Origin of the sequence: Tractidigestivibacter montrealensis, assembly GCF_024741235.1 — a bacterium.
GTDB classification, from domain to species: domain Bacteria; phylum Actinomycetota; class Coriobacteriia; order Coriobacteriales; family Atopobiaceae; genus Tractidigestivibacter; species Tractidigestivibacter montrealensis.
Map to the genome: position 1 here is coordinate 113,850 of NZ_JANSKA010000005.1, position 115,343 is coordinate 229,192.

106 protein-coding genes, 3 tRNA genes and 1 pseudogene (1 of these 110 only partly in view) are annotated in these 115,343 nt (G+C 62.1%); 76 read left to right on the forward strand and 34 right to left on the reverse strand.

Going from position 1 to position 115,343, the window contains the following annotated elements; all coding sequences use genetic code 11:
* From NVS32_RS08090 to NVS32_RS08195, 22 genes are all read left to right on the forward strand, one after another.
* Positions 1–343: the 3' portion of a kinase/pyrophosphorylase gene (locus NVS32_RS08090; RefSeq protein WP_258499358.1), read on the forward strand. It extends 62 nt beyond the left edge of the window; only the last 343 of its 405 coding nucleotides appear in the window; the start codon falls outside the window, past its left edge; its stop codon occupies positions 341–343.
* Positions 344–567: 224 nt separating this feature from the next.
* The gene (gene ppdK, locus NVS32_RS08095) at positions 568–3,324 is read left to right on the forward strand and encodes a pyruvate, phosphate dikinase (RefSeq protein WP_258499359.1); all 2,757 of its coding nucleotides are present in this window, start codon (positions 568–570) and stop codon (positions 3,322–3,324) included.
* Positions 3,325–3,421: 97 nt separating this feature from the next.
* Positions 3,422–4,483 (forward strand): deoxyguanosinetriphosphate triphosphohydrolase, encoded by a 1,062-nt coding sequence (locus tag NVS32_RS08100; protein ID WP_258499360.1) that lies wholly within the window; start codon positions 3,422–3,424, stop codon positions 4,481–4,483.
* Positions 4,484–4,552: 69 nt separating this feature from the next.
* Positions 4,553–5,587, forward strand: coding sequence for a DUF6273 domain-containing protein (locus tag NVS32_RS08105; RefSeq protein ID WP_258499361.1), 1,035 nt, complete (start codon positions 4,553–4,555; stop codon positions 5,585–5,587).
* Positions 5,588–5,740: 153 nt separating this feature from the next.
* A complete protein-coding gene (rplS, locus tag NVS32_RS08110) occupies positions 5,741–6,082 on the forward strand; it encodes a 50S ribosomal protein L19 (protein ID WP_059054451.1) in 342 nt (113 codons plus the stop codon).
* A 113-nt stretch (positions 6,083–6,195) separates the two neighbouring features.
* Positions 6,196–6,978, forward strand: a complete 783-nt coding sequence (gene rnhB, locus NVS32_RS08115; RefSeq protein ID WP_258499362.1) for a ribonuclease HII — start codon at positions 6,196–6,198, stop codon at positions 6,976–6,978.
* Between the two features lie 233 nt (positions 6,979–7,211).
* Entirely contained in the window at positions 7,212–7,826 is a 615-nt protein-coding gene (locus NVS32_RS08120; protein ID WP_158573109.1) for a YraN family protein, read from the forward strand.
* Positions 7,826–9,334, forward strand: a complete 1,509-nt coding sequence (locus NVS32_RS08125; RefSeq protein ID WP_258499363.1) for a YifB family Mg chelatase-like AAA ATPase — start codon at positions 7,826–7,828, stop codon at positions 9,332–9,334. The genes NVS32_RS08120 and NVS32_RS08125 overlap by 1 nt, the downstream gene beginning before the upstream one ends.
* Positions 9,331–10,296, forward strand: coding sequence for a DNA-processing protein DprA (locus tag NVS32_RS08130; protein ID WP_258499364.1), 966 nt, complete (start codon positions 9,331–9,333; stop codon positions 10,294–10,296). The genes NVS32_RS08125 and NVS32_RS08130 overlap by 4 nt, the downstream gene beginning before the upstream one ends.
* Positions 10,280–11,623, forward strand: a complete 1,344-nt coding sequence (gene trmFO / locus NVS32_RS08135) for a methylenetetrahydrofolate--tRNA-(uracil(54)-C(5))-methyltransferase (FADH(2)-oxidizing) TrmFO (RefSeq protein ID WP_258499365.1) — start codon at positions 10,280–10,282, stop codon at positions 11,621–11,623. The genes NVS32_RS08130 and trmFO overlap by 17 nt, the downstream gene beginning before the upstream one ends.
* On the forward strand, positions 11,620–12,600 hold the full coding sequence (locus NVS32_RS08140) for a tyrosine recombinase XerC (protein ID WP_258499366.1): 981 nt from the start codon (positions 11,620–11,622) through the stop codon (positions 12,598–12,600). The genes trmFO and NVS32_RS08140 overlap by 4 nt, the downstream gene beginning before the upstream one ends.
* A gap of 244 nt (positions 12,601–12,844) precedes the next feature.
* Positions 12,845–13,630: a 30S ribosomal protein S2 gene (rpsB, locus tag NVS32_RS08145; RefSeq protein ID WP_059054436.1), complete on the forward strand. Its 786-nt coding sequence runs from the start codon at positions 12,845–12,847 to the stop codon at positions 13,628–13,630.
* 43 nt (positions 13,631–13,673) lie between these two features.
* Positions 13,674–14,543 carry a translation elongation factor Ts gene (gene tsf, locus NVS32_RS08150; RefSeq protein WP_118110296.1) on the forward strand — a complete coding sequence of 290 codons (870 nt, stop codon included), beginning with the start codon at positions 13,674–13,676 and terminating at the stop codon, positions 14,541–14,543.
* A gap of 227 nt (positions 14,544–14,770) precedes the next feature.
* Positions 14,771–15,499 carry a UMP kinase gene (gene pyrH, locus NVS32_RS08155; RefSeq protein ID WP_258499367.1) on the forward strand — a complete coding sequence of 243 codons (729 nt, stop codon included), beginning with the start codon at positions 14,771–14,773 and terminating at the stop codon, positions 15,497–15,499.
* Entirely contained in the window at positions 15,496–16,041 is a 546-nt protein-coding gene (gene frr, locus NVS32_RS08160) for a ribosome recycling factor (RefSeq protein ID WP_258499368.1), read from the forward strand. The genes pyrH and frr overlap by 4 nt, the downstream gene beginning before the upstream one ends.
* Complete coding sequence (uppS, locus tag NVS32_RS08165; protein WP_258499369.1) at positions 16,042–16,827, forward strand: undecaprenyl pyrophosphate synthase; 786 nt, start codon at positions 16,042–16,044, stop codon at positions 16,825–16,827.
* Positions 16,824–17,777, forward strand: a complete 954-nt coding sequence (locus tag NVS32_RS08170; RefSeq protein WP_258499370.1) for a phosphatidate cytidylyltransferase — start codon at positions 16,824–16,826, stop codon at positions 17,775–17,777. Before uppS ends, NVS32_RS08170 begins: the two co-directional genes overlap by 4 nt.
* A complete protein-coding gene (gene dxr, locus NVS32_RS08175; protein WP_258499371.1) occupies positions 17,774–18,973 on the forward strand; it encodes a 1-deoxy-D-xylulose-5-phosphate reductoisomerase in 1,200 nt (399 codons plus the stop codon). The genes NVS32_RS08170 and dxr overlap by 4 nt, the downstream gene beginning before the upstream one ends.
* Positions 18,970–20,349 (forward strand): site-2 protease family protein, encoded by a 1,380-nt coding sequence (locus NVS32_RS08180; protein ID WP_258499372.1) that lies wholly within the window; start codon positions 18,970–18,972, stop codon positions 20,347–20,349. Before dxr ends, NVS32_RS08180 begins: the two co-directional genes overlap by 4 nt.
* 1 nt (position 20,350) lies before the next feature.
* A complete protein-coding gene (ispG, locus tag NVS32_RS08185) occupies positions 20,351–21,445 on the forward strand; it encodes a flavodoxin-dependent (E)-4-hydroxy-3-methylbut-2-enyl-diphosphate synthase (protein ID WP_258499373.1) in 1,095 nt (364 codons plus the stop codon).
* Between the two features lie 93 nt (positions 21,446–21,538).
* Positions 21,539–23,236, forward strand: coding sequence for a proline--tRNA ligase (locus NVS32_RS08190; protein WP_303646592.1), 1,698 nt, complete (start codon positions 21,539–21,541; stop codon positions 23,234–23,236).
* Between the two features lie 89 nt (positions 23,237–23,325).
* On the forward strand, positions 23,326–24,348 hold the full coding sequence (locus tag NVS32_RS08195; protein WP_258499487.1) for an alpha-hydroxy-acid oxidizing protein: 1,023 nt from the start codon (positions 23,326–23,328) through the stop codon (positions 24,346–24,348).
* 435 nt (positions 24,349–24,783) lie between these two features.
* Here NVS32_RS08195 and NVS32_RS08200 read toward each other — a convergent pair whose 3' ends face one another.
* Positions 24,784–25,620: an alpha/beta fold hydrolase gene (locus NVS32_RS08200; RefSeq protein WP_258499375.1), complete on the reverse strand. Its 837-nt coding sequence runs from the start codon at positions 25,618–25,620 to the stop codon at positions 24,784–24,786.
* 304 nt (positions 25,621–25,924) lie between these two features.
* Between NVS32_RS08200 and NVS32_RS08205 the strand changes: the two genes are divergently transcribed.
* The 31 genes from NVS32_RS08205 (at position 25,925) to NVS32_RS08355 (ending at position 56,219) form a co-directional block, all read left to right on the forward strand.
* Positions 25,925–26,000: transfer RNA gene (locus NVS32_RS08205), tRNA-Ala, on the forward strand.
* A gap of 42 nt (positions 26,001–26,042) precedes the next feature.
* Positions 26,043–26,118, forward strand: a tRNA-Ile gene (locus tag NVS32_RS08210).
* Positions 26,119–26,269: 151 nt separating this feature from the next.
* On the forward strand, positions 26,270–26,644 hold the full coding sequence (locus NVS32_RS08215; RefSeq protein WP_258499376.1) for a hypothetical protein: 375 nt from the start codon (positions 26,270–26,272) through the stop codon (positions 26,642–26,644).
* A gap of 140 nt (positions 26,645–26,784) precedes the next feature.
* Positions 26,785–28,764: an acyltransferase family protein gene (locus NVS32_RS08220; protein WP_258499377.1), complete on the forward strand. Its 1,980-nt coding sequence runs from the start codon at positions 26,785–26,787 to the stop codon at positions 28,762–28,764.
* A 50-nt stretch (positions 28,765–28,814) separates the two neighbouring features.
* Positions 28,815–28,889: transfer RNA gene (locus NVS32_RS08225), tRNA-Val, on the forward strand.
* 189 nt (positions 28,890–29,078) lie between these two features.
* The gene (locus NVS32_RS08230; RefSeq protein ID WP_258499378.1) at positions 29,079–29,453 is read left to right on the forward strand and encodes a VOC family protein; all 375 of its coding nucleotides are present in this window, start codon (positions 29,079–29,081) and stop codon (positions 29,451–29,453) included.
* A gap of 147 nt (positions 29,454–29,600) precedes the next feature.
* Positions 29,601–31,607 carry an ABC-F family ATP-binding cassette domain-containing protein gene (locus NVS32_RS08235; RefSeq protein WP_258499379.1) on the forward strand — a complete coding sequence of 669 codons (2,007 nt, stop codon included), beginning with the start codon at positions 29,601–29,603 and terminating at the stop codon, positions 31,605–31,607.
* Positions 31,600–31,899, forward strand: coding sequence for a hypothetical protein (locus NVS32_RS08240; RefSeq protein WP_258499380.1), 300 nt, complete (start codon positions 31,600–31,602; stop codon positions 31,897–31,899). The genes NVS32_RS08235 and NVS32_RS08240 overlap by 8 nt, the downstream gene beginning before the upstream one ends.
* A gap of 18 nt (positions 31,900–31,917) precedes the next feature.
* On the forward strand, positions 31,918–32,625 hold the full coding sequence (locus NVS32_RS08245) for a site-2 protease family protein (protein WP_258499381.1): 708 nt from the start codon (positions 31,918–31,920) through the stop codon (positions 32,623–32,625).
* Positions 32,626–32,631: 6 nt separating this feature from the next.
* Positions 32,632–33,546 (forward strand): segregation and condensation protein A, encoded by a 915-nt coding sequence (locus NVS32_RS08250; RefSeq protein ID WP_258499382.1) that lies wholly within the window; start codon positions 32,632–32,634, stop codon positions 33,544–33,546.
* Positions 33,546–34,274, forward strand: a complete 729-nt coding sequence (gene scpB / locus NVS32_RS08255; RefSeq protein WP_258499383.1) for an SMC-Scp complex subunit ScpB — start codon at positions 33,546–33,548, stop codon at positions 34,272–34,274. The genes NVS32_RS08250 and scpB overlap by 1 nt, the downstream gene beginning before the upstream one ends.
* Positions 34,267–35,103, forward strand: coding sequence for a pseudouridine synthase (locus NVS32_RS08260; RefSeq protein WP_258499384.1), 837 nt, complete (start codon positions 34,267–34,269; stop codon positions 35,101–35,103). The genes scpB and NVS32_RS08260 overlap by 8 nt, the downstream gene beginning before the upstream one ends.
* 1 nt (position 35,104) lies before the next feature.
* Complete coding sequence (locus NVS32_RS08265) at positions 35,105–35,791, forward strand: histidine phosphatase family protein (RefSeq protein WP_258499385.1); 687 nt, start codon at positions 35,105–35,107, stop codon at positions 35,789–35,791.
* Complete coding sequence (gene cmk, locus NVS32_RS08270) at positions 35,788–36,498, forward strand: (d)CMP kinase (RefSeq protein WP_258499386.1); 711 nt, start codon at positions 35,788–35,790, stop codon at positions 36,496–36,498. The genes NVS32_RS08265 and cmk overlap by 4 nt, the downstream gene beginning before the upstream one ends.
* Positions 36,495–37,250, forward strand: a complete 756-nt coding sequence (locus tag NVS32_RS08275; protein WP_258499387.1) for a lysophospholipid acyltransferase family protein — start codon at positions 36,495–36,497, stop codon at positions 37,248–37,250. The genes cmk and NVS32_RS08275 overlap by 4 nt, the downstream gene beginning before the upstream one ends.
* A gap of 2 nt (positions 37,251–37,252) precedes the next feature.
* A complete protein-coding gene (ispH, locus tag NVS32_RS08280; RefSeq protein ID WP_258499388.1) occupies positions 37,253–38,095 on the forward strand; it encodes a 4-hydroxy-3-methylbut-2-enyl diphosphate reductase in 843 nt (280 codons plus the stop codon).
* Between the two features lie 2 nt (positions 38,096–38,097).
* Positions 38,098–39,474 (forward strand): DUF512 domain-containing protein, encoded by a 1,377-nt coding sequence (locus tag NVS32_RS08285; RefSeq protein WP_258499389.1) that lies wholly within the window; start codon positions 38,098–38,100, stop codon positions 39,472–39,474.
* 79 nt (positions 39,475–39,553) lie between these two features.
* Positions 39,554–40,882: a ribosome biogenesis GTPase Der gene (gene der, locus NVS32_RS08290; RefSeq protein WP_258499390.1), complete on the forward strand. Its 1,329-nt coding sequence runs from the start codon at positions 39,554–39,556 to the stop codon at positions 40,880–40,882.
* Complete coding sequence (locus tag NVS32_RS08295) at positions 40,879–41,538, forward strand: glycerol-3-phosphate acyltransferase (protein ID WP_258499391.1); 660 nt, start codon at positions 40,879–40,881, stop codon at positions 41,536–41,538. The genes der and NVS32_RS08295 overlap by 4 nt, the downstream gene beginning before the upstream one ends.
* Positions 41,535–42,575 carry an NAD(P)H-dependent glycerol-3-phosphate dehydrogenase gene (locus tag NVS32_RS08300; protein WP_258499392.1) on the forward strand — a complete coding sequence of 347 codons (1,041 nt, stop codon included), beginning with the start codon at positions 41,535–41,537 and terminating at the stop codon, positions 42,573–42,575. Before NVS32_RS08295 ends, NVS32_RS08300 begins: the two co-directional genes overlap by 4 nt.
* The gene (gene rpe / locus NVS32_RS08305; RefSeq protein ID WP_258499393.1) at positions 42,569–43,249 is read left to right on the forward strand and encodes a ribulose-phosphate 3-epimerase; all 681 of its coding nucleotides are present in this window, start codon (positions 42,569–42,571) and stop codon (positions 43,247–43,249) included. The genes NVS32_RS08300 and rpe overlap by 7 nt, the downstream gene beginning before the upstream one ends.
* 5 nt (positions 43,250–43,254) lie before the next feature.
* Positions 43,255–44,436, forward strand: coding sequence for a cysteine desulfurase family protein (locus NVS32_RS08310; RefSeq protein ID WP_258499488.1), 1,182 nt, complete (start codon positions 43,255–43,257; stop codon positions 44,434–44,436).
* 32 nt (positions 44,437–44,468) lie between these two features.
* Entirely contained in the window at positions 44,469–45,203 is a 735-nt protein-coding gene (locus NVS32_RS08315; protein ID WP_258499394.1) for a zinc ribbon domain-containing protein, read from the forward strand.
* Positions 45,200–46,432 (forward strand): bifunctional phosphopantothenoylcysteine decarboxylase/phosphopantothenate--cysteine ligase CoaBC, encoded by a 1,233-nt coding sequence (gene coaBC / locus NVS32_RS08320; protein WP_258499395.1) that lies wholly within the window; start codon positions 45,200–45,202, stop codon positions 46,430–46,432. Before NVS32_RS08315 ends, coaBC begins: the two co-directional genes overlap by 4 nt.
* Positions 46,429–47,295, forward strand: a complete 867-nt coding sequence (locus NVS32_RS08325; RefSeq protein ID WP_258499396.1) for a deoxyribonuclease IV — start codon at positions 46,429–46,431, stop codon at positions 47,293–47,295. Before coaBC ends, NVS32_RS08325 begins: the two co-directional genes overlap by 4 nt.
* Positions 47,295–49,115, forward strand: a complete 1,821-nt coding sequence (locus NVS32_RS08330) for an ABC-F family ATP-binding cassette domain-containing protein (protein ID WP_258499397.1) — start codon at positions 47,295–47,297, stop codon at positions 49,113–49,115. The genes NVS32_RS08325 and NVS32_RS08330 overlap by 1 nt, the downstream gene beginning before the upstream one ends.
* Before the next feature lie 111 nt (positions 49,116–49,226).
* A complete protein-coding gene (locus NVS32_RS08335; RefSeq protein ID WP_258499398.1) occupies positions 49,227–50,978 on the forward strand; it encodes an ABC transporter ATP-binding protein in 1,752 nt (583 codons plus the stop codon).
* Positions 50,978–52,840: an ABC transporter ATP-binding protein gene (locus NVS32_RS08340; protein WP_258499399.1), complete on the forward strand. Its 1,863-nt coding sequence runs from the start codon at positions 50,978–50,980 to the stop codon at positions 52,838–52,840. Before NVS32_RS08335 ends, NVS32_RS08340 begins: the two co-directional genes overlap by 1 nt.
* Before the next feature lie 258 nt (positions 52,841–53,098).
* On the forward strand, positions 53,099–54,583 hold the full coding sequence (locus tag NVS32_RS08345) for an NAD(P)/FAD-dependent oxidoreductase (protein ID WP_258499400.1): 1,485 nt from the start codon (positions 53,099–53,101) through the stop codon (positions 54,581–54,583).
* Positions 54,580–55,854, forward strand: a complete 1,275-nt coding sequence (locus tag NVS32_RS08350) for an NAD(P)/FAD-dependent oxidoreductase (protein WP_258499401.1) — start codon at positions 54,580–54,582, stop codon at positions 55,852–55,854. Before NVS32_RS08345 ends, NVS32_RS08350 begins: the two co-directional genes overlap by 4 nt.
* Before the next feature lie 2 nt (positions 55,855–55,856).
* A complete protein-coding gene (locus NVS32_RS08355; RefSeq protein WP_258499402.1) occupies positions 55,857–56,219 on the forward strand; it encodes a DUF1667 domain-containing protein in 363 nt (120 codons plus the stop codon).
* A 45-nt stretch (positions 56,220–56,264) separates the two neighbouring features.
* Here the strand turns inward: NVS32_RS08355 and NVS32_RS08360 are convergent, their stop codons facing one another.
* Positions 56,265–56,465, reverse strand: coding sequence for a hypothetical protein (locus NVS32_RS08360; RefSeq protein WP_258499403.1), 201 nt, complete (start codon positions 56,463–56,465; stop codon positions 56,265–56,267).
* Between the two features lie 110 nt (positions 56,466–56,575).
* On the opposite strand from NVS32_RS08360, the gene NVS32_RS08365 reads away from it, so the two are divergent.
* From NVS32_RS08365 to NVS32_RS08375, 3 genes are read left to right on the forward strand one after another with little or no spacing between them, the layout of a single operon-like run.
* On the forward strand, positions 56,576–57,157 hold the full coding sequence (locus NVS32_RS08365; protein ID WP_258499404.1) for a cysteine hydrolase family protein: 582 nt from the start codon (positions 56,576–56,578) through the stop codon (positions 57,155–57,157).
* An 8-nt stretch (positions 57,158–57,165) separates the two neighbouring features.
* Complete coding sequence (locus tag NVS32_RS08370; RefSeq protein ID WP_258499405.1) at positions 57,166–57,663, forward strand: acyl-CoA thioesterase; 498 nt, start codon at positions 57,166–57,168, stop codon at positions 57,661–57,663.
* Positions 57,664–57,668: 5 nt separating this feature from the next.
* Entirely contained in the window at positions 57,669–58,472 is an 804-nt protein-coding gene (locus tag NVS32_RS08375) for a C39 family peptidase (RefSeq protein ID WP_258499406.1), read from the forward strand.
* A gap of 17 nt (positions 58,473–58,489) precedes the next feature.
* Here NVS32_RS08375 and NVS32_RS08380 read toward each other — a convergent pair whose 3' ends face one another.
* Positions 58,490–59,008: an HD domain-containing protein gene (locus NVS32_RS08380; RefSeq protein WP_258499407.1), complete on the reverse strand. Its 519-nt coding sequence runs from the start codon at positions 59,006–59,008 to the stop codon at positions 58,490–58,492.
* Between the two features lie 273 nt (positions 59,009–59,281).
* On the opposite strand from NVS32_RS08380, the gene hypB reads away from it, so the two are divergent.
* From hypB to NVS32_RS11065, 5 genes and pseudogenes are all read left to right on the forward strand, one after another.
* Positions 59,282–59,953, forward strand: coding sequence for a hydrogenase nickel incorporation protein HypB (gene hypB, locus NVS32_RS08385; protein WP_117651226.1), 672 nt, complete (start codon positions 59,282–59,284; stop codon positions 59,951–59,953).
* Between the two features lie 3 nt (positions 59,954–59,956).
* Positions 59,957–62,863 (forward strand): FAD-dependent oxidoreductase, encoded by a 2,907-nt coding sequence (locus NVS32_RS08390; protein ID WP_258499408.1) that lies wholly within the window; start codon positions 59,957–59,959, stop codon positions 62,861–62,863.
* The gene (locus NVS32_RS08395; RefSeq protein WP_258499409.1) at positions 62,864–63,208 is read left to right on the forward strand and encodes a hydrogenase maturation nickel metallochaperone HypA; all 345 of its coding nucleotides are present in this window, start codon (positions 62,864–62,866) and stop codon (positions 63,206–63,208) included.
* Positions 63,209–63,424: 216 nt separating this feature from the next.
* Entirely contained in the window at positions 63,425–64,075 is a 651-nt protein-coding gene (locus NVS32_RS08400) for an HAD hydrolase-like protein (RefSeq protein WP_258499410.1), read from the forward strand.
* 159 nt (positions 64,076–64,234) lie between these two features.
* Positions 64,235–64,600: pseudogene (locus NVS32_RS11065) on the forward strand (LysR family transcriptional regulator substrate-binding protein); the annotation flags it as partial.
* Positions 64,601–64,627: 27 nt separating this feature from the next.
* On the opposite strand, the gene NVS32_RS08405 reads toward NVS32_RS11065, so the two are convergent.
* Both NVS32_RS08405 and NVS32_RS08410 read right to left on the reverse strand, forming a co-directional pair.
* Positions 64,628–65,830 carry an alanyl-tRNA editing protein gene (locus NVS32_RS08405; protein ID WP_258499411.1) on the reverse strand — a complete coding sequence of 401 codons (1,203 nt, stop codon included), beginning with the start codon at positions 65,828–65,830 and terminating at the stop codon, positions 64,628–64,630.
* 86 nt (positions 65,831–65,916) lie between these two features.
* On the reverse strand, positions 65,917–67,245 hold the full coding sequence (locus NVS32_RS08410) for an MATE family efflux transporter (protein ID WP_258499412.1): 1,329 nt from the start codon (positions 67,243–67,245) through the stop codon (positions 65,917–65,919).
* A 122-nt stretch (positions 67,246–67,367) separates the two neighbouring features.
* Here NVS32_RS08410 and NVS32_RS08415 point away from each other — a divergent pair, with 122 nt between their 5' ends.
* Positions 67,368–68,987: a RecQ family ATP-dependent DNA helicase gene (locus tag NVS32_RS08415; protein ID WP_258499413.1), complete on the forward strand. Its 1,620-nt coding sequence runs from the start codon at positions 67,368–67,370 to the stop codon at positions 68,985–68,987.
* A 66-nt stretch (positions 68,988–69,053) separates the two neighbouring features.
* Here NVS32_RS08415 and NVS32_RS08420 read toward each other — a convergent pair whose 3' ends face one another.
* The 4 genes from NVS32_RS08420 to NVS32_RS08435 are packed head-to-tail and all read right to left on the reverse strand — an operon-like array spanning position 69,054 to position 73,686.
* Complete coding sequence (locus NVS32_RS08420; RefSeq protein ID WP_258499414.1) at positions 69,054–69,503, reverse strand: aconitase X swivel domain-containing protein; 450 nt, start codon at positions 69,501–69,503, stop codon at positions 69,054–69,056.
* Entirely contained in the window at positions 69,503–70,774 is a 1,272-nt protein-coding gene (locus NVS32_RS08425) for an aconitase X (protein WP_258499415.1), read from the reverse strand. The genes NVS32_RS08420 and NVS32_RS08425 overlap by 1 nt, the downstream gene beginning before the upstream one ends.
* 36 nt (positions 70,775–70,810) lie before the next feature.
* Positions 70,811–72,865 (reverse strand): oxidoreductase, encoded by a 2,055-nt coding sequence (locus NVS32_RS08430; RefSeq protein ID WP_118110340.1) that lies wholly within the window; start codon positions 72,863–72,865, stop codon positions 70,811–70,813.
* Between the two features lie 41 nt (positions 72,866–72,906).
* Positions 72,907–73,686: an HAD family hydrolase gene (locus NVS32_RS08435; RefSeq protein ID WP_118110343.1), complete on the reverse strand. Its 780-nt coding sequence runs from the start codon at positions 73,684–73,686 to the stop codon at positions 72,907–72,909.
* Between the two features lie 244 nt (positions 73,687–73,930).
* On the opposite strand from NVS32_RS08435, the gene serC reads away from it, so the two are divergent.
* A complete protein-coding gene (gene serC, locus NVS32_RS08440) occupies positions 73,931–75,019 on the forward strand; it encodes a 3-phosphoserine/phosphohydroxythreonine transaminase (protein ID WP_258499416.1) in 1,089 nt (362 codons plus the stop codon).
* Positions 75,020–75,072: 53 nt separating this feature from the next.
* Positions 75,073–76,242, forward strand: a complete 1,170-nt coding sequence (locus NVS32_RS08445; protein ID WP_258499417.1) for a phosphoglycerate dehydrogenase — start codon at positions 75,073–75,075, stop codon at positions 76,240–76,242.
* A gap of 98 nt (positions 76,243–76,340) precedes the next feature.
* Here NVS32_RS08445 and NVS32_RS08450 read toward each other — a convergent pair whose 3' ends face one another.
* Positions 76,341–76,682, reverse strand: a complete 342-nt coding sequence (locus NVS32_RS08450) for a DUF1292 domain-containing protein (RefSeq protein WP_258499418.1) — start codon at positions 76,680–76,682, stop codon at positions 76,341–76,343.
* A gap of 169 nt (positions 76,683–76,851) precedes the next feature.
* On the opposite strand from NVS32_RS08450, the gene NVS32_RS08455 reads away from it, so the two are divergent.
* The 10 genes from NVS32_RS08455 (at position 76,852) to NVS32_RS08500 (ending at position 86,524) form a co-directional block, all read left to right on the forward strand.
* Positions 76,852–78,246 carry a M20/M25/M40 family metallo-hydrolase gene (locus tag NVS32_RS08455; protein ID WP_258499419.1) on the forward strand — a complete coding sequence of 465 codons (1,395 nt, stop codon included), beginning with the start codon at positions 76,852–76,854 and terminating at the stop codon, positions 78,244–78,246.
* Positions 78,247–78,402: 156 nt separating this feature from the next.
* Entirely contained in the window at positions 78,403–79,140 is a 738-nt protein-coding gene (locus NVS32_RS08460) for a CDP-alcohol phosphatidyltransferase family protein (protein WP_258499420.1), read from the forward strand.
* Positions 79,141–79,166: 26 nt separating this feature from the next.
* Positions 79,167–80,285: a D-alanyl-D-alanine carboxypeptidase family protein gene (locus NVS32_RS08465; protein WP_258499421.1), complete on the forward strand. Its 1,119-nt coding sequence runs from the start codon at positions 79,167–79,169 to the stop codon at positions 80,283–80,285.
* Between the two features lie 48 nt (positions 80,286–80,333).
* Positions 80,334–81,227, forward strand: a complete 894-nt coding sequence (locus tag NVS32_RS08470; RefSeq protein WP_258499422.1) for a hypothetical protein — start codon at positions 80,334–80,336, stop codon at positions 81,225–81,227.
* Between the two features lie 9 nt (positions 81,228–81,236).
* Positions 81,237–81,614 (forward strand): Rid family detoxifying hydrolase, encoded by a 378-nt coding sequence (locus NVS32_RS08475; protein WP_258499423.1) that lies wholly within the window; start codon positions 81,237–81,239, stop codon positions 81,612–81,614.
* 42 nt (positions 81,615–81,656) lie between these two features.
* A complete protein-coding gene (locus tag NVS32_RS08480) occupies positions 81,657–82,091 on the forward strand; it encodes an FHA domain-containing protein (protein ID WP_258499424.1) in 435 nt (144 codons plus the stop codon).
* Between the two features lie 3 nt (positions 82,092–82,094).
* Positions 82,095–82,832 carry a transcriptional regulator FtsR gene (ftsR, locus tag NVS32_RS08485; protein WP_258499425.1) on the forward strand — a complete coding sequence of 246 codons (738 nt, stop codon included), beginning with the start codon at positions 82,095–82,097 and terminating at the stop codon, positions 82,830–82,832.
* A gap of 53 nt (positions 82,833–82,885) precedes the next feature.
* On the forward strand, positions 82,886–83,422 hold the full coding sequence (locus NVS32_RS08490) for an adenine phosphoribosyltransferase (protein ID WP_072354660.1): 537 nt from the start codon (positions 82,886–82,888) through the stop codon (positions 83,420–83,422).
* 149 nt (positions 83,423–83,571) lie between these two features.
* Positions 83,572–84,762, forward strand: a complete 1,191-nt coding sequence (locus tag NVS32_RS08495) for a C40 family peptidase (protein ID WP_258499426.1) — start codon at positions 83,572–83,574, stop codon at positions 84,760–84,762.
* A gap of 148 nt (positions 84,763–84,910) precedes the next feature.
* On the forward strand, positions 84,911–86,524 hold the full coding sequence (locus NVS32_RS08500; RefSeq protein ID WP_258499427.1) for a ClC family H(+)/Cl(-) exchange transporter: 1,614 nt from the start codon (positions 84,911–84,913) through the stop codon (positions 86,522–86,524).
* Between the two features lie 46 nt (positions 86,525–86,570).
* Here NVS32_RS08500 and NVS32_RS08505 read toward each other — a convergent pair whose 3' ends face one another.
* The 7 genes from NVS32_RS08505 to NVS32_RS08535 all read right to left on the reverse strand — a co-directional run bounded on the left by NVS32_RS08505 (position 86,571) and on the right by NVS32_RS08535 (position 92,919).
* Positions 86,571–87,251, reverse strand: a complete 681-nt coding sequence (locus tag NVS32_RS08505; RefSeq protein WP_258499428.1) for a hypothetical protein — start codon at positions 87,249–87,251, stop codon at positions 86,571–86,573.
* A 197-nt stretch (positions 87,252–87,448) separates the two neighbouring features.
* On the reverse strand, positions 87,449–88,405 hold the full coding sequence (locus NVS32_RS08510) for an NAD(P)/FAD-dependent oxidoreductase (RefSeq protein WP_258499429.1): 957 nt from the start codon (positions 88,403–88,405) through the stop codon (positions 87,449–87,451).
* 219 nt (positions 88,406–88,624) lie between these two features.
* Positions 88,625–89,938, reverse strand: a complete 1,314-nt coding sequence (locus tag NVS32_RS08515; protein ID WP_258499430.1) for a uracil-xanthine permease family protein — start codon at positions 89,936–89,938, stop codon at positions 88,625–88,627.
* Between the two features lie 182 nt (positions 89,939–90,120).
* On the reverse strand, positions 90,121–91,434 hold the full coding sequence (locus NVS32_RS08520) for an NCS2 family permease (protein WP_258499431.1): 1,314 nt from the start codon (positions 91,432–91,434) through the stop codon (positions 90,121–90,123).
* An 88-nt stretch (positions 91,435–91,522) separates the two neighbouring features.
* The gene (gene dut, locus NVS32_RS08525; RefSeq protein ID WP_258499432.1) at positions 91,523–91,969 is read right to left on the reverse strand and encodes a dUTP diphosphatase; all 447 of its coding nucleotides are present in this window, start codon (positions 91,967–91,969) and stop codon (positions 91,523–91,525) included.
* Positions 91,966–92,415 carry a transcriptional regulator NrdR gene (gene nrdR / locus NVS32_RS08530; protein ID WP_258499433.1) on the reverse strand — a complete coding sequence of 150 codons (450 nt, stop codon included), beginning with the start codon at positions 92,413–92,415 and terminating at the stop codon, positions 91,966–91,968. Before nrdR ends, dut begins: the two co-directional genes overlap by 4 nt.
* A 150-nt stretch (positions 92,416–92,565) precedes the next feature.
* Positions 92,566–92,919, reverse strand: coding sequence for a LysM peptidoglycan-binding domain-containing protein (locus tag NVS32_RS08535; RefSeq protein WP_258499434.1), 354 nt, complete (start codon positions 92,917–92,919; stop codon positions 92,566–92,568).
* 291 nt (positions 92,920–93,210) lie between these two features.
* On the opposite strand from NVS32_RS08535, the gene lexA reads away from it, so the two are divergent.
* Positions 93,211–93,873, forward strand: coding sequence for a transcriptional repressor LexA (gene lexA, locus NVS32_RS08540; RefSeq protein ID WP_258499435.1), 663 nt, complete (start codon positions 93,211–93,213; stop codon positions 93,871–93,873).
* 2 nt (positions 93,874–93,875) lie between these two features.
* Positions 93,876–94,664, forward strand: coding sequence for a heparan-alpha-glucosaminide N-acetyltransferase (locus NVS32_RS08545; RefSeq protein ID WP_258499436.1), 789 nt, complete (start codon positions 93,876–93,878; stop codon positions 94,662–94,664).
* A 17-nt stretch (positions 94,665–94,681) separates the two neighbouring features.
* Here the strand turns inward: NVS32_RS08545 and hflX are convergent, their stop codons facing one another.
* From hflX to rfbA, 17 genes are all read right to left on the reverse strand, one after another.
* The gene (gene hflX, locus NVS32_RS08550) at positions 94,682–96,007 is read right to left on the reverse strand and encodes a GTPase HflX (protein WP_258499437.1); all 1,326 of its coding nucleotides are present in this window, start codon (positions 96,005–96,007) and stop codon (positions 94,682–94,684) included.
* A gap of 2 nt (positions 96,008–96,009) precedes the next feature.
* Positions 96,010–96,984 carry a tRNA (adenosine(37)-N6)-dimethylallyltransferase MiaA gene (miaA, locus tag NVS32_RS08555; RefSeq protein WP_258499438.1) on the reverse strand — a complete coding sequence of 325 codons (975 nt, stop codon included), beginning with the start codon at positions 96,982–96,984 and terminating at the stop codon, positions 96,010–96,012.
* On the reverse strand, positions 96,981–98,354 hold the full coding sequence (miaB, locus tag NVS32_RS08560; RefSeq protein WP_118100058.1) for a tRNA (N6-isopentenyl adenosine(37)-C2)-methylthiotransferase MiaB: 1,374 nt from the start codon (positions 98,352–98,354) through the stop codon (positions 96,981–96,983). The genes miaA and miaB overlap by 4 nt, the downstream gene beginning before the upstream one ends.
* Complete coding sequence (locus NVS32_RS08565; protein ID WP_032111744.1) at positions 98,355–98,672, reverse strand: stage V sporulation protein S; 318 nt, start codon at positions 98,670–98,672, stop codon at positions 98,355–98,357. It abuts the gene before it with no gap.
* 145 nt (positions 98,673–98,817) lie between these two features.
* Complete coding sequence (locus tag NVS32_RS08570; RefSeq protein ID WP_117651554.1) at positions 98,818–99,861, reverse strand: ATP-binding protein; 1,044 nt, start codon at positions 99,859–99,861, stop codon at positions 98,818–98,820.
* A gap of 69 nt (positions 99,862–99,930) precedes the next feature.
* Positions 99,931–101,481, reverse strand: a complete 1,551-nt coding sequence (gene rny / locus NVS32_RS08575) for a ribonuclease Y (protein ID WP_258499439.1) — start codon at positions 101,479–101,481, stop codon at positions 99,931–99,933.
* 336 nt (positions 101,482–101,817) lie between these two features.
* Complete coding sequence (locus tag NVS32_RS11070; RefSeq protein WP_147329149.1) at positions 101,818–102,528, reverse strand: regulatory protein RecX; 711 nt, start codon at positions 102,526–102,528, stop codon at positions 101,818–101,820.
* Positions 102,525–103,628, reverse strand: coding sequence for a recombinase RecA (gene recA, locus NVS32_RS08585; RefSeq protein ID WP_032111741.1), 1,104 nt, complete (start codon positions 103,626–103,628; stop codon positions 102,525–102,527). Before recA ends, NVS32_RS11070 begins: the two co-directional genes overlap by 4 nt.
* 231 nt (positions 103,629–103,859) lie before the next feature.
* On the reverse strand, positions 103,860–104,384 hold the full coding sequence (locus NVS32_RS08590; protein WP_258499440.1) for a CinA family protein: 525 nt from the start codon (positions 104,382–104,384) through the stop codon (positions 103,860–103,862).
* Positions 104,385–104,386: 2 nt separating this feature from the next.
* On the reverse strand, positions 104,387–105,004 hold the full coding sequence (gene pgsA / locus NVS32_RS08595) for a CDP-diacylglycerol--glycerol-3-phosphate 3-phosphatidyltransferase (RefSeq protein WP_117651202.1): 618 nt from the start codon (positions 105,002–105,004) through the stop codon (positions 104,387–104,389).
* Positions 105,001–106,338: a 30S ribosomal protein S12 methylthiotransferase RimO gene (gene rimO, locus NVS32_RS08600; RefSeq protein ID WP_117651201.1), complete on the reverse strand. Its 1,338-nt coding sequence runs from the start codon at positions 106,336–106,338 to the stop codon at positions 105,001–105,003. The genes pgsA and rimO overlap by 4 nt, the downstream gene beginning before the upstream one ends.
* Positions 106,339–106,347: 9 nt before the next feature.
* Positions 106,348–106,845 (reverse strand): YajQ family cyclic di-GMP-binding protein, encoded by a 498-nt coding sequence (locus NVS32_RS08605; protein ID WP_032111738.1) that lies wholly within the window; start codon positions 106,843–106,845, stop codon positions 106,348–106,350.
* Between the two features lie 85 nt (positions 106,846–106,930).
* On the reverse strand, positions 106,931–108,592 hold the full coding sequence (locus NVS32_RS08610; RefSeq protein WP_117651199.1) for a helix-turn-helix domain-containing protein: 1,662 nt from the start codon (positions 108,590–108,592) through the stop codon (positions 106,931–106,933).
* A 6-nt stretch (positions 108,593–108,598) separates the two neighbouring features.
* Positions 108,599–111,115 carry an FtsK/SpoIIIE family DNA translocase gene (locus tag NVS32_RS08615; RefSeq protein ID WP_117651198.1) on the reverse strand — a complete coding sequence of 839 codons (2,517 nt, stop codon included), beginning with the start codon at positions 111,113–111,115 and terminating at the stop codon, positions 108,599–108,601.
* Between the two features lie 4 nt (positions 111,116–111,119).
* Complete coding sequence (locus tag NVS32_RS08620; RefSeq protein ID WP_258499441.1) at positions 111,120–112,784, reverse strand: ribonuclease J; 1,665 nt, start codon at positions 112,782–112,784, stop codon at positions 111,120–111,122.
* 234 nt (positions 112,785–113,018) lie between these two features.
* Positions 113,019–114,272 (reverse strand): glycosyltransferase family 2 protein, encoded by a 1,254-nt coding sequence (locus NVS32_RS08625; RefSeq protein ID WP_032111734.1) that lies wholly within the window; start codon positions 114,270–114,272, stop codon positions 113,019–113,021.
* Complete coding sequence (rfbA, locus tag NVS32_RS08630) at positions 114,265–115,167, reverse strand: glucose-1-phosphate thymidylyltransferase RfbA (RefSeq protein WP_118100054.1); 903 nt, start codon at positions 115,165–115,167, stop codon at positions 114,265–114,267. Before rfbA ends, NVS32_RS08625 begins: the two co-directional genes overlap by 8 nt.
* Positions 115,168–115,343: the final 176 nt, after the last annotated feature.

The following is a 115,343-nucleotide window of genomic DNA, read 5'->3' on the forward strand; positions in this document are numbered from 1 at the left end:
CTCTGACGCGCGCGGCGAAACCGCAAAGGCTGTTGTTGAGGCTGCCGCTGCTCAGTTTGGCGATGGCTCCGTCGAGATTATCCGCGTGTCTGGTGTCGAGAGCGTCGAGCAGGTCCGAGACTACTTCGACAAGAACTTCGACCCAGAGAGGCCGAGCGCCGTCTTCCACACGTTTGCTAACGGGCAGCTCCGCCGCGAGATTCGCCGTGAGCTCGACAGGAGGGGCATTCCTTCCATCGACTTGCTCGGGCCTGCAGTTACGGTAATCTCCACGCTTACCGGTGAGGAGCCGAGTCACGCCATTGGCGCCACCTTCTCTGAGCGCCCGGCTTCGAATGACTAGCTCATAGGTACAAATCTCTTGTCCGTTCAGGGGGCCAGACTCACGTCTGGCCCCATTTTTGTTACGTTCGCCGGCGTATTTTTCCGTCTACCGGTTACCGCTTGATTTTGGCATCTCACAAAAATGGGTCTGTCTAGAATTGGGCGTTGCGGTGCCCTGAACCTGGCGCCGCGATGTGAGTGCGCGCCGCAAGGCGTGTCAGGTTGTTCGAACAGGGGAGTGAAATGTCTGAGAAGCACGTGTACCGCTTCGGAAAGGACGAGAACGGCAACAACGTGACCGAAGTTGCCGGCGCTACCGTCGACGAGGCGAAGTGGATCACCGGCGGCAAGGGCGCCAACCTGGCGGAGATGGCCAACATCGGCCTTCCCGTTCCTCCGGGATTCTCCATCACCTGCCAGACCTGCGTCGCTTACTCGTCCGCTGGTAACGTTTGGCCCGACGGCGTCCTCGACGAGATCGACGTCTACCGCAAGGACCTCGAGAAGCGCATGGGCAAGAAGCTCGGCGACAAGGACGACCCGCTGCTCGTCTCCGTCCGCTCCGGCGCCCCCTTCTCCATGCCCGGCATGATGGACACCGTCCTGAACCTCGGCCTCAACGACGACTCCGTCCAGGGCCTCATCAAGAAGACCGGCAACCCCCGCTTTGGCTATGACTCCTACCGCCGCTTCGTCCAGATGTTCTCGGACGTCGTCATGGGCGTCGATGGCCAGCTCTTCGAGGATGCCATCAACGCCAAGAAGGCTGAGCGTGGCGTGAAGCTCGACACCGAGCTCAACGCTGACGACCTCAAGGACCTCGTCGCCACCTTCAAGCAGATCTTCTCCGACAACGTCGACCCCGAGAAGTACCCCGAGGTCGTTGTGGACGGCAAGCCCGTGTTCCCGCACGACCCGTACCTCCAGCTGCGCCTTGCCGAGCAGGCGGTCTTCGGATCCTGGAACACCCCGCGCGCCATCCTGTACCGCAAGCAGAACAAGATCCCCGATGACCTGGGCACTGCCGTCAACGTCCAGTGCATGGTCTTCGGCAACATGGGCGACACCTCGGCCACCGGCGTCGCGTTCACGCGCAACCCCGCCGACGGCACCAACGAGCGCTACGGCGACTTCCTGGTCAACGCCCAGGGCGAGGACGTCGTGGCCGGCATCCGCAACACCGAGCCCATCTCCGACCTGCCCAAGACCCCCGGTCTCGAGGAGGCTGGCAAGGAGCTCTACCACGTCTTCGAGATCCTCGAGGACCACTACGCCGACATGATGGACCTCGAGTTCACCATCCAGGAGGGCAAGCTCTGGATGCTGCAGACCCGCGTGGGCAAGCGCACCGCACTCTCCGCTCTCAAGGTTGCCATCCAGATGTACGAGGAAGGTCGCATCTCCAGGGAGACCGCAGTCATGCGCGTTGCCCCCGAGCAGCTCGACCAGCTCCTGCACCCGCAGTTTGACCCCAAGGCCAAGTACGAGGTCCTCGCCAAGGGCCTGAACGCCTCCCCCGGTGCTGCCACCGGCGCCGTGGTCTTCTCGTCCGCTGACGCAGAGGCCTTCAAGGAGGCCGGCAAGCCTTCCATCCTCGTGCGCTGGGAGACCACGCCCGACGACCTCAAGGGCATGGTCGCGGCCGAGGGCATCCTCACCTCTCACGGCGGCAAGACGTCCCACGCGGCCGTCATCGCCCGTGGCATGGGCGCCCCCTGCGTCTGCGGCGTCGAGGCGCTCCACATCGACGCTCCTAACAAGGAGTGCAAGGTTGCTGGCACCGACGTCGTGCTCCACGAGGGCGACATCATCTCCATCGACGGCACCACGGGTGACGTCATACTGGGCGAGGTGCCCCTGGTTCGTCCGCAGCTCGGCGGCGACCTCGAGACCATCCTCGACTGGGCAGACGAGGTCCGCAAGGATCCCGCCCGTGGCCGCGTGATTGGCGTCCGCGCCAACGCCGACAACCCCGCCGACGCGCAGCTCTCCGCTGACAACGGCGCCGAGGGCATCGGCCTGGACCGCACCGAGCACATGTTCCTTGGCGAGCGCAAGCAGCTCATCCAGAACTTCATCCTCGCCGAGTCCGACGACGTCAAGCAGGAGTCCCTCAAGAAGTTGGGCGAGGCCCAGAAGGGTGACTTCCTTGGCATGTTCAAGGCCATGGACGGCAAGACCGTCATCGTGCGCCTGCTCGATCCCCCTCTGCACGAGTTCCTCGACAACCCGCGCGACCTTGAGGTCGAGATCACCAAGGAGGAGTGCGCCGGCAAGGACTGCACCGAGAAGCGCGCCCTGCTCGCCAAGCTCGACTCCTTCCAGGAGGCCAACCCCATGCTCGGCCTTCGTGGTTGCCGTCTGGGCATCGTTTACCCCGAGCTCAACGTCATGCAGGTCCGCGCCATCGCGGGCGCCGCTGCCGAGCTCAAGAAGGAGGGCTTCGACCCCAAGCCGGAAATCATGATTCCGCTCGTTGCCTTCGAGTCCGAGATTGAGCTCGTTCGCGCCGGCGTCGAGAAGACCCTTAAGGAGGTCGAGGAGGAGACGGGCGTCAAGCTCGAGATCCCCATCGGCACCATGATCGAGCTTCCCCGCGCTGCCATCACCGCCGACGAGATCGGCAAGCATGCCGACTTCTTCTCCTTCGGCACCAACGACCTCACCCAGACCTGCCTCGGGTTCTCCCGTGACGACGTCGAGTCCGCGTTCATGCCGCTCTACCTCGAGAAGAAGATCGTCAAGCGGAACCCCTTCGCGACCGTCGACCCTGGCGTCGCCAAGCTCGTCCAGATGGGCGTCGAGGGCGGCCACAAGGCCAACCCGGACATCGTCTGCGGCGTCTGCGGCGAGACCGGTGGCGACCCCGAGTCCATTCAGGTCTACTATGACCTCGGCCTTGACTACGTGTCCTGCTCGCCGTACCGCGTGCCCATCGCTCGCCTCGCGGCCGCGCAGGCCAAGATCAACTCCAACGGCGGTCCTGCCAAGGTCGCCTAGTGGCTTGGCGTTGATGCACGTCTAGCACGCAAGGGGGAGGGGCCTGGTGCCTCTCCCCCTGTTCTTTATTTGGGCATCCGGCATGTTGGAGGCGCTCATGAGGGTTCACGACAGGGAGGATCAGATTGCTCGCGAGGAGGATCTCCTCTCTGCTCAGGCAGCCAAGAGCTCGCAGTCAAGGGGCAGGGACGTGCCCGAGGAGGAGGACTTTCTCAGACCTTGCTACCAGCGTGACCGCGACCGCATCCTCCACTGCAAGAGCTTCAGGCGCCTGGCCAACAAGACGCAGGTCTTCCTCGCCCCAGAGGGCGACCACTACCGCACGCGGCTTACGCACACGCTTGAGGTGGCGCAGATTGCCCGGAGTATTTCTCGTGCGCTTGGGCTCAACGAGGATCTCACCGAGGCCATCGCTCTGGGGCACGACCTTGGTCATACGCCCTTTGGACACTGCGGGGAGCGCGCCCTCTCGCGTGCCATGGCACGATACCGCGGCATCGATCCAGACTCCCAGGAGGGCCGCTACATCTTCCGGCACAACAGGCAGAGCGTGAGGCTGGTCGAGTGCCTGGAGAAGGACGGGCGTGGTCTCAACCTCACCTGGGAGGTACGCGACGGCATCCTCTGCCACACCGGCTCGCAGCGCGCGCAGACGCTCGAGGGCAGGGTTGTTGCCTGTGCGGACCGCATTGCCTACGTGTGCCACGACATCGACGACGCCGAGCGTGCGGGACTTCTCACCGAGGGCGACCTTCCGCAGCGTCCTCGCGAGCTTCTCGGGGGCAGCTCCTCCGAGCGCATTGACGTCATGGTCCGTGATATCTGTGCGGGAAGCGCAGCGGCTGGCGACATTCGCATGTCCGAAGACGTCTGGCGCGCGATGATGGAGCTCCGCTCGTTCCTCTTCGAGTCGCTCTACACCAAGGGTGACGCCAAGGAAGAGGAACCCAAGGCAACGCGCATGATTGAGCTTCTCTTTGACCATCTTGTAAGTCACATGGACGAGGTGCCCGAGGAGTACCTCAAGCACGACTCGGACCATCCGGACGTGCAGGTTGCGGACTACGTCTCGGGCATGACGGACCGCTATGCCGTGAGGGTCTTTGAGGACCTCACCGTTCCGCGCTCGTGGAAGGGCGTCATGACGCACGGCAGGTGACGGCGGCATGTCATGCGCATGCATCTCTGGTAGGCTCTAGATGACTTGCAGCGCAACCGGGGAGGGCACATGGCTCCGAAGCACATTCGAAGAGACAACATGGGCACGGGACGAGGGTTGCTTATCGTTGCCTGCGTCTTCGTTGTGCTTGCGATGGGCGTGCTCGCGCTTGCCGTGACGGGCCGGCTGCGTCCGTTGGTGGAGAGCGTGGCTCCCGGGCTTGCGGGCGTGCCTGCCCAGCAGGCTGGCCAAGAGACCGAGGGACAAGGTGCTGAGACTGTGCAGACGCTTGAGCCAAAGGACTTTACGGACTACAGCTGGGACGAGCTCTCCCAGATTTCCACAAAGATCGCCGCTGCTGCGACGGACGACGATGGCCTGGCGATTGCGCAAGAATACAAACTGGCAGATGCCGCAGGTGCGCCCGTCAACGAGACGCGCGAGGTGGTTCTCGATGACAACACCTTGGCGTATGCGCGCATTGTGGGGTTTAGGCATGACCAGCGCGCCGATGGCTCTGGCGTTGCGGGCATGACGCTCATGGTGTCCATGCTATCCGAGCAGCCCATGGAAACCTCTAACACCAGCCAGGGCGGATGGGAGTCCTCCTCGCTCAGGGCGTGGCTTGCAGGTGACGGCATGGCGCTCCTCCCGGATGACCTTGCCTCCCATATCGTGAGCGTTTCCAAGGCCTCCAACAACGTGGGGGTTACCTCGGATCTCGCGTCGGTCACCCAGACGGCCGATGGGCTGTGGGCCTTCTCGGCAGTCGAGGTCTGCGGCAACATCACGTGGTTTGAGGATGAGTTTGCTACTGAGATTTCCTACACCGCTGGCCTGGACACTGTGCTCAACGCCGAGGGGGCGCAGTACCCGTACTTTTCGGCAGCTGGCGTGACGGAGGAGTCCGGTGGGCAGTCGGGCGCACTTGCGCTCACGTACCGCGGCTCCTCTCGTCCGTGGTGGTATCGTTCCGCGTACCCGTTGAACTATGCTGATACCAGCTCCAGCTCGTACTTCTTCCGAGCGAGCGAGACGGGCTTCCCGTCCTCGGTGGGCCAGGCAAATGCGACGGCTGGCGTGGTCGCGGGACTCTGCATCTAAGGGGTCCTATCCCATGGCGCAGAGGCCGGACACCCATCAAGTTATGTAGTTCTTGTCCGGTCGCCCGCGGTGCTCTATAATTCTCGCTTGTGTGTAAGCCTATGTGTCGTTCGCATACGCGTCGGCACCTCTAGTCTAGAGATGAGGAAAAGCATGGATTACATTCGCGCCATCGAGCGTCAGCAGATTCGTGAGGACATCCCCACGGTCCTGGTTGGCGACAACGTCAAGGTCCACTATCGCATCATCGAGGGCGACCGCACTCGTGAGCAGGTCTTCCAGGGCGACGTTATTCGCATGAGCGGTGCGGGCTCCCGCGAGACCTTCACCGTCCGCAAGATTAGCTTTGGTGTTGGCGTGGAGCGCACCTTCCCCCTGCACAGCCCCAAGATTGCCAAGCTCGAGGTTGTCCGTCACGGTGACGTCCGTCGCGCGAAGCTCTACTACCTCCGCGATCGCGTGGGCAAGGCCGCTCGCATTCCCGAGAAGCGCTAGAGCATCTTATTGTTTGGTCTGGAGGGGCTGCCCGCTTGGGTGGCCCCTCTTCATTATGTAGCTACGACGCGTCCGCTTGCCCTTTGGTCGGACGTCGGTTTGGGGGGAATCCATTGGCGCGGTCTTCGGCAACAGCCCACGAAGTCGCGGCACTCTTTGCCTGTGCTAACGAGGACGAGTTTGCCCGCCTTGAGAAGCGCTACGCTGACGACCCCCGCAAGCAGGTGCAACACGCGCGAGAGGTCGCCCAAAGGCGCCTGGCGCGTGAGCGGGGGGAGCGCGACCGCGTGCTGGCCATGTATGCCAAGGCCCGGGAGCTTGGCGGCCCCGGCCTTGTGCTTGGCGTTGACGAGGTGGGTCGTGGCGCACTTGCCGGCCCGCTCACCGTGGCGGCGATGGCGCTTCCAGATGAGCCGATTGTCTGGGGCATCAACGACTCAAAGCAACTTACGCCCGCACAGCGCGAGGTCCTTGCTGCTCGTATCGCAGACGTTGCCCTTGCGGTGGGCATTGCGCACGTGGAGCCTGCTTCAATAGATGCCGTGGGAATGGGCGTGGCCCTTCGCATGGCAATGAAGCGCGCCATCGATGATGCTGGCGTTGATGCGGATGCCGTTCTCATCGACGGTAATCCAGTGCACGTGAGCCCAAAGGAGGTCACGCTCGTCAAGGGCGACGCGCGCGTCTCGTGCATCGCCGCTGCCTCTATCGTCGCCAAGGTGACAAGGGACGCGCTCATGGTCTCACTGGCTGAGGAGTACCCAGAGTATCACCTTGCGGAATGCAAGGGCTACGGCTCTCCGGAGCACATCGCTGCCATACGAGAGCATGGCCTCTCACCCATACACCGCGTGTCCTTCTGCGGAAACTTCCTCGAGACCCCTCCGCTCTTTTAGGTCTTCTCGACAGGCGTCGCTCATTTTGGGTGGCAAGAATTTCTCAACGCGCAGTTTTGTTTTGAAAGCCTCTGGCTGCGTTGGCTTGTCGATGACCCTGAGCTCTACATTCCTGGCAAGGCTCTTTTGAGCTGTCGGCTGTCTGCCTGCCAAGTGCTCGCGTAATGTCAGTGGTGTGCAAGCCCCTGGTGACATCATCGCTCTCCCGTTTGGTTACGAGAGGGGAGAGTGCGATGAGTGAGACGACGTTTGGAGCGCGTGGCGGTTCCGACTGGGCTGGTGGTGGCGGACGCTCTCACAGCGAGTTCTGCTTCGGACGCCTTGGCCATGAGTTCGACGGGTATGGCATGGGGTTTGGCGTTCCTGGGGAGACCCGTTGCATAGACTACGACGAGGACGAGGGGTTGGGTTACGGTCCCGATGACCCTGACGCGGATCGCAAACCTCTTGACGAGTACACCACAAAGGAGCTTGGCGCCGAGGGCGAGCGTCTTGCGGCCAACTACCTTGCAGAGAATGGCTATCGCATCCTCGACATGAACTGGAGATGCCGGGCGGGCGAGGTTGATATCGTTGCCAGCGAGGACGAGCCCGACGAGGAGATGCGCCACAGTGTTGTCCTCGTTGAGGTAAAGACGAGGCTTGCCCTGGGTGACGAGGCGGACTACATGCCAGAGATTGCCGTCGATCCCAAGAAACAGGAGCGGTATCGTCTGCTTGGCCTTCTCTACCTTGTTGAGCACACCAATGTCGATTCGGTCCGCTTTGACGTGGTCGCTATCAACGTGGTGGGCTATGGCCACGCAAAGCTCCGCCACCTTGTCTGCGCCTATAGCTGGGATGACTGATGGGCAGCCCGGATGTGCGCATCCCAACGGCAACGCTCAGGGGAGTGGAAGCGGTGCCCGTGACGGTCGAGGTGAGCGTCTCTGGGGGAATCCCGGGGCTCTCCATTGTGGGCATGCCTGACACCTCTGTCCTCGAGGCGCGATCGAGGGTGCGCTGCGCCATGAAGGCGTGCGGCTATAAGATTCCCAGGCTTCACGTGACGGTGAACCTTGCTCCTGCGGAGATTCGAAAGACGGGCACCGCCTTCGACCTCCCAATTGCCGTGGCCGTGCTTGCCGCCACGGGCCAGATTCCACATGAGAGCCTTTCCAAGCTGCTCTTTGTCGGTGAGCTTGCCCTTGATGGGAGCGTGTGCCCGCCGCGAGGAGCCGTTGCCTATGCGGCTCTCGCCGAGCGGGAGGGGCTCTCGCTTGTCTGCTCCGACCAGACGAGGCTGCCGCTTGCGCTCTCTACTGGCGCGTATGGCATTTCGGGCATCTCGCGTCTGAAGTCCGGGGTGGGAGACTTGCCGCTGCTGGGAATGGGACAGTGTTGTGACAGCTCTGACGTGGGTGAAGGAACCTGCTGCCTTGACTTCTCTGACGTTGTGGATCAAGACATTCCCAAGCGTGCCATGGTCATCGCTGCGGCAGGACGCCACGGCATGCTCATGGTGGGGCCGCCGGGCTCCGGTAAGACCATGCTTGCACGCAGGATGCCCACCATCCTTCCACCTCTTGCGGATGCGGAGAAGTCCGAGGCGATGCTCATCCATTCGGTTGCCGGCCAGCCCATAGATCCCCTCGAGCGAGGCGAGCGCCCCTTCAGGGCGCCCCACCATTCGATCTCTGTTGGCGGCCTTGTTGGGGGAGGTAGGCCCGTCATGCCCGGCGAGGTCTCGCTCGCGCATGGCGGCGTGCTCTTCCTAGACGAGCTGCCGGAGTTCGCGACAAACGCGCTGCAGTCGCTTCGTCAGCCGCTCGAGGACCACGAGGTCAGGATCGTGCGGGTTGACGGTGTGTACGTCTTTCCCTGTGACTTCCAGCTTGTGGCAGCGGCAAACCCCTGTCCCTGCGGGCACCTTGGCGATGACGCCCACGAATGCACATGCGCGCCTGCCCGCGTGGCCGCCTACCAGGGGCGCATTGGCGGACCACTCATGGACCGCATCGATGTGGTCGTCGACGTCCACCGGCCGGCCTCGACCGATGTGATCCGAGGCTCGGAGGGAGCGGGCTCTGCCGAGATGCTCGACCAAGTCATGGCCGCACGGGAGTTCTCTGCCTGGCGCGAGGCTCGCGACGAAGCGCGAATTGGCAACGGGGCCCGTGGCGTCGCGCGACTGGGATTCGAGCCAAGTGCGCGCGCGTTCTTCGAGGACTCGGCGGAGAGGCTTGCCCTTGGAGGACGCGCCATAGCGCGCGTGGGTCGCGTGGCGCGGACCATAGCCGACGTGGGTGGCCACGAGCTGGTCTCGCGCGATGACGTGGGAGAGGCCCTTCAGTACCGGTCGAGGAGGCAGCTATGAGCTTTGATGCCACGTGTGAGTGCAAGCGTTGGGAGCTACGGCCTGATGACGAGGGCTTCCCCCAAGCCTTGCAGGACCTTGAGCCTGTGCCGGAGTTGCTCTACGGAAGGGGAGACCCCAATGTCCTTCAAGGGCCCTGCCTTTCGGTCATTGGCGCGAGGAGGGCGACTCCCTACGGAATCGCCGTAGCGGAGATGGCAGGGAGGGTTGCCGCCGAGAGCGGTATCGTGGTTGTTTCTGGCGGAGCAATGGGGTGCGATTGCGCTGCGGGACGTGCCGCTCTCGAGGCAGGGGGCAAGACGGTTGTCGTCTCCGGATGTGGTGCCGACATGGTCTATCCGGCAAGCTCGGCAGACGTCTACGCCGGTGCGGTGGCGACGGGTGGTGCCGTCATATCGCTGGAAAGATGGGGGTCGCTGCCTAGACGCTATGCATTTCCCAAGAGGAATGCCATCATTGCCGCCCTATCTACCTGTCTTTTCGTCACGGAGGCGGGCATGCGTTCGGGTACCATGAGCACCGCGGACGTTGCGGTGGAGCTTGGGCGAAAGGTCTATGGCATCCCTGGGTCGATCTTCTCGCCACTTTCGGCGGGAACCAACTGGCTCATTTCCGAGGGGGCACGGGTCATCTGTGACGAGGCATCGCTTGAGGCGGCAATTTCCCTGGACTATGGCCGCCTGCGCTTTTCCGATTCCCCGGGACGGCGAGAGGACCTTGGTCGGGTGCTCTCGGCCCTTGTCGCATCGCCCTCAAGGGCAGATGACCTTGCGGCTCGCTTGGGCGAGAACATCATCACCGTCCTGAGCGCACTTTCAGACTACGAGGCGGCCGGAGTGGTGACCAAACTTCCGGACGGTCGATATGCGCCCACGAGCGCGTTCTATTTGTCGCACAATGGTCTGGCTGGGGCGAAGGCGTCACCGGCCGGAGAGAAGGAGGAGCATGCAGCAGACAGTTGACGTTGTGGGGGCGGGTCTTGCAGGAAGCGAGTGCGCGCTCCAGCTTGCCGACAGGGGCGTGAGGGTCCGGCTTCATGAGCAGCGCCCCGTTCACATGTCTCCCGCGCACCACACCGACCGCTTCGCGGAGCTCGTGTGCTCAAATTCCCTGAAGTCAACCAAGCCTGAAACTGCGGCAGGGGTTCTCAAGTGGGAGCTTGACGCCATGGGATGCCGCCTGCTGCCCATCGCGCAGGAATGCTCCGTGCCCGCAGGGGGTGCCCTGGCGGTTGATCGCGAGAAGTTCTCAGACGCCGTGACCAATGCTGTCGTGTCCCATCCGCTCATCGAGGTCGTGAGAGAGGAGGTCACTCGGATTCCTGAGGGGCCTTCGGTCATCGCCGCCGGCCCGCTCTGCTCGGATGCGCTCTTCAAGGCGATTTCGGAGGCCGTGGGGGAGGGGTCGATGTCTTTCTTCGATGCTGCCGCCCCCATAGTCTCGGCCGAGAGCATAGACCGCTCCATTGCGTTCTCGCAGTCCCGCTACGAGGGGGGCGGCGCTGGTGACTACCTCAACTGCCCTTTGGAGCGAGACGAGTACGACGCTTTCGTGGATGCACTGCTTTCCGCCGAGCGCGTCATCGCGCGGGACTTCGAGCAGAAGGACCTCTTCTGCGCGTGTCAGCCAATAGAGGAGGTTGCCCGCACGGGGCATGATTCCATCCGCTTTGGCGCACTCAAGCCCGTTGGCCTCACCGACCCAAGGACGGGGCATCGCCCATGGGCCGCGGTGCAGCTTCGGGCAGAGAATGCCCAGCGCACCGCCTACAACCTCGTGGGCTTCCAGACCAACCTCACCTGGCCAGAGCAGCGGCGCGTCTTCAGGATGATTCCGGGGCTGGCTCAGGCGGAGTTTCTCCGGTACGGCGTCATGCACCGCAACTCGTTCGTGGACTCGCCTCACGCCCTCGACGCAACCTTTGCCATCCCCGGCACGCACACGCGTCTTGCGGGGCAGATAACGGGGACCGAGGGCTACGTCGAGGCAATTGCATCTGGCCTTCTCGCCGCGCTTAACACATACGCGGAGACCTCCGGACTGACATACCCGGTGCTGCCGCATACTGGTGCCTTGGGGTCGCTTGTCGCCTATGCCACAAATCCGGCTACGGTGGGATATCAACCCATGCACGTGAACTTTGGGCTGGTCCCACCACTGGAGGATGCGCCCAGGCGGAAGGACGATCGCCGCCGTCGCATGGCGGAGCGCGCCAGAAACGACATGGCAGCGTTTGTGCGGGCAAGGCAAGACCTCTTTGCCGGGATTGGGCAGGAATCCGTCTCATGAGCTCTAGGCCAGACAGCGCGCATTCCGCAGAGCTCCGAGCAGAGCCTGCGCCCCTTGGGTCAAGCGTACTGCCACGGGAGCGTCAGGCGTTTCTCGCGTACCTTGGGCAGGTTCGTGGTCTCTCTGAGAACACCGTGAAGGCATATCGGGCAGATCTGGCGTCCTTTGCCTCGTGGGCAGAGCGCTCTCATGTGGACCCTCTGTCGGCCACCCACCGCGACCTGCGCGGGTTTCTCGCCGACCTCAACCGTGCGGGTTACACGGTTCGTACCGTTGACAGGCGGCTTTCTGCGGTCCGCGACTTCTACGGGTGGATGCTCCGGGAGGGAATCTGCTCTGTGGACCCCGCTGCCGCGCTCGCTACGCCCAAGGGAGCTCGCCGACTGCCCAAGACCATGTCCGACGAGGACGTGCAGAGGCTCCTTGCCACGTGCGATACGGATGAGGCCACGGGCATAAGGGACCGCGCGTTCTTGGAGCTGCTCTATGCTTCCGGCGCTCGCATCTCCGAGGTGTCGCGTCTCGACGTGGGCTCGGTGGACTTTGGCAGGAGCCAGGTCACGCTCTTTGGCAAGGGCTCGAAGGAGCGGATCGTTCCCCTCTACGAGGTGGCGCTCGACTGGGTGAGCCGCTACCTCGACGAGGCGCGTCCCTGGCTGGCGTCTGCCGCCAAGGGCGAGAAGGCAGAGGGGCCTGATGGTGCGCTCTTCCTCTCCACGCGTGGCAGGCGGATGAGCGCCGACGCCCTCCGCACCGTCTTCGAGAACCATGTATGCCTCGCACGGCTCGATCCCACGCTCACGCCCCACGCCATGCGGCACACCTATGCCACCGAGCTCGTCTCTGGCGGCGCTGACCTCCGGAGCGTTCAGGAGCTTCTTGGCCACGAGAGCCTCTCTACCACCCAGGTCTACACGCACCTCTCGGTCGAGAGGCTCAAGGACGCGGCGCGCCAAGCGCACCCCAGGGCACACTGAGTAGAGTCTGGGAAATCAAGGTGAAACGGTGAACACGAGCAGGTCTTACGTGCTGCTTGCCCGCTTCGTCTTTTACCTGCTATACTCTTCAATCGCTGTGCAGATGCCCAGCATGTCGCTACCAGGCGGCAACATCACACACGCGCGACGACTCGAAGACCGTGGTGCCCCAGGCTCTAAGCCAGGCCAGGGGTGGTGCTTTGGGGATGACATCGTGCGGAGGACCAACCAATGGAGGTCAAACATGGCTGCTAAGGTTACTATTCAGACCCTTCTCGACGCAGGCTGCCACTACGGTCACCAGACCCGCCGCTGGAACCCCAAGATGAAGCCCTACATCTTTGGCGAGCGCAACGGCATCTACATCCTCGACCTCAAGCAGACCCTCATTGACGCCGACAAGGCCTATACGTTCCTGCGTGAGACCGCTGCCAAGGGCGGCAAGGTCCTCTTCGTTGGCACCAAGAAGCAGGCCCAGGAGCCAATCCAGACTCAGGCAGAGCGCGCCAACATGCCCTACATCAACCAGCGCTGGCTCGGTGGCATGCTCACCAACTTCGTGACCATGCGCTCCCGCATCGCCCGCATGGAGGAGCTTGAGGCCATGGTCGAGGACGGTCGCATGAACGCGCTGCCCAAGAAGGAGCAGGCCCTGCTCACCAAGGAGCTTGACAAGCTCCAGAAGAACCTCGGCGGCGTCCGCGACATGACCGCTCTTCCGCAGGCTATCTTCGTCGTCGACACCAAGCGCGAGGAGATTGCCGTCCGCGAGGCCAACCGCCTGCACATCCCCGTCGTTGGCCTGCTCGACACCAACTCCGACCCCGATGTCATCGACTACGGCGTGCCTGCCAACGATGACGCCATCCGCTCAGTCTCGCTCATGTGCGAGCTTGCTGCCGACGCCGTCCTCGCTGGCACCGGCGAGACCCAGGTGACCGCCGAGGAGATGCAGACCGGCGAGGCTTCCGCCCCCGTCGCAACCGAGGAGGCTGCCGCTCCTGCCGCCGAGGCTCCCGCGGCAGAGTAGCCCCGTCTTCGCTCACACCAACCAACCCCATTAGGAGGTTCACATGGCACAGATTACCGCCGCTCTTGTCAAGCAGCTCCGCGAGATGACCGACTCCCCCATGATGGAGTGCAAGAAGGCCCTCGTCGAGGCCGATGGCGACCTTGACAAGGCCGTCGACGTCCTCCGCAAGATGGGCCTCGCCAAGGCAGTCAAGCGCGCTGGCCGCGAGACCAACGAGGGCACCATCGCCGTCTACGTTTCCGATGACGCCAAGGTTGCCGCCATGGTCGAGCTCACCTGCGAGACCGACTTCGTAGGCACCAACGGCAAGTTCAAGGACTTTGCGCACGCTGTGGCCGAGGTCGTTGCCAAGAACGACCCCGCCGATGTCGACGCCCTCAAGGCTTGCGCCATGGGGGAGGGCACCGTTGAGTCCGAGCTCACCGAGATGATCCACGTCATCGGCGAGAACATGAAGATCAACCGCTTCGCACGCCTCACTGCCGACAACGGCGCCATCGGCTGCTACATTCACCACGACGGCAAGCACGCCGACATGGTGAGCTTCTCCTTCTCCAAGCCCGAGACCGCAGCGGCCGACGAGTTCAAGACCTTCGCACACGACGTTGCCATGCAGGTCGTTGCCAGCAACCCCGTCTCCGCCGTGCGCGAGGATGTCCCGCAGGACGTCATCGATCACGAGATGGGCATCTACAAGGCGCAGGCCGCCGAGTCCGGCAAGCCCGAGGCCATCCAGGAGAAGATCGCCCTCGGCAAGCTCGAGAAGTTCTACAAGGAGAACGTCCTCACCGAGCAGGTCTTCGTGAAGGACTCCAACGAGACCATCTCCTCCCTTGCCAAGAAGGTCTCGAAGTCCCTTGGCGACGACATCAAGGTTGTCACCTTCGTGCGCTTCAACTTCGGCGAGTAACCCTCGCGGCCTCATAAGAAGTCATCATTTTTGCCCCGGCTGGCAGGTTGCCCGCCGGGGCTTCTTCTTGTCTTGGGGACAGGTCTTGGCCCTTGTCGTGTCCTCCGTATGCAGAGACCCTACACTCGCCGAGGACGCAGCGGCACTACCACGGTGCTCTGATAGAATCGGTGGGGTTACGGCTGTGACATATGGCGGCCGCGACGTCCCGACGAATGGAGGATGGCTTGTCGACCTACAAGTACCAGCGCGTTCTTCTTAAGCTTTCCGGCGAGGCCCTCATGGGCGACCAGGCCTTTGGCATTGACCCCAAGGTGCCGCAGAGACTTGCCGAGGAGATCAAGCCCGTCTGGGAGGACGGCGTCCAGGTAGCCGTTGTGGTTGGTGGTGGCAACATCTTCCGCGGCATTCAGGGTGCTGCTGCCGGCATGGACCGCGCCCAAGGCGACAACATGGGTATGCTCGCAACGGTCATCAATGCCCTCTCGCTGCAGGACTGCTTCGAGCGCAACGGCATGGACTGCCGTGTCATGAGCGCTATCGAGATGCACCAGGTGTGCGAGACCTACATCCGTCGTCGCGCCATCAGGCACCTCGAGAAGGGTCGCATCGTCATCTTTGCCGCAGGCACGGGCAACCCGTACTTCACCACTGACACCGCCGCGGCGCTGCGTGCCTGCGAGATTGGCGCCGAGGTCCTCATGAAGGCAACCAAGGTCGACGGCATTTACGACGCGGATCCCGTCACCCATCCCGAGGCTACCAAGTTCGACACCATCACGTACAAGGAGGTCCTCGCCCGCGACCTCAAGGTCATGGACGCCACTGCTACGGCGCTCTGCCATGACAACAAGATGCCCATCATGGTCTTTGACATGGGCCAGGACGGCGTCTTCATGAGCGCGCTTGCTGGCGAGAACGTTGGAACCACCGTCATCGAGGAGGAGCAAGCATGAGCCAGTACACTGACAAGGCAAAGAAGCACATGGATAAGTGCCTGGAGGCTCTCCAGGCGAACTTCTCCCGCGTTCGCACCGGTCGTGCGAACCCCCACATCCTCGACCCCATTAAGGTCGACTACTATGGTCAGCCAACGCCCATCACGCAGCTTGCCGGCGTGAAGGTTCCCGAGGCCTCGATGATGGTCATCGAGCCGTGGGACAAGACCGCGCTCAGGAGCATCGAGAAGGCCATCGAGGCGTCTGACCTCGGCATCACGCCCTCCAACGACGGTGTGAGCATCCGACTGCCGTTCCCCAAGCCCACCGAGGAGCGTCGCCGCGAGCTCGCCCGCGAGTGCAAGGACATCGCCGAGGAGGCCCGCGTTTCCATCCGCAACGTCCGTCGCGACACCAACAATAAGCTCGACCGCGACGAGGAGCTCTCGGAGGACGAGGTTTCCCGCGAGAAGAAGGCCGTCCAGAAGCTCACCGACGATTACGTCAAGCGTGTCGACGCCATGCTCAAGGAGAAGACCGCAGAGGTCATGGAGATCTAGGTGCAGATAGACGAGAAGAAGCTTGGGGAGTACTACGCCAATCCCCCCGAGGACATATGCCTTGCAGATGTTGACATGAGTCGCATCCCCCGCCACGTTTCCATCATCATGGATGGCAACGGACGCTGGGCGCAGGCCCGTGGTCTCGACCGCTCCGAGGGACACGTGGCTGGCGTCGACTCGCTGCGCGATGCCGTCACCACGAGCGTGAGGCTTGGTCTCGACGTGCTCTCGGTATATGCGTTCTCTACCGAGAACTGGAAGAGGCCACAGCATGAAGTCGACCTCCTCATGCACCTCTTCGCGACAACCCTCCTTCACGAGCTTCCGCTCTTCCACCAGGAGAACGTGCGCCTTCGCTTCTTTGGTGACATCGACGCCCTTCCCAAGCAGACTGCCGATGTCTTTCGCGAGGGGCTTGCCCAGACGGCAGACCACACGGGCATGACCTTTGCTCTTGCTGTTAACTATGGCTCTAGGGCAGAGATTTCCCGCGCTGCCCGCGAACTTGCGGACGAGGTCGCGGCAGGCACCCTGCGGCCGGAAGACGTAGACGAGAACGCCATCTCCTCTCGGCTTTACACCGCTGGGCTTCCTGATCCCGAGCTTCTCATCCGCACGTCCGGCGAGATGCGCCTCTCCAACTACCTGCTCTGGCAGCTCGCCTACACCGAGTTCTACGTGACCCCCACCCTGTGGCCAGACTTCTCGCGCTGGGACTTCCTGCGTGCAGTCAAGGCGTTTCAGGGCCGTCACCGTCGGTTTGGGGGTGTCACCGAGCGTTGAGCGATAAGGGCCCGGAGGGAAAGCGGGACGAGCGCGAGAGCGTAGGCATCGACCGCCACATTGACAAGCTCGAGAACAGGCGCAACGCCAAGGAGGCACAGCGTACCGCTGGCGCCCTTGCCGGGCAGCGCGCGCGTGGGTGGACGGAGCGCCTTCTCACGCGCACAACCTCGGGCGCCATCTATGCCATCGTGGTTCTCGTATGCCTTTACCTTGGTCCTTTTGCCACGACGCTCATGATCAGCGCCATGGGGTGGCTCTGCTGCTCGGAGTTCTTCCGCATCGCGCGCATGGGCGGTCGCATGCCCAACGAGGGCGTGGGCCTTGCTGCTGCGGTGCTGTTTCCCCTCGCCGCCTACGGGTATGGCTTGAGGGGCCTTGTCATCATCCTCTTCCTGCTCCTTGCGGCATGCGCGGCCTGGTACGTCTTCACGCCGCGTGCCAATGTGGGGGATGTGGCAATTACGGTCTTTGGACCGCTCTACACCTCGCTCACCTTCTCGAGCCTTGTCCTTGTCCGCATCATCGACAAGGGCTTCACGGGGGCAACGCTCACGTTTGGCGTCATGCTCTCCATCTGGGCCAACGATGCCATGGCGTATGCCATAGGCTCCAAGTTCGGCGTCCACAAGCTGGCACCGCGCATCTCGCCGCACAAGAGCTGGGAGGGCTTCTACGGGGGCATCGTCGCCTCTGTGGTCATCTGGGCTGCCATGGCTGCCATTGGCGTAGCCGGTCTGGAGATGCCGCTTGCCATCTTGGGTGGGCTTCTTGTGGGCATCGCGGGCGTCGTCGGCGACCTCTTCGAGTCGCGCCTCAAGCGAGGCGTGGGCGTCAAGGACTCGGGCAACCTCATGCCCGGCCACGGTGGCCTTCTCGACAGGTCAGACTCCATGCTCTTTGGCAGCATGGCTGCATATTTCGTACTTTTCTTTGGGGGAATTCTATGAGTTTGTTTGAGCGCCCTGGAGCGCGCTCCCCGCGGCCGCATGTTCTTCGCGTTGCGGTATTGGGGTGCTCTGGCTCCATCGGGATGCAGACGCTCGACGTATGTCGTCAGCATGCCGATCGCTTAAAGGTGGTTGCTCTTTCTGTGAACTCGTCCTGTGAACGCCTTGTTGAGGCCGCGCGAGAGTTTGGCGCAACCCACCTTGCCGTTGCCGATGTCTCCCATAAGGATGACGTTGCCCTTGAGGGTGTCCCGTCCGGGTGCGAGATTGGCTTTGGCGCCGATGCCGTCATGGCGCTTGCGGAGCTTCCCGACGTTGACTGCGTGGTAAACGCCGTAGTGGGCGAGGCCGGCATGGCTGCAGGCTATGCAGCACTCAAGGCCGACAAGATTCTTGCCTACGCAAACAAAGAGTCGATTGTTGTGGCCGGCGACCTTCTCATGCCGCTTGCCAAGCCCGGGAGGCTCATTCCCGTTGACTCTGAGCACAGTGCCATCTACCAGTGCCTTGTTGGCGAGAGGGACCAGGACCTCAATCGCATCTGGCTTACCTGCTCGGGCGGTCCCTTCTACGGCATGACCAGAGGCCAGCTCTCTCGCATGACTCCAGGAGACGCGCTTGCGCATCCAACCTGGACCATGGGCCCCAAGATCACCATTGACTGCGCGACGCTTACCAATAAGGGGCTTGAGGTCATCGAGGCCCACCACCTCTTTGACGTTGACATTGACAACATTCATGTGCTCGTGCAACGCCAAAGCCGCATCCATTCGATGGTCGAGTTTGCGGACGGCTCGGTTAAGGCCCAACTTGGACCTTCTGACATGCGCATCCCCATCCAATACGCGCTCAGCTATCCCGAGCGCTGGTCTGCCCCAACGGTTCCCGTGGACTGGTGCCACGAGGCTCCCGTTACCTTTGGCGAGGCAGACGAGAAAACCTTTGGGTGCCTCGCACTCATCAAGGAGGCCGGCCGTATTGCTGGAACCATGCCGTGTGCCGCAAACGCCGCCAACGAGGTTGCCAACGCGGCGTTCCGTGCAGGTGAGTGCGGCTTCCTGGACATCGAGCGCGCCATATCTTCTGTCATGAATGCTACGAAGGCCGTGCCTGTCGACAACTTGGCGCAGTTGGCCGAGGTAGATGCCAGGTCGCGCCAGCTCGCGCGCTCCTTCATCAGGGAAGTCCGCGCATGATGGGGGTCGTTTCTTCGATCTTTTGGGGCGTGGTCGTCCTCTCCCTTCTCGTCTTTGTACACGAGGGTGGCCACTACCTTGCTGCCCGGGCGTGCGGCGTACGCGTGACCGAGTTCTTCCTTGGCATGCCCTGCCGTCTCAAGCTCTCGCACAAGAGCAAGGACCACGGAACCGAGATCGGCGTTACCCCAATCCTGCTTGGCGGCTATACGCGTATTTGCGGCATGGAGAACTCCACTGACGAGCTGCTCGGTGCCGCTCTGATGGCCGTGCAGCGTGCCGGCAGGATTGCCGTGAGCGACCTTGCGTCTCAGCTGGGCTGCGACGTTGACAGGGCCTATGGGCTTCTCGCGACGCTCACCGATTGGGCTGCCGTAAGGCCCTACTACGACCCGGCTCTTGGCGAGCACAAGGGGCAGTCAGACTGGCCTGCTAGCTTCGAGACGCTCAGGCGCGACGGCAGCCTCCGCACCGAGTATGACCGCGGCCACGACTTTAGCCAGGCAGGCACTACCGACTACGGAGAGCCTCGCGACCCCGGCATGAGCGCAGTCGAGTTTCTCGCGCACGAGCGCGGACGCACCTACCTTGGATGCGGCTTCTGGCGCCGGTGCGCGATGCTCCTCGCTGGTCCCGCGGTCAACCTGCTTGTGGCGCTTGTCGTTGTCACGGCCTCATTCATGGTCATGGGCGTGCAGGTAGTCTCGGATGAGCCCGTCATTGGCAGCGTCACTTCGGGCTCCTTCGCCGAAGCGGCCGGCCTCGAGGCGGGCGACCGCGTAACGGCGGTGGATGGTGAGTCCGTCTCCACCTACGATGACCTCGTTGCCGCCATCAAGCCGTATCTCGAGTCCGGTACCGACTTCACCCTTGACTACGAGCGCGACGGCTCTGCGCACGAGACGACCGTTGACCTGGTGGACGGCCAGACAGCCGAGTATCTGGGCATCACCAACCAGGCCTACACGTACTACCCCTCGCTTGGCCAGGCGCTTCGCGGCTCGGTGGCCTACGGTGGGCTGGTGGCGGAGTATGCCGTGAAGCTTATCGTTCCCTCGCACACCATGGAGGTCCTCGACCAGTCCAGCTCCGTTGTGGGCATCTCGGTCATGGCCTCCGAGGCGGCCTCTGCCGGCGTTCCCACGCTTGCGTTCTTTATTGGTGCCATCTCGATGTCCCTCGGCTTCATGAACCTGCTCCCCATACCCCCACTGGACGGCGGCAAGATCCTCATCGAGATAATCCAGGCCATTTCCAGGCGCCAGGTCTCCGCGCGGGCGCAGACCATCGTGAGCTACGTGGGGCTCGCCTTTTTCCTCTTCGTCTTTGTCGTGGCCATGAGAAACGACATCGTCACCTTTGTGATTGGCGGATGACATGGATACCAGCACTCAGATATTTCCCCGAGACCTTACGAGGCGCGTCATGGTTGGCAACGTCGCCGTGGGCGGAGGCGCGCCCGTCTCGGTGCAGTCGATGTGCACCACCAAGACGGCAGACGCTGCGGCCACCCTTGCGCAGATCAGACGCCTTGCAGACGCTGGATGCGAGATCATCCGCGTGGCAGTTCCCAGCGCGGAGTCGCTCGATGGCTTCGAGCGCATCTGCGCGGAGTCGCCGCTGCCTGTGATTGCGGACATCCACTTCGACTACCGCCTTGCCCTGAGTGCCGCCGCCCGCGGTGCGGCAGCCCTGCGCGTGAACCCGGGCAACATCGGCTCCTGGGATTGCGTGGACGCTGTGATAGATGCCTGCGGCGAGGCGGGGATTCCCATTCGCATTGGCGTCAATGCTGGTTCGCTTGACGAGAAGGTCGCCGCCAGGCAGGACCTCACGCTTCCGGAGAAGCTCGTGGCCTCCGCCGAGGGCTTCGTCGAGCACTTCCGTGACCGCGGCTTTCTCGACGTGGTGCTCTCGGCCAAGGCGCACAGCGTGCCCACCACACTTGCGACCTACCGCGCGCTCTCGAAGGCTCTGCCCGAGGTCCCGCTTCATGTGGGCGTCACCGAGGCGGGAACGCTTCGACAGGGGACGGTCAAAAACGCCGCGGGCGTGGGAATTCTCCTCGAGGAGGGCATTGGCGATACCATGCGCCTCTCGCTAACCGCAGACCCCGTCGAGGAGGTTGCGGTTGCCTGGGAGCTCCTCTCGGCGCTTGGCATGCGCCGCCGCTCGCCCGAGCTCGTTAGCTGCCCCACCTGCGGCCGTTGCCAGGTTGACATGATTCCCATTGCCGAGGAGGTGGGCAAGCGCCTCTCTGCCGTAAAGGCGCCCATCACCGTTGCTGTCATGGGGTGCGTGGTGAACGGGCCCGGCGAGGCCTCCGACGCAGACCTTGGCGTGGCATGCGGTCACGGGCAGGCCATGCTCTTCGAGGGTGGCAAGCCCCTGCGCAAGGTTCCTGCTGACAAGATCGTGGACGAACTCATGGCCGAGATCGAGCGGCGCTTCCCAGGCGCCCTTGGTGCCTAATCGGCCCTAGAATTGCTTAGCGTCGGTTTCGGCGCATGACGCCCGGCCAGTTTGCCGGGGGAGAGGACTTTCACCGTGAGAACGTATGCAAGGATGACCGGGCTCTATGCGCCTACGCTCAAGGAGGATCCCGCTGAGGCGGAGCTTGCAAGCCATAGGCTTTTGCTCCGTGCGGGTATGATCCGCAAGTCCGCCTCTGGTCTCTACAGCTACCTGCCGCTTGCGTGGCGCTCGCTCATGAAGATCGAGGCTGTCATTCGCGACGAGATGGAGGGCATTGGCGCGCAGGAGATGCTCGTCCCCATCCTCACCGACGGCGAGCTCTGGCGCCAGTCCGGCCGCTGGTGCGCCTACGGCCCGGAGCTCATGCGCCTCAAGGACCGCCACGAGCGCGAGTTTGCCCTTGGCCCCACGCACGAGGAGTCCTTCACCGACCTCGTCCGCAACGAGCTTCGCTCCTACAAGCAGCTCCCTGTGACGCTTTATCAGATCCAGGACAAGTTCCGCGACGAGCTGCGCCCCCGCTTTGGCCTCATGCGCGGCCGCGAGTTCATCATGAAGGACGGCTACTCCTTCGACGCTGACGTCGAGGGCATGCAGAAGTCCTATAACGACGAGAAGGGCGCCTACGCGCGCATCTGCGAGCGCGTGGGCCTGCGTGCGCTTCCCGTGGTTGCGGACTCCGGCCAGATTGGTGGCGACACCTCCGTCGAGTTCATGGCACTGGCGGACGCCGGCGAGGCCGAGATTGTCTACTGTGACGGCTGTGGCTTTGCGGCAGATACCGAGGCCGCTACGGCCCCCATCAACCTCGTCGAGGGCGAGGAGGGAGACCTCCAGAAGCTCGAGACACCTGGTTGCGGGACTATCGCCGACCTCGCGGCCTTCCTCAAGGTGCCTGAGGCCGCAACGAGGAAGGCGCTGGCGCTTGTCGACGGCGACGGCAAGCCCTGGGTGTGCTTTGTCCCCGGTGACCACGAGATGAACGATGTGAAGGCCGAGCACGCCTTTGGCGCCTACCACATGATGAGCGACGAGGAGCTTGCGCAGTACGGTCTCGTCAAGGGCTTCATCGGACCCATCGATCTCCCCGAGGGCGTGGGCTCCTGCGCCGACGAATCGCTGCGTAACTCCTCCTGGTGGACCATCGGCGCAAACGATGCGGGCTACCACTATGTCCACGCGAAGCAAGGCCGCGACTTCACGATTGGCCGTTGGGTGGATGTCATCACCGCGAAGGCTGGCGACCGCTGCCCCAAGTGCGGCGCGCCACTCAAGGCTGCCCGTGGCATCGAGGTTGGCCAGGTCTTCCAGCTGGGAACCAAGTACTCCGAGACCATGGGCGCAACCTTCGCAGATCCCGACGGCATCGAGAAGCCCTTCCAGATGGGCTGCTACGGCATAGGCGTCTCTCGCATGCTTGCCGCCGTGGTCGAGCAGCACCACGACGAGCACGGCATCTCGTTCCCCGTGGCGGTAGCACCCTACGAGGTCGAGGTCGTTCCTCTCGACGTGAACGATGACGTGGTGTGGCCCGTTGCCACGCGTGTGGCCGAGGAGCTTCTCGCGGCAGGCGTCGAGGTTATCGTGGACGATCGCAAGGAGCGCCCGGGCGTCAAGTTTGCCGACGCGGACCTCATGGGCTTCCCGTACCAGGTGGTGTGCGGCAAGAAGGCCATCAAGAACGGCAACGTGGAACTCAAGGTCCGTGCGACCGGCGAGCGCACCGAGGTTGCCATCGACGAGGTGGCTTCGCTCCTCTCGGCTCGTGTCATCTCCGACCGTGCGTAATGAGACAAAGGGACAGTCCCTTTGTCTCATCCACGTGGGCCGCGGGACTTCCGCGGCCCTCTCTCTATAGGAGGAATTCATTGGGAAGCATGAGCTACGCGGAGCTGGCAGAGGCCGCTCGAGGACAGATGGGCAACTGCAAGGCGTGTCCCGTTTGTGACGGGAGGGCCTGCCGCAACTGCATCCCTGGTCCGGGCGCAAAGGGCACAGGGATGGTGGCTATCCGCAACTACGAGGCCTGGCAGTCTGTGATGCTTCACATGGACACCATCCACGAGCCGTATGTCCCGGACACTTCCGTGACACTCTTTGGGCGCAAGCTCTCGTTGCCCGTGATGGTTGGCCCGCTGGGTGACGTGAACCGCCACTACGGCCCCAAGTACGACATGGAGACCTACAACGACGTGATGCTCCGTGCAGCTGCAGGGGCAGGGTCGCTGGGGTGGACGGGCGACGGCCTCGCCGCCTCGCTCCACGAGGGGGCCTGTCGCGCCATTTCGGGCTTGGATGGCTGTGGCATCTGCACCATAAAGCCTTGGTCCAAGGACGTGGTGCGAGGCAAGCTGAGAATCGCCCTGGCGGCACATCCCGTTGCCGTGGCCATGGATATCGATGGCGCGGGGCTTCCCTTCCTCAAGGGACAGCAGCCGCCCGCTGGTGCCAAGGACGTCTCGCAGCTGCGCGAGATCGCCAAGGCATGCCATGCGGCAAACACGCCTTTTGTCCTCAAGGGGATCATGACCGAGCGAGGTGCCGAGAAGGCCGTTAAGGCCGGCGCCGACGGCATTGTGGTCTCCAACCACGGGGGGCGCGTGCAGGACGGCGTGGAGGCTACGGCGACGGTGCTCCCCGAGATTGCCCGCGCCGTGGGAGACGACCTTGTCGTACTGGTTGACGGCGGCATCAGGAGCGGCGTCGACGTCTTCCGGGCCCTTGCGCTTGGCGCGAGCGCGGTTCTCATGTGCCGGCCGTTCGTGGTTGCGATGTACGGTGGGGGAGAGCAGGGCGTGATGAACCTTCTCGCCCAGCTGCAGGGCGAGCTTTCGGACACCATGGAAATGTGTGGTGCAGAGACCGTCTTGGACATCACGGACGACCTTGTGAGCTGGTAGGCATCGGGAGGCTCGACGCGCTATGACGCCCCTGCGTCGGTGCTTCTCGGAGTCTCTCTTCTTATTTCAATACCTGTGACCTGCGCAAATGCGGCTTGTGTTTGGATTATTGCACGTAATTTCTTGATGTTATGCTTCCCAACTGGGGAAACGCTCTATTGACGAGAAATCTCGTGCAATAACGAGAAGATGCGGGTAATGCCACCGACTGGCATGGCTGCCAGCCGCGGAGTTTAGCTCCTTTCCTTAGAACCGAAAACCGCGACCTGCGGAAACGCGAGGTGAGTTTAAGAATAGGAGCTATATTCCGCGAGAGCGGGGACCTCCGTGGCGCCTTTGGTAGAGGGGCGCGTGAGACCTCCGGGAGAGAGGTCCTCCGTGGGGGTTGTTGGTACCGAAAAAGGCCTCGCGGGAATCCCCGCGAGGCCTTGGCCGTTACCTTCCGGTTGTGAGGAAGGTTTCCAGCCGCTGGTTGAAGCGGTCTGGATACTGGATAGCCATCAGGTGGCCGCCCATCACATACGTGGGGGTTTGGGGGCAGAGGCTGTGCCAGTACGGCTCCGCGACGTCTGCCCAGTGCTCGGCAATGAACATGAGCGTGGGGATCTTCTCGGACGCCTCTTGCGCAATGGCTCGGTAGTCGGAGAGAATCGCGTCGCCAAAGAGCTCGTGAGTGACCCAGAAGGGCGTCTGGTTGGACATATCGATGAACCACTCGTACTGCTCGTCCGCGAGCGGCCCCTGCCACATGACCTCGCGCAGGTAGCTGTCCCAGAAGCCCGCTGCGGTCTCCGGATGGTTCAGCGTGCGCGTCATGATCTCCGAAAGCTCGGCCGGCGTTCCCTCCGTCCAGGCCGTGGGGTCCTCGTTGTGAGGCAGCGGGGACATGTCAACCGTCACGCAACCGGAGACGGACTCGACCCCCGCCTGCTCAAGGTAGCTCCACGCCTCTAGGTTTCCGCAGCTCCAGCCTACGAGCGTTGGCTTCTCGATGCCCTCGTGCTCCACCAGGCGAATGAGGTCACGACCGTGGGTCTGGTAATCATTACCAAACGGGCACTTAGTCGAGAGTCCCTGGCCGCGGGGGTCGACGAGAATAACGCGGTGGCTCTTGGAGAAGTGCTCCAGCTGGTGCTTGAAGACCTTGCCCGAGAAGGTGAGGCCAGGGATGAAGATGAGGGCAGGTGCGTCCTTCTCGCCTGCATCCCAGAAGTGGATTTGGACATCCGGCTCGACTGTCACGTAGCGTGACTCCGTGCGTTCCGCGCTCATGGTTCTCCTTTCCGTTGCCTTTTGCCCCATCCTAGCAGCTGAAAAGGGTCTGCGGAGTTTGGCTCCTTTTCTTATTACCGGTATTAGATGCCTGCTGAAATGCGGCTAGCAATTAAGAAATAGAGCTATTGTCTGCGAGAGGGACGGGGAACCCTTCAGAGACGGGCGCCAGCCACGCGGAAACTACCCTGCATGGGGTCGAGCTTTTTCTCCGTCGGCTCGGACAAGCATCAGTCCCAACTTTTTAAAAAAAGTTGTTGACCAAGAATTCTCGTCTGGTATAGTAATTCCCGCACCAACCCACGGGGAATTAGCTCAGTTGGGAGAGCGCGTGACTGGCAGTCACGAGGTCAGGGGTTCGAACCCCCTATTCTCCACCATATATTCAGGGCGGCGGCATTTGCCGTCGCCCTTTTTCATAGGGGCTCATGGCGCAACGGTTAGCGCAGGGGACTCATAATCCCTGGGTTGTAGGTTCGAATCCTACTGGGCCCACCATGGCATGCGCGCTCCTTCGCTCATTGGGCGGGGGAGCGTTTCTCTATGGTGGGACCATGTTGCGAGAAACCCTTGGTAACGTATTGGGTATACATTGCCTGTTTGGTTGCCACGCCTTAGCGCGGCCAGCATCGTCGATTAGGGGTTGCCCATGTCTCCGGAAGCAAAGAGGCTCAAGGTATCTGGCATTGTTGCTCTCATCGCGGGGTGCGCCTGCGTGGCCGCGGGAATAGTGCTAGCGGTTCTCGGCATTGACATCACCGACCTCTTTGTAGTTGCTGCCTCCGTGGTTGCACTCCTCGCAGGCGCGAGAGGTGCAAGGGTTGCCAACGTGCCATCCAACGCGCCAAAGCTCATGGGGCCCTCTACCGGAGCCACGGTTGCCACCGGTGCTCTCTGCGCAGGCGACATTGCGCTTGGCAACGGTCAGGTGGCTCCCGTCGTGGTTGGTGCCGTTGCGTTTGTCCTGGCGCTTTTGGTCACCGTTGCTACGGCCGCTGTGAAGAAGAGCGTCGAGACTGTCTAGCGCACTCCAGAGCGTGCGCTGAGGTACCGTTGGCATGAGGCGCTCCACCTTAAAAGTGCCCAAGTCAATATCGCGCTTTGCCATAGAATGTTGCCATTGGTTTTTCCTTAATGGCGGCACACGTGTGGGAGTAGGCAGGCGTGGAGAGAGTGGCTACAGGCAGGCGCAGCAGGTCGATTGACCCTGCAACCGTTAGGGACTCGCGTCCAACTGCGCCTCAAGCTGCCTCACGGCGCGTTGCCGGCCTTGATGGCTTGCGTGTGATTGCCATTCTTGGCATCGTGCTCTATCACGCAAATCCCACTTGGATTCCGGGTGGCTTCTTTGGCGTCACGGTCTTCTTTGTGATCACGGGCTACCTCTTCACGCTCTCCGTGCAGCGCGAAATCGCTCGTTCGGGCTCCATCGAGTACGGAAGGCTCATCGTCAAGCGCGCGGTGCGGCTGTGGCCCACGATGCTTGCCGTAGTCGGCGTGACCGTGATCCTCTCTGCAATCCGAGCGCCCTACCTTCTTCCCAAGATCCAGGCCGATGCCTTGCCGGCCCTTCTCTTCTTCGAGAACATCTTCTACATCGTGCGCAATGTTTCGTACTTTGCTGCGGCGGGTGCGCCATCCCCACTGACGCACTTCTGGTACCTCGGCGTCGTGATGCAGTTTTACATCGTGTGGCCGCTTGTCGTGCTGCTGTTCTCGCGCGTTTTGCCTAGCCGCCGCAACGCATGCATTGCCGTTTGCATCTTGATTCTTGCCTCCTCGATTGCCATGTGGCTGCGCTTTGACCCCACGGCGGATACCGCGCGCATCTACTACGGGCCAGACACCCGTGCGGCCGAGCTTCTAGCGGGTGCGCTGCTCGCAATAGCTACGGGCGGAAGGGGCCTTCGTCTTGAGCGTCTTGTACCCGCCCTGCGCGAGCGCGGCGTTTCCGCTGTAACCTACGACCTCATTGCGTTTGTCTCTCTGCTTGTGATCGTAGTCATGATGTTCGTCTTCAACGGGTACAGCCACTTTGTGTATCGGGGCGGGATCCTTATTGCGGCCATTCTCGCGGCGCTTCTTGTGGGGTGCGTCTCGCGACCTAACCACACAATTGTGGGACGCGTCCTTGGCGTACCCCTCTTGGCCGAGGCGGGCAAGCGCGGCTACGCGCTTTACCTTTGGCACTACCCGCTGTTCATCATCCTGAACCCTGCAAGCGACACCACGCCTCTGCCCTGGTGGGGATGGGTTCTTGAGTTTGCCCTCATAGGCGTGCTCTCTGAGCTCTCCTATCAGTTCCTCGAGAAGGCGCCCGCACGCCCGCTCTCGCCCATTCCCACGTTTGTTGGCCCCCGCGACGCACGCTCCCAGCGTGGCGTCTCTCACTCGAGGCTTACCCCTGGGCTTCTCGCGCAGCCGCTCCCTCGGCTTGTGATGGAGGGGGTTGGCGTTGTGGCGGTCATCGTGCTCATGTTTGTACCGCTCAATGCCGAAACGGCAAACACCCCACAGGCAGTGGCTGTCGGCCAGGAGTCCGCACTCACGTCGCAGGCCAAGAGCCTCGAGAGCTACGATGACTCTGGGACATATTTTGCCGGGACCGCCTTTGACGGCGCCTTCTCATCCATCAACAACGTGAGCTACGACGTTGACGCCGAGACCGGCGCAACGGACGCCAAGGTCATTCTCGTTGGCGATTCCGTGCCGGCCGGTGCGGTCAACCAGTTCAACACGATTTTCCCCAACGGCTATATCGACGCCGTGGTTGGGCGGCAGATCTACGACGGTCCGGACGTCTATGCCCAGGACGTGGCTGCAGGGCATGATGGCGATGTTGTGGTGTGGTCATTGGGCGACAACGGCGTGGCCACCGAGGACCAGGTCAGGGCCCTCATCGAGGCTGTCGACCCTGGCAAGCGCGTCTACCTTGTGACGGCACGAGTGCCGCTTGCCCTCCAGGACATCAACAACTCCCTGTTCAAGCAGGTGGCAGCCGAGTACGACAACTGCGAGGTCATCGACTGGTACGAGACGAGTGCCGGGCACGACGAGTACTTCTGGGATGACGGCACCCACCTTCGCCCCGAGGGTGCTGACGCCTACGTCCTGATGCTTCGAGCGGCAATTACGGGAAGGTAGGAATTCTCGGTTGCCAAACCGGATTGTTTTGGTAATATAACAAACCGCACGGGCGATTGGCTCAGGGGTAGAGCACATCCTTCACACGGATGGGGTCGCTGGTTCGAATCCAGCATCGCCCACCATAGAATCTGAGCGACGGCATCCTGTTGGGTGCCGTTTTTATTTCCGCCTATTTTCCTCTGCTAGGTGTTGATGTGCTGCAGCATGTCCCTGTTCGCGTGACGCCTATAATGTCCAATATACTTGAGGCACATGGCGCTCAGCAAGAAGCGGTATGCGGCATTACTCACACGCAAAGGGAGGGCTGTTCTATGAAGACTGAGGAAGACCCCAAGAAGGCGCTTGGCCTGCGGCTTGCGCACGTGGGCATCAACGGCGGCACGCCAGAGAACGCCGAGAAGATCACCAGGCAGCTTGCGACCCTTCTGGGCCTTGGCACCACGGAGCTTGCGCCTTCCTACTTTGTTGACACCTACATCGAGATCATGAAGGGTGCCGGTCGCGGCGAGAAGGGCCACATCGGCTTCCACGTTGATGACATCGACGCCGCGCAGAAGTGGTTCGAGGACCGCGGCTTCGAGTTCAACGAGGAATCCCGCGCCAAGTTCCCCGACGGCTCCACGCACCTCATCTACTTCAAGGACGAGATTGCGGGCTTCTCCATACACATCACGGTAGACGACTAGTGCGGAATTGATCTACCTGGTAATGGGATTCCATTACCAGGTAGTGGGATTCCGTTGCCCGGCAAACGAATCCCGCAGGCACACCTCTTCTGCACGAGCGTACCGTATACTCACCCCTTGGCAAATTTGGCATCCCGAGGGGTTCACGTGATAGCACTCGCAGACAAGATTACCAAGTCGTTTGGCGGAAGGGTCCTCTACACGCAGGCCACGCTGCAGCTCAACGCCGGTGAGCGCTGGGCGCTCGTCGGCCCCAACGGGGCCGGCAAGACAACGCTCCTGAAGATCATCATGGGGCAGGAGGCGCCCGACGAGGGAACCGTCTCCTTTGCCAAGGAGACCACCGTCGGCTACCTCGAGCAGGAGACCAAGATCGATGGCGAGAAGACCGCCCTTCAGGAGGTCGTCGACTCCGCGCACGAGGTCAAGGGCTGGGAGCGCCGCGTTGCCGAGCTCGAGGCGAAGATCTCGACCACCAAGCCCGGTCCAGAGCTTGACCGTCTGCTCGAGGATTACGGACACGCGCAGGACCGCTTCGAGCGCCTGGGCGGCTACGAGCTCGACGCCCGTGCGCGCCAGATCCTGGGTGGCCTTGGCTTTCCTATCGAGGACTTCGACAAGCCCGCGGTTGATTTTTCCGGTGGCTGGCAGATGCGCATCGCGCTCTCGAAGCTGCTTCTCCGCCATCCCGACCTGCTCCTTCTCGACGAGCCCACCAACCACCTCGACCTCGAGAGTGTCCAGTGGCTCGAGCACTTCCTTGCCGCCTACGATGGTGCCGTGCTTCTCGTGAGTCACGACCGCTCGTTCATGGACGCCTGCGTCTCCCACGTGGCGGCCGTCGAGAACCGCCGCCTCACCACCTACACGGGCAACTACTCAGACTACCTGCGTCAGCGCGAGGACAACCTCGAGCAGATGCGCGCCAAGCGTGCCGCCCAGGAGCGAGAGATCGCCCACATGCAGGTCTTTGTCGACAAGTTCCGCTACAAGCCAACGAAGGCCGCGCAGGCGCAGGAGCGCATGCGCCGCATCGAGCAGATCAAGAGCGAGCTGGTCATTCTCCCCGAGGGCTCCAAGAAGGTGCACTTCTCGTTTCCCGATCCGCCTCGCACTGGCGACACCGTGGTAAAGGTGGAGGACGCTGCAAAGTCCTTTGGTGAGAACCACGTATACGACCACGTCGACCTCACGCTCTATCGCGGCGACCATGTGGCCCTCGTTGGCCCCAACGGCGCCGGCAAGTCGACGCTCATGAAGCTCATCAACGGGCGCCTCACGCCAGATGCCGGCTCGGTCGAGCTTGGCCAGAACGTGACCTGTGCCTACTACGCGCAGCACCAGCTCGAGCAGCTTGACCCCGCAAACACCGTGCTCCAGGAGATGGACGCCGTGGCCCCAGGCTGGACCACCTCCGAGGAGCGCCGGCTCCTGGGTGCCTTCCTCTTCCACGGCGACGACGTGGACAAGCGCGTCTCGGTGCTCTCTGGTGGCGAGAAGGCACGTCTCGCCCTTGCAAAGATGCTCGTGGCGCCCGACCCCCTGCTCTGCCTGGACGAGCCCACCAACCACCTGGACATCGACTCCGTCGACGTGCTTGAGCACGCCCTCGTTCACTTCCCGGGAACGATTGTGCTCATCAGCCACGACGAGCACCTGGTTCGTGCCGTTGCTAACAAGGTGGTCGACGTCCGCGACCACAAGGTCACGCTCTACGACGGTGACTACGAGTACTACCAGTTCAAGCGCGCAGAGCTCGAGGCGGCTGCGGCGGCGGACGCTACGCCTGCAACTCAGCCCGCGCAACAAAAGGCGGCTCCCATTGCGCATGCGGCACCCGAGCAGGCGGCGACTGGCCGCAACGTCAAGACCAAGGAGCAGCGTCGTGCCGAGGCCGAGGAGCGCAACCGCAGAAGCAAGGCACTGCGCAAGACCAAGAAGCGCTTGCAGGAGGTGGAGTCTGCGCTGGGCCCAGCACACGACCGCTACAACGAGCTCGTGACCCTCATGGCAGACGAGGACCTCTACAACGACACCGAGCGCTTCAACGCCTGCATGAGCGAGTACAACGCCCTCTCCAAGAAGATTCCCGCTCTCGAGCAGGAATGGCTCGAGCTCTCCGAGGCCATGGAGGCGGGCGAGAAGGATGCATAGCATCTCGCGCACGGGGGTGCGTGCCGTCCTCAATGCCGTTGCGCTTGTCGCCCGTGTGCTTGCCGTGGCGCTCTGCGTACTTGTGCTTGTCGACTCGCTTGACGTGGGCCCGCTTCACACGGCGCTTCTCGGCGTGAACGGTCTTGCGACTGGTGCGATACCACCGGCCCTTCAGGGGATTCTTGTCTTCCGCACGCCCATGGGCGGCGCCTTTAGGGGAGACTTCGCACTTGTCGCCACTGCGCTCTTTGTCATAGACTGGCTGCTCACAAGAGCTGCCTACCGGATCTAGGCCAGAAAGGGGCGTGACGTGTTCTCGACCTCGCGTATCATCACGATCCTCATCTCGGTTGGGCTTGTCATGCTCTCCGCCATTCCGCACGAGGTGGCCCACGGCTGGATGGCCAGCAGGCTGGGCGATCCCACCGCCAAGCGTGCCGGGCGCCTCACGCTTAACCCCGCCGCGCACATCGATCCCTTTGGCTCCATCATCCTGCCGCTTATCATGGGGGCATTTGGTGGGCCCATCTTTGCGTACGCAAAGCCCGTGCCCTACAACCCCATGAACTTCGATCCCAAGACAAGAAACCGCGACGAGGCTCTGGTTGCGCTTGCGGGGCCTGTCTGCAACTTCCTCCAGGCGCTTGCGGGCGCCGCCGTGTGGCGGCTTGCGTACTGGGGCTTCAACTCGGGGCTCACCTCTGGTGCCCTAGCGGTCGACCCCTGGTACAACGTGGCGTATTGGGTCCTCACGATTCTCTCCACCTACGTGTACGTGAACCTCATGCTCATGTGCTTCAACCTCATCCCGCTGCCCCCGCTTGATGGCTCCAAGGTAATCTCGCCCCTCTTTAGGAGCGAGCGGTCTCGCCGTGCCTACTACCAGGTGCAGCAGTACGCCATGCCCATCCTCATCGTGGCGCTCTACCTCATTCCGTATGCCCTTGGCGTGGACCCTCTGGGGTGGATCCTCGACTCCACGGCGGGCTCGCTCTTCGACCTTCTCATGGGGGCATAGCGGCATATGTCATGGCGCGTTAAGACAGATGCGTACACGGGTCCCTTCGACCTCCTGCTACAGCTTGTGAGCAGGCAAAAGGTTGCCATTGGCTCCATCTCGGTGGCAGAGGTCGCGGACCAGTACCTGGCCGAGGTCGAGCGCATGAGAGACCTCGACCTGGACGTGGCTAGCGACTTTGTGCTCGTTGCCTCGACGCTTCTGGACATGAAGGCAGCCGCGCTTGTCCCCGAGGGTGGCGTCACGCGCTCCCCTCATGACGCACAGGACGAGCTAGACGAGGAGGACGACCTCGCTGGCCTCTCGCCTGACGAGGCGCGTGAGGTTCTTATTGCTCGCCTCATTACGTACAAGCAGTTCAGAAACGCCGGTTCCGCGCTTGGCAGCCGCATGGAGGCGGAGTCCCGCATGGTGCCGCGCACTGTGGGACCGGACCCGGAGTTTCTGGGCCTCATGCCCGACTACCTCGAGGGCATCACGCTTCGGAGCCTTGCCGTCATCTGCGCCGACATCGACGCGCACCGCGAGACGTTCCTGCTCGAGTCGGAGCACATCGCGCCCAAGCGCCTGCCCATCGCGCTTACGGTTGCATCCGTCGACCGTCTGGCGCGTTCGCGTGGGCACCTCACGTTCTCTGAGCTTCTCGACGGCTCGAGCGAGCCCGAGGTCGTTGTGGCAAACTTCCTCGCCGTACTTGACCTCTACCATAGGGACAAGCTGCGTATGCACCAGGAGAGGAACTTTGGCGAGATCGAGCTTGACCACGTGGAGGGGGCAACGCCGTACGAGATGGATGAGTCGGTCCTCTGCGAGCTTGACGAGCAGGGCGTTGACGAGCAGGACCTGGAACAACTTGGCTTTGGCGACATCGTGGGCACCGATGAGGGCGAACAGGAAGACAAAACGGGGGAGGACGCGTGATGGCAGGTCTCGAGAGGCTTGATGACGGCTCGCTCAAGGGGCTCCTGGAGGCCCTGCTCCTCGTGTCCGATGACTCCGTCTCGGCAACAGACCTGGCAAAGGCCACGGGCGCCGCGCCGGGTGACGTTGCCTCGGCGCTTGCGGAACTCTCGGCCGAGTACGCCGACGCAAACCGTGGCTTCCAGCTCCGCGAGGTCGCAGGTGGCTGGAGGCTCTTCACGCACCCTGCCTTCCACGACCAGGTCGCCGACTACGTGCTCTCGTGGGATCAGCGGCGCCTCTCGCAGGCGGCGCTGGAGACGCTTGCCGTCATTGCGTACCACCAGCCGGTCTCGCGCGAGGGTGTGCGCGCCATCCGTGGCGTGAACTCGGACGGCGTCATTGCCTCCCTGCGCGAGAAGGGCCTGGTGCGTGAGGTGGGACATGACGCCGAGCACGGGCAGGCTGTGCTCTTTGGAACCACGCGTGCCTTTCTCGAGCGCTTTGGCCTGAGGAGCATCCGCGACCTGCCCCCGCTCGAGGACTTCGCACCCGACGAGCAGTCCAAGCAGTTCATTCGCGAGCGCCTCTCTGGCCGCTCGCTTCAGTCGACGCTCGAGGAGGCCTCGGACGACATCGACGACGAGCGCGACCTGCTGGGCGATGGTGACGATGACGAGGATGGAGAAGCCCTCGCCGAGGCAGCGACTCCCTCCGACTCGGCGGGTGGTGATACGGACGATGAGTGACCCCGTACGCGAGGACGGGCTCTATCCCATGCGCCTCCAACGATTTCTCGCCCGCGCTGGCGTTGCAAGCAGGCGCGGCGCCGAGCGCCTCATGACTGCTGGTCGCGTGCGCGTGAACGGCGAGGTCGTGACCGAGCTTGGCAGCAAGGTCGATCCCGCTAGTGACGTGGTGAGCGTGGACGGCATCGAGTGCCACATCCTCGAGCGGCCCTGCTACCTCATGCTCTACAAGCCAGCTGGCTATGTCACCACGATGAGCGACCCCCAGGGCAGGCACACCGTGGCAGAGCTTGTTCCCACCGACCGCTTCCCCGGCCTCTTCCCGGTGGGTCGCCTCGATATGGACACCACCGGCCTTCTCCTCTTCACCACCAACGGGAACGTGGGGCAGGAGCTGCTCCATCCCTCGCGCCATGTCGAGAAGCACTACGTGGCTCTGGTCTCGGGCACCCCCTCGGCACATGACCTTGAGCGCCTGAGGCGCGGCGTTATGCTCGAGGACGGCCCGGCGTCTCCTGCCGGGGCAACGCTCCTTGCGAAGGACGACCCCCTCTACTCGGTTGTTGCCCCGCACGGAGCCGGACGCACGGGTGGGGGAGAGCCCAACGCGGTTGTGGGCCTTACCATCCACGAGGGCAGGAAGCACCAGGTCAAGAAGATGATGCAGGCGGTGGGGCACAAGGTCTTGCGCCTCCATCGCGATGCGTTTGGGCCGCTTTCGCTCACGGGAGTTGACGAGGGTTCGTGGCGCGAGCTCACACCCCAGGAGGTTGCGGCCATCGAGAAGATTTGTGCCGGGCATGCCGGCGACCAGGGGGAGGACGACTAGCGTGGACTTTGGCATGAGGCAGCGGATCCTTGTCATGAGGCATCCGGAGACGCCCGCGAACACCGAGCACTTCTTCTCGGGAAGGAGAGACGTCCCTCTCACCCCGCGTGGCGAGAGGCAGCGCGAGCGTGGGGCGGACGCCCTCGTGGCTTTTGCCCCCGAGCGCATTTGGTGCTCGCCCCTGTCGCGCTGTCGCAACCTTGCCGAGGAGGCAGGGGAGCGCCTGGGCATTCCCGTTCGCGTTGACGATGACCTTGTTGAGCTTGACTTTGGCGAGCTGGAGGGCACGCGCTTCGAGGCGAGCAATTCTGGCCCCACTCAGTTCCCCTGGCCGCTTGACGAGCACGGGCACTCGCTTCCTGCGCCCGGTGCGGAGTCCTTCGAGCACGCGACCGCCCGCGCCAATCATCTTATGGACGAGCTGAGGCCGCTTGCCGGCAGAACCGCCCTTGTCACCCACGGGGGCTTCTCTCGCATTCTCATCGCCGCCATGTACGATGTACCGTATGACCGCTTCTGGAATGTGCATCTGGCAAACGTGTGCTCGGCGTACTACACCTGTAACGGGAAGAGCTTCTACCTTGGCGGGTTCAACCTCACCCCCGATGAGGTCATAGAGCGCTCGACCAAGCCAAACCCATACGACCTCAGGGACATCTGGGGCGTCGCAGAAAGGAAGGACGCATGATCGTCGCCATCGACGGGCCCGCAGGGTCCGGTAAGTCTACCGTTGCCCATGCAATTGCCGAGAGGTGCCACCTCACCTACCTCGACACGGGCGCCATGTATCGCTCCGTCACCGCCGAGTGCCTGCGCCAGGGCATCGATCCTGCAGACGCGGCGACCGTGACGCAGGTTGCCCGCACGATCACCATCACCTTTGGCACCTCGCCTGCCGGCCAGACCGTCACCGCCAACGGTCGTGACGTCACCTCCGAGATTCGCACGCCAGAGGTTGACCGCAACGTCTCCGCAGTCTCTGCCATCCCCGAGGTGCGCACCGCCATGGTTGAGCTTCAGCGTGCCTACGGCGAGACGGGCGATGTGGTTGCCGAGGGCAGAGACATTGGCACCGTGGTCTTCCCCAAGGCAGACGTGAAGGTCTTCCTCACGGCAGACCCCTCTGCGCGAGCCCTGCGCCGCGCCGTGCAGCGGGAGGGCGGAGACGCCGCCAAGGACGCCAGCGCAACGGCCGACCCCGCCGAGGTCGAGCGCATCCTCGCTGACCTCAACCGCCGTGACCAGCTAGACTCGACGAGAAAGACCGCACCCCTCAAGCCTGCGCCGGACGCGCACCACATCGACTCGTCCTCGATGAGCGTCGACGAAGTCGTGGCCGCAATCTGCGCGCTTGACCCCAGGCTCCAGGCAGCGCTCTTGGGAGACCGTTCGTGAGCGCCCAGAAGAAGGCGCCCGAGAAGCGCCTGCGCGCCTTCCACGGCAACAGCTTTGACGACTACTTCGACACGGGTATGCGCAACTTCCCGCTGCCGGCGCGTGTGTTTCTCGGCATCGCCGTCTACGCGTGCATGGCATGGACGCAGTTCCGTTGGCGCTGGAGCGTTGAGGACAAGGAGAAGCTCGTCGACGACAAGACCCCGCGCGTCATTGTCATGAACCACGGCTCTATGCTCGACCCCGTGATCATCATCGTCCAGCTCTGGCTGCATGGCATACGCGTGCGCACCATCTACAAGAGCGAGTTCGACAAGTCGCCCGTGGTCACATGGTTCTTCACCCGCGTGGGCGCCATTCCGGTACAGCGCGGCACCGCAGACATGAAGTCCGTCCGTCGCGCGAAGGCAGCGCTTGACCGTGGCGAGTGCGTCCTCATCTTCCCCGAGGGCACCCGCATCAAGAGCGACGACGAGCCCGTGACCATCCACGAGGGCTACTCGCTCATGGCGCAGCTTGGCCACGCTCCGGTCCAGCCGGTGGCCATCGTGGGCGCGCGCGACATCACGAAGCGTGGCAGTCACCTGCACCGCTTCGCTCGTGTGTGGCTCAAGGCGGGAGACCCCATAACCTGGGACTCCCTGGACGCTAAGGGCAGGAAGGCTCAACTCGCCGCCATGTCGAAGGCCGGCATGGATGCCGTGTACGCCCTCCGAGACGAGCTTCGCGAAGAGCACCCGGGAAGGATGTAGCCATGGCAACGGTTGAGGTTGCCCGCGAGGCCGGAGCCTGCTATGGCGTCGAGCGCGCGCTCGAGATGACCGAGGACGCCCTTAAGGACGGGGCGTCTCGCGTCCGCACGCTGGGGCCGCTCATCCATAATCCGCGGGTTGTCGCAAGCTTGGCCGAGCGTGGTGCCGCCGTTGTCGAGGATCCGCGCGACGCTGCAGGCTGCACGCTTGTCCTCCGCACGCACGGGGTGACTCCTGCCGAGGAGGCCGAGGCACGGGAACTCTGCTCTTCTGTGGTCGATGCAACCTGTCCCTTTGTTAAGAAGGTGCACCGTGCAGCCGAGCAGCTCTCTGCGGAGGGCTATCGCGTGGTCATCGTGGGCGAAGCGGGACATCCCGAGGTCACGGCCACCCTTGCCCATGCGCCGGGGGCCGTAGTTGTGGGAACGGCCGAGGAGGCGCTTGCACTCCCGCATGCGCGCAAGACCGGCGTTGTGGTGCAGACCACGCAGTCTGCGGCACGCTTAGCCGAGGTTGTCTCGGCACTGCTCTCGCGCACAGAGGAGCTTCGCGTAGTCAACACCATCTGCGAGGCAACCTCGGGACATCAGGGCGCCTGCGCCGAGCTTGCGGCCCGCGCGGACGTAATGGTGGTCATCGGCGGCCGAAACTCTGCCAACACTACGCGCCTGGCCGAGATTGCCGCCGCTGCCTGCCCCCGCACGCATCATATCGAGGGTGCCGATGAGCTTGACTCTTCCTGGTTTGCAGGGGCGGGCCTGGTGGGCGTCACGGCTGGCGCCTCGACCCCTGCCTCGCAGATCCGCGCCGTTGTGGCCGCAATTAAGTCGATGATGGGGGAGTAGGGGTGTCACGAGACAGGGCAGACTACGCATCCACGCGCGAACGCTCCCTTGGCGCCTGGGTGCAGTCGGTAGAGGAGGAGAGCCCCGCCTGGGAGGCTGGCATTGAGCCCGGCATGCGCATAGAGAGCGTGAACGGTCACAAGCTGCGCGACCTCATCGATTGGCGCTGGGAGGCCGATGGCGCCTCGTGCGAGCTTGAGGTCTTCGATCCCAGGGACGGTGGAACCTATGGCTGCGAGCTTTGGCGCGAGCCCGGCGAGGACTGGGGCATCGACTTCACCGATGTCCTCTTCGACGGCATTCGTACCTGCGTGAACGCCTGCCAGTTCTGCTTCATGAGCATGCTCCCGGAGGACGCAAGGCCGTCCCTCTCGCTGCGTGATGACGACTATCGCCTGTCATTTCTCCAGGGGAACTTCGTCACCCTTACCAATGTGACCGACGAAGACGTCGAGCGCATCATCACGTGTCGGCTCGAGCCCATGAACGTCTCGATCCATGCCATATCGCCCGAGGTCAGGCGCACGCTCATTGGCCCGCACGCGCAGCGCGGCATCGACGTCCTGGAGCGCCTGCTCGAGGCCGGCATCGAGGTGCATGCCCAGATCGTGCTCTGCCCTGGCGTGAACGACGGGGAGGAGCTCGCCCGCACGCTCGACTGGATCGAGGAGCGCCCCAGCATCACCTCGCTTGCGGTTGTGCCGCTTGGCTACACGCGCTTCTCGCGTCGGTTCTCGAAGTCCTTCTCGGATGACCCGGCATCCGCCAAGGCCGTGGTCGAGCTCATGGAGCCCTACCAGAAGCGTGCCAGGCACGAGCTAGGGACCACGCGCTTTCAGCTTTCCGACGAGTTTTACGTTGCCGCCGGCGTGAAGGTGCCGCCAGCGGAGGCTTACGACGGATATCCGCAGTACTACGATGGCATTGGCATGCTGCGGAGCTTCCTCGACGACTCGGCGGTGTTCGCACGCGACCACGCCGCCGAGCTTGCTGCGAGCGAAGCGGAGCTCTCTCGCCGTGAAACCTCGGCCTTTATCGTCTGCGGAGAGGCGCCGCAGGCAGCAATCTCGTTCTTCTGCGAGCTTTGGTCTCCCTCTGGGTGCGTGCGGACGTATCCCATTCATAACGACTACTTTGGTGGAGATGTCAACGTCACGGGCCTCATCGTCTCTCAGGACCTTCTCGCGCAGCTGCCAGAGGACCTTGAGAACCACGTGGTCGTGCTTCCCGAAGTCATGTTCAACTTTGATCACGTGACTCTCGATGGCGACACGCAGGGCCACGTCATCAGGGAAATCGAGCGCCGTGGCGGCAAGGCGATCATTGCACATGGAGACCCCACGAGCATCCTCTCTGCAGTAACGCAGAGTTTGGGGTGAGGCTCACCGGCTGCAAGGCGCTCACGAGGTCGTGATATGCTCGAGTGTGCTAAATACGCTAAGAGAAAGTGAGTACCTCATGTCATTGCCTGTCGTCGCCGTGGTCGGTCGACCCAACGTCGGCAAGTCCACCCTTGTAAACCGCATTGTTCAGAGTCGTGACGCCATCGTGCACGAGAGCCGTGGCGTCACGCGCGACCGTTCCTACCACAAGGCAGACTGGAACGGCCGCGACTTTGTGATTATCGACACCGGTGGCATCGAGTCCGTCAAGTCGAAGGACACCTTTGCGCCGCGAATCCGCGAGCAGGCCGTTATGGCAGCGGAAGAGGCGGATGCCATCATCTTTGTGGTGGACGGCTCAACCGGCATCACCGACGAGGACGAGGAAGTGGCGAAGATCCTGCGCAAGCAGGACAAGCCCGTGTTCCTCGTCGTCAACAAGAAGGACAACCCCGCCACCGAGAATGACAACCTCTGGGACTTCTACTCACTTGGCGTGGGCGAGCCCATGCCGCTCTCTGCCACGCACGGCTATGGCACGGGTGACCTTCTCGACGAGGTCGTGGCAGTCCTCCCCTCAGAGGACGAGCTTGAGGATGACGAGGACGTGCTCTCGCTTGCCATCGTGGGCCGGCCAAACGTTGGCAAGTCCTCTCTTGCCAACCGCCTTGCCGGAAAGAAGCGCTCCATCGTCTCCGATGTTGCAGGAACCACCCGTGACGCCATCGACACCATGATCGAGTGGCAGGGCCAGCGGATTCGACTGGTGGACACGGCCGGCATGCGCAAGAAGAACCTGGTACACGAGGACGTCGAGTACTACAGCATGGTGCGCGGCCTCATGGCCATGGAGCGCGCCGACGTGTGCCTCTTGGTGGTGGACGCGACCGACGGCGTCACCGAGCAGGACCAGAAGGTGGCCAACATGGCCATCGACCGCGGCTGCGCCCTGGTGCTCTGCCTCAACAAGTGGGACCTCATCGAGACCGAGGCCCAGCGCGACCGTGTGGTCGCCTCCATCGACAAGCGCATGCAGTTTGCGTCGTGGGTGCCCTACGTGAACATCTCCGCCCTCACGGGCCGCGCCACCGACAAGGTCCTACAGTTTGCGGTCTCTGCCGCCCAGGCACGCGCGGCCCACCTGAGGACCTCGGAGCTCAACAACCTCCTCGAGGAGATTCGCCAGGGGGGCCACACCGTCTCTGACAAGGGCCGTCGCCTCAAGATGCAGTACGCCACCCAGACTGGTTCCAAGCCTCCGGTCATCACCGTGTGGTGCAACGCGCCAGACCTTGTAGACGACAACTACAAGCGCTTTGTCGAGAATCGCCTTCGTGAGAGGTTCGATCTCGTGGGCACGCCCATACGTCTGCGCTTCCGCAAGAAGTCCGAGGGGGACAAGTGAGACTCGTAATTCCTACGCTAATCGCATGCGCCATTGCCTACTTTGTCTGCGGCATCCCGTTTGGCATGCTCATCGCGCGCTCCCGAGGCGTCGATGTGCGGCATACGGGGTCGGGTAACATTGGCGCCACTAACGTGGGTCGCTCTGTGGGCGCTTGGGCGGCAGGTCTCACCCTGCTGCTTGACGCCGGCAAGGGCTGGCTCTGCACGGGCCTTGCCACATGGGCGTTCTCCAGCTTTTTTGCCGAGGCGAAGGCATTCGCTCCCGGGCAGCCATTTGACTGGGCCCTCACCTGCGTCTACGCGGCATGCGTGCTTGGTCACGTCTTCTCGCCCTACCTTGGGTTTCATGGCGGCAAGGGCATCTCGGTTGGCTTTGGTGCGGCACTGGGTCTTGACCCGCGCATCGCCTTTGGGCTTCTCGCGGTCTTCCTTGTCCTTGCCCTTCCCACGCGCTTTGTCTCGCTGGGCAGCTCGTGTGCGGCAGTCTCGCTTCCCATCTGGACGGCCGTCCTGGGGTACAGCCCGGTTGCTGTGCTGCCCATGGTCATCGTAGCCGCCTGCGTCGTGTGGGCGCACCGCGAGAACATCCGAAAGCTCGCGCACCACGAGGAGAAGCGCTTCTCGTTCCACCACGAGGAGGGAACGTCAAAGTGAGCCGCGTTGCCGTCATAGGCGCAGGCTCCTGGGGCACGGCGATGACGGGCCTCGTTGCGCCTGCCGTTAACGAGGTCGTGCTGTGGGCGCGTACCCCTGAGGCCGTGGCTGCCCTGAACCGCGACCACAGGAACCCCAACCACCTCCCGGACTACACGCTGGCGGCCAACGTGAGTGCCACGAGCGACCTTTCTCTGGCAGTATGCGACGCGGATGCCGCTATCCTTGCCACGCCATCTGCCTACCTGCGCGAGACCTGCCGCAGCCTTGCGCCACACCTCGCCGAGGACGCGCGTGTGCTCGTGCTCTCCAAGGGCATGGAGCGGGGCAGCCACCTCCTCATGCACGAAGTGGCAGCGCAGGAGCTTGGCAATCCCACCCGCGTTGCCGCGCTCTCGGGACCAAACCACGCCGAGGAGATCTGCCGGGGCATGGTCTCGGCGGCGGTCGTGGCCTCGGAGAATGCCGAGACTGCTGCCTTCTTCCAGGGCATTCTCGCCGGCCCCACCTTTAGGGCCTACGTGAGCGACGATGTCCGTGGCGTCGAGTGCTGCGGTGCCGTGAAGAACGTGATTGCCATCGCGTGCGGCATCGCAAGCGGTATGGGCATGGGGGACAACACGCTTGCCGTCCTCATGACCCGCGGTATCGCAGAGATCGGGCGTGTCGTGGCCGCTCTGGGCGGCGATCCCATGACGTGCATGGGCCTTGCCGGCATGGGCGACCTCGTCGTCACATGCACCTCCGAGCACTCGCGCAACAGGAGCTTTGGCCGCGCCCTTGTGGCGGGGGAGACACTTGAGTCCTATCAGGCCCGCACGCACATGGTGGTCGAGGGTGTTCCCGCATCTGCATCGGTCCTCGAGCTTGCCCAGGAGCGCGGCATCGAGGTGCCCATCACGGCCGGCGTGCACGCCGTGCTCTTTGAGGGCAGGCCCATAGGGGATGCGATGGAAGGACTTCTTACCCGTGCGCCACGCACGGAGTTCTATGGTATGGAAGAGCGTGAAATAGCATCAAAGGAGAAGCAATGCTAGAGAATAACGTGCAGGTAGCACCCTCCATTCTTTCGGCTGACCTTGGTCACCTTGCTGATGAGCTCGCCACCATCGAGGGCGCAGGCTACGTGCACTTCGATGCGATGGACGGTCACTTTGTGCCAAACCTGACCTTTGGCCCCGGAGTGCTTGCGGCTGTGAAGGCTGCAACCAAGACGCCAGTCGACGCCCACCTTATGATCTCGAACCCCGACCAGATGGTTCCCGAGTACCTTGCTGCCGGGGCAGACATCGTGACCTTCCACTACGAGGCCACGGCACACGCCAATCGTCTTGCCAACTTGATTCGCGAGAAGGGCGCCAAGGCTGGCATCGCCATCAACCCCGGAACGCCGGTTTGTGCCCTCGATGCCATCATCGAGGATGTTGACCTGGTACTCGTGATGACCGTGAACCCCGGCTTTGGCGGTCAGAAGTTCATTCCCGGATCGATTCGCAAGATTCGCCAGGTCAAGGCTCTGTGCGATGATCGTCACGTGAGCCCCATCATCGAGGTCGACGGCGGCATCTCCCCCGCGAACGCCGCTGACGTCTGCGCTGCTGGTGCCCGCCTGCTCGTTGCCGGCAGCGCCGTCTTTGGCAAGGCCGACCGTGCCGACGCCGTCCGCAAGATTACCGAGGCTGGCGAGGCCGGCCTTACGAGGAGAGCGTGAGTAGCGTGACCGCCCGGACAACCGTATACCTTGACTATGCCGCAAGCGCCCCAGCGCGCGAGGAGTCGTTTGCCGCCGAGCGTGCCTATGAGGATTCGCCCATAGCTGGAGCCAACCCCAACTCGCTGCATTCGCTAGGGCGCGAGGCGGCGCGTGCGCTTGACGAGGCGCGTCGTGACATCGCCCGTTGCGCGGGCGGAGGCTTCAGGCCATCGGACGTGGTCTTCACGTCAGGCGGCACCGAGTCCAACAACCTGGCGCTTCTCGGCCTCTCAAGAGGTGCTCATCAGCGTGACAGAAAGCGCACGCGTGTGATTCTCTCCGCCATCGAGCACGACTCTGAGCTGGACGTTACAGGGGTACTCCGTGACCGTGGCTTCGAGGTGACGCTCGTGAAGCCGGGTCGGGATGGCGTGGTTTCCCGCGCTACGCTGGAGGACGCGCTTGGTCCCGACTGCGCGCTTGTCTCAGTCATGAGCGCCAACAACGAGACGGGCGTGGTCCAGCCCGTGTCAGAGCTTGCCGAAGCGGCCCATGCTGCCGGAGCGCTCTTCCATACCGATGCAGTGCAGGCGTTTGGCCGCATTCCCCTCGACATTTCGCAGGCAGATGCCGTGAGCCTTGCAGCCCACAAGCTCGGTGGCCCCGTGGGCGTGGGCGCGCTTCTCGTTCGCGGACGAGTCCCTCTCGCCCCGCAGTCCTTTGGCGGCGGCCAGGAGTCCGGCAGGCGTGCAGGAACGCAGGATGTGCGCGGCGCGCTTGCCTTTGCGGCGGTCGCACGTGCCTGCTGCGGCTCCATCGCAACCGCTCGCCCGCAGGTGTCCGGCCGCGCCGAGAGGCTCTACCAGCGCATATGTGCCGAAGGCACCGGCATAGTTCCCACGACCACGACTACGGTCGGCGCGGAGCGTCTACCCGGCATGGTGAGCGTCATGGCACCAGGACTCGACTCTCAATCCCTTGTGCTTGGGCTTGACGAGCGCGGTTTCGAGGTCTCGGCTGGGTCCGCATGCTCCTCGGGCTCGCTTGATGCGAGCCATGTGCTCACAGCCATGGGCATAGGCCGTGACCAGGCTCTTGGCTCTCTTCGCATCTCCTTTGACGAGCGTGTAGCCGAGGAGGACCTCGAGGCCTTTGCTTTGGAGCTCGTCTCGCTCGTCAAACGGACAAAGGCACGTCATCAGTAGAACGTACACCCACCAAGGAAGGTGAGGGCCTTATGACAGAAGCACAGGCGCTCCTCAGGCTCCAAGAGATCGACCTCGACATGCTCCGCATGGCGTCCACGCTTGCCGCCATGCCCCAGCAGAAGAAGATGCAGGCAATCGCCCGCGCGCGTCGAAAGGTGCAGAGCGAGCAGACTAAGATCTTTGCCCAGCGCAAGGACCTGGAAACCTTTGCCAGCGAGAACCAGGAGGACCTCGAGCACTACCGTGCGCGCACCGAGGAGGTCAAGGCAGAGGTGGCCTCGGGAAGCCACGGCTACCGTCAGATCCAAGACTACGAGGCGCACCTCACCGGGCTTGCCAAGAAGGTCGAGAAGCTCGAGCACACCCGCGCGCAGCTCGACGATGACCTCGAAAAGGTCAGGCGCGCTGAGAGCAACGCTAAGCTCACGCTTAAGCGCCTCGACGAGGAGGAGGCCGCCCAGAAGAAGTCCTTTGAGACGGACAGCGCCCAGATAAGAGGCAAGATCGTCCAGCTCGACGAGGAGCGCAAGAGCGTGATCTCGCAGATCTCTCCCAAGCACCTAAGCGACTACGAGGCCGCCCGCAAGCGCTTCAAGGGGCTTGCCGTCGAGAAGCTCGTGGGCAACGTCCCCTCGGTGTGCCGCGTGAAGCTCCAACCCGCCTCGTTCCACGACCTCACGCACGGTGACGACGTTGCCGAGTGCCCCTATTGCCACCGCATCCTCATCGTGGACGATCCCTACCTCGAGGGGGAGGGCAAGTGAGCGAGAGCACGCACAGGGATACAGAGCCGGCGGCGCCTCGCGTCGTCCTCGCAGTCACGGGAGGTATTGCAGTCTACAAGGCCGTAGAGGTTATGCGCGGTCTGCAGCACGCGGGCTGCGACGTTCGCGTGACTATGACGGCAGATGCGGAGCGCTTTGTGGGCACCCCCACGTTCGAGGCGCTCTCCGGTCATCCCGTGGCGGACGACCTCTATGCCTACCCGGACTCTCCCATTCCGCACATCTTCCTGGCCGACTGGGCTGACCTTGTTCTGGTTGTTCCCGCAACCGGAAACGTCTTGGCTAAGATGGCCATGGGGATTGCTGACGATTGCCTCTCCACCACGCTGCTTGCCGCCCACTGCCCGGTGCTTGTGGCGGCTGCCATGAACGTCCACATGTGGAGAAACCCAGCCACGCAGGCAAACGTTGCAACGCTTCGCTCGCGCGGCATCCGCTTTGTGATGCCACAGACGGGCCTTCTCGCCTGCGGCGACGTGGGCGAGGGCAAACTTGCCGAAGTCTCGGACATTGTTGGCGCCGCACTCGACCTGCTTGCCCCAGCTAAGCAGGACATGGCCGGTATGATGCTCGTGATCACGGCAGGCCCCACGCACGAGGCCATCGATCCCGTGCGCTACATCGCCAACGCCTCCACGGGCAAGATGGGCTATGCCATCGCCCGCGAGGCCTCGCGCCGAGGAGCCACCGTGACGCTGGTATCTGGGCCGGTTTCTCTCGCGGCGCCGCGGGGGGTCTGCGTGGTGCCGGTTGTCTCGGCCTCGCAGATGCGCGATGCCACGGTTGCTGCCTTCACAAACGCCGATGCCGCCATCTGCGCCGCAGCTGTAGCGGACTACACGCCTGCCGCTCCCGCGGACCACAAGCTCAAGAAGGGCACGGACGACCTCTCCACGCTCCGACTCGTCAAGACCGCAGATATTCTGGCCGAACTCTCGCACGCAAAGGGCGACCGCGTCGTAGTTGGCTTTGCCGCAGAGACAAACGACCTCCTCAAGAACGCGCGCGCGAAGCTCGAGCGCAAGGGCTGCGACCTCATAGTGGCAAACGACGTGTCGCGTGCGGACTCCACGTTTGGCGCCGACACAAGCCGCATTGCCCTTGTTTGGCCAGACCGCACGGAGCAGCTCGACACGCTCCCGCTCGACCAGGTCGCCTCAGCCATCTGCGACCGCGTTGTCGCGGCCGTGTCGGGGGAGGGCGCATGAGCGAGGCGTGCCACGGCGAGATAACCATCGGCTGCCACCTCTCGGTTGCAGGCGGGTTCGCCCAGATGGGCAGGACCGCCCTTGGCATTGGGGCAAACACCTTCGCCTTCTTTACTAGAAATCCGCGTGGCGGCCGTGCAAAGACCCCCGACCCTGACGATGTGGCAGGGCTTCTCGCCATCCTTGCGGAAAACGGCTTTGGGCGCCTTGTCGCGCACGCGCCGTACACCATGAACCTCTGCTCCGCCAAGCCCCAGACGGTGGAGTTTGCGCGCGAGGCAATGGCAGGCGACCTTGGGCTCATGGAGATGCTTCCGGGCAACTACTACAACTTCCACCCGGGAAGCCACGTTGGCCAGGGGGTGGACGAGGGCATCCGCCTTATCTGCGAGGGTCTTGACCAAGTGCTGGTTCGAGGCCAGAAGACAACCGTCCTCCTGGAGACCATGGCGGGAAAGGGGACTGAGGTCGGCTCGCGCTTCGAGGAGCTGGCCCGCATCATCGAGGGGGCCCGCGAGGGCGACCTTCTCGGCGTGTGCCTCGACACCTGCCATGTGGCCGACGCGGGCTACGACATCGTGGACGACCTCGACGGCGTGCTCGACGATTTCGACCGCGTGATTGGTCTGGACCGCCTGAAGGCGCTGCACGTGAACGACTCAAAGAATCCGCTTGGCTCCCACAAGGACCGGCACGAGAAGATCGGCCGGGGTACCCTGGGGCTTGCCACCTTCGAGGCCGTTGTCACTAACCCGCGTTTGTGTGGGCTGCCCATGATTCTCGAGACTCCCAACGAGCTCGAGGGATATGCACAGGAGATTTCGCTCCTTCGGGGACTTGCCCGGGGAGATGGGAAGGACTAATGGGGATTCTCATAGGGTGCGAGCACCTCTCACACGAGTGGCCAGGCAAGCCCGTGCTTGCCGACCAGACCATAGGCATCAACGAGGGCGAGCGCATTGGCGTGGTGGGCAGGAACGGTGACGGCAAGTCGACGCTGCTTGAGCTCATCGCGCATCGCCTGGAGCCCGATGCAGGAAACGTCACCTGGAGAAACGGTATCCATGTGGGGTTCTTGGGCCAGGACGACGAGCTCCACGATGACTGGACCGTGGCCCGTGCCGTTGTGGGAGATGTTCCCGACTACATGTGGGCCTCTGACCCTCGCGTGCGGCAGATCATCTCAGTGCTCTTGGGCGACGTGGACTGGGATGCCACCGTGGGCACGCTTTCCGGTGGCCAGCGGCGCCGCTGCGACCTGGCGCGGCTCCTTGTGGGCACCTGGGACGTTATCCTCATGGACGAGCCAACCAACCACCTGGACATGCATGCCATCCGCTGGCTTGCCGACCACCTCAAGACCCGCTGGCCGGAAGGCACGGGAGCGCTTCTCGTTGTGACGCACGACCGCTGGTTTTTGGACGAGGTCTGCGAGCACATGTGGGAGGTCCACGACCGAGAGATTGAGCCCTTCGACGGTGGCTACTCGGCCTATATCCAGCAGCGCGTCGAACGCGACCGCATGGCCGCGGCCAGCGAGGAGCGCCGTCAGAACACGCTTCGCAAGGAGCTCAACTGGCTGGCACACGGAGCCAAGGCTCGCTCCAGCAAGCCGCGCTTTCGCGTCGAGGCGGCGCGAGCCCTTCTCGCCGACGATCCGCCGCTGAGAAACCCCATCGAGCTCAAGCGCCTTGCCGTGAGCAGGCTGGGCAAGCAGGTCATTGAGATGAAGGATGTCTCGTTTGCTTATCCTGATGGCTCGCGCGTGCTCGATGACATCACCTGGACCATTGGACCCGGCGACCGCTACGGCATCCTTGGCGCCAACGGTGCGGGCAAGTCGACGCTGCTCAAGGTCATGACAGGCAAATTGCAGCCAACTTCCGGAACCGTTCGCATTGGCAAGTCTGTTCGCTTTGGCTGGATGTCGCAGCACCTGGACACCCTTTCTAAGAAGGAGAACTGGCGCGTGCTCGAGGTGCTCTCGCGCTACAAGAGCACCTACTATGTGGACGGTAAGCCCCAGAGCCCCACGCAGCTCCTCGAGCGACTTGGCTTCGAGCGCTCCGAGCTCACTAACTTTGTGCATGACCTCTCTGGCGGACAGCGCAGGCGCCTCGCGCTGCTCACGGTTCTTCTCGACGAGCCCAACGTACTGGTGCTCGACGAGCCCGGCAACGACCTTGATACCGATATGCTCGCCGTGCTCGAGGACCTCCTCGACACCTGGCCCGGCACGCTCCTCATGGTCTCGCACGACCGCTTTCTCATGGAGCGCGTGACCGACGACCAATACGCGCTTCTCGACGGTCACGTGCGCCACTGCCCTGGAGGCGTGGACGAGTTCCTCGACCTTCTAGACGCCAAGGGCGCCTCGTCTTCCGGAGCGGAGTTTCGCGAAGCGCACTCCGCGCAGGAAGACCAGGTGCCCTCCGGGGGGCAAGGAGGCGAACTCACCAACCAGGAACGACGTGAACTCAAGAAGCGGTTCGATGCCGTTACGCGCAAGCTGGAAAAGACCGAGGGGGAGCCGGACCGGCTGCGGGCGGCGCTTGCAGAGGTCGATCCTACGGACTACGAGAAGCTCGTTGCCGCCCAGAAAGCGGTCGATGACGCCGTGGCTGCGTGCGAGGCGCTCGAGGACGAGTGGCTTGAACTCTCGGACAAGCTGGGCATCGAGTAGGACCTCGAGGCGCCATACACAATACGAATGGTTGCGTGATAAAAGCCGTATGCGCACCGCAACTGGGCAGCCCTATCATGGATAGACTGACAGTCTGGGGGAGGGACTCTATTGGGCGAGATTCTACGGAGGTTCGTCTTTCCCAAGTACCAGGGAAAGATTGTGTTTGGCACGCTCTGCAAGGCCGTGGAGGTCATCTTTGATCTCATTACTCCGGTCATCGTAGCCAGTATGATTGACGTGGGCGTCACCAGCCGTGACCAGGGCTACGTGGTTCGCATGTGTGTGGTACTTATCGTCCTTGCGGTGGTAGGGTTCTGCTTCACGCTCGTGTGTCAGAAAATGGCGGCCGTTGTCTCGCAGGGCTCGGGCACGGACATTCGCCACGACCTGTACGCCAAGGTGAACCAACTCGCCCCGGCAGACCTCGACCGTATAGGTACGCCCTCTCTGGTCACTCGCATCACGAACGACGTCAACCAGGTACAGGTCACGGTGGCCCTTGGCATCAGGCAGATCATCCGCTGGCCCATCCTGGCAATTGGCTCCATGGTCTGCGCCATGCTCATCGATGCCCAGCTTGGGCTTGTCTTTCTCGTATGCACGCCTGCCATCGCGGTTGTCTTTTGGCTCGTGATGTCAAAGTCGGTACCGCTCTTTGGCGAGCTCCAGTCGCGCCTCGACGAGGTGAGCCTTGTCACGCGCGAGAACCTCTCGGGCGTCCGCGTGGTGAGGGCGTTCAGGCAGGAGGGACGCGAAGACGAGCGTTTCCACAAGGCGGCTGACGACCAGACGCAGACGGCCGTGACCATCGGCAAGCTCTCCTCGCTTCTCAACCCTGCTACGCTGCTAGTGATGGACCTGGGCATCGTTGCCATCCTCTGGATGGGCGGCACACGTATTGACGCGGGCAACCTCACACAGGGCGAGGTCATTGCCTTCGTGAACTACATGACGCAGATGCTTGTGTCCATCGTCTACGTGGCCAACTTGGTTATCACCATCAACCGCGGCGCCGCCTCGGCCAAGCGCATCATGGAGGTGCTCGACTGCGAGCCCCAGATTTCTGACGAGGGCACCACGCAGGTGGAGCTTGCCCCAGGCACCCTCACCTCTGGCGTGGCCCTCGCGCTCGACTACGTATGCTTCACCTACGACGGCGCGCCCCGGCCTGCGGTCGATAACGTGACGCTGCGCTTGGGTGCTGGCGGATCCCTTGGCATCATTGGCGGCACGGGCTCGGGCAAGTCGTCGCTCGTGAACCTCATCCCAAGGCTCTATGACGCCACGGCTGGCGAGGTCCGCGTCTTTGGACACGACGTGCGAGAGTATCCCTTCTCCCAGCTGCGGGAGCTTGTCTCGACAGTACCCCAGCAGGCATCGCTTGTCTCGGGCACCATCCGCTCGAACCTTTGCTGGCGCGATTCCAACGCAACGGACGAGGAGCTCTGGCGTGCGCTCGAGCTTGCGCAGGCCGCGGACTTCGTGAGGGGCAAGGATCAGGGCCTGGATGCCGTAGTCGAGGCAGGCGGCAAGAACTTCTCGGGAGGCCAGCGCCAGCGGCTCACCATTGCGCGTGCCCTCGTGGGGCACCCGCGCATCGTGGTGCTCGACGACTCCGCCTCGGCGCTTGACTTCCGCACCGATGCAAGCCTGCGACAGTCGCTCCGGCGCCTCCGCTCGGAGCTTACCTGCGTGATCGTCTCGCAGCGCGTCTCGGCAGTCATGTCCTGCGACCAGATCCTGGTGCTCGACCACGGGCGCATGGCCGGGCTGGGGTCTCACACCGAGCTCATGAGGAGCTGTCCCATCTACCGCGAGATCTGCCTCTCGCAGCTCCGCCCTGAGGAGGTGGGTGCGTAATGGCAAACCCGTATGCCGCCGGAGCAAGCGCCGGAACCATCATGGCCAACGTCAAGGGGGACATTGGCAACAACAACGACAACCCCCAGGGTAGGCTTGACGAGACGGGCCTCGCCACGGCCGAGGTAACGAGGCGACTGCTGGCCTACACCCGGCCGCACCGGGTGTCGCTGATTGCCTCCTTTGTGGCGTCCGCCGTCTCGGTGGTGCTCCAGCTCTATGTGCCTATCGTCATTGGCCGCGCAATCGACTGCATGGTCTCGGCTGGAGACGTTGACTTTGCAACGCTTGTGGCCCTGCTGCAGGAGCTCGCGCTCGTTGTTGTTGGCGCGGCCGTGACGCAGTGGCTCTCTGGCTACTGCACAAACAGGCTCACGTACGAAACGGTCCGCGACCTGAGGATTGACGCCTTCTCGCGCTTTCGCGACCTGCCCCTTTCGTTTGTTGACGCCCACTCGCATGGAGACCTGCTCTCCCGCGTGGTAAACGACGCCGACCAGGTTGGCGATGGTCTGCTCCAGGGTCTCACGCAGCTCTTCACCGGCGTGGTGACCATCGTGGGCACGCTCGTCTTTATGTTCTCCATCTCGGTTCCCGTGGGCCTCGTGGTGGTCATCGTGACACCCGTGTCCATGCTCGCTGCCTGGCTCATCGCGCGCTATTCGGCCAAGAGCTTCAAGGAGCAGCAGGCCCTCCAGGGCTCGCTTGGCGGCTATGTCGAGGAGATGGTGGGAAGCCAGAAGCTTGTCTGTGCCTTCGCGTACGGAGACCGCGCCCAGGCCGGATTCGACGAGATTAACCAGCACCTGCTTGGGGTGGGGGAGCACGCCCAGTTCACCAGCTCCCTCTCCAACCCCGCGACGCGCCTGGTGAACAACATCACTTATGCCGTCGTTGCCGTGGTGGGCTGCATCTGCGTCATCTCCGGATGGCCGAGCGTCCTTACCGTTGGCCAGGTACAGACGTTCCTCTCGTATGCAAACCAGTACATGAAGCCCTTCAACGAGATTTCAAATGTGGTCACGCAAATCCAGACCGCCTACGCCTCGGCGCGTCGCCTCTTCACGCTCATCGACGTACCTGCCCAGAGTCCGGACCCCGCTGAGCCCGAGGTGGACGAGAAGCCCGCAGGCTCGTTGGAGTTCTCCCACGTTGACTTCTCGTACGTGCCTGACCATCCGCTGCTTCAGGACATCTCGTTTGTAGCAGACCCCGGGCAGACAATCGCCTTGGTTGGCCCAACGGGTTGCGGTAAGACGACCCTCATCAACCTGCTACTGCGCTTCTATGACGTGGACTCGGGGCAGATCCTGGTGGATGGCCACGACACCAGCAACATGCGTCGAGAGGACCTTCGCTCCCTCTTTGGCATGGTCCTTCAAGACACCTGGCTCTTCAGGGGCACGGTTCGCGAGAACATCGCCTACGGGACGGCGGGGGCAACGATGGACGACGTGGTGGAGGCCGCCTGGCAGGCGCACGCCCACAAGTTCATCGAGCAGCTGCCACAGGGCTACGACACGCTCTTGGGCGAGGACGGCGGGTCCCTCTCACAAGGCCAGCGGCAGCTCCTCTGCATTGCGCGCGTGATGCTTGCAGACCCCGCGATCCTTCTTCTCGACGAGGCAACGAGCTCCATCGACACGCGCACCGAGCTGCAGGTGCAGGATGCCTTCGATCGAATGATGGAGGGCCGCACCTCCCTGGTGGTGGCACACCGCCTCTCCACCGTGCGAGACGCGGACTGCATCCTCGTGATGAAGGACGGTCACATCATCGAGCGTGGCACGCACGACGAGCTGCTGCGTCAGGGCGGTTTCTACGCGAGCCTTTACGAGAGCCAGTTCGAGGGGACACGGTAGCGCGGGAAGAACGCGGCTTTTAGACGTGATTGCGTCCAAGGCGCGCCTTCGGTCGCCATCAACAGGCGGGCTTTGACAAGGCTTGCAGCTGCGTCAACGAATATCACCGTTTGCGGTCGTTCGATGCCGTTCTACGGGACCGTGCTACCGTCCGTCCACCACGCACACGTGCTTCGCCCGCCGGGGTGGATAATCGGCCCCGGCGAAGGTCTCGGGTTGGCCTCGCCACGTCCACCCATCGGAAACGAGGAGGGGTCGATGCAGAAGAGGGAACGCCGCTACGACGTCGTGGTCATTGGGGCCGGTGTCTCCGGCTGCGCCACGGCACGAGAGCTTGCGAAGACCACGGCGAGCGTCTGCGTGGTCGAGAGCGAGGATGACGTCTGCTGTGGCACGTCCAAGGCCAACTCGGCCATCGTGCACGCCGGTTACGACGCCATGCCCGGCTCGCTCATGGCTCGACTCAATGTCGAGGGCAACTCCCTCATGTACGAGCTGGCAAAGAAGCTGCAGTTCACAGTCAAGAACATTGGCTCCCTCGTCGTGTGCACAAGCGAGCGCGACATGGGAGGGCTCCGCGAGCTCTTCGCGCGAGGTGTGGCCAATGGTGTGCCCGACCTCCAGATTGTTGACCGAGACACGCTTCGTTCCATGGAGCCCAACATTTCGCCGAATGCCGTCGGCGCGCTCTGGGCGCCAACGGCCGGCATCGTTGATCCCTTTGGGCTGAACGTTGCCCTTGCCGAGAATGCCGCAGCCAACGGAGTCGAGTTCATCTTTGATGCCCCGGTTACGGCCATCGAGCGCAGGCCGGAGGGCGGCTTTGCCCTTGAGACCCCATGCGGCCGCATCCTTTCTTGCTGCGTGGTGAATGCTGCAGGCGTCTACGCGGACCAGATTCACAACATGGTCTGCGAGGACAAGCTGGAGATTATCCCGCGCCGCGGACAGTACATGCTTCTTGACACCACTGCAGGCAACCACGTGCACCACGTGGTCTTTGCGCTTCCCTCCAAGATGGGCAAGGGCGTGCTCGTCTCGCCCACCATCCACGGCAATCTCATTGTTGGCCCCACAGCCGAAGACATCCAGGACAAGGAGGGCACCGACACCACGGCGGCCGGCCTTGCCGAGGTGGCCGAGAAGTGCGGCATCACCGTGGCCGACGTCCCCCTCCGCGAGGTCATCACGTCTTTCTCCGGTCTGCGCGCGCACCGTGCCGAGCACGAGTTTCTCATTGGCGAAAACCCTTCGGCGCCTGGCTTTGTGGACTGCTCCGCCATCGAGTCGCCGGGCCTCACGGCATCCCCTGCCATCGGACGCATGGTCGCTGGCATCGTGACAAACATGCTTGGGCTAGAGAGGAAGCCCGCTGACGAATTTGTGGACACGCGACACGGCATCCCCAACATGAACGACCTTTCCTTCGAGGAGTGGGGAAGTCTCTGCGAGAAGAACCCCCTCTACGGCAGAGTCATTTGCCGGTGCTGCCATGTGACCGAGGCGCAGATCGTCGACGCCATCCATCGTCCCGTGGGAGCTCGCTCGCTCGACGGCGTCAAGCGGCGCACGGGGGCCTGCATGGGCCGCTGCCAGGCCGGCTTCTGCACACCCAAGATCATGGAAATCCTCTCTCGAGAGCTCCCCGACGTGACCATGGAGAACGTCACCAAGGCAGATCCTGGGTCCGAGTTCATCGAGGGTCATGTGAAGGACTCCATCGCAAGGGAGGACCGCGCATGAGCGACTACGACGTCATTGTCATTGGCGGTGGTCCCGCTGGGCTTGCCGCGGCAACTTCTGCACGTGGTGAGGGCAAGCGCTCCGTTCTGGTAATCGAGCGCGACCAGAAGCTCGGCGGCATTCTCAACCAGTGCATACACAATGGGTTTGGCCTCATCACCTTCAACGAGGAGCTCACCGGCCCCGAGTACGCCGATCGCTTTGAGATGCTCGCACGTGACGCGGGCGTGGAGTTCCTTCTCGATACCATGGTGCTGGACGTCTCGCCTGACCGCGTGGTCACCTGCGTGAGCGAAGCGTGCGGCATGCAGCGTATTACCGCAGGTGCCGTCGTCCTTGCGATGGGCTGCCGCGAGCGGCCGCGAGGAGCGCTCAACATCCCCGGCTTCAGGCCGGCGGGGGTCTACACCGCAGGTACGGCCCAGCGGCTGGTGAACATCGAGGGCCTCATGCCCGGCCGCGAGGTCGTTATCCTTGGCTCCGGCGACATTGGCCTCATCATGGCACGCCGCATGACGCTCGAGGGGGCCCACGTTGCCTGCGTGGCAGAGCTCATGCCCTACTCGGGCGGCCTCAAGCGAAACATCGTCCAGTGCCTGGATGACTTTGGCATCCCGCTACTCCTCTCGCATACCGTCACGCGTGTCGAGGGCAAGCGCCGGGTCGAGGCCGTATGGATTGCCCAGGTGGACGAGAAGGGTCGGCCCATCTCCGGCACCGAGAATCGCTATCCCTGCGACACGTTGCTCCTCTCGGTGGGGCTCCTGCCCGAGAACGAGCTCTCGCGCGCGGCAGGCGTCGCGCTTTCACGCGTGACGCGCGGCCCGGTGGTAAACGAGAGCCTTGAGACCAGCGTGCCCGGCATCTTTGCCTGCGGTAACGTCCTGCACGTGCACGACCTTGTCGACTACGTTTCGCAGGAGGCAACGGCAGCCGGCGCCGCGGCGGGTGCGTGGGCGGACGCCTGCGCACAGCACCAGGCGCACGACGAGGAGCCTGGCATTCCCGTTGTGGCTGAGGGTGGCGTCCGCTACACGGTGCCGCAGTCCATCGACCCCGAGCGCATGCTGGAGAAGCTCACCATTCGATTCCGTGTCGGAGGTGTCTTCGAGGACAGGCGCATCTGCGTGTACCTGGGTGACGAGCGGGTCATTTCCAAGCGGCGACCCATCCTCGTGCCCGGCGAGATGGAAGACGTCACGCTCAAGCGAGAGGACCTTCTCGCCAGGCCAGGCCTTGAGAAGATCGTTGTGACGCTCGAGGAGGCATAGCAATGGAGACTAGAACGCTTACTTGCATCCGCTGCCCTCGAGGCTGCACCGTGGCCGTCACCCTGGCGGATGATGGCACTATCACCAGCGTCACAGGCAACTCCTGCATGCGTGGTGACAAGTACGCCCGTGACGAGGTCACGCACCCCGTTCGCGTGGTGACCACCACGGTTCCGGTTGTGGGCTCAGCGACGGAGAAGATGGTCTCGGTCAAGACGGCGGGTGACGTCCCCAAGGGCCGCGTCTTCGACGTTGTGCGAGCCCTCACGGACGTTACGGCAACCGCACCGGTTCACATTGGCGACGTCATTCTCGCCGATGTCGCTGGAACCGGAATAGACATAGTGGCAACAAAGGACGCATAGGGACCAGGAGGAAAACACCCCCCAAGGGGCGGCTCACGCTCCTATCTACCTTCGGTAGCGCAGCGAGACCTCCAGGAACTCTGCCTTGCCTGCAATATAGTCGGCGTAGGCCGTCTCGGGATCGAGGCCGTGGTAGGCGGCGCAGAACCCGCACTGGTCGCAGCCGGCAATGCAGGGGAAGCGCTCCTTCACGTACGCGCGTCGCTTCTCCTCGGTCGAGTCCACTACCTGCGGTGCATTGCTCATTGACCTCGTCCCTCCCTGCATGCAAAAGGTGCCCGTCCCGCGTGGGACGGCAAACTCCCGGTCCCAAAGGGTACCATGAGCACGTACCCCAACGGAAACCGGAGGACATCATGAACATCAACGCAGCCTCGACTGCTCTGCTTGTCATTGACATTCTCGTGACAGACGCATCTGACTCGCTTTACAACCCAGATCCCCAAGAAGAGGCACTCGTCGCCAAGGCCGTGCAGGTCACACGTGCGGCGAGAAGTGCCGGCCTCCCCGTGCTCTTCCTCTGCGACCAGCACATCCCCGACGTGGACCGGGAGCTTGCGCTCTGGGGCGAGCACGGCGTCAAGGGCAAGGCTCACCCGCACCCCGCACTCGAAGCAGGCAGCGGCCCGCGTGACTTCGTGATTCCCAAGAGGCGCTACTCGGGCTTCTTCCAGACGGATCTCGACCTCACCCTGCGCGAGCTTGGCGTCAGGACTGTCATCGCAGTGGGGGAGGACACCAACATCTGCGTCCTGCATACCCTCGCCGACGCCTGGAACCTGGGCTACGACTCCGTTGTGGTGTCAGACGCCACGCGCACCTTCCTCGTGGGCACCCAAGAGGGCGCGCTCGAGCACATGCAGCGCTGCTTTGGCACGAAGGTTGCCACCACCAATCAAGTCCTCGCCGCACTCGGCACCGAACCCGCTCGCAGCTAGGGGGACGCATGGCTGAGAGGACCTATTCCAAGGGAAAGAAGAGCGTATCCGACTCGCTCACCGAGTCGATCAAGTCCGTACGCTACGAGGACATCAACGGCGTCAACCGGCTCTTTGGTGGCCGTCTCATGGAGTGGATTGACGAGACCGCCGGCATCGCGGCACGCCGCCACTGCGGCGGGGACGTCACTACCGCCTGCGTCGACCAGCTCACCTTCAAGCATCCGGCCTTCCTCAACGACGTGGTGGTCATTGTCGCAGCGGTGACCTACGTTGGCCGCACCTCAATGGAGGTACGCGTGGATTCGTACGCCGAGGACGTCCATACCGGGGAGCGCCGTCTCATCAACGTTGCCTACCTCACCGAGGTCTGCGTGGACGAGAAGGGTAAGCCCACACCCGTCGAGTACGGGCTCTCGCTCGAGACAGACGAGGAACGCCGCGAGAACCAAGACGCCCTCAAGCGCATCATCTTTCGCAAGACCCGTGCTGCAGAGGGGTTCTAGCCACTATGCAGCAGGAGGATGACTCATATCGTCCAAGGCACGCGAGAAGATCGCTCCGCCACGCCGCTCTGCGCTTCCGTCGCCGCATCAGACGCCTTCCGCGGCGAGACGTCCTTCTCGCCGCCGCCCTGGGGGTTGCCACCGCAGCAGTGATTGCTGCGGTGGTCGCCCTCGTCTTGCCAGAGGCCGAGCAACCCGGAGAAACCTGGGCGACCGCAATCGACACTACCGGTACGCAGCGCGCCGTTGCCTATGACGAGGAGGTCGTGCCGGTCACGCAGGCGCCACAGTCCACACCCAAAGACGAGTGGCACCAGGGCTCCATGCCCTACCTCTACCAGATTGATCCGCAGTACAAGGACTACCCGTACAGCAATGGGACCCTGGAGAAGCAGGGTTGCGGCCCCACGTCGCTCTCGATGGTCTACATCGACCTCACCGGCAACACGACCTACGGCCCCACCGAGATGGCCGACTTTGCTACCGAGAACGGCTACTCGACGGATGGCGACGGCTCTTCGTGGCTTCTCATGTCTGAGGGCGCCGAGAAGCTCGGGCTCGCTAGCACGTCAGTCGCCAACACCCCCGAGGCGCTCGCGGCAGAGCTCGAAGCCGGCCATCCCATCATCTGCAATATGGCACCCGGCATCTTCACCAAGGTTGGGCACTACATAGCCATCGCGGGCCTCGACGACAAGGGCAAGGCCCTCGTGCACGACTCAAACAGCCGTGCCCGCAGTCTCTGGCACTGGGACCTCTCAATTATCTGCGAGCAGGCGCGTGCCATCTGGAGCTTCTCGGTAGCCTAACCTGTTCGCTCGTGGTGCTATGAAAGGAACTGGTCCCGGAGCAAAGCGAGGCCCGTCTTGGTCTTGAAGATCTTGGCCGCCGCAGACTCCGCCATACGTCGCCTCGCCCCGGGCCTCTCCATGGCGTCCTCGTAGATGTTCACCAGGAAGTCTGCCTCGACCAGAACCTGAAGGTCCATGTCGTGGATGTCCGCGTAGCTGTGATGGTGTGCTATGAGCCAGCACACGCGGTCAACCTCTGCTGGCTCGTAGCCGGTGGCTTCAAGCAGCGGGCGCGCAACGCCGGGGCCAAGCTCCTCCTGGTGCTTGCCTGAGGTGTCGTGGTAGATACGCTCGGACTCATGGATGCCGCTGTCGTGGACAATTGCCGCCGCCTCGAGCGTATGCAAGGTCTCCTCGTCAAGCCCCTCTGCCATGCCAATGGTGCGGGCAAGGGCGCGCACCTTCACAAAGTGCTGGATGCGCTTGGGGTCTCCCTTGTCGTAATCGAACATCGCAAGTTCAAGGGCCGTGTGGTCCTGGGGTTTCGTTCTCATCTTCAATGCCTTTCTCGCGTTACCCGTTGAGGCGCACCAATCTTATGACGCCTCTGTCCTGCATCGTGCCGGGTCGGTGGCCTAGCCGCACAAGCGAAACCTTTCCTATTGGTGTGCGTCTAACCGTACACACCTGTTAGGATATGTTCAGATGTGATTGAGACGGCACGGTATGGCACAGACGCGTCCATTTGGGCGTGTCGCGTTTCTCATGGCAAGGGGGCGTGAGGGGCGCCTGTTTTTCGTGCCGTAAGCGCACAGGAGAGGAAGCGCATGGAGGAAGTCAAGGTAATCGAGCTCAAAGAGAGCGTGTTTGCCGACAATGACGCCGAGGCAGACCGCGTGCGAGAAGATCTTAGGTCACGCGGGCAGTTCCTCCTCAACGTCATGAGCTCCCCGGGAGCGGGCAAGACAACCACGCTCACGCGCCTTATCAATTTGCTCAAGGACACGTATCGCATCGGCGTGATGGAAGCGGACATCGACGGCGCCGTGGACACCGACCACATCATCACGCAGACGGGTGCCCGCGCCATCCAGCTCCATACGGGCGGCATGTGCCACCTTGATGCCGGCATGACGCGCACGGGCATCGACTCCCTTGATGCCACGGGGCTCGACCTGGTCTTCCTTGAGAACGTTGGCAACCTCGTGTGCCCTGCCGAGTTCGATACCGGCGCTTCCAGGAACGCCGTGATCCTCTCCGTCCCAGAGGGCGACGACAAGCCCCTCAAGTACCCGCTCATGTTCGAGAAGGCCGACGTCGTGCTTCTCAACAAGATTGACGTGCTGCCGTACTTTGACTTTGACCTCGATACCTTCGAGACCTACCTGCGCCAGCGCAATCCCAACTGCCAGCTCATCAAGATATCTGCCAAGACGGGCGAGGGCATGGACCAGCTCGCCGATTGGGTTCGCCGCGAAATCGACCTCTGGAGGGCGTAAGAGATGCCGGAACAGTTTGAACAGCCCCGCTCCATCTATCAGAACGAGGCCCAGCGCAATGCCGCCGTGGCAAAGCTCGGCCGCAAGATCACCGACGTCGTGAAGCACAAGATCGGCGGCGTTAAGACCGACGACCCCGAGTACTGGGGCCTCAAGGAGGTCCTCACCGACGAGATGGTCGACCTTGGCAACCGCATGAAGCTCCGCCAGTTCTACGACTTTGATCAGATGATGGCCCTGGCACCCGAGATCGAGCCCGCCCACCTGCAGGAGCTTCTCGACCAGATGAGCGTCATCGGCATCCTCGAGTACGACTACGGCGACCACTACAACGACGACGGCCCCATCGCGGATGCGCCGCGTACCAAGCGCTGGCGCCTGCCCTTCTTTGTCCCTGGCTCTGCCGAGCTCTTCAACTCGAGCAAGGATCGCATCGACAAGAATCCCCCGGTCGCCAACTTCTTCGAGCGTATGACCTTCATTCCACTGGCGGGCATCACCCAGATGGTCCCGCCAGGAGGCGACGGCGTCGGCATGCACGTGATTCCCGTCGAGGAGGCCGTCAACTTCCAGAACGAGGCCATCAAGCTCGAGCGCATCTCCTACTGGCTCAAGAAGTACGAAGGACACATCTCGGCAGGCATCTGCTCTTGCCGCTACTCTCGCACGACGCTTGGGGAGGGCTGCGCCGACGACCCTGACGACTGGTGCATCCAGGTTGGAGACATGGCTGACTACACCGTCGAGACGGGCCGCGCGCACTACATCACCACCGAGGAGGCGCTCGAGATCCTCAAGCGCGCCGAGGACAACGGCTTTGTCCACCAGATCACCAACATCGACGGCGAGAACAAGATCTTCGACATCTGCAACTGCGACGTGAAGATCTGCAACGCCCTGCGCACGAGCATGCTCTTCAACACGCCCAACCTCTCACGCTCCTCGTATACGGCCAAGGTCACGCCGGAGAACTGCGTGGCCTGCGGCCTCTGCGTTGAGTCCTGCCCGGCCGGCGCCGTGAAGCTGGGCCAGAAGCTTTGCCGTGCCAACGGCGAGCAGCCCAAGTACCCGCGCGCCATCCTCCCCGACGCAATCCACTGGGGCAAGTACGCCTGGGACGAGAACTACCGCGACACTGCCCGCATGCACAACACCTGGCCCACGGGCTCTGCCCCCTGCAAGGCCGCCTGCCCGGCGCACGTACCCGTGCAGGCCTACCTCCAGAAGGCCAAGGAGGGCAAGTATCAGGAGGCCGTCGAGCTCATCCGTACCATGAACCCGTTCCCCGCCGTGTGCGGCCGCATCTGCAACAAGCGCTGCGAGGACGCGTGCACGCGCGGCACCATTGACCAGCCCGTCTCCATCGACGCGGTAAAGAAGTTCGTCGCCGACTACGACCTTGCGCAGGCCCAGCACGCTGTTCCCAACCGCGCGGTGCCTTCTGTCCACGACCACTTCGACCAGAAGATCGCGATCATCGGCGCCGGTCCCGCCGGTCTCTCCTGCGCGTACTATTTGGCCCTTCTCGGCTACTCGCCCGTCGTGTTCGAGAAGCACGAGCAGCCCGGCGGCATGATGATGTACGGCATCCCGTCCTACAAGCTCGAGAAGGACGTGCTTCTCGCCGAGGTCGAGATTATCAAGAGCCTGGGCGTCGAGATTCGCTGTGGCGTTGAGGTTGGCCGCGACGTGACGCTTGATCAGCTGCGCGAGCAGGGCTTCCAGGCGTTCTTCGTGGCCGTGGGCTGCCAGGGTGGTAGGCGTCCCGGCGTCCCCGGCGACACCGCCGAGGGCACCGACGTTGCCGTGCACTACCTCGAGGACTCCATGGCCAAGGGTAACCCTGCCATGTCTGGTGACGTCGTGGTGGTTGGTGGCGGCAACGTGGCCGTCGACTGTGCGCGCAATGCCAAGCGCCGCGGAGCCGATGCCGTTACGATGGTCTCGCTTGAGCAGCGCGACGAAATGCCCGCCACCAACGCAGAGATTGCCGAGACGCTCGAGGATGGTGTCACCGTTCAGAACGGATGGGGCCCCAAGGAAGTGCTCGTCAACGAGTCCGGTCATGTGAAGGGCGTCGTCTTCAAGCGCTGCACGCAGGTCATCGACCCCAAGACCAAGCGCTTCTCGCCGCTCTACAACGAGGATGAGACTATCACCGTGCCCTGCAACCAGGTGGTCTTTGCCATTGGCCAGGCCATCGAGTGGGGCGGCCTTCTCGACGGCCGTTCGGTCACCTTCCACCACGGCAACTACCCGCAGGCAGACGCCCTCACGTTCCAGACGGCAGACAAGGACATCTTTGTGGGCGGTGACGTCCTCACTGGTCCCAAGTTCGTGATTGACGCCATTGCCGCCGGCCACTATGCCGCCGAGTCGCTGCACCGCCGCGTGCAGGAGGGTGCGAGCATGACCATCGGCCGCGACCGCCACAACTACCTCGAGTTCGACAAGGACGACCTTCTTATCGACTCGTACGACAATGCGGGCCGCCAGGAGGAGGGCATGGACCCCGAGGGTGCCGACCGCTTCCGCGACACGCACCGCACGCTCACGGCCGAGCAGGTGGCCATCGAGACCAAGCGCTGCCTGAGCTGCGGCGCGTCTGTTGTTGACCCCAACAAGTGCATTGGCTGCGGCATCTGCACCACCCGCTGCAAGTTCGACGCCATCCACCTCTACCGCGATCACCCCGAGATGACCGACATGCGCGTGGCCGAGGACAAGGTGGCAGGCCTTGCGAGCTACGCAATCAAGCGCGCCGTGAAGATCGTGGCAAACTCCGGCTCGGAGGAGGCCAAGATCATGCGCGAGAAGCGCCGCGAGTACAACCGCACGCACAAAGAGTTCAACCGCACGCACCCCTACACGGGCAACTCAAGCGACGAGTCTCGTGAGGAGAACGCGTAAATGCACGAGCTGGGCATCGTCGTGCGCGTGATTGACATGGTCGAGGAGGCCGCTTGCAAGAACGGCGTGAGCAAGGTGGTGCGCGTTGACCTTGAGGTGGGCGAGGTTAGCACCATCGTGCCCAGCTACTTCCGCGACTGCTTCGAGTGGGCAAAGCTCCGCACCGAGCACATGCAGGAGTGCGAGCTCAACATGATCATCGTTGCGGGCATCTCGTACTGCCGCGACTGCAAGAAGACCTACCGCACCACCGAGTACGGAAAGGCCTGTCCCGTCTGCGGAGGTCACAACACCTACCTCGTGACCGGTCGGGACGTGATGGTGAAGGAAATCCAGGCTGTATAGGCGAGCGGCCCCGGATTCTGGCCCGGGGTCGCTTTTGCCCTCCTCGCCGCACAGAGGTCCTCGCTGCGAAGCTTTTCGCTGCGGAGTGCTGCTCCATTTCGTAAAATGGTTTCCAGCGACCTGGGCAAATGTAGGAGCCGTTTAAGAACAGGAGCTAAACTCTAGTGAGCGGCGTTATATGGCTTCTTGGTACGACTGGCAGGCAGAGGAGTGAATATGCCCAAGGCGGTGCTCTTTGACCTCGACGGAACGCTTACCGCATCCGGGGAGGGAATCGTAAGGTCCGTCCAGTACGCCCTCGAGAAGATGGGACGAGAGGTGCCGGACCCTTCTGCCCTCACGGTATTCATCGGTCCGCCGCTTGTCCAGGAGTTCATGGACTTCTCTGGAATGTCGCACGACGAGGCCTTGCGGGCGCTCGAGCTCTATCGTGAGCGCTACACAACCGTTGGGCTTTTTGAGAACCACCCCTACCAGGGCATTGTTGAGCTTCTCGGCACGCTAAGGGCAACAGGCATCACCACTTGCGTGGCTTCGTCCAAGCCCGAGCCTTTCGTCCTCAAGATCCTCGACCACTTTGGGATGACGGGTCTCTTTGACCAGGTGGTAGGGGCAACGCTGGACGAGAGGCGCACGGCGAAGGCAGACGTCATCAACGAGGCGCTCAGGCGGCTTGGCATTCATGACGAGAAGGACATGGTCACCATGGTGGGAGACCGTGCCCAGGACGCGCGGGGCGCACAGGCTGCCTCGGTGGGATTCGTGGGCGTCACCTATGGATACGGATCTCGAGAAGAGCTTCTCAGTGCTGGTGCTACAGCGGTGGTAGACACTGTCGATGAGCTGGGTCGCGTTCTTCTCGGGTAGCCGCCTTACAATTTCTTGACCGCACGGGTTTCCAAGGGGCAGTTCCACTTACACTCTTGCGCTTCGTGAACATGGCCTGGATGCAGGCTCCATTACCATTGCCGCTCCGTCGAGCATCGTGGCCCTGCGGCTTGCGAAGCCTCTGGGAGAGTTCGTGAGCGCCCATCCTGGAATCAGGGTGAACAGGTTGTGGCTCCGCCAGGGCACTTCTCAACCCCTGGGTCCGTATCCATAGACTCCCTGATAGACGAGCTGTTTGTAGCAGACACGGAGACGGCTCCGCTGCTGCAGCGCGAACTCCATCACTCCAACGTACGCTGCGTTACCTCAAACACCACAGCCATCCTTGCAATGGTAGGGGCGGGCTTGGGAATCTCGCTGATTCCAAGCCTTGCGCTTGAGGGAAGCACCAGCCAGTTGGACGTGCGGCATCTAGAGACTCCCACTTGGCGCAGCATGTTCCTGGTGCATCACAGCAAGGACGAGATGAGCGTTGCATCACGGGCGTTCTTAGAGATGCTATAGCTCGAGCGCGAGGGCAGGCGGCCGTGCCTATCCAAGCACCTCTCGAACGGCCGCCTCTGCGGCGTCTCTTGCTGCCGCCCAGCTTCCCTGGACCATCTGGGGCTTCCCGCCGCCCCGACCTCCAAGCCTGGAGTTGAGCTCCTTGCATGCAGGCCTGAGGTCCTCTCCCGAAGAGGCAATGACGTATGCCAGACGCGTTGCGTCGCCGTCGACAGGCGAGAGGGCCGCGCATACCGTGGCTCCCGTGACCTCGAGCACGCGCTCGCACAGGTATCGGAGGTCTTCAACGTCCAGACCAGGAAGGCAGCACATGGCCAGAGTGCCATCGGGAACTAGGCCAGCCACATACTGATCGATCTGTTTGCGGCTAGCCTGCTTGAGCTGGTGCTTGAGGTCGTCCTTCTCGCCAGAGAGGCGTCGCACGGCCTCGGGAACCTCCTCGTCTGCAACCGTGAGGAAGTTGCTCGTCTCGCGAAGGGCATCCATGGCCTCCTCGCATGCCACAAGCGCTCGACGGCCGCAGAGGAGCTCCAGACGAGTCCGCTTCTTCTTGGTGGTCATGCGCAGGATCTTGATGAGCCCCACCTCGCCTGTGGACGAGACGTGCGTACCGCAGCAGGCACAGGAGTCCACGCCATCGATTCTCACTACACGGATCTGACCGTCGTGGTCCTTCTTGCTGCGATAGTCCATTGCGGCAAGCTCGGTGGGAGAGGGGAGAAGCGCTTCTACGCACACGTCCTCGCGGATGGCCGCGTTGGCACGACGCTCGACGTCCAGCACGTCATCGGGCGTCAGGACGCCGTCAAAGTCGACCTCGATGCAGCGCTCGCCCATGTGAAAGCCCACGTTGTTGTAGCCAAAGAGCGCGTGCACGATGCCCGAGACAATGTGCTCGCCGGTGTGTGCCTCCATGTTGTCGCGGCGCCAGGTCCAGTCTAGCGAGCCATGAACGTTGGCGCCAACAGGAAGCGCGACGTCTGCCAGGTGGATGACTTCGCCCGCGTCATTGCCCGGGACCGCTTCGCGCACGTGTGCCACAAGGCTATCGTCGCCCGCGCCAACGCACAGCGTCCCGCGGTCACCCGGCTGGCCTCCACCGGTGGGGTAGAACGCAGTCTGGTCTAGAACGATGGCAAAGCCGCCATCAGCTGCATCGCACGAAACGACCTTGCCATCAAACTCACGCAGGTAGGGCTTCGTGTAGTACAGCTCATCAAAGGTTTCCATTGCCAGATGCCTCCATATGTCATGCGCACCGCGCGCGATACTGTCCACAGCGGCTCATGATAGTCTCATTTCTGGGCGGTGGAGCGTCAGCGCCCCTCTCGCTCCTCCTGTGCAAGCTCGCGCAGAATCGACCACGCCATGGGAATCGTCACCAGAAACGTGATGACGTCGGTCACGGGCTGCGCCAGCTGGACGCCAAGAAGCCCTAGTACGGGCGGAAGAACAAGCACCACGGGACCAAGCACAAGGCCAAGCCGGCAAGCGCCCAGGATGGTCGCACGCCACATGCGCCCGGTGGTCTGCAGCAGGAAGTTGGTGATCATCGCAGTGCCCGTGAGGGGAAGTGTGAAGCTCTCCACGCGCAGGGCGAGCGTGCCTATGCTCACGACCTCGGCGTCATTCGAGAAGAGCCCCACGAGCTGCGGAGCCAGGGCAAAGGTCACAACGCCCAGCAGCGCCACCGCAACAAACGCCGTGCGCACGGCAAAGCGGTAGCCAGCCCTAATGCGCTTGTAAAGCTTTGCCCCGTAGTTGTAGCCAACCACCGGCTGGAAGCCCTGGCCAATGCCAATCTGCACGTAGTTGCCAATGCTCGTGATGCGCTGCACCACGGCGAGTGCGGCGATCGCAGCGTCGCCAAAGGGGCGGGCTGCCTCGTTAAGGAGCGTGGTTGCCACGCCGAGCATGCACTGGCGCACAAAGGAGGGAAGACCGCCATTCACAATCTTGGTGACCATCGCGCGGGTGGGCCTTCTCAGCCACTTGGGTGAAAGGGGCGTTATCCCCACGTACTGAATCTGCCAGACGAGTATGCAAAAGCTGATGAACTGGCAGATTACCGTAGAGATAGCGCTACCCGCTATGCCCAGGCCAGCCCCATAGATGAGGAGCGGCTCAAGGCCAATGTTGATAAGGGCGCCTGTCATGATGGCAATCATGGAATGGAGCGCCTCTCCCTCGAAGCGCAACTGCATATTGAGCATGAGCGAGCTGCACATGAAGGGTGCGCCCAGAAGAATGATGCCCACGAAGGTCTTGGCGTAGGGGAGGATGGTCTCGGTCGAACCCGCCACCAGGCAGATGGGCTCGATGAAGATGTTGCCAACAATGGCGATGAGCGTGCCGAGAAGAAGCGTGGTTGCTAGGCCGTTGGTTGCCATGATGCAGGCGCGATCGCGCTCCTTTGCGCCAAGGTAGCGCGAGATTGCGTTGCCCGTGCCCTGTCCCATGCCAAAGCCAACGGCTTGGATGGCGGTCATTACCACAAACGATATGCCAATGGCGCCCTCGGCGGAGGTTCCCAGCGACCCCACGAAGAAGGTATCGCTCAGGTTGTAGATGCTGGTAACGAGGTTAGAAACAATTGAGGGGGCGGCAAGCGTGAGGATGAGGGGCCGTACGGGCTCCTCCGTCATCTGTCGATACTTTGCCGCTGCTGTGTCTTCCTTGCTTCCCATGGGTTGTATGGTAGTACCTGTGGTCGGTGCCAAACAATCGGTAAGCGGCATCGTCTTTAAGTGGACATACAGGAGGATTAATGGTGGCGGGCGAGAACGGCGCAAACAGACGTGAAGAGCCACAGGCTTGCGCCCGAGAAGCCCTGCGCACCTATTTTGGCTATGACTTCTTCCGACCCGGCCAGGAGGAAGTCATCTCGTCGATTCTCTCTGGTCGCGACGTGCTTGCCGTCATGCCTACGGGAGCCGGCAAGTCCATCTGCTACCAGATTCCGGCGGTACTTCTCGGCGGGCTTACGCTTGTGGTGTCGCCACTCATCTCGCTCATGGGCGACCAGGTGCGCTCGCTCAAGGAAGCGGGCATCCGGGGTTCCTACCTCAACTCCACGCTCACGCCACGCCAGCAGGAGGTTGTGATGGCGCGCGCCATAGCCGGGTGGTATGACATCATGTACGTTGCGCCGGAACGTCTGTCTGACCAGCGCTTCATTTCCTTTGCCCAGCAGGTGCGCATGCCGCTTGTGGCCGTTGACGAGGCGCACTGCGTGAGCCAGTGGGGACAGGACTTTCGCCCGGCCTATCGCGGCATTCCCGCCTTTGTCAACCAGCTCCCACGGAGGCCCGTTGTCTGCGCGCTCACGGCAACTGCCACGGCGCGGGTGCGCCAGGACGTCTCGCGCCTGCTCGACTTGCTCGACCCCGCCATCCAGGTAAATGGCTTCGACCGGCCCAACCTGCTCCTCTCGTCCTTTGAGCTTACGCCCAAGAACCGCACGCGCTGGCTTCTAGGCTACCTTGCGGCACACCCCACGTGGTCCGGCATTGTCTATGCGACCACGCGCAAGAAGGTGGACGAGCTTGCAGAAGCCCTGCGTGCCGCTGGAATTACCGCGGTGAGCTACCATGCGGGCATGGAGAACAACGAGCGCGCCGCCTCGCAGGAAGCCTTTGTGCGCGACGAAGCTCGCGTCATGGTGGCCACCAACGCGTTTGGCATGGGCATCGACAAGTCAGACGTGCGCTTTGTCGTGAACTGCGGGCTGCCCCTCTCGCTTGAGGAATACTACCAGGAGGCGGGACGCGCCGGTCGCGACGGCGAGCCTGCCGAGTGCTACCTCCTGTGGAGCCGCGGTGACATACGCACGTGCCACTTCTTTATTGACAACACCGAGTTCCCGCCAGAGACACCGCAGACGGAGAGAAAAACACTGCTGCGTAACAGGGAGCGACTCCTCTCGGCAATGATTGACTATGCGATGAGCGAATCATGCCTGCGAGCACGGGTGCTTCGCTACTTTGGCCAGGACGCTTCGTCGCTTGGGGCAGTCGATGGCTCTGCCGGATGCGACGGCTGCTCCGTGTGCCTTGGCAGCTCCGCGGAGGAGTATCTGCGGGTCGCACGTCCGCGCAGGGCCTTTGGCGCCACAGGATACAGCGGGAGCTATCGCACGCGCGAACTACCCAGCGAGACCGAGGTCACCGACGAGGACGAGCGACTCTTCCAGCGCCTTCGCGCGCTGCGCAAGCAGCTGGCAGACGAGTACCACGTTTTGCCCTACATGGTCTTCTCGGACGCAACGCTGCGGGCCATGGTGCGACGCCGTCCCGCAAACGTTGAGGAGCTGCTCGAGGTCTCCGGCGTGGGGCGTGCCAAGCTCCAACGCTACGGCGACGCCTTTCTCGAGGAGATTAACCGGTAGTAGATAGCCGTGATTGAAACCAGAGCTAGGCTGCGGTGTTCGCCACTCACGCTGTCGGAGCCATCGTCATCCCGTTACGGTAACGGTTCCGTCCTCGGCCACGCTCACGTCCATGCCGTCATGCACGTAGTCGAGAAACTCGTCGCCAAGCTGGTCAACAACCACAAACGGGTGCTCGGTCCAGTTCTTGGCGAGAATGGCGCCCGCTGCGGCAAGCGGGTCGATGGGCTTCGAGAAGAGCATGCAGGCCGGACCCGCACCCATGTCGCATGCGCACATGAAGACCATGCCGCCCGTGGTAGAGCCGATGGTCTGTGGCAGGCAGATGGCCGCCCCCTGGAGGGGCTTCTTGTAGAGGTCGGGGTTATTCTGGTCGGAACAGGGCGCCTTCACGTTCTTTAGAATGAGCGGCTGTTGGTAGCTTGCCAGCGTGTTGAACCCACCATGGCTCACCAGCGCCTTTGCGCTCACGGCACCGCCAACAACAACGCGCCCCCTGAAGGTCTTCTCAGCCATTAGTCGATCCTTCCCCTCGCGATGATGCGAAGCAGGTCGTCCTCGTCAAAGTAGCGCGCGCTCGTGTACGTGCGCAGCTTGTTGGAGCACGTCACCACCGGCAGGTCCGTGGCAGGGTTGTCCATGTACATGAGTGGGCAGATGTAGGTGAGCTTGGCACCCGTTGCCAGGAGCTTTCGCTTCTCGGGCGTCCCATCGAAGGCCGTAAGGACATCGGGTGCGCTCGAGACAACCGTGGGCACCGCAACACGTGTGCGCCCCTCGCGGGCAAGGGCCTCCGGAATGCGGTGAGCCCAGTCTTTGAGCTGGTCAAGCGAGCAGTGCGGGCAGCCGATGAACGCAAGACGCGGGCGGGCGTCGGGCTTCTTCCAGATGTTGGGGTAGCCTGCCTTCACGCGCTCAAGTTCCGCGTCGTCGATCACATAGTGCTTCGCGCCCTCCGCGATGAGGGACTCGCCAAGGTCGACCGCCTCTGGCGTGATGCCATCCACGTGGTAGAGGCCTACGGCACCGTTTGATGCTGAGGCCGCCCCCATGTCCTTGAGGTAGGCCTTCGCCGCATCGTCAAGCGTGCCGCCCAGCCACTGGCTCAGGCCACGGATGTAGGGGACCTCGTCCATCACCTTCATGCCAATGGCAGAGCCCAGCACCTGCGCTTGGGGCTTCTCGGTGCACTCAACGTCAACGACCCAGGTGGCCTTGCGCCCCTCGTCGGTGAGGAGGCCAAACTCAGGGACCTCGCCCACAATGTTCCCAAAGAGGTCAATAAACCCGCTGTTCCGGTTGCAGCGCGCGCCAAGGACAGAGTTGGCATAGACCACGGCAGAGGACTCTGCCCAACTCAGGACGTCGCCGCGCTTCGGGGCGTTGCCAACCTCAGGCAGGTAGCAGGCGCAGGTGAAGGCGCTCTCGTCCTTGAGGCCAACAGCACGCAGCTGGCGCTCGTAGGCGTCCTGCTTGCTGTAGGTGACCGCGCCCACGACCTTCTGGACCACGCTTGCGGGAACGTCTGCGTTGTCGATGGGGCGCGGGTCAACGGTGAAGGGCTCCTTGGTCTTAAGGCCCGCCTTGATGAGCTCGTCCATGAGGCGGAAATTCGCCTCGAGGATCGAGATGCCAAAGCTGGTCACCAGGTGACCAGGCGCCGTCACCTTGACCATGCGCGAAGCGCCAAACGCCTCTCCGTACTCAACGAGCGTTCTCATCACCTTGGCAAGCGTCTCTCCTTGCTTGCCGTCGAGGATGTCACGCTCCTCCTGGGTCAGCTCCATGGGCTGGCCTCCCTTCCTTCTCGTGATTCCCCCAAGTTAGACGCGCGAGGCGGCCTCGTAGGCGCGCCAGATGACCGAGCGCAGGTTGCCTACGCCGGCGCAGTCGCCAACAAGCTGCACGTGGCGGCCGTCTGGCTGCGAAATGGGATCGGGCGTGTAGCCAACAGCGCTTACCACCGAGTCGCACGCTATTCGCTCGAGCGTGCCGTCCTTGTGCGAGATTTGCACCCAGTCCTCGCCAATGGCGCGCACCGTGGACTCCAGGTAGACGGGAACCTTCTTCCAGGCGAAGAACTCACGCAGGTAGCTCGAGTTGGCAAGGCAAACGCCGTCCTGCGCCACCAGGTCATCCTTCATCTCAACGATGACGGGCTCCTTACCGGAGAGGTAGAGCTCGAGCGCCACCTCGCAGCCGGTGAGGCCGCCGCCAATGACCACCACGCGCTGGCCAACCTTAGCCCCATCGAGGTAGTCCAAGGCATCCATCGCACGCTCGAAGCCCTGGACGGGCAGGCGCTTGGGCGTTGCGCCGGTTGCCACGATCGCGTAGTCCTCGTCAAGCTCCTGCACGTCGATGACCTCGCGGTTGTAGTGGATCTCGACGCCAAGCTCCTTCATCTGCCGCTCATACCAGGCGAGAAGGTCGCGGAGCTTGCCCTTGAAGCTCGCGGATGCGGCCTCGCGGAAGACGCCGCCCAGATGGTCTGACTGCTCGTAGATGACGGGCCAGTGGCCGCGAAGCGCAAGCACGCGCGCGGTCTCCATGCCACCAATGCCGCCACCAACCACGGCGACGCGCCGGGGCGTGGTGGTGGCGCGGATGTGGTGCTTCTCGTACTGCATGGTCTCGGGGTTCACCGCGCAACGCGAGAGATGCAGCGAGTCCTCGAGAGTCTGCGTGTTTGCGTGCCCCTTGTAGTGGCACATGTTGAAGCAGCCGTTGTGGCAGCAGATGCAGGGGCGAATGTCCTTCTCGCGCCCCTCGACAAGCTTGGTGACCCACTCGCCGTCGGCCAGGAACTGGCGAGCAAAGCCCACGGCGTCAAGCTTGCCCTCGGCTACGGCCTGTGCGCCCACATAGGGGTCCATGCGGCCGGCACAGACAACTGGCACGTCCACGTATCCCTTGATGTGCTCGACGTCTGCAAGGTTGCAGTTCTCGGGCATGTAGATAGGCGGGTGAGCCCAGTACCAGGCGTCGTAGGTGCCGTTGTCGCAGTTGAGCATTGCGTAGCCCTCGTCGGTGAGGTAGCGTGCGGCCCACTCGGACTCTTCCATGGTGCGCCCCACCTCGACGTAGTCCTCGCCGGGGAGCGCCCCCTCGCGGAAGCCCTTGGTGCGGCTTACCACCGAGTAGCGAAGCGACACAGGGAAGTCCTCGCCTGCTGCGTCGTGGATGGCGTGGACAATGCGCACCGGGAAACGGTAGCGGTTCTCGCGCGAGCCGCCGTAGATGTCGTTGCGGTGGTTCACATAGGGGAGGGTGAACTGGTCGAGAAGGTAGCCCTCGTGGACGGCGTGCACCTCCACGCCGTCAACGCCGGCATCACGCAGCATCTTTGCGCAGGTGGCAAACGCCTCCACAATCCGGTCGATCTCACCGATGGTCATCTCGCGTGAGGGGACCTTGTCCGACCAACGGTTGGGCGAGGGGGACGCTGTGGCGCAAATCTTGTCCAGGTCCAGGAAGGGCTTTGACAGCGCGCGCAGCAACGGGTTGGTGTAGAGCTCCTCCATGGAGTCAGACACCGTGAAGCTTCGCCCAAAGCCAGCCGTGAGCTGCACGAACATCTTGGCTCCCGTGGCGTGCAGCTCCTCCATGAAGGGCTTGAGCTCCTCGTACATGGTGCGGTTCTGATCTAGCCACTGGCCGCCGATGGGGTTGTAGACGGGCTGGCAGCCGGGAAGCAGTAGCCCCACGTTGTTCTGCGCGCGCTCCATGAGGAAGCGGGCACCGTCCCGGTCGAAGTGGTTTCTCTCCATCCACCCAAAGATGTTGGTACCGCCCATGGACGTCATGACGATGCGGTTCTTGATCTCGCAGCCGCCGATGCTCCACGGAGTGAACAGTGGTTCAAGCCTTGAATCCATATCCTGCCCTCTCTCTTAGCGTGTGCCCATCATAGTGCGCCTTATGTGTGCGAGAACCGCCAAAAGGACTCGCTGCCGATTAGCGCACGGAGCTCCTCCTCGCTCCCAACCTCCCAAGTTGGGGAGACCCCCCTTGCGTCCTGCGGCCGCATGCGCCCACGACGGTTGAGCCATACGCACGGCATCCCCGCCGCACATGCACCCACGACGTCCGTGTCCCAGGCATCACCAACATAGATGCAGCGACCGGGCGTTGTGCCAAGGTGGTCGCATGCGTAGTCAAAGAGCGCCGGGTCGGGCTTTGCCAGGCCCACGGCCTGTGAGACAAAGACGGCCCCGGGAGAGACCCACCGCGCTATGCCGAGAATGCCGAGCTTCTCAGCCTGGAGCTCCTTGCGGCCATTGGAGATCACGCCCACGCCCAGACGGGCTCGCGAGCGGCACGCATCCAGGCAGGATGCCATGGCAGGGGAGAGCGACATGGCCACGCCCGACTCGTCAGCATAGACGCGCTGCGCCTCCACAGCGGTCTCGTGGTTGATCGAGACGCCAAAGTCGCCAAGCGTCTGTTGCATGCGCAGGGCGTACTCCTCTGTACTAGGGGTGCGCCGCGCCGAGAAAGCAGCAAAGATGGGGCCGCTGTGCCTGCGACTCGCGTCGTAGAGGGCTGCGTCAGTTGCGCCGGGAAGGTCACCGCAGACGCGCCTCACCGCATAGGCAAAGGGCTTTGCCTGGTTGTACAGGGTATCGTCGATGTCAAAGAAGACCACGTCTACGCCCGGGCGAGCATCAGGCTCGCCGCTTCCTGCCGCCTGTCCCATGGAACGCCTCCTTGCTCGAAGCCGTTGGTCCAAGTCTAGCAGCTGGTGCAGGGGCAGCGTTCGATGGTCGCGAGGCAACACCCCCGCACAAATTCCCACCGGGCGCCTAGGTTATCAAAGCGTAACGGATGAAAACTCTCGTCATTCGCCGGCTATCATGTTGAAACACGAGCCGACTACGAGTCGAGCGCCTGCGCGGCTGCAGCCGGGAAACCACGATGCACCAGAATTTGGAGTGATCTACATGGCACGCGTGTACAACTTCTCCGCCGGCCCCGCCGTACTTCCGGAGGAGGTGCTCTCTCGCGCGGGCTCTGAGATCCTCGACTACCAGGGTTCCGGCATGTCCGTCATGGAGATGAGCCACAGGTCCAAGGTCTTCCAGGGCATCATCGACAAGGCCGAGGCCGACATCCGCACCCTTATGGGTATTCCTGAGAACTACAAGGTCCTCTTCCTGCAGGGTGGTGATTCGCTGCTCTTTGCGACCACCTTCATTAACCTGGCACCGCACCGCAAGGCAGACTTCGTGATCACGGGCAACTGGGCAAAGAAGGCATACCAGGAGGCCCAAATCCTTGGCGACCCCAACGTGGTTGCAAGCTCGGCAGACAAGAACTTCACCTACATCCCCGACTGCTCGGACCTCCCCATCCGCGAGGACACCGACTACCTCTATATCTGCCAGAACAACACCATCTACGGCACGCAATACCACACCCTGCCCAACACGAAGGGCCACACGCTTGTTGCCGACCAGAGCTCGATGTTCCTCTCCGAGCCTGTTGACGTAACCAAGTTTGGGTGCATCCACGCGGGTGTCCAGAAGAACGTTGGCCCCGCTGGTGTGCAGATTGTGATTGTGCGCGAGGACCTCATCCCCGATGACCTCCCCGGCGTTCCCACGATGCTGCGCTTCAAGACGCAGGCCGACAAGGGCTCGCTCTACAACACGCCCAACTGCTGGGGCATCTACATGTGCGGCCTGGTGTTCCAGTGGCTGCTCGAGAACGGTGGCCTCGCGGCAATGCACGAGAAGAACACCGAGAAGGCCAATCTCCTCTACGACTACCTCGACGCCTCCGAGCTCTTCCACCCCACGGTGACTGACCCGGAGAGCCGCTCGCTCATGAACGTCCCCTTTGTCACGGGTGACAAGGACCTCGACGCCGAGTTTGTCGCGGAGGCGGCAAAGGCCGGACTGGTGAACCTCAAGGGTCACCGCACCGTTGGCGGCATGCGTGCCTCCATCTATAACGCCATGCCCAAGGCGGGCGTCGAGGCGCTCGTGAACTTCATGGATGGCTTCGAGCGCTCACACAAGAAGGCCTAGCCCCTCCTTAGCAGCGTTTTCCCACTCTCAACTAAACTCAAGGAGCCATCCACATGTATAAGGTTCACTGCATGAACAACATCGCCAAGGCAGGCACCGACCGCCTTGGGGCCAACTACGAGCTCACCGACGCCCTCGAGGACGCCGACGCCATCATGGTGAGGAGCGCGAGCCTCCACGAGACCCAGTTCCCCAAGGGCCTTCTCGCCATCGCACGTGCCGGTGCCGGCGTGAACAACATTCCGCTCGACCGCTGCGCTGACGAGGGCATTGTTGTCTTCAACACGCCTGGCGCCAACGCAAACGCCGTGAAGGAGCTCGTCTTTGCGGGCCTGCTCCTTGCCAGCCGCGACATCGTGGGCGGCATAGAGTGGGTGCGCGCCAACGCAGACGACCCCGACCTCGCCAAGCATGCCGAGAAGGCAAAGAAGCAGTTTGCCGGCCACGAGCTTGCCGGCAAACGCCTGGGCGTCATTGGCCTCGGCGCCATTGGTGCCGCCGTGGCCAACACGGCCACCCGCTTTGGCATGCAGGCCGTGGGCTATGACCCGTACCTCTCGGTCTCTGCTGCGTGGAACCTCGACCGTCGCATCGAGCATGCTGATGACCTCTCCCGCCTTGTCGCCGATTGCGACTACATCACCATCCACGTTCCCGCAATGGACTCCACCAAGAACATGGTGAACGCGGAGCTCATCTCCCAGATGAAGCCCGGTGCCGTTGTGCTCAACTTTGCCCGCAACACCATCGTGGACGAGCGGGCCATGGCAGCCGCCCTTGCCGAGGGCCACATCGCCCGCTACGTGACTGACTTCCCCAACCCCGTATCGGCTGACATGAAGAACGCAATCGTCCTGCCGCACCTGGGCGCCTCCACCACCGAGGCCGAGGAGAACTGCGCCGTCATGGCCGCTGAGGAGCTACGTGACTTCATCGAGAACGGTAACATTACTCACTCCGTGAACTTTGGCGCCGTTGACCTTGGTCCCATTGCCTCCGGCGAGCGTCTGGCAATCATCCACCAGAACGTGCAGGGCATGATCGGCAAGTTCTCGCAGTACTTGGCAGACAATGGCATCAACATCGAGAACATGGCAAACAAGAGCCGTGGCTCGATGGCCTATACGCTCATCGACATTGCGGGCGAGGTGCCGGCAGACGTCATCGACCGCCTCGCCCAGGCCGGGGGCGTCCGGCGCATTCGCGTGATTCGTTCAAAGTAGGGCTTTGGGTTTCGAAGGTGATAAAGTGCCCCTCTCAGACGGACCTGAGAGGGGCACTTGCTTTCCGGGCAACGACTGACAGGCAAAGTTGCCTTCGTCTACTCCATAAGTGACTGGTACTCAGCGGCCACGGCGTCGAACTCGGCGTCGTCCTCGATGGGCACGATGTCATTGGTGCCGTCATCATGCTCTACGTACCCATATAGGTAGAGTGACTCCTGGTTGTCCTCCGGTGCGAGTGCAATGTACTCCCTACCATCATATGGGAAAATCCCCAGTACGTCGCACTTTTCTGAGGTGCCGTCATCGTATTCGAGTGTTATGGTCTCGGGGTCGTCGTCGGCCCAGCCGCCTTGGTCCCCAAAGTCATAGTCATCGTCTCTCTCCAGCTCGTCAAAGTCGAGCTCGGCGTCCTCGAAGGACTCCTCGTCTTCCGCCATGGCTACTCCTTCTTTTGGGACCGGGCGTCTCCTGCGCCCATAGACTGAGTTTATCTGCATAATCGTTTCTTGAACGTGAAAGCGTCGCCTTCTCGGTGAGTAGCCCAAATTACGCCGTTTACCATGGAAAAGACAACTTTGACAAGCCGTGGGCGGTAGAAGGGAAACCATGAGCGGTATCAATGTATATGCACATTACACAAGCGAGGAAGACTACCCAGACCTCGACTACACCGGTGCCTGCGAGCGTCTTGCGCGCGCGATTTCCTGCAAGACCATAGACCATGGCGAGAAGACCGAGGGCGCGCCCTTCGAGAGGCTGCACGCGCTCGTGCGCTCCTCGTTTCCGCACATCATGGCGGCGTCCACCTTCGAGGAGGTGGGAAGGAACCTTCTCATTACCTGCCCGGGGACAGACCCCTCGCTTCCCTGTGCGCTGCTCCTGGCCCACCAGGACGTAGTTCCCGTAGTCCCCGGCACGGAGAATGACTGGCTGCACGACGCCTTCGCCGGGGAGCTCGACGAGACCTTCGTCTGGGGTAGGGGAGCGCTCGACATCAAGGACATGCTCATGGGGGAGCTTGAGGCCCTCGAGTACCTCCTCGCCCGTGGCAACCGACCGCGCCGCACCGTCATTCTCGCCTTTGGCGCCGACGAGGAGACCGCTAGCGCAGGCGCAACCAAACTTGCAGCCATCCTTGAGGCGCGCGGCGTCCGTGCCGAATGGCTGCTCGACGAAGGTACGACAACCATGTTTGCCGGCGCCCTGTGGGGTGCACCCGAGCGCGTGCTTACTGATGTGTGCATCTCGCAGAAGGGCTACCTTGACCTGCGGTTGGATGCTCACGGAGAAGGCGGGCACTCCTCCAACCCCTTTGGAGGCACCTCGCTTGAACGCCTAAGCGTGGCCATCTCGCACCTCGTGGAGTCGCGACCGGCGCCCGAGCTCACTCCCATCGTGCGCGACACTTTCCGCGCGCTTGCGCCGCACATCACAGAGGAGCAACTTCGCACGCTCGTCCAGGACGTGGACGCCAACGCCGAGAAGATAGCCTCCCTTGCCGCCGCCAGGCGCGGCCTCTATCCCTTCGTGGTAACCACGATGGCCGTCGACATGCTCGAGGGTGGGTCTGCCGCGCCAAATGTGATGCCGGGCGACGCAAGTGCGACCATCAACTTCCGCCTCCTGCCGGGAACAACGGCAGACGACGTGCTTGCCTGGGTCGAGGGCGCTCTGGATGGCACTGGCGTCACCGCAACGGCCGTTCACTACACGCCTGCAGGAAGGATGGACTCAACGAGTGGCGCAGGCTATGCAGAGGTGTCGGAGGCGCTCGAGCACTACTACCGTGACGTCGACGTGGTGCCATCCTTTGTCTGTGGTGGTACCGACGCCATTCGCTATGAGGCAGTCTGCGACTCTATTCTTCGCGTCATTCCTTTTAGGCCTACGCCAGAGGAGGAGGCAACGGGCGTCCATGGCGTAAACGAGCGCATCTCTCGCCGCACGTACGCACAGGGCATTCGCGTTCTGGTGCGTCTTCTGGAGCGGACCGTCCTCTAGGCAGGCTCATCTGCGCATGGGCCTTTGGGTCTGGTCAGGTTTTGGGGTCGGTGGCCAAAGGACGGAGTGCGCATGCTTTTGGGGTAGTATGAGGTTTTCGGGGGCACCCGCCCACGTGCGGGTCGCCGGATTGGATAGCTCCAGAAGGGCAATACTGTGGCAAGAACACTCGAGAACTTGGGTTCCCAGATCAGGAGCGCGACCGACTCGGATGCCGAGTCCGCCCAGCGGGCGGGTACCGCCACCGCGCCGGTAGGGACGCCAGAAAACCCCTCGTTCAAGATTCTCACCGTTGCTAACGTCATCACGGCATGCCGCCTTGCGCTCACGATTGCCTTTCTTGTGCTCTTTGTTCAAGGAAACAATCGCGTGCTGGCTCTTTGCTTCTATGCAATCGCGGCCGTGACGGACTTCCTGGACGGGCAGGTAGCCCGCCGAACCCAAACCGTAAGCTGGCTGGGCAAGGTCATGGACCCAATCATGGACCGCGTGCTGCTCTTCACCGGCGTCTTGGCTATCGTGCTTACCGGCGAGCTGCCCGCGTGGGTCGCGGTGCTCGTCATAGGCCGAGATTGCTACCTGGGAATTGGCGCCCTCGTCCTGCAGAAGTACCGCCGTCGTCCCGTTGACGTGGTCTACATAGGCAAGGTCACCACGGCACTTCTCATGTTTGGCTTCTGCGACCTTCTTTTGGGGGTCCCCGTAGTCCCCGGCCTGGGCGTGCTTGGCGTTGCGTGGCTCCCCGGCCTCAACGCGCAGCCTTCCGCACTCGGCATCTTCTTTGTCTACGCAGGCCTCATATGCTCGATAACCACTGCGGTCATCTATACTCGCGAGGGCATTCAGATTCGCCTCGAGGCGCTTGCCGGGCAGGAGGGGGAGAAGGGTAGGTGACCCCCCAGCGAACTTGGACCACTACAATGGTCCTTCTGGTTTTTGCGCTGCTCCTCGTGCTGCCTCACGTGGCATATGCCGATGAGGTGAGCATTCCTGACCCCGTTCTGAGCGAGGCCCAGTGCGCCATCGTCGAGGACTCGGCAGGCAACGTGCTCTACGAGAAGAACGCAGACACACAGATGCCCATGGCGTCCATCACGAAGGTCATGACTGCCATGGTGGCGCTCGACTCGGGTGTTGACCTTGACACTCCCTGTCAGATTCACGCAACGGACCTGGGCGCCGATTCCCAGACCGCGGGCTTTGTGGAGGGTGACATCCCAACGCTGCGCGAGCTTCTCCGCGTGATGCTCATCTACTCGGCAAACGACGCAGCGGAGAACATTGCAATTAACGTCGCCGGCTCGGAGGAAGCCTTTGTCGAGCTCATGAACGAGAAGGCCCAAGAGCTGGGCATGACCAACACCCACTTCATGAACCCGCATGGTCTGGACGAGGACGGGCACTACTCCACCGTCTCTGACCTTGCCCTCATGGGCAGGGTGGCCCTCTCTGAGTACCCGTTCATCGCCGGTACCGTGCACACGCGCTCGGTAACCGTGAGCGTGGACGGAACGCAGAAGACGTTCTACTCGACAGACGAGCTCCTTGGGACCTACAAGGGGATTCGCGGCATCAAGACCGGCTACGTTGCGGGCAGTGCCGCCTTCCTTGGCGCCTGCCAGCGCAATGGTGTGGAGCTCTTCACCTGCGTTCTTGGCGCACAGACCAGCTCCGGTCGCTTTACCGACACAGTGTCGCTTCTCAACTGGGCATACGCCAACTTCAAGCAGACCCCTGTGGCCAAGAGCTCGTGGATTGTGGGCGTGAGGCCCTATGCCGACAACTTCGCCATGACCTGCGAGGTTACACCCGCAGACGACGAAACCGCCATCACGTGGCCGCAGGGCGGGAGCCTCTCCTTTAGCACGACCATGCTCCAGCACAATCTCTTGGTTCAAGACGGGCAGCTCGTTGGGTCAACAACCTGGACGCAAGAGGGCAAGACGGCGGGAAGCGTCCACTACACGGGTCGCCTCACCTTGGACAACATTCCTCGCGTAAACGTGTTCACCCTGCCTCTCTATGGGTATGCCGCATAGTAGGCAATGCAAACGGTGCTCGCAGAGTGGCACCAGAAGGAGGCTCTTGTGGCAGACGAGCGTGAGCAGGGAAGCGGTCGTGCATCCCGAACGGTGCGAGGAGAACTTTACGAGGAGCACCTTGCCCTTGGTGTGAGCTTTGATCGCGCCGAGGACACCGGACTTACCTATCCTGCATCGTATGCGCGCGAGCAGCCACTAGACCTTGCGCTTGAGGGGGCGGTGGTTTCAGATCTTACCGGCGCAACGTACCGGCTGGTCTCCGGTGCACACCCGCAGGAGCTTTGCGAGGCGGCGTTCTGCGCGCGCAAGCTGCGCGTTGGCCAGTGTGCCTTCGAGCCGGCGCTTACGGGTGACGGAGCCATAACCTCGGTCGCGTTTCTCGCACGCACGGGAACGCATGAGCACGTGCTGCTCGACCCCACGCGCAGGGGGTCTGTGGTGGCAGGTTGGCTCACGTTCCTCTCGCACGTGAGCATCAACGGAAACGCGCCCTACGAGGGAACCTCTGTCGAGGAGGCAAGCGGCATGCTCGTGCCACTGCTCATCATGGGCGCCCGGGCAAACGAGCTCCTGGCAGACTACCTTCCTTCTGCGGCCCGTGCGCTTCCCGCGCGAGGCGCCGTCGAGAGCGTGACGCTTGACGGCCACATTCCCGCGCTCCTTGTGGGCATGCCGGTAGACATTGCCGGGGGCGTGCCCGCCTACGTGCTTCTTGTCCCAAAGACAGCCGCACGCGTGATGTGGCGAAGCCTCCTCTCGTTTACCTGGGTCGAGCCTGTGGGCCGCACCGCCGTTTTGGGCACCTGGTCGCAACTCCCCTGGGCGCAGAGGCTCGACTCCACAGACGTGGTGGAGATAGCGGAGCAGGACCTGCGCGCGTGGGGGCTTCTGCGCCGTGGGAATGACTTTGTCGGCGCACGCGGAATCCTTGAAGGGTAGGGAGGTCAGATGAAGTACGCGATCAACGCGGCCCAGGCGCCAGATGCCTACGGCTCCTGCTCGCAGGGCACGACAGCTGGAAGGTTTGTCTACACATCGGGCCAGCTCCCCGTGGGACCAGACGGCAAGACCATCGTAGGCGCCTCCGTCGCAACGCAGACGTCGCGCGTTATCGACATCATCGAGGCCATTCTCGCTGAGGTGGGCTGTTCGCTCTCGGATGTTGCGCAGACCACCGTCTACCTGTCCCGCATCGAGGATTTTGAGGCGATGGACAAGGTCTTTGCACAGCGCTTTCCGCAGCCCGCGCCCTCGCGCTCGGTGGTTGCGGTGTCTGTCCTTCCTCTTGGTGCGCTTGTCGAGATGGACTGCGTGGCCTGCAGGTAAGCGGTATCATGAGAGAGTAAGGTTTACTCGAGGGGAGATTCGATGCAGCCCACCAACAACCACTCCACCGACATGGGGGCAACGGAGATTTTCCGTATGCCCTCTGCAGACGCCACCGTCCCCGACCTCATGGCCGAGGAGAAGCCAGCACATCCTACTCTGACAATCGTCAAGGGTCCCCAGATTGGCGAGACGTTCGAGCTTGACGCACCCATCATCACCCTTGGGCGCGACCCGCGCAACAGCGTCTTCCTGAATGACATGACGGTCTCTCGCCACCACGCGAAGATGGACCTCTCCGCCTGCCCGCAGGGGAGGGCCACGGTCGAGGACCTTGGCTCGCTCAACGGCACTTGGGTCGACGGCGCAATCGTGAGCAAGGCATCCCTCAAGGACGGCTCCACCATCCAGATCGGCACGTTCCGCATGGTGTTCCACACCAACGCACGTCCGCGCAGGATCGACGCCGAGGGCTAGGCCATGCCTGACGCCGGATACCTCACCATCGGCAAGGTCGTAAAACGGCTTCAAGGCCTTTACCCCGACCTCACCATATCGAAGGTCCGTTACCTCGAGGACGAGGGGCTTCTCAATCCCTCTCGCACTCCCGGGGGATACCGCCTCTACTCGCAGCGTGATATCAAGCGGCTGGAAACCATCCTCTACCTGCAGAAGAATAGGTTCCTGCCACTCTCTGTCATCAAGGACGAGCTTGACCGCCAAGACGCCGGGGAGCCGCCCGCAGCTGCCGCAGAATCTGCAGTCGAGGCCTCACTCGTAGGCCCCGTGGACGAAGAGGTTGTCGAGAAGTTCCACCCCATTGATCGCATGCCAGAGGTTGCTGGCGTCTCCGTGAGTTTCGTGCGACAGCTTTCCGAGGCAGGCGTCATCACGCTCAAGCGATCCCCCCATGGCCGCGACCTTGTTGACGGCCATGACATCGGCCTCATCCGTACCTGCGACGAGCTGCGGCACTATGGGATTGGCCCCAAGAACCTTCGCCAGTACGTGAACTCGGCTAACCGCGAGTCAGCCATGTTCGAGCAGGCGTTGGTTGTTTACGCCAAGAAGGGCGGCGGCGTGGAGGCCGAGGTCACAGACGAGACGCGTGAGCGCTTTGAACAGGCCTTCTCGCGCATGCTCGCACTGACGGACGTGGTGCGCGCCGAGCTCATCCGCAGGCTTGTTCATCAGTCATTCAAGGACATGGAGGGCTAGCCCACGGGCCCCTCCCTGCCATAGCCAGAACAATAACGAGGAAAGGACTGCACGTGTCTGATTTCGACTACGAGAGCCGCATCGTGAGCATCCCCGACTATCCGGAGAAGGGGGTCATCTTCAAGGACATCACGCCGCTGTTTGCTGATCCCGATGGCCTCGTGCACCTCGTTGATGACATTGCCGACCACTTCCTCGGCCGAGGCATCACCAAGGTCGTTGGGGCAGAGGCCCGCGGCTTCCTCGTTGGCGCTCCCGTTGCCTACAAGCTTGGCGCGGGCTTTGTCCCGGCGCGCAAGCCCGGAAAGCTTCCCCGCGAGGTCTACTCTCAGTCCTACTCGCTCGAGTACGGAACCGACGAGCTGCAGATTCACAAGGACGCCCTCAGCCCAGATGACGTGGTCCTTATCGTCGACGATCTTGTCGCGACCGGCGGTACGGCGGCAGCGACCGCAAAGCTTGTCGAGCAGTCTGGGGCTCGCATCGAGGGCTTCTCGTTCATTCTCGAGCTCACGTTCTTGAATCCCCGCGACGTAATTGCCAAGGAATACCCCGATCGCGAGGTCTACACGCTCATTCCCGTCAAGTAGGATAGCCTCACATAATGGCAAGATCCTTGGCCGCCTCCTCCATGGGGGCGGCCAAGTTGCATTAGAGCCTTCTGCCTATCGTATGGAAAGCCGTGCCCTTTACTGGCGCCTGGCGTAGAATGTTCATCAAGCGTCGAAAGGACTACGCAATGACCCACGCAAGATGCATCATCACTGCCGGATTGGTTCTTGCCCTCGCCACGCCCTGCGCGCTCACCGTTGCGCCTACTGTTGCCATGGCAAGCCCCGAGGATGATCTTTCTGCCGCCTCTGCAAAGCTTGACTCGCTGGGCTCTACGCTCTCCTCCCTGCAGGACCAGCTTTCCTCTGCCACCTCAGAGCTCGAGCAGACCACCTATAGCATCGCAGACACCGAGCAGCAGATCTCCGACACCCAGACCCAGCTGGACGAGAAGCGCCAGGAGCTGGGCACCCGCATGAAGAGCTCGTACAAGTCGGGTTCCTCGAGCGCACTCGACCTCATCCTCTCTTCTGCCTCCTTCGAGGAGCTTTCGTCCAACATCTACTATCTCGACAAGGTTTCCGAGGCCGATGCCGCTGCCATTTCTGAGGTGCAGTCGCTCTCCAACCAGCTCGAGCAGCAGAAGAGCGACCTCGAACAGCAGCAGGCAGATCAACAGGCTCAGGTTGACAGCCTCCAGTCGCAGACGTCTGACTACCAGAACCAGGTAGCCGAGGCGCAGGCCTACTATGACTCCCTCAACGAGGAGGTCCAGGCACAGCTTGCCGCAGAGGCAGCCGCAGCCGCAGATTCCCAGGAGTCCAATTCGGTTACCACCGTTGTCCAGGCCATCCAGACGCAGGAGACCATCGCCTCCAACGGTGGTGGCACAACCGGGACAGCGGCCGCGGACAACTCCACTACCAGCAACACCGCGAGCAGCACAAGCAATAGCTCAAGCACCAGTAGCTCCAGCTCAAGCTCAAGCAGCCACTCGAGCTCTAGCAGTAGCTCCAGTACCTCCAACACCTCCAACGTGCCTTCTGGTGGCGGCGTGTCTGCGGCACTTGCACTTGTTGGCCACCCCTATGTCTACGGTGCCTCCGGCCCCAACGCGTTCGACTGCTCCGGTCTTGTCTGCTATGTCTATGGCTATGCACGCGATCGCACCACCTATTCCATGATCAATTCCATCAAGGCAAGCGGCGGCTGGAAGACCAGCATCGACCAACTCTCCTATGGTGACCTCGTCTTTGAGTACGGTGGTAGCCATGTGGGCCTCTATCTTGGCAACGGCCAGATTGTCCACGCAGCCAACCCGTCCTCGGGCGTGATAGTTGGTCCCATTTACGGCTTCTATGGTGGCGGTTCCTACTAGTTCCACCTGCACGTTATTGGCATATTTGCGCGCCCCTGCGTTTGCAGGGGCGCGTTTTTGTCTGTGCGGGCGACAAGCATCTCGGGCATTGGAGTAAGCTGATTGATGCTTACTTTGGAATAATTGCATGGAGAGTGGTGGTTTGTGCATGACTGAGCGCGCGGTGCGCAAGCTCTCGGTGGGGCGTCGGCTCTCTCGGAGGTTTCAGGTCAACCTGGTAGGGGAGGGTGCTCTTGCCGGTCTTCTCGGCGGCGGTGTTGTGACACTCTATCGCCTTGCCCTGTCCCTTGCCGAGAAGGGTCTGCGCGCCATTACGGGCGCTTTCGCCGGTCACGCAATCCTCGTCGCCGCTTGGTTTGCCATTCTCGCCGTACTGCTCCTGGTGGTCTCGAAGCTTCTGCTGTGGGAGCCCTACACGCAGGGGAGCGGCATCCCCCAAGTAGATGCCGAGGTAATTGGACGCATTGACATGCCCTGGCATCGTGTCATTGCGGCGAAGTTCGCCGAGGGTACGCTATGCGCCTTTGCCGGCCTATCCCTTGGACGAGAGGGACCATCCGTCCAGCTTGGAGGGATGTCTGGCAAGGCGGTCGCCCGAGCTCTCAAGCGTGGGAGGGGAGAGGAGCGGCTGCTTGTTACCTGCGGGGCAGCCGCCGGCATGTCCGCGGCGTTCCATGCGCCGCTCACGGGCGTCCTCTTTGCAGTCGAGGAGATTCACAAGCAGTTTGGCGCCGCGCTCATTGTCTCGGTCATGACAGCCTCGGTTGTCTCGGATTTTCTCGTCTCACAGGTGCTGGGAGTGCGACCGGTTCTCAGCCTCTCCTTTGCGGCCGACCTACCTCACGTCGACTACGCGCTCGTCGTGGTTCTTGGCATTGCCTGCGGCATCCTTGGTGCCCTCCACAACAGCGGCATGTTCTTTGCCCAGCGCTGCTACGACAAGATTCAGCGTCACCTACCGTATGCGCGCCTTGCTATCCCGTTTGCTCTTGCCGGATTAGTTGCTTTCACGTTTCCCCAGCTCATGTGTGGCGGCGATGCCATAGTAGAGACCATCCAGCAGACAGGTGGCCTCACCTGGTGGGCCATTATGGGGCTTCTCCTTGGCAAGTACCTCTTCACGACCATCTGCTTCGCATCTGGGGCACCAGGGGGCACGCTCTTTCCGTTGGTAGCCATGGGGTCTCTCGTCGGCGGCCTCTTTGGCGTCATCGCCATCAACGGCCTGGGGCTTCCTCAAGCCTATGTCGTGAACTTTGTGGCACTGGGAGTGGCAGGCTGCTTCTCTGGAGTCGTGAGGGCTCCTGTGACTGCCGTGGTGCTCGTCTTTGAGCTTACGGGCTCTCTTGACTCGCTGCTCTCCGTCTCCATAGTCGCAATTCTTGCATACGTCACGGCAAACGTCCTGCGTGTCGACCCGTTCTACGAACATCTGCTCGCCAAGCTTCTGGGAGTGACGCCCGACGACCCCATGGTTAATGGCGAGGCTGGCGAGAAAATCCTGCATACCTACGCGGTAGGCACAGGTGCACGCATCGAGAACATGCTCATCAAAGACATTCCCTGGCCAGACAACGTACGCGTGGTGACAGTCGAACGCGCCGGGCAAGAGATTGTCCCCACCGGAAGCACGCGAATCATGGCGTTGGACAGTCTGCTCGTCATCATGGATACCGATACGGAGAGCGACGCAAGTCTCAAGCTTCAACAGATGACACGCGCAAGCATCGACACGCAGTGGACGCCGTCAAATACACGGTAAGGGATATTTGACCAATTTCGACGTTATTTTATGAGAGGGGAGAGCTCTATATGGGCTGGGCACACCAAGCCCTGTACGTACCGTCATCTGTAGTGAGCTCCGAGAACCAAACGCCGATTGAGTCGCCAACGCTATAGTCAGCGAGGTATTCGCGCATGGTCCACGCCGAAAGGTCAAACGAGCACATGGAGCCAGCCACAAGCCCAAGATCTTGCGCGTTGGACGAAGTAGAGTCAACTAGCAGCGTTACCACGCCATCCTCGGCATCAAGCGAGTCAATGGTTCCTTCGCAGGAATACACGGCCGACGAAGACAGGTCCCTCGCGTTGGCGAGCATTGGGTCGCGCGCAGATGGAGAGTCCAAGTCTTTAACCTCGAAGCAGTATCCATCTCGCGCACCTTCTACACCAACTGAGTTGTGGAAGTAGCCTATGGTTATCCTATGGCCAAGGTCAGAGTCGTAGAGCTCATCGTTGTTCCGAAAAACAAAGCGAATAGGATCCTCTGAGAAAGGCGCGTCACTACCCATAGCTTCAGGATGGATAGACAAAGCATGTTCCGCAGGCTCTACAGAGACGACGGTTCCGGTGACATAGTCTAGGTGAGCATTGTTCGAAGCGTTAGAAGGTCTCTTGGAGACTGCGAGCAGAGCAATGATAGCGCCAGCGATGCAGCAAAACCCAATTGCAAGCATAAGCACTATTGAACGTCTCTGCTTTGCAACCATGCTCCAGCCTCCTTCTAAGTGGGGGACATTAGCTGTAAGTGTTGCACATTCGGAGTATTCTCGCTACTTTACATAAGATATATTATCGCGGTTAGATGCAGGGGAGTCCAATGTCATGCGCGGCGCGTCCCAAGCGGCTTCAATGCCACGTGGGACGCGCCACAGACAAGCATTCAGACCCAAAGGGTCATCGGTGATTAGCCCTCCACAGGCCTGCCAAGGTACGCGGCCGCACTGTTTGCCGCAATAGCACCATCAGCTGCGGCGGTCACAATCTGGCGCAGCGGAGTCCTGCGAACGTCTCCTGCGGCAAAGAGCCCCTGAGTCCTTGTCGCCATTCGCCCGTCTGTCTTCACGTAGCCGGCAGGGTCAAGCTCGGCAAGGCCTTCGACAAGCTTGCTCGCGGGAACACGACCCACGAACACGAACACACCAAAAGACCCCTCGTCATAGGTCTCGACCGTTGTTTCGCCTGTCTCGTTGTTTCTGAAGGTGATGGTGCTGGGAAGCTCCCCGCCTTCCAACGACACAATACTCGTAAGGTACCTTACGGTCACCTTCTCATTCTCTTCAAGTTCGCGAGCAACGGCAGCCTGGGCACGCAGGTGATCCTTGCGAACAATCAAAATAACCTCGTTTGCAAAGCGTGTGAGAAACAGGGCCTCCTCGGCAGCGGAGTTCCCGCCACCCACAACGTAGACGCGCTTGCCCCGGTAGAACATGCCGTCGCAAGTAGCACAGTACGATACGCCATGAGAGGCGAACTTTTCCTCACCTTTAAAGCCAGCGCGACGTGGCGTGGCTCCACCAGCGAGAATGACGGACTTGGCGAGAAGCTCACCATCTGGTGTGGCAAGCGTGAATAGCCCGCTCTTGTCATCGTGCGCGATGCTTGTGACCTGTTCCATGCGCACCTCGGCCCCAAGGTCCGTTGCCTGGGAACGCATGGCCTCCGAGAGCGTATAGCCATCTGTGTGCGGGAGCCCCGGATAGTTGTCAATCTCGCTAGTCAAGATGGTCTGGCCGCCAAAGGCCTCCTGCTCTAGGGTAACCGCATCCAGGAGCGACCGCTGGGCATAGATTGATGCCGTAAGTCCGGCGGGACCGCCTCCAACGATGATAAGGTCTTTAACCTGCTTGTTAGTGCTTTCCATGTGTATCCAATCCGGCAAGGCGTGCGGAGCGTATAAGACTCCCCTGGCCAACAGTAGTCCTTTGCTCTCCCCTGCTATACCCAACCTGACGGATATCATATACGACTATCTCGCTTACATATGCGTATCCCCACGGGAATCTCGCACAGAGTCCGTGGGGATACGTGCCAGCTCAAGCGACACGATGCGCTATTTAATTGTGTCTAGTCTAAATTGTGTCTAGTCCTGTGAAGCAGTAGAACTCCCCTGGGCTGACTCTGGTTCTGCGGCCTTCTCCTCAGGTGGCATGGGCAGCACGAGGTTCATGATGATGCCCACCAGCGTTGAGGTGGCCATACCAGGCAGTGCATACTGCCCAATAGGAATCGAGATTCCGGATGTCTCCATGCCAACCCCCAGGATGATGACCACGGAGGCAATCATCAGGTTGCGGTTGACGCCAAAGTCAACCTTGTTGGTAACGAACATCCTAAGGCCGTTAGAAGCGATGAGACCAAAAAGCAGGAGGCTCACACCGCCCATGACAGGAGACGGAATGGAGCGGATGAGCGCAGAAAGCTTGGGGCAGAAGCCACCAACAATCAGCGCGAAACCCGCTGCGTACCAGAAGACCTGCGTAGAGTAGACACGGGTGACGCTCATGACGCCGATATTCTCGGCATACGTAGTGGTAGGAGGCCCTCCAAGGAAGCCCGAGATCACCGTCGAGATGCCGTCGCCGGCAAGAGAGCGCGGAAGCATGGGGCGATAGTCCTTGCCAACAATCTCGCCAACCGCCAGGAGGTGACCGATGTGCTCAATCACCACGACAAGCGCGACAGGCCCAATGAGCGCGATGGCGCCCCAGTCCCACACGGGATGCTGAAACGTGGGAAGCCCTATCCAGGCGGCGTCAATAACTGGCTGAAAGTCGACGAGCCCGCAGGCCAAAGAGACAATGTAGCCAAGAATGATTGCGAGAAGCACAGGAACGGTACCGATCAGGCCGCCCATGCTCGAGAAGATGACTGCCGCGAACAAGGTGATTGCGGCAATGGCGGCACCAAGCCCATAGAACACGCTTGTCCCGTCTGCGGCCGTTGTCTGGAAGGCCATCTTGGCAGCTGTCGCAGAGAGGCCGACGCCAATGACGACCATAACAGAGGCAACGAGGACTGGTGGCAACAGCCGGTCGAGCCATCCCGTACCCACAAGCTTGATGATTCCCGCAACGGCTAGGAACACGAGGCCAGCAACAACGACACCGGAAAGTGCCGCATTGAGGCCACGTGTGGCGCCGATAATCACGATGGGGCTGATAAAGGCAAACGAGCTACCGAGGTAGCTGGGAATCTTGTTCCTTGTGACTAGGAGATAGCAAATAGTTCCGATACCCGAGCACATGATGGCCACGTTTGGGTCGAGGCCTGTGAGGACAGGAACAAGGACGGTAGAGCCAAACATGCTCATCATATGCTGGATGCCCAGCGGAATGGCGCGCGATACAGAAACCCTGTCATCGACGCCGATTATCTCTCGTTCATGTCTTTGCATGCGATAGACCACGCTCCTTCTCTTGACACCTCGATAGTCTGGCGAAGAATCGGCCGGACGCTTCAAGGCTTGTTGGCGAACTTACGACTGGCTTTGAATTGGGGACCCGAAGAAATGCCTTCGGGTCCCCAGTAGGTTTCATTGCCTAGCGTCCATACACTGTGCTGCCCTTGGCGACAAGCCTAGGAAAGCAGGAAATAGACGACAAAGGCTGCGGTAGCAACCCACATGAGAGGCTTAATCTTCTTAATGTTACCGGTTACCAGCGCAACGATGACGTAGGCGATAAAGCCCATGCCAATGCCGTTGGAAATCGAGTACGTAAAGGGGATGCCCGCGATGACCATGAAAGCAGGGAAGCCTTCCAGGAGGTTAGTCCAGTCGATGTCGACCACATCAGTCATCATGAGGAATCCCACTATGACCAGGGCTCCACAGGTGGCGGCACTGCTTACGATCGAAATGACTGGCGCGAAGAATGCCGCGATTATGAAGAGGATGCCGGTGAAGACAGAGGAAAGGCCCGTGCGGCCACCGTCGGCAGCGCCAGAAGCAGACTCTACGAAGGTCGTAATGGAGGAGGCACCCACAAGGCCGCCAACGGCAGCGGCCGCAGAGTCTGCAATAAGGATCTCGCGGATGTTCTCGACAGTTCCGTCCTCATTCAGGAACTCGCCCTGCTTTGCAACGGCCATAGCAGTACCCATGGTGTCAAAGAAGTCAGACATCATGAGGGAGAACGCAAACACAAGAAGTATTGGCGTGGTGAGGACCTTGACAACGGCTACGGTACCCGTGGAGTCCGCCATGAAGGGAGCGCCAAAGGACGAGAAGTCAAGGGCAGAGACAACACCCGAGGGCATCTGCGTGACGCCAAGGGGAATGCCGCAAAGAACAGCAATGACGATGCCAATGAGTATGGAACCCTTGACATTCATCGAGTAGAGAATGACCGTAGCGACAATAGAGATAAGGCCAACAAGAAACGTGGGGCTTGTGACGTCACCAAACGAAACCATGGTGGACTCGTTGGCAACAATGATGCCGCCGTCAGCTAGGCCAATCATCGCAATGAAAAGGCCAAGGCCAACGGAGATGGCGTGACGCAGCGAGACGGGGATGGCATCCATGATTGCCTCGCGGAGGCCACAGAGAACCAGGATGAGAATCGCGCAGCCCTCAACGAAGATGACCGCCATGGAGACTTGCCAGTCCGCTCCATTAAGTGCGGCAAGGGTAAACGCGACCACGGCATTGATGCCCATGCCAGAGGCGCAGGCAAGGGGCCTGTTGGAAAAGAGGCCCATGAAGATGGTCATAATGCCGGCGCCAACGCAGGTCGAGGTGACCGCAGCGTTCATAGGAACGCCAGCCGCAACGAGCAGCGAGGGGTTTACGGCGATGATGTAGGCCATGGCGAGGAAGGTAGTAAGTCCAGCTCGAAGCTCCTGCCCCGTGGATGACCCTCTCTCCCCCATCTTGAAATACTTCTCCACTTGCCCATCCTTTCTTCCCGAACAGCAAGGCCTATGTCACAAGCTGCAATATGCATGCAGCAGCAACAAAGCAAATAGCGAGGTGAAGCTAGACTCCGCTTGAGCCAAAACCGCCGGCACCACGATCGGTCTCATCGAGCTCGTCTACCTCCTGAAGGGAGACCACAGGGACTCGTTTAATTACGAGCTGCGCAATCCTCTCACCACGCTCGATGTGAATGCTCCTGGATGGGTCGAGATTGATAGCGCAAACCTTGAGCTCGCCCCGATAATGAGCGTCTATGAGACCAGGCGTATTAGCCATGGACAGCCCCTCACGCAGAGCAAGACCGCTTCTGGGCTGAACAAATCCCGCATATCCCTCGGGGATGGCAATGGCGAGACCAGTACCAACGAGCCTGCGCTCAAAAGGTGCGAGCGTAGCGTCCTCGTTGGAGCGCAAATCGAGACCGGCATCACCCTCATACGCATAGGTTGGGAGCTCAACTGTTGGGTCAAGCCGCTTGATGGGAAGTGTGAGCTTGGTTTCTATCATTTGTTGAGACTCCTCAGCTCCTCGCTGAACTCATCAACGTCCTTGAAGTCCCTATAAACCGAGGCAAAGCGTATGTAGGCAACCTTGTCGACGTTAACCAACCGCTTGAGCACCATGCTTCCAAGGTCATGGGAAGAGACCTCGTTCATGCCTTCATCCCGCAGCTCTGACTCTATGTCATCGATGAGGCCGTCAAGTGCCTCGACAGGCACGCTACGCTTAACGGTGGCCGCCAGCAGTCCACGCATGAGCTTCTGACGATCAAACGTCTCTTTGCGACCGTCTTTCTTAACCACAAGGAGGGGCATCTCCTCGCGACGCTCGTACGTCGTGAACCGATAGCCGCATTTGACGCACTCACGTCGACGGCGAATGGCGTCGTTGCTCTCCGATGGCCTGGAGTCGACAACCTTGGACTCCTCGCACCCGCATTTTGGACAGCGCATCAAACCTCCTAAAGGACTCCATTAGGAACTTAACACAAAGCGTCCAAAATACCATCACAAAGACGCCTATAAATTCAAACTGGAAATGGAGCCAATGATATGAGCCACTTGATGCCGCCATCGCGAAGCAAGACGAAGGGGCTTGTCCTGCTAGCGTGACGCAGGGACAAGAAGGATCTGCCCAGGCTGGAGGTTGGATGTGGTAAGAGAGTTCTTCGCGGTTATCCACTGCGCAAGCTCCGCCGTACTGTAACCATCCACCTGATGCTGAGAGGCAAGCCCCCAGACGGAATCGCCGGACTCAACCACAACCTCTTGAGCCGGAAGGGAAGAAAGGGCCGAGTTCACACGAGCCTCAATGGATGCGTTGCTCGCAAGGAGTGCCCCAAAGAGCCCCGCGGCAACTAGGAGCGTGCAGACTATCACGGTAACGATGTCCAAGCGAGAAGTTACCTGAGGCTGCTGCTCTTTTCCGTGGCCTCGCCGAGCAACCCTGGAATTCATCTTCTCCGCTCCTCCCTCAAGAAGCGTGAGCGAAGAATAGGAAGGGACGAGAGCCGAAGAACCCTCGGTGCCATACATGCGATTAGCGTAAGTCATTGTGTGCTCCCCTCTTGTGTGCTTATCGGGAACCGTTATAGCTGCCGCACGGGACAGAAATTAGAGTCTTGCGCGAGGGACCGAACATCTGTACTCTAGTATCAACGTACATTTGTTCGTGTCAAGACTCATTCGAACATTTGTTTGCAAAGTTTCGAGGGCAAGGGTACTATTGACCCAACGAGAGGAGACGCCATGTCAAAGGGAAAGCTCAGCAAGCGCCAGAGGGCCATCTATGACTTCATCTGCTCGTACACTGATGAGCACGGCTATCCTCCCTCGGTAAGGGAGATAGGTGCCGCAGTGGGGCTTGCCTCGCCCTCGACGGTCCACATGCACCTAAAGGTGCTTGAGGAGATGGGGCTCATCAGCAGAGACCCCAAGAAGCCCCGCACGATTGAAGTGGTCCCCGACAAGCAGGTTTCGGAGGACGGTAGTGCCCAGGAGAAGCTTGTCGCCGTGCAGGAGGATGTCGACAAGAACTCAATCACCCTGCCCCTCGTAGGCCGCGTGGCTGCAGGTGTCCCCATTCTCGCCGAGCAGAACGTCGAGGAGACACTCACCCTCCCCACGAGCATCGTGGGTGACTCCAGTTCATTTATCCTTCGTGTTCGGGGCGAGTCAATGATCAACGCCGGGATATTCGATGGCGACTACATCGTGGTGAAAGAGCAGCATGACGCTCACGACGGAGAAATCGTCGTTGCGCTCATTGATGACTCCGCAACGGTCAAGACCTTCTATCGCGAGAAAGACCGCATTCGTCTCCAGCCAGAGAACGATCACATGAGTCCCATCTACGCTGATAATCCAGTCATTCTTGGCCGCGTCACCGCACTCATCCGCAGCCTTTCCTAGCCATGACGGATCAATCCTGCGCCAACAGCACCCAAGGCTCGGCCACAGCAGAGAGCAACGTTGCTCATAACAACAGAATTGGCATCTTCGACGCGGTAAGGGGATTCTCCGTCATCTCGATGGTGTTCTTTCATCTCTGCTATGACCTGAGGTTTCTTGCGGGTGTCAGCCTGCCCTGGTTTGCCCCTCCCCTGCAAGATATCTGGAGAGCAAGTATCTCGTGGACATTTCTGTTCATAGCGGGATGCATGTGCGCTCTCTCGAGAAACAATCTCAAGCGAGGGCTCTCATACGCTGCCGTTGCCCTTGCCATCTATGTCGTCACGGTTCTTGCTGCAGTCGATACCCCGATATCGTTTGGCATCATCTACTGCATGTCTGCATGCACGTTGGTGGCCTGGGCCCTCGGTAAGGCCAAGTGTCATCCCAAGGGACCAATTGCGGCGACCGTTCTTCTCATCTGTTTCCTGCTAGCGCTGGGGATACCCTCAGGTACGATTGGGATTGGTTCCTTCTCGGTTGCTCTCCCCCAAGCCATCTACAGAATTCCGGGTCTTGCATGGTTGGGAATTCCAGGACCGGGATTCTCTTCTGGAGACTACTATCCCCTTGTTCCCTTTGTTCTCATGTACCTTGTGGGAACTTCAATGGGCGCTTGGTTCAAGGAACGCGGGTATCCCAATTGGGCAATCCGTACCAAGTTTGCACCCCTAAACTTTGTTGGTCGCCATGCGCTCTTTGTTTATGTGGTGCACCAGCCCATTCTGCTCCTGCTCACTGGAGTGGCGTAGGGATATATGCGTAGTCCTCAGAGGGGAGCTCTCTCTTCACCAAGCGTGTCATCTGGAACCACGTAGGGGGCCAAAGTCGAACGCATTCTCTCGGAGGCACTCACGGTGGCAAGCAGGCCCTGCTCTGTATAGACCTCACGGAGAACCTGACAGCGCTCGTGGACCATCTTCATGAGAATGCCTTTGGAGAACGGCACCAAGACGGTGACCGTGGCATCACCGCGTGAGGCCTCCCGCGCCACACGATAGAGCAGCCCCGCGAGACCAGTGCCCTCACGGGCGGAGATGATCTCGGCATCAGGATGCCTTGCCTGCAGATTCGAAAGTTCCTCGGCAGAAATGAGGTCGCACTTATTGAGGACGAGCACCGAGGGAATCTGAAGAGCCCCTATCTCATCAAGAACTGTCAGAACCGCACGAATCTGCCGCTCTACACCGGGGTCAGACGCGTCAGCCACAAGTAGGACAAGATCAGCAGCCCTAACCTCTGCCAGCGTGGATTTAAAGGCCTCCACCAATGTGGTAGGCAGCTTCTGAATGAAGCCAACGGTATCGGTGAGGGTGACCTTACGGCCCTCCTCGAGCTCGATAGACCGTGTTGTAGGATCGAGAGTGGCAAATAGCTCGTCGCGCACGTACACGTCAGACCCCGTGAGGGCATTGAGGAGCGTTGACTTTCCCGCGTTGGTGTAGCCGGCAAGCGCCACTCGATAGACGCCAGAGTCCCAGCGGGCCTTGGACTGCACCTCCCGTCTGGTCTCGAGGCGAGCAAGCTCGTCGCGGAGTGTCGAGATTCGCTTGCGCACAAGGCGCCTGTCTACTTCGAGCTGGCTCTCGCCCTGGCCAAATCTCGAACCAATGCCACCGCGCGTCTGCTCGCCCACCAGGTGGCTCCACATGCCACGCAATCTGGGCAAAACGTACTGGAGCTGCGCAAGCTGAACCTGGAGACGCCCCTCTCGCGTGGTTGCGTGCACGCCAAATATGTCGAGGATAAGCGCGGTTCGGTCGATGATCTTAACCGGCTCCCCCACAATCTTCTCGAGGTTAGACTGCTGAGACGGCGTGAGCTCGTCATCAAATATCACTACGTCAGCATCGAGGTTGTGCACGTAGGAGACAAGCTCTTCGACTTTGCCCATGCCAATGAAGGTGCGGGGGACCGGCGCTTCGAGCCTTTGCGTAAGCGTGAGCACCACATCGGCGCCGTCCGTCTCCGCAAGACGGGCGAGCTCCCCCATTGACTCGTCAAGCGTCCATTCAGCGTTTTTACCAAAGTCAACGCCAACGAGAATTGCCCTCTCGCGCACGGGGGCGGTCGATTTGGGCTCAAAGCGTGCCATGGCTACCTTGTCCCCTCACGAATGATGCCGAAAGGCTCGGCCTGCTCAAGCGCATCGCTAATGATGAGCTCGCAGGCTTGGCCCGTGCCCATGTCACCTACGTCAATCCAGCGGGCGCGCCCATCCCTCTTGAGCCAAGAGAGCTGTCGCTTGGCATAGTGTCGCGTTCGGCGCTTGACTTCGTCCCTTGCCTCGTCCAGAGTGCACTCCCCCGCAAGGGCAGCAAGCACCTCTTTATAGCCAATCGCCTGTCCCGCAGTGTGTGCACGGTCAAGGCCGCGCTCCCTCAGCCTGCGAACCTCCTCCACAAGACCGTCCTCGAACATCCTGTCGACACGCCAGTCAATGCGCTCGTAGAGTAGCTCACGGGGCATGGAGATGGCCCAGATGCGCGCAGCGTAGTGCGGAACATGACGCTTGAGCCCCTCATGGTTCTGGGCATAACTCACTCCGTCGTCAAGCATCTCGAGAGCGCGAACACATCTCCGCACGTTGTTGGGATGTATGAGCGCAGCACTCCGTGGGTCGCGCTTGGCGAGAAGGTCATGGAGCACCTCGGGGCCCTGTTCGGCAGCAATGCGCTCGTATGCCATGCGACGGTCATCGCCCATCTCGCCAGACGGGAAGTCCATCTCGTCGATGACCGCATCAAGGTAGAGACCCGTGCCCCCGCAGAGTACTGGGATATGGTCGCGCCGAAGAAGCTCGTCCACGCAAGAGCGGGCATCATTCTGGAAGCGCTGGACCGAGTAGTCCTCGTCAACGTTGGCCACGTCGACCATGAGGAGGGGCACATGCCTCTCGGCCGGAGGCGTCTTTGCAGTTCCCACATCCATGCCACGATAGACCTGCATGGCGTCAACAGATACAACGGAAGACCCGAGCCCCTCGGCAACGAGCTCGGAAAGCGCGCTCTTGCCAGAGGCTGTGGGGCCAACGATGCAGATCACGCGCCCGGAAGCAGCAGGTTCGCTCACGAGAGGTCGCCCTCGACAGTCCCCCGAAGATACCAGGTACGTGCCTCCTTGACGCGAACGCGCGCAATCTTGCCCACCGCATCCTGCGGGCTCATCCCCGCGGGGAGCGGGAAATGGACAGTGCGGTTCTTCTCGCTGTGGCCAACCATGACAGAATCGTCTCGCTTAGACGGCCCCTCGACCAGGACACCAACGAGCTGCCCCAGGTCCTCCTGGTTGGCGTCGTGGGCCTGTTGTGCGACCTGCTCCGCAAGGCGGTCAAAGCGATCCTGGATGACGTCATGGGGCGTGTTGTCAACCATCTTCGCGGCAGGGGTACCAGGCCGCGGGGAGTAGATGAACGTGAAGGCGGAGGAGAAACCTGCCTCGCGCACAAGCGAGAGCGTGTCCTGGAAATCCTCTTCGGTCTCGCCGGGGAAGCCGACAATAATGTCGGTGGAGAGCGCGATGTTGGGGATAGCGGCGCGGAGACGCCCCACAAGCGCCAGATACTCGTCCCTCGTGTAGCTGCGGTTCATTGCCTTGAGCACGCGCGTGGAGCCCGACTGCACCGCCAGGTGGAGATGAGGCATCACGGCTGGGACCTCAGCCATAGCGGCGATGGTCTCGTCGGAGAGATCCTTGGGGTTACTCGAGGTGAAGCGGATGCGCTCGATGCCCGTCTCACCCACCGCACGCAGGAGCTCGGCAAAGTGAGGCTCTCCGTAGATGTTCCTCCCGTAGGAGTTGACGTTCTGCCCAAGGAGGCAAATCTCGCGCACGCCATCGGCAACGAGCAGGCGGCACTCGGCGACTACGCTCTCGATAGTACGGCTGCGCTCACGCCCGCGGACGTACGGAACGATGCAGTAGGTACAGAAGTTGTTGCAGCCGCTCATGATGGGCACCCACGCGTGGTAGCGCTCGGCACGATGGCTGGGCAGGTCGGTCGAAAATCCTGTGCCTGGCTCCTCCGTGTCCACCTCTATGGCACCTGGCTGCTCGCCAAATGCCTCGGAAAGGAGCCTCGGGAGGCTCGCCAGGGCGCTTGTGCCAAAGACCACGTCGACGTTGGGGATGTGCGCGCGGAGGCGCTCGCCGTCGCGCTGCGCAATGCAGCCGCCCACGGCCACGATGCGCCTCCCTGAGGGTGGCGTGGGAGCCGAGACCATGGCAGATGCCTGGCCATAGAGGCGCTGGTCAGCATTCTCGCGAACGCAGCAGGTCATGTAGACGACGATATCGGCATCGTCGGGGCTTGCAACCTCGATGCAGCCGCACGAGTCGAGAAGGCCTGAGACCCTCTCGGAGTCATGCATGTTCATCTGGCAGCCAAAGGTCTTGATGTGGTAGGTCTTGCCGACAAGGGCCTGGGTGTCAGGGGAAGCCATTTACGCGACCACGCTCCCGTTGTCCATAGCGTCAGCCGAGGTACTCTGGGGAGTGAGCCTATGGACGTAGACGGCAAAGCGAATGGCCGTGCGCTTTTCTCCCGCAATGTCGATATCAGAGAACGTGGGGGCGCAGGAGATATCGACTCCCGTTGGAATGAGGAAGCCGCGCGCGATGGCAAGCGCCTTGACGGCCTGGTTGACCGCACCCGCTCCAACGCACTGCATGTTGACGGGAACCCCGTCCTTTACCATGCCGGCTATGGCCCCGGCGACGGACGCCGGGGATGACTTGCTCGAGACCTTCAGAAAATCCATGCTGCTGATGCTCCAATGGTGCAGTGGTTGTCAGTATGGTGCGATTAGTCGTCCTTGGTGGAAGTGCATATATGAACGATTGTAATGTCCCAGCTAGCTAATGCAAACGTGAAGTGTTTCGTACAGTGGCAAATGACAAAGCTGGCTAGTCCGCATCCTCCAGGTCAAAGGTCACGGTGATGCGACCCTTGCCGACCCTCACCTTGGGGTCATGCACAAGCGACACGTAGTAGCGGTCCTCGATGAACGAGAAGTCCTTGGCAAGGACCCGTGAGAACTCCTCGGCATCTGGCTTGGAAAGCTTGAGGCCCCGCCTATCCCGATAGAGGTCGACAGGCTTTGGAGCGGTTGGGGCATCAGCTTTGCGGAGCATGCGGGAAGCGACGCTCTTTAGGGGTCGAATCTGTCCCGACACCACGCGATGAGCAGTGCGCTCGCTCATCTCAAGACCAAGCCCCTTGCAGACCGAGAGAAGCTCCCTAGCGTCTGCGGCAGCACGAAGACGCTCCAAAACCGGAAGCGCAGATAGGTCGTCGATGAAAAGCAGGTCAGAGCCATCCACCGAAGGGGTAATGCGAGCGCGGGCGGTTGCCGCAATCTCTGCCGGCGAGCCCACGTACACCTCACAGGTCCCGTACTCCTCGAGGGCGAACTCGCAGCAAGTGCGAACGATGTTGTGAGGGCCACGGGCGCAGGTGCGCTTGCCGTCCTCACCCTCGCCGAGCGAAGGCCAGGTTGACTGGTCAGTACGCTCGGCGAGCTTGGTTGCATTAGTGACAACCGTGATGGAGGTGCCCTTCCCGGGGGCCGAGGACGCCACACGCGCAGACTCGGCGTTCTCCCTCACCGAGTAGAGCGCCATGCCTCGCCCGTGGACGCCCCACCTGTCCACGTGGATGCTCTCGAGCTTGGAGGTCACGCGCGCCTCGAAGATGCGCTCCTGCATATCCTGGGGTACGCCGGAGCCATCGTCCAGGATAGTCGTGGTGCGCAGGTCTCCCTCACGTGAGGTGGCAAGGTAAATGCGCTTTGCCCCAGCGTCGCGGGAGTTGCGGAGAAGCTCAATGACCATATCCTCGACACAACGAATGTCGTGCTTGGCTTGGCGACGCTCCGCCTCCGCAACGCGGAGGCGGACATAGCCCTCGCCAAGGTTCTCCTCCACGCGAAGCGAACGCTCCCCGCCCATGCGGGCAACGAAATCAGCCAGACCAGCCGCGCTGGGGGCCTGCTCCTCTGCCACAGTGACGACCCTCGCTTACTTAGCGACGTCGACCGCGCGAGACTCGCGGATGACCACCACGCGGACCTGGCCGGGATACTCCATCTCGTCCTCGATCTGCTTGGCAATGTCATGGGCGAGGACGGTAGCCTGCGCATCGGAGATCTTCTCGGGCTCGACCATCACATGGAGCTCGCGACCAGCCTGCATGGCGTAGGTGCGCTCGACTCCCTCATGGGCGTTAGAGATCTCCTCGAGCTTCTCAAGGCGCTTGATGTAGGTCTCTGCAGACTCACGACGGGCACCAGGACGGGCGGCAGAGATGGCATCGGCCGCCTGCACGAGGACGTCGAGGACAGTGTCCGGATCGACGTCGGCATGGTGTGCCTCGATGGCGTGCACGATCTCGGAGCGCTCGCCGTAGCGACGGGCGAGGTCGGCGCCAATGACGGCATGCGGGCCCTCGACCTCGTGGTCGATAGCCTTGCCAATGTCGTGGAGAAGGCCGGCACGCTTGGCGGGAGCAGGATCCAAGCCCAGCTCGGAGGCCATGATTCCGCAGAGCGCGGAAACCTGTATGGAGTGAGAGAGGACGTTCTGGCCGAAGGAGGTGCGGTACTTGAGGGCACCGAGGGTCTTAACGATCTCTGGGTGGAGATCATGAATGCCCGCGTCGAAAGCCGCCTGCTCACCGGCCTCGCGAACGCGCCCGTTGACCAGGTCCTCGGCCTTCTTGTAGAGCTCCTCGATGCGGGCGGGGTGAATGCGACCGTCAGCGATGAGGTTCTCGAGCGCCACACGCGCAGTCTCGCGACGGACGGGGTCAAAGCTGGAGAGGACAACGGTCTCGGGCGTGTCATCAATGACGAGGGAGACACCGGAGACCTGCTCGAACGTGCGGATGTTCCTACCTTCTCGACCGATGATGCGGCCCTTGAGGTCGTCGGACGGGATGTGGACGGTGGTAACCGTGATTTCGCCGGCCTGGTCTGCGGCACAGCGCTGAATAGCAGTTGAGATGATCTCGCGGGCGGTCTTATCCGCCTTTGCGCGCACGTTCTGCTCGGACTCGCGCAGAATCTGGGCCTCGTCGCGTACGCTCTCGGCGCGAACACGGGCGATGAGCTCATCATGCGCCTCGTCCTTAGAGAGGCCTGCGATGCGCTCGAGCTCGGTGGTCTGCTTTCCTTCGAGGGCGTCAAGGTCGTTCTTGCGGCGGTCCAGCTGGCTCTGGAGGCCAGAGAGCTGACGCTCACGCTTGTCAAGGGCATCATTGCGGCGGTCGAGGGACTCCTCGCGCTGCATGATGCGACCCTCCATGGACTGCAGCTCGCCCTTACGCTTCTTCTCCTCGGCCTCGGAGTTCTGCTTGAGCTGCAGAATCTCCTCCTTGGCCTCGAGCACGGCCTCCTTCTTAGCCGTGTCAGCCTGGCGACGCGCCTCAGACGTGATGCGTTCCGCCTCGCCGCGCGCGCTTTCGATTTGTTCGTTGGCAGACTTGAGCTTAGAGTTGCTCTTCCCAGCAAGGAAGAAGTACGCCAACCCAGCTCCCACCGCTAGACAGATGATTCCTATGATGATTTCCATGGCCGCTCCTCAGGTGACAAGTTCACGAGATTGTTCAGGAGACCCAAGCGCATAGCGCTAGGGAACCCGCCATCGGGGTATCCGGCCGCAGATGCCAAAAACATGACGTTCCATGATGCTGACGCGGTGAAACAAATACAATGCACAGCTGGTAAACCAGCGGAAGATACGCTCTCAGGCCTTTCAATCATATGTTCGCATTTGATACCTGTCAAACTGTTAGGGTACCGTCTGCGCCCAAACAAGCCACGCTTCACGGAATATACGGGCGTGGTAAGAGGGTGGCGCCAGGGCCATACGTACAAGGTCGAGCCCACCTCAAGGACGCGACACGCGTTAGGATTCGTCTTCCTCTTTGGACTCATCGAGCACGCGACGAGCCGTACGTGTGGCAAGCCCCAACGGGTAACCCCTTGAGGAAAGAAAGCGGACTATCTTCTCGTAATCGTTCTTGCCCGTGATACGGCGACGCGAAGCGAGCTCGTAGGCAGTCTCCTCCTCAGACTCCTCCGAGAGATAGAGCTCCGGCCAGCCAGGAACGTCACTCGCCTCGATGCCACGGCGAGAGAGCTCGCGCTCGATACGGACCCTGCCCCATCCCTGCGAGAGCTTGGAGCGAATAAAGGTATCCGCAAAGCGGGAGTTATCGACCAGCCCGCACTCGACCGACCTCCGGACCGTGCTCTCGACCGTTTGGGATGCATAGCCATCCCTCGCGAGTCGCGAAGCGAGCTCATCCTCGGAGTAGTCCCTGCGGTCGATGAGCGCAGCGACGCGCTCCATGGCGCACTTGCGAGAGACCTCCCCCATCGCAAACATGAGCTCTGCCCGTGAGGATGGTAGAAGCTCCTTGCCCCTGGCCTTAGAGTCAAGAGAGCGGGCAACTGCAAGTGGCACACGAATGTGCTCCTCGCCACGCTGGGGTGTCCTTATCACGACCTCGGCCCGAGGAGCCGCCTGCCCCAACCCGCGAGAAGCGCGTTGGGGCAGGCGAATCTCCCAGTCAAGATCCGTCTTGGGCCACTCGCCCTTTACGGCACGCGTCACTTCTCAGTGCCCTCGGCGTTGGGGTCTGCGCCCTCGACAGGCTCGCCAACGCGCTCGTCGCCAAGCACGAGGCCACAAGCAACGCGAACCTTGTGATCAATCTCCTCCATGAGATCTGGGTTGGAAGCCAAGAAGGCCTTGGCCGCCTCACGGCCCTGGCCAAGCCGCTCGCCCTCGTATGTGAACCAGGATCCGGACTTGTCGACAATCTGGTACTCGACCGCCATGTCGAGCACCGAGCCCTCCTTGGAAATGCCCGTGCCGTACATGATGTCGAACTCAGCAGACTTGAACGGCGGAGCTACCTTGTTCTTGACGACCTTGACCCTCACACGGTTGCCAACGACCTCGCCATTGACCTTGATGCTGTCCACGCGCCTGATGTCCATGCGCACGGACGAGAAGAACTTGAGCGCGCGGCCACCGGGCGTGGTCTCGGGGTTACCAAACATGACGCCGATCTTCTCGCGCAACTGGTTGATGAAGATGCAGGTGGTGTTTGACTTGGAGAGCGATCCAGCGAGCTTGCGAAGGGCCTGGCTCATAAGGCGCGCCTGGAGGCCTACCGTAGTGTCGCCAATCTCCCCCTCAATCTCAGCGCGCGGGACAAGGGCCGCTACGGAGTCGATGACCACAACGTCGATGGCACCAGAGCGCACCAGCATGTCGCAGATCTCAAGCGCTTGCTCGCCCGTATCTGGCTGGGAGATGAGCACCTCGTCAATATCCACGCCGATGCGGGCCGCATAGCCAGGATCGAGCGCGTGCTCGGCATCGATAAAGGCAACGACCCCGCCCATGGCTTGAGCCTCTGCCAGAATCTCCAGCGAGAGCGTGGTCTTGCCCGATGATTCGGGGCCGTAAATCTCAACGATGCGCCCACGAGGCACGCCACCGATTCCCAGGGCCGCATCGAGCGCCAGAGAGCCTGTGGGGATAGCCTCGACCTCCAAGCTGGCGCTGTCATCGCCGTAGCGCATGATGGCGCCCTTGCCAAACTTCTTCTCTATCTCTTGGGTGGTGACCTCGAGCGCCTTGTCACGCTCTTCAGTTGTCTCGGGGTGGTTGACCTCTTTGACCGTTCCCTTGCTCTTGGCCATGCTTGCTCCTCATCTGTTGGCTGCCGTCGATGATATACGAACACCCGTTCGTAGTCAACATCGCTGCGCACAGCGTACACGGGAGGCCTTGCAACAATTTGACGCCGGGCGTGCATCCAGCTGGCACAGCGCCGTCACGATTCTGTCACGCATAGTTCCTCACCTGCACAAACGCGGCCTCGCAAACGAGGCCGCGCTCAACAAAAACCCGTGGCGAGAACGAGAAAAAACTTAGTTCTTCTCGGCTGTCTCCCTGACGCCATGCACGAGAAGTTCAACGGCACGCTTCACGGCGCGAGCACGCACCTCGGAGCGATCTCCCTCGAAGAGGTTGGGGAAAGTGCTGGTTGAGTTCGGGGTTGCAAGCCCCATCCATACCGTGCCCACGGGCTTACCTGGCTCTTCACCACCGGGACCCGCAATTCCCGTAACCGAAACGGCGACATCGCACCCCAGAACCCTTCTAGCCCCCTTGGCCATGGCAGCGGCACACTCGCTCGAAACCGCTCCCACACCCGGGGCGTCGAGAATGCTGTTCGAGACGCCCAGTACCTCATGCTTGACCGGAATGGCATAGCTCACGACGCCACCACGTATGGCCTCAGAAGATCCCGGAATCGCCGTGACGGCCGACGCCACCAGGCCTCCCGTGCAAGACTCTGCAGTACCAACCGTCACGCTCAACGCCCTGCACGCAGCAACGAGTGCCTCGCAGAGGTCAAGCGTCTCGCCATCAAAGATGATTGAAGGAACCAAGCCTATCGCTTCCCAACGATGTAGGACCATGACTTCACGAAGTAATCGATGCCCGACCAAGCCGTGAGCACCACGGCAACGACCATGAGGACCTGTCCCAAGAGCTCGAACCCGCCCGAGACGCTGCCCGCGGGAAGCGCCATGGCCAGAAGCAAAGCTGAGATGGCAACCATCGTGACAGCCGTCTTACCCTTGCCCAGAGGCGATGCCGCGATCACAGTGCCAGCCGACGCCACGACCATGCGAAGGCCCGACACAAGGAACTCGCGCGCGACAATCACGAGAAGCACCCATGAGGATACCTCACCGCGCTCGAGGAGGAAGCACAGGGCAACCACCACAACGAGCTTGTCAGCGATGGGGTCCAGGAACTTACCAAATGTTGTGACCTCGTTCCTGCTCCGCGCAAGATAACCGTCGAGCTTATCTGTGAGAGAGAGCACCACAAAGAAGAGAAAAACGCCGAGAGACCACGCAGAGCCCGTGCCAGCCGCGGGAGAGAACTCAGCAACAAGGAGCCACAGAGGCACGGCCACCACGCGGACGCAGGTAACAACGTTGGCAGGAGTCCAAATGGAAGACGTCGTGCCGCCACCGCCCTTGGACGCAGCTGGGCTCATCGGGTGCCCTCCTCGTCATCGACAAGCTCGCCCACGAGGTCATAGGTGAAGGAGTCGACAAGATTGCAGGTCACAACGTCACCAACGGCAAGATCCCCGCTCTCTATGTGAACAACACCATCGGAATCGGGTGCCTGGAACCACGCGTGGCCAATGAACTCCGCGCCGTCGGGGCCCTCCTCAACGCCGTCGATGATGACGCGCACGCGCTCGCCAACGTGCCTCTCGGCCGCCGCAAAGCCAAGCTGCTCCGTAAGGTCGATGAGGCGCTGCGTACGCTCGAGCTTGACCTCTTCGGGCACCTGGTCGGGCATGGCAGCGCCACGCGTGCCCTCCTCGGGCGAGTAGGTAAACACGGAGCAGTAGTCGAACTCCTCATCCTGAAGGAAGTCAAGCAGCTCCTGCGCCTCCTCATCCGTCTCGCCCGGGAACCCAGCCATGGCCGTCGTGCGGAGTACCATGCCGGGAATCTCTTTGCGCAGGTGCGCAAAGAGGGCGGAGAACTCCTCTGCCGACCCCTTGCGGCCCATGCGCTCGAGCACGGTAGCCGAGCAGTGCTGGATGGGGATGTCGATGTAGGGCAGCACCTCGGGGACGTCACGAATTGTGGAGACGAGCTCCTCGGTCATGCCCTCCGGCTGCAGGTAGAGAACGCGCACCCAGCCACCGTAGGGATGCACGACCTCGGCGACCTGGCGAAGGAGAGAAGCCAGGGTCCGGGGCTCATCAAGGTCTGAGCCCCAGATGCCGGTGTCTTGCCCAATGAGCACGACCTCGCGCACGCCGCCCTCCATGAGTGAGCGAACCTCGTCGCAGATCTCGCGGGCATCACGGGAGTGGTAGCGCCCGCGAATGTACGGGATGGCGCAGAACGCGCAGAACCTGTCGCAGCCCTCGGAGATCTTCACATACGCGCTCGCGCCGTTCACGGTACGCAGGACGCCCTGGGGAACGCCGGGTGCAACGTCGCGCTCAAGGCCCAGCACGTCATCCACAACGCTAACAATCCCATCCTCGTCATCAGCGTTCACGAAGGCCGAAACCTCCGGAAGCTCATCCGCAAGGGGGGCACCGTAGCGGGACGGCACGCAGCCGCACATCACGATGGGGAGGGTGCGACCCCCGTCCTCCTCCTGCTGCGCAATCTCGAGGGTGGTATCGAGCGACTCCTGCGTGGCCGAGACGAGAAAGGAGCAGGTGTTGATAAGCGCGAGGTCGGCCTTATCGGGATCGTCCGTCTCGTCGTAGCCGGCGCCGAGGAGCAGGGCGCGCATGCGGTCGGTGTCTACCTCGTTCTTGGCGCACCCACGGGTGATGAAGAGAATGCTTGGCATAAGTTGACCTTATCGGTAGTTGACGTACTGGAGGGGCTGGCCGTAGTCGTTGCCGCGAAGCAGGGCGATGACCTGCTGCAGCGCGTCTTTGGAAGGAGAGCTTACGCGAAGCTTGTCGCCCTCGATGGTAGCCTTTGCCTTGAGCTTAGAGTCACGGATATCCTTGGAAATCCTCTTGGCCAGCTCGGCGTCGATGCCCTGGACAAGGTGCCCCTGCTGACGCACGCTCATGCCCGAGGCAGCCTGCACCTTGTCCCAGCGCAGGGCAGTAAGGTCAACGCCGCGCTTAACGAGCTTGGATCCGAGGATGTCACGAACCTGACCCGCGACGAACTCTGACGGGGCCTCCACCGTGAACACACCCTCGCCCTTGGCGAGGGTAAGAGACGCTCCGGTGCCCTTGAGGTCGTAGCGTTGGGCAATCTCTCGGGTTGCCTGCTGGTATGCGTTGTCGACCTCCTGCATGTCGACGGTAGAGACCACGTCGAAGCTGGAATCCTTGGCCATGCGTCATCCTCCCCTGCCCGCCGCGCGTCCCTCCCGGTCGCGCCAAGGCATTTCTCAACCATGGGACCGTTCGAGGCCCCTTTACCTAGTTGCTCTTGGTAGTGCCGGTAGTACCAGACGACGTGGATGACATCGTGGTGCTACCAGTCGACGTCTGCGAGCCAGACGTGCTCGAGCTGCCCGTGGTGCTGGTGCTCGAGGTCCCCGTTGTAGTACCCGTCGTGGTATCCGTCGAGCTTCCGTCGGTGGTGGCTGGCGTCCCCTGGATGGTGAGGGACCCGATGCCAGAGACCCTAGAGTCGAAGCTCTTCTGGGTGCCGTTCTCGGTGACGGTGACCACGCCGGGATTGCCTGCGCGAATGGTGATGGAGTCGGTCACGGTGTAGCTCTGCTCCCAGGGCCCCGTAACCGTACTCGCCTCCTCGCTTGTGTCGTCGTTGGTGATCTCGAGCCATGAGGTCTCCCCACTGGCAACAGAAACCGTGACCACGGTCTCGGTGGAGGCCGAGGAGTCGGAAGAAGACGCGTCGGTGGTAGAAGAGCCATCCGTCGACGTAGTGGTATCCGTGGTAGTCGTTGTTGTCTGCGTCGACGAGGAATCGGTCGAGCCCGTGTCGCTCGAGGACGAGTCCGTGGAGGTCGTGCTTACGGGCACGGTGGTCTTCGACTCCTGTGAGGTAGTCGACCTGCTGCTCACGCACGAGCGAATCGAGAAAACCAGGATGAGCGTGAGCGCCAGCGCAAGCGCGCAGATCACGAGCAGCGTGGTGCGACGGTCCTGCCCACCATGGCCGCGAGAACTACCGGGAATCCTGCCGCGTTGCCCCTCAGAGCGGCGGCGCACATTTGGCCTGTCAACGCTGGCGATGTTTCTCGACGAGCGCCTTCCCGAGATGGTAGACGCGCGGTCATAGGGCCTGGCCCCATCGTCGTAGCGGAGGTCATCGGTATACTCTCCGGCACGGACGCTCCTGGTGCTCACATTGTCGCGCTCGTAGAGACGCTGGGCCCGAGAGGAGTCACGCCGATAGGCACGGGCGGTCTCGCGTCGCTCCTCGACGCCGTTCTGCCCCTCGCGAAGGAGCCGGTTTGCGGGGTCGTCAACGCGACGCCTCTGCTGCGCATATCTTCCACGCTGCCGTGTGGCATAGCGGTCCCTCTCGCGCTCGCGGTCTTCGTCGCGCTCCGAGGTGGCGTTGTACGGCCTTCCGTAGACATACTCGGCATGCGAGTACGCGGGGGACTGGCTCCGGGATGATGTGGGGTAGCTCGACCCGGCAAGGGGAACCGAGGACGGGATGCGCGGCCTGGGACCCGAGGTGGTGGCAAAAGCCCCCATGTCACCCGCAGGTCCTCCGGAGGTGGGAAGGAGCCCACGGTACTGCACGTATGCCTTGGGGCGGGACTCTGCCTCGTTCACGACGTCGTAGCCCTGAACGCCACGGCCAGACTGGGTATCGCGCGTGCGGCGGCGCAGCTCATGCGAGGAGGTACCGTGCACGTGCTCGTAGAGCTCCTCCTGGAAGAGGTCCACGATCTCGCGCGGATTGAGGCCCAGGTAACGCGCATATGAGGAAAGCATACCCTGGGCGTAGCCGCTCTGGGGGATGTTATCGAAGTCCCCCTCCTCAAAGGCAATGAGGACCTGCTCCTTGAGCTTCAGGACCTGCGAGGCCTGGCCCACCGTGAGGCCTAGCTGGCGACGGCGGTCGAGAAGCATCTCGCTGAAGCGCGGACGCGACGGCATGGCGGGCTACACCTCCTCAAAATCCTGCTCGGCGGCCTTGAGGTCTTCGAGGCTCTCCTTGTCGAGAAGGACGTCACGCGGCTTCGAGCCGTTGGCGGGCCCCACGACGCCCTTGTTCTCGAGCATGTCCATGATTCTTCCCGCCCTAGCGTACCCCACCGAGAGGGCTCGCTGAAGGCTGGAGGTAGAACCCAGCTGAGAGTTCACAACGATGTCAGCTGCCTCCCAGAGAAGGGGGTCATCAGCAGGAGCAGATGCCTCGCTCGGACCACCAGGGGTGACGGGCGAGACGGCAGTAAGGATGTCGTCGTGATAGTCGGTGTCGTGGTGCTCCTTGATGAAGTCCACCACGTGCTCGACCTCCTCCTCCGAGACAAAGCAACCCTGGGCACGCCTGGGACGAGAGCCGCGGAGCTTGTAGAGCATGTCACCATGGCCGAGAAGGCGCTCGGCGCCTGTCTGGTCGAGGATGATGCGAGAGTTCATGCCGTTATCGACCGAGAGTGCCACGCGGTTGTCGATGTTAGCCTTGATGAGGCCCGTCACAACGTCTGCCGAGGGGCGCTGCGTGGCAACGATGAGGTGGATGCCAGCAGCGCGCCCCAGCTGGGCAATGCGCACGATTGAGGCCTCGACATCCTTGCCGGCGACCATCATAAGGTCAGAGAGCTCGTCGATAACAATGACGAAGTACGGCATGTGCTTGGGAGGGTTCTCCATGACGGCATACTTGCCACCATCGACGTCACGGTTGTAGGACTTGATGTCGCGGACTTTGTAGTGCTCGAAGACCTTGAGACGGCGCTCCATCTCGGTGACACCCCAGGACAGCGCGCTCGCAGCCTTGTTGGGCTCGGTCACCACGGGAACGTAGAGGTGCGGCAAACCGGCGTAGTACGTGAACTCGACGCGCTTGGGGTCCACCATGATGAGACGGACCTCCTCGGGCGTGGAGCGCATGAGGATGGTCATGACAATACTGTTGAGCAGCACAGACTTACCAGAGCCCGTGGTTCCCGCTACCAGAAGGTGCGGAAGTCCGGCAATGTCTACCACCACGGGGTTGCCCTCGGAATCGCGGCCAAACGCCGCCTCGAGCGGACCTCCCTTGACGTAGGGAAGGACGTCTCCCAGGTAGACAGGCTGCGTTGTCTTGTTAGGAATCTCGATACCCACAAGTGAGGTGCCCGGAATGGGCGCAAAGATGCGCACCGAGCGCGAGGCCAGCGAGAGCGCGATGTCGTCCTGGAGGTTTGTGATCTTGCTCACGCGCTCGCCCTCGCCCATCTCGATCTTAAAAGTGGTGACGGAGGGGCCGGCAACCCACCCGACCACGCGCGAAGTGAGGCCAAACTCCTCGAGCGTGCCCTGGAGCTTAGCCGCAACAGAGGAGAGCTCCTCGTCCGACTCGGCGCTCACGCCGGAGTTGGGATTCACCTTGAGCATGTCTGCGGGTGGGAGCTCCTTACCGTCCTCGCTGTTGGACGGCGCGGGCGCAGGTGCGGGCTTTACTGCAGAGGTGTGGCCGGCGAGAAACGCGGGAGTTGCCTCCTTGTCCTTGGTGCTGCGAGAAGCCCGTGCCTTGGAGGTCTTTGTCGCCTTCCCAGGCTTGTCAAGCAGCGTAGTAGGCGCCGCATCGAGAAGCGTTGTGGCGCCGACGTCCTTCTCTCCCCCGTCGGCGGTGGCAACAGCGGCATCCGCCTTCTTAGCACGGCCGCGTCGCAGGACGCTCGTCTTGCGCGTGCCGATGAACGATGTCTCTCCCTCGCCGGTCTCGTCAAAGAGAGATCCCTGAGTGCGGCCGGAGGCAGCGCCTGCAGCCTGCGCCACGGGAAGGGCGGCCTCGCGAGCCGCGTCACGCTCGGCCGCGCGCTCTTCACGAGCGATGCGGCGATTCTCGGACGCCTCCTGCGCGCGCAGGTGAATCTTTGACACAGCTCCGGAGATCGAGAACCCGCAGACCACAGCACCAGCAATGATGACGCCCACCAGGACCACGTTGCCCACAATCACGCCCACGAGCTGGACGAGCAGGAAGGCAACGAACCCTCCCACGTATCCGCCGGCAGACTCGAGCGCGGGCTCGGCAAGGGCAGCGGCGGGATTCTCGGCAACGCCAGGCTGGTTAAGCGAGAGCTGGGCGAGGACGGCAAGCACAATGAGCACGAGGCCACCCGCCACATGCGCGGAGATTGGCCCGTCCTCATCCATGAAGAATGTGCACGCAAAGATGAAGAGCGCTATGGGCACGAGGATCGCGCCAGCGCCAAAGCCCTGCGTGAGCAGGTGTCCAACTGCACTCGTCACGATAGCCGAGGATGGGGCAACCAGCGAGACGAACATGGCGACGGCCACCACTGCCAGAATCACGCCGAAGATGTCGTTCTGCGTTGACGAGAGGCCCTGCGAGGCCTTCTCGGCCGAGCCCCGGCCACGCGCCGCTTGGCGCGAGCCGGCACCCCGCGAGTTTGACCCCTTCTTTGCTGCCTTGCCTGCTGCGTTTGATCTGCGATTTGAGGGCATGTGCCTAGACCTCCATCACGACCGGTATCACCATCGGTCGCGTGTGCGTCTTGCTCCAGAGGAAGTTGGAAAGCGAGTTTCTCACGCCCTTGCGTACGGTGTCAATGCTCGCACCGTTGCCCTTCTCGAGACGCTCGACCTGGGAGCGAACGAGCGCTCGGGCATCGTCCATGAGCACCTCGTCCGTGGCGAAGGAGACGCCTCGCCCAGAGAGGTCGATGGTGTCGACGGAGTGGTTCCTCGAGCGGATGGCAACCACGCAGGTGATGACGCCATCCTGCGCAAGACGCTGGCGATCCCGCAGGACCACGGGGTTGGCATCGGTGATGGACAGACCGTCAACGTAGACCACGCCGGAGTCGACCGAGGGTCCGCGACGGGCCTTGCCGTGACGAACCTCGAGCGAATCACCGTTGTCGAGGATGAAGATGTTATTCTCGGGAATGCCAACCTGCTGCGCGAGCTTGGCGTGGGCGCGCAGGTGCTGGGCCTCGCCGTGGACCGGCATGAAGTTGCGCGGCTTGACCATGGCGAGCATGAGCTTGAGCTCCTCCTGCGAGCCGTGGCCAGAGACGTGAACCAGGGCCTGGCTCTTGTCGTAGATGTCGCAGCCCAGCTTTGAGAGCGAGTTGATGATGCCCTGGACGCTCTTTTCGTTGCCCGGGATGGGGTTGGCCGAGATGATGACCGTGTCGCCCTCGTGGATCGAGAGGCTCTTGTGCTCGCCGTTGGCCATGCGGGCAAGCGCCGAGAGGGGCTCGCCCTGGCTACCCGTGCAGAGGACCACGATCTGCTCGTCCGGGAGCTTCTCGAGGTCATATGCATCGATGATGTTCTCGTCGGAAATGCGCAGGTAGCCAAGCTCCCGGGCCACCTTGGTGTTGGTGACCATAGAGCGGCCCGTCACCACAACCTTGCGGCCAACCGCCACGGAGGCGTCGCAGATCTGCTGCAGGCGGTGGATGTGGCTCGAGAACGAGGCCACAAAGACGCGGCCTGGGGCGTTCTTGATGATATGGCGCAGCGCAGGGCCAACGGCCGCCTCGGACGGCGTGAAGCCAGGGCGCGTGGCGTTGGTGGAGTCGGAGAGCAGGACGTCGACGCCCTCGGCAGCGAAGCGGTTGATGGCAGCGTAGTTGGGACGCACGCCGTCGATGGGGGTCTGGTCAAGCTTGAAGTCGCCGGTGTGCATGACGTTGCCCGCAGGCGTGTTCATGAAGACGCCAAACGCAGCTGGAATGGAGTGCGTCATGGCAAAGAACGTGATGTTGAAAGCACCCAGGGTTATGGTCGAGCCGTCCTGGACCTCGCGAAACTTGGGGCTCTTGATGTTGTGCTCGGCGAGCTTGCCCTCGATGATGCCAAGGGTGAGCTTACTGGAGTAGATGGGCACCTTGTGCGTGAGGTCCTGCAGCAGGTACGGAAGGGCGCCCGTGTGGTCCTCGTGGCCGTGGGTGATGATAATGCCGCGCAGCTTGTCCTCGTTCTCCAGGACATAGGTGTAGTCGGGCAGGATGAGGTCGATGCCAGGCTGCTCGTCATCGGGGAACATGAGGCCGGCATCGATCATGACCATGTCGTTTCCGTACTCGAACACGGTCATGTTCTTGCCGATCCCGTCAAGACCACCAAGCGGGATGATCTTGAGGGCGGTTTCTTTCTTTGGCATTGCTGGGGGAATCCTTTCCTCGTGGTCAATACGTACGGCATACGCCGTTATCTAGTGAGCGGTCCTGATGGCCGTGTGCCACCAGCCGCAACAGCTACGGTTCGTGTTCCAATGGCCGCTGGGCGAACGCATTGGTGCTCTAGCCAATCTATTGTAGCCAAGACGTAGCAGACGTGGTAAGGCTCCACGATGATTGCGGAGAAGTGGGGGCACCGCTCCTGCCGTTCGAAAGTGCTATCGCGAGAGTCTGCCGAGAAGCCTGCGCAGCATGCCGGAGGCGCCGCCGGCACGAGAGGGGCTGCCACTTCCAGCTGGTGCGTTAGCGAGCCATTCCGCCTGGTCTGGATGGCGCTCGGCTAGCTCTCGAAGGTGCGTCTGGGCAACGCCTTTCATCTGGCGGTAGCGCTCGGAGCTCTCCCCGGGAGCGACAAGGGCGTCGGCGCGGCGTGCGAGCGTCAGCACCTGGTCGAGAGAGTCGCCTCGCGTGGGCTCGACATGGCGGTCAAAACGCTCGTAGGCGCGGTCGCGCACATAGCGCCAGAGCTCGCCCGCCACCGCGTCGGCCGGCCACTGCGAGAGCAGCATGTCGACGGCCTGAGGAAGCTCGGCTGCAGGCAGCCCGTCAATCATCTCGTTCGAGACGTTCTCGTAGATGCGATCGCGCGCGTCGGCAACGCGCTCCGACCAGTCGTCGCGCGGCAGGTCGGAGGCATGGTCACGCGCGAAGTCGCGCATGAGGTGCCAGCCCTTGAGCTCGCGCTCGGAGGTCCTACGCAGGGCGTCGAGCGTCTCTCGCGCGCCAAGCGTCTCTCCCCTGCCCAGGTGGTAGACGTACCACGGTGCATCGCCAAGGCCCACGTAGGAGCCCGCCAGCGAGTCAAGAATCATACAGAGGTAGATGTCATCCGAGAGGAGCAGGCGGGTCTTGGCAGACATCCCCCATGCACGGCGGGCGAGGTCGCCATCGTAGAGCTTGTGATGCACGTGCCAGTCGAAGTTTCCCTGTTCGGAGAATTGCACGCGGAGAATTTCTTTGCCCTCGAGGCGGCGGGCCACAGGCGTGAGAAAGCCCTCCATGCCGGCAGCAGCACTCTGGGCAGCCTCGCCCTCAGGCTCCACGCACACCCCAAAGTGCACGATGTCAGCCTCACCCGCATGCGCCATCACCTTGGCAAGCGCCCCTGGGGCAAGCTCGTCATCCTGGTCGACAAGCGTCACGTACGCTCCCCTGCTTGCGGCAACACCTGCCTGCCGGGCTCCTAACGTACCCTGGTTCTCGTCGAGAAGGACCGGCCTTACGCGGGGGTCGGCAGCCGCAAGGCGTCCGATCACGTCTCGCGTGGCGTCGGAGGATGCGTCATCCACGAGGATGAGTTCAAGATCTGTGAAGTCCTGCCCCAGCACGCTGGCCGCGCACTCCTCGAGGTAGCGCTCTCCGTTGTGCGCGGGGATTACCACCGAGAGCCGCGGAGAAGCCTGACTAGTCATCGTAGGGCCTCGTGGGAACTATGCCGCCCTCGGCAACCATCCGCAGGTGCTTGCCGTAGTCGCTCTTGCCGTAGCGCTCGGCGCACTCGAGGAGCCGCTCGCGGGAGACCCAGCCGTTGTCGTAGGCGATCTCCTCGGGCACGGAGACGGGTAGGTCCTGCGCCGTCTCGACCGTGCGCACGAACTGCGATGCCTCGAAGAGCGATGCCATGGTGCCCGTGTCCAGCCACGCATAGCCGCGGCCGAGCGTCACCACGTCGAGCGAGCCGTCCTCGAGGTACATGCGGTTGAGGTCGGTGATCTCGTACTCGCCGCGGGCCGAGGGCCTCACGGCGGCGGCGAGTCCGGTCACGCGGGAGTCATAGAAGTAGAGGCCGGTCACGGCGTAGTTGCTCTTGGGGTGCGCGGGTTTCTCCTCGATGGAGACCGCGTTGTAGTTCTCGTCGAACTCGACGACGCCAAAGCGCTCGGGATCGTCCACGCGGTAGCCAAAGACCGTCGCGCGGCCCGCCTCGGCGTTTGCCGCGGCGCGGCGCAGGTGGCGCGAGAGGCCGTTGCCGTAGAAGATGTTGTCGCCCAGCACAAGCGCGCACGGGCCGCCGTCGATGAAGGGCGCGCCTATGACGAAGGCCTGTGCGAGGCCGTTTGGCTCGGGCTGCTCAGCGTAGGAGAGCGAGATGCCGAAGTCTGACCCATCGCCCAGGAGTCGCTCGAAGTTGGGCAGGTCGCGCGGGGTCGAGATGATGAGAATGTCGCGGATGCCCGCCAGCATGAGCGTGGAGAGCGGGTAGTAGACCATGGGCTTGTCGTAGACCGGAAGGAGCTGCTTGCTGGTGACCGTGGTGAGCGGGTAGAGCCGCGTGCCGGAACCGCCGGCAAGGATGATGCCCTTCATGTGAAGTCTCTCCCATCGGATGTGTGTGACGCAATGCGAAAATTGTAGAGGGCCCAGCCCAGGTACCAGCCTAGACGTTCCCCCTCGCCATGTAAATTGCAGGCCTCGACCCCTGCCACACCACTCCCCAACGAGCAAATCGTATACTTGGGCACTGCGAATGCGCAGGACAAAGC

Bases quoted from the DNA above. Each gene is read 5' to 3' on its own strand.
- ppdK (WP_258499359.1), top strand. From the start codon at position 568: ATGTCTGAGAAGCACGTGTACCGCTTCGGAAAGGACGAGAACGGCAAC.
- NVS32_RS08100 (WP_258499360.1), top strand. From the start codon at position 3,422: ATGAGGGTTCACGACAGGGAGGATCAGATTGCTCGCGAGGAGGATCTC.
- NVS32_RS08105 (WP_258499361.1), top strand. From the start codon at position 4,553: ATGGCTCCGAAGCACATTCGAAGAGACAACATGGGCACGGGACGAGGG.
- rplS (WP_059054451.1), top strand. From the start codon at position 5,741: ATGGATTACATTCGCGCCATCGAGCGTCAGCAGATTCGTGAGGACATC.
- NVS32_RS08120 (WP_158573109.1), top strand. From the start codon at position 7,212: ATGAGTGAGACGACGTTTGGAGCGCGTGGCGGTTCCGACTGGGCTGGT.
- NVS32_RS08125 (WP_258499363.1), top strand. From the start codon at position 7,826: ATGGGCAGCCCGGATGTGCGCATCCCAACGGCAACGCTCAGGGGAGTG.
- NVS32_RS08130 (WP_258499364.1), top strand. From the start codon at position 9,331: ATGAGCTTTGATGCCACGTGTGAGTGCAAGCGTTGGGAGCTACGGCCT.
- trmFO (WP_258499365.1), top strand. From the start codon at position 10,280: ATGCAGCAGACAGTTGACGTTGTGGGGGCGGGTCTTGCAGGAAGCGAG.
- NVS32_RS08140 (WP_258499366.1), top strand. From the start codon at position 11,620: ATGAGCTCTAGGCCAGACAGCGCGCATTCCGCAGAGCTCCGAGCAGAG.
- rpsB (WP_059054436.1), top strand. From the start codon at position 12,845: ATGGCTGCTAAGGTTACTATTCAGACCCTTCTCGACGCAGGCTGCCAC.
- tsf (WP_118110296.1), top strand. From the start codon at position 13,674: ATGGCACAGATTACCGCCGCTCTTGTCAAGCAGCTCCGCGAGATGACC.
- frr (WP_258499368.1), top strand. From the start codon at position 15,496: ATGAGCCAGTACACTGACAAGGCAAAGAAGCACATGGATAAGTGCCTG.
- dxr (WP_258499371.1), top strand. From the start codon at position 17,774: ATGAGTTTGTTTGAGCGCCCTGGAGCGCGCTCCCCGCGGCCGCATGTT.
- NVS32_RS08180 (WP_258499372.1), top strand. From the start codon at position 18,970: ATGATGGGGGTCGTTTCTTCGATCTTTTGGGGCGTGGTCGTCCTCTCC.
- ispG (WP_258499373.1), top strand. From the start codon at position 20,351: ATGGATACCAGCACTCAGATATTTCCCCGAGACCTTACGAGGCGCGTC.
- NVS32_RS08190 (WP_303646592.1), top strand. From the start codon at position 21,539: ATGACCGGGCTCTATGCGCCTACGCTCAAGGAGGATCCCGCTGAGGCG.
- NVS32_RS08195 (WP_258499487.1), top strand. From the start codon at position 23,326: ATGAGCTACGCGGAGCTGGCAGAGGCCGCTCGAGGACAGATGGGCAAC.
- NVS32_RS08200 (WP_258499375.1), bottom strand. From the start codon at position 25,620: ATGAGCGCGGAACGCACGGAGTCACGCTACGTGACAGTCGAGCCGGAT.
- NVS32_RS08215 (WP_258499376.1), top strand. From the start codon at position 26,270: ATGTCTCCGGAAGCAAAGAGGCTCAAGGTATCTGGCATTGTTGCTCTC.
- NVS32_RS08230 (WP_258499378.1), top strand. From the start codon at position 29,079: ATGAAGACTGAGGAAGACCCCAAGAAGGCGCTTGGCCTGCGGCTTGCG.
- NVS32_RS08240 (WP_258499380.1), top strand. From the start codon at position 31,600: ATGCATAGCATCTCGCGCACGGGGGTGCGTGCCGTCCTCAATGCCGTT.
- NVS32_RS08250 (WP_258499382.1), top strand. From the start codon at position 32,632: ATGTCATGGCGCGTTAAGACAGATGCGTACACGGGTCCCTTCGACCTC.
- scpB (WP_258499383.1), top strand. From the start codon at position 33,546: ATGGCAGGTCTCGAGAGGCTTGATGACGGCTCGCTCAAGGGGCTCCTG.
- NVS32_RS08260 (WP_258499384.1), top strand. From the start codon at position 34,267: ATGAGTGACCCCGTACGCGAGGACGGGCTCTATCCCATGCGCCTCCAA.
- cmk (WP_258499386.1), top strand. From the start codon at position 35,788: ATGATCGTCGCCATCGACGGGCCCGCAGGGTCCGGTAAGTCTACCGTT.
- ispH (WP_258499388.1), top strand. From the start codon at position 37,253: ATGGCAACGGTTGAGGTTGCCCGCGAGGCCGGAGCCTGCTATGGCGTC.
- der (WP_258499390.1), top strand. From the start codon at position 39,554: ATGTCATTGCCTGTCGTCGCCGTGGTCGGTCGACCCAACGTCGGCAAG.
- rpe (WP_258499393.1), top strand. From the start codon at position 42,569: ATGCTAGAGAATAACGTGCAGGTAGCACCCTCCATTCTTTCGGCTGAC.
- NVS32_RS08315 (WP_258499394.1), top strand. From the start codon at position 44,469: ATGACAGAAGCACAGGCGCTCCTCAGGCTCCAAGAGATCGACCTCGAC.
- NVS32_RS08325 (WP_258499396.1), top strand. From the start codon at position 46,429: ATGAGCGAGGCGTGCCACGGCGAGATAACCATCGGCTGCCACCTCTCG.
- NVS32_RS08330 (WP_258499397.1), top strand. From the start codon at position 47,295: ATGGGGATTCTCATAGGGTGCGAGCACCTCTCACACGAGTGGCCAGGC.
- NVS32_RS08340 (WP_258499399.1), top strand. From the start codon at position 50,978: ATGGCAAACCCGTATGCCGCCGGAGCAAGCGCCGGAACCATCATGGCC.
- NVS32_RS08345 (WP_258499400.1), top strand. From the start codon at position 53,099: ATGCAGAAGAGGGAACGCCGCTACGACGTCGTGGTCATTGGGGCCGGT.
- NVS32_RS08350 (WP_258499401.1), top strand. From the start codon at position 54,580: ATGAGCGACTACGACGTCATTGTCATTGGCGGTGGTCCCGCTGGGCTT.
- NVS32_RS08355 (WP_258499402.1), top strand. From the start codon at position 55,857: ATGGAGACTAGAACGCTTACTTGCATCCGCTGCCCTCGAGGCTGCACC.
- NVS32_RS08360 (WP_258499403.1), bottom strand. From the start codon at position 56,465: ATGAGCAATGCACCGCAGGTAGTGGACTCGACCGAGGAGAAGCGACGC.
- NVS32_RS08365 (WP_258499404.1), top strand. From the start codon at position 56,576: ATGAACATCAACGCAGCCTCGACTGCTCTGCTTGTCATTGACATTCTC.
- NVS32_RS08370 (WP_258499405.1), top strand. From the start codon at position 57,166: ATGGCTGAGAGGACCTATTCCAAGGGAAAGAAGAGCGTATCCGACTCG.
- NVS32_RS08375 (WP_258499406.1), top strand. From the start codon at position 57,669: ATGCAGCAGGAGGATGACTCATATCGTCCAAGGCACGCGAGAAGATCG.
- NVS32_RS08380 (WP_258499407.1), bottom strand. From the start codon at position 59,008: ATGAGAACGAAACCCCAGGACCACACGGCCCTTGAACTTGCGATGTTC.
- hypB (WP_117651226.1), top strand. From the start codon at position 59,282: ATGGAGGAAGTCAAGGTAATCGAGCTCAAAGAGAGCGTGTTTGCCGAC.
- NVS32_RS08390 (WP_258499408.1), top strand. From the start codon at position 59,957: ATGCCGGAACAGTTTGAACAGCCCCGCTCCATCTATCAGAACGAGGCC.
- NVS32_RS08395 (WP_258499409.1), top strand. From the start codon at position 62,864: ATGCACGAGCTGGGCATCGTCGTGCGCGTGATTGACATGGTCGAGGAG.
- NVS32_RS08400 (WP_258499410.1), top strand. From the start codon at position 63,425: ATGCCCAAGGCGGTGCTCTTTGACCTCGACGGAACGCTTACCGCATCC.
- NVS32_RS08405 (WP_258499411.1), bottom strand. From the start codon at position 65,830: ATGGAAACCTTTGATGAGCTGTACTACACGAAGCCCTACCTGCGTGAG.
- NVS32_RS08410 (WP_258499412.1), bottom strand. From the start codon at position 67,245: ATGACGGAGGAGCCCGTACGGCCCCTCATCCTCACGCTTGCCGCCCCC.
- NVS32_RS08415 (WP_258499413.1), top strand. From the start codon at position 67,368: ATGGTGGCGGGCGAGAACGGCGCAAACAGACGTGAAGAGCCACAGGCT.
- NVS32_RS08420 (WP_258499414.1), bottom strand. From the start codon at position 69,503: ATGGCTGAGAAGACCTTCAGGGGGCGCGTTGTTGTTGGCGGTGCCGTG.
- NVS32_RS08425 (WP_258499415.1), bottom strand. From the start codon at position 70,774: ATGGAGCTGACCCAGGAGGAGCGTGACATCCTCGACGGCAAGCAAGGA.
- NVS32_RS08430 (WP_118110340.1), bottom strand. From the start codon at position 72,865: ATGGATTCAAGGCTTGAACCACTGTTCACTCCGTGGAGCATCGGCGGC.
- NVS32_RS08435 (WP_118110343.1), bottom strand. From the start codon at position 73,686: ATGGGACAGGCGGCAGGAAGCGGCGAGCCTGATGCTCGCCCGGGCGTA.
- serC (WP_258499416.1), top strand. From the start codon at position 73,931: ATGGCACGCGTGTACAACTTCTCCGCCGGCCCCGCCGTACTTCCGGAG.
- NVS32_RS08445 (WP_258499417.1), top strand. From the start codon at position 75,073: ATGTATAAGGTTCACTGCATGAACAACATCGCCAAGGCAGGCACCGAC.
- NVS32_RS08450 (WP_258499418.1), bottom strand. From the start codon at position 76,682: ATGGCGGAAGACGAGGAGTCCTTCGAGGACGCCGAGCTCGACTTTGAC.
- NVS32_RS08455 (WP_258499419.1), top strand. From the start codon at position 76,852: ATGAGCGGTATCAATGTATATGCACATTACACAAGCGAGGAAGACTAC.
- NVS32_RS08465 (WP_258499421.1), top strand. From the start codon at position 79,167: ATGGTCCTTCTGGTTTTTGCGCTGCTCCTCGTGCTGCCTCACGTGGCA.
- NVS32_RS08475 (WP_258499423.1), top strand. From the start codon at position 81,237: ATGAAGTACGCGATCAACGCGGCCCAGGCGCCAGATGCCTACGGCTCC.
- NVS32_RS08480 (WP_258499424.1), top strand. From the start codon at position 81,657: ATGCAGCCCACCAACAACCACTCCACCGACATGGGGGCAACGGAGATT.
- ftsR (WP_258499425.1), top strand. From the start codon at position 82,095: ATGCCTGACGCCGGATACCTCACCATCGGCAAGGTCGTAAAACGGCTT.
- NVS32_RS08495 (WP_258499426.1), top strand. From the start codon at position 83,572: ATGACCCACGCAAGATGCATCATCACTGCCGGATTGGTTCTTGCCCTC.
- NVS32_RS08500 (WP_258499427.1), top strand. From the start codon at position 84,911: ATGACTGAGCGCGCGGTGCGCAAGCTCTCGGTGGGGCGTCGGCTCTCT.
- NVS32_RS08505 (WP_258499428.1), bottom strand. From the start codon at position 87,251: ATGGTTGCAAAGCAGAGACGTTCAATAGTGCTTATGCTTGCAATTGGG.
- NVS32_RS08510 (WP_258499429.1), bottom strand. From the start codon at position 88,405: ATGGAAAGCACTAACAAGCAGGTTAAAGACCTTATCATCGTTGGAGGC.
- NVS32_RS08515 (WP_258499430.1), bottom strand. From the start codon at position 89,938: ATGCAAAGACATGAACGAGAGATAATCGGCGTCGATGACAGGGTTTCT.
- dut (WP_258499432.1), bottom strand. From the start codon at position 91,969: ATGATAGAAACCAAGCTCACACTTCCCATCAAGCGGCTTGACCCAACA.
- nrdR (WP_258499433.1), bottom strand. From the start codon at position 92,415: ATGCGCTGTCCAAAATGCGGGTGCGAGGAGTCCAAGGTTGTCGACTCC.
- NVS32_RS08535 (WP_258499434.1), bottom strand. From the start codon at position 92,919: ATGAATTCCAGGGTTGCTCGGCGAGGCCACGGAAAAGAGCAGCAGCCT.
- lexA (WP_258499435.1), top strand. From the start codon at position 93,211: ATGTCAAAGGGAAAGCTCAGCAAGCGCCAGAGGGCCATCTATGACTTC.
- NVS32_RS08545 (WP_258499436.1), top strand. From the start codon at position 93,876: ATGACGGATCAATCCTGCGCCAACAGCACCCAAGGCTCGGCCACAGCA.
- hflX (WP_258499437.1), bottom strand. From the start codon at position 96,007: ATGGCACGCTTTGAGCCCAAATCGACCGCCCCCGTGCGCGAGAGGGCA.
- miaB (WP_118100058.1), bottom strand. From the start codon at position 98,354: ATGGCTTCCCCTGACACCCAGGCCCTTGTCGGCAAGACCTACCACATC.
- NVS32_RS08565 (WP_032111744.1), bottom strand. From the start codon at position 98,672: ATGGATTTTCTGAAGGTCTCGAGCAAGTCATCCCCGGCGTCCGTCGCC.
- NVS32_RS08570 (WP_117651554.1), bottom strand. From the start codon at position 99,861: ATGGGCGGGGAGCGTTCGCTTCGCGTGGAGGAGAACCTTGGCGAGGGC.
- rny (WP_258499439.1), bottom strand. From the start codon at position 101,481: ATGGAAATCATCATAGGAATCATCTGTCTAGCGGTGGGAGCTGGGTTG.
- recA (WP_032111741.1), bottom strand. From the start codon at position 103,628: ATGGCCAAGAGCAAGGGAACGGTCAAAGAGGTCAACCACCCCGAGACA.
- pgsA (WP_117651202.1), bottom strand. From the start codon at position 105,004: ATGAGCCCAGCTGCGTCCAAGGGCGGTGGCGGCACGACGTCTTCCATT.
- rimO (WP_117651201.1), bottom strand. From the start codon at position 106,338: ATGCCAAGCATTCTCTTCATCACCCGTGGGTGCGCCAAGAACGAGGTA.
- NVS32_RS08605 (WP_032111738.1), bottom strand. From the start codon at position 106,845: ATGGCCAAGGATTCCAGCTTCGACGTGGTCTCTACCGTCGACATGCAG.
- NVS32_RS08610 (WP_117651199.1), bottom strand. From the start codon at position 108,592: ATGCCGTCGCGTCCGCGCTTCAGCGAGATGCTTCTCGACCGCCGTCGC.
- NVS32_RS08615 (WP_117651198.1), bottom strand. From the start codon at position 111,115: ATGCCCTCAAATCGCAGATCAAACGCAGCAGGCAAGGCAGCAAAGAAG.
- NVS32_RS08620 (WP_258499441.1), bottom strand. From the start codon at position 112,784: ATGCCAAAGAAAGAAACCGCCCTCAAGATCATCCCGCTTGGTGGTCTT.
- NVS32_RS08625 (WP_032111734.1), bottom strand. From the start codon at position 114,272: ATGACTAGTCAGGCTTCTCCGCGGCTCTCGGTGGTAATCCCCGCGCAC.
- rfbA (WP_118100054.1), bottom strand. From the start codon at position 115,167: ATGAAGGGCATCATCCTTGCCGGCGGTTCCGGCACGCGGCTCTACCCG.